A 112,850-nucleotide genomic window follows, 5' to 3' on the forward strand; every position below is an offset into this window, starting at 1 on the left:
GTCGACGAGCTCGAACAAGCTATTGATGGTGCGCCTGAATTCGACGACGCACTCGACGAAACAGATACTGCCTCCGAGCACGGCGATTAACGTGGTGAAGTTCCAGCTTCCCGTCAGGATTGCTCCGGCATACTGAACACTCGCCTACCTCTGGGAGCCCCATGCGCAGCCTCACCGACAACAAGACCGCCGTTGCCCTCTTTGCCGGTGTCACCCTCGTGGGTGCACTCTCCGCTTGCTCAAGCACGACGACAACTGCCGACATCGGCGCGGCAGACACTACTGTTCCCGAAGCCACAGAAGCCGGCACCACGTACGCCGATGGCACCTACACCGAGTCGGGCGAATACACCTCCCCCGACGGCCAAGAACAAGTTGACGTGACGCTCACGCTCGAAAGTAATGTCATCACCGACGTCACCGTCGTCGGCAACGGAGACAACCCCAGTTCGAAGCAGTTCCAAGGCGAATTCATTGACGGAATCGCCGCCGAAGTCGTCGGCAAGAACATCGACGAGATTTCCGTCGACAAAGTAGCCGGCTCGTCGCTCACAAGCGGCGGCTTCAACAACGCCGTCGATGTCATCAAGGCGGATGCCCTCGCCCAGTAAAACGTTCGATGCCATTGGTGCGCCCTGGCAGATTGACACCGCCGACCCCCTCGACCCTGAGGTGTTCGCCGCGATTCAGCGCCGCATCGAGCAATTCGACCGCACCTACTCGCGGTTTCGTAACGACTCCCTCGTCAGCCGCATCGCCCGTACCCCCGGCAGCTATCCTTTTCCGCCGGATGCTCCCCCACTGTTTGAGCTTTACCGCCGCCTCTACATTGCCACCGACGGCGCCATGAGCCCGCTCGTGGGCCGTGCTCTGGAAGAGCTCGGCTACGACCGCACCTACTCGTTGCAGCCCAGCGCCGCCCGCACGCGCGTGCCCGACTGGCTCGAAGCGATCAGCTGGAACGGCAGCGAACTCACCACCCTCACCCCCGCCGTGCTCGACGTCGGTGCTGCAGGCAAGGGCTACCTCGTCGATCTTGTGGCCGAGGTGCTCGCCGAGCACGGAGTCAGCTCCGCCACGGTGGATGCGAGCGGAGACATGCTGCACCGCGGCGACGGTGAACTGCGGGTCGCGCTGGAGCATCCGCTCGACACCAGCAAAGCCATCGGGGTGGTGACCGTGAGCAATGAGGCGATTTGTGCGTCAGCTCCCAACCGACGCGCCTGGGCTGGACTGCACCACATTCTGGATGCCCGCACGGGCCTCCCCACCGACCGCATCATTGCCACCTGGGCAATCGCCCCCACCGCGCTCGAAGCCGACGGCCTTGCCACCGCACTCTTTTTTGCCGACCCCGCGAAGCTTGCCGAAGAGTTCGACTTTCAGTGGGTACGGATGCTGTCCACCGGTCGAGTAGAGCACTCGCCGGGATTCACAGGAGAATTGTTCTTATGAAGCGCTGGCTTGATCGCACCCTCGGTGCCGTGCCGATGTACACCCTCGTGCTCGGCTCGCTCGCCGTTATCGCGGTGGCATCGATTGCGTTCGCGTTCGTTGGGCTCATCGCTGCTGATCCGTTCGCACTGCTTGCCAGCCTGCCCATCGCCGTCGTGTTCAGCTACGTGGCTAGCTGGCTCGGCGCGCGCATCGTGCGGCAGCGCGCGCACCTCGAATCGTCGCTCATCACCGGTTTGCTCGTGTTCTTTATCATGGCACCGAGCCTGCAACTCGATGGGCTGCTGTCGATCGCACTCGCCTCGACCGTTGCTGCGGCATCCAAGTTTCTGATCGCATTCCGCGGGCGCCATATTTTCAATCCCGCCGCTCTCGGGGCCTACGTTTTCTACTGGATTCCGATCGGATTCCCCACGTGGTGGATCGGCACCCCCTGGCTGCAACCCCTCATCATCATCGCCGCATTCCTCATTCTGTATCGCACCCAACGCCTCGATTTGGGGCTTACCTTTGTGGTGCTCGCGGCCAGCATCCGCATCGCTCTCACGCTCGCCAATGGTGGCGATATTGCCGAAGCGATCGCCGTCACGTTCACCTCCTCGCAGCTGATCTTCTTCGTCGGCTTCATGCTCAGCGAACCGCTTACGCTGCCGCCGCGACGCTGGCAACGCCTCAGCGTCGCCGCGCTCGTCGCCCTGCTCTTCGCCATCCCGTTCTCGATTGGGCCCCTCTACAGCGACCCATTGCTGGCGCTGCTCCTAGGCAACCTGGTCGCCTTCGCCTTCACGCAGCGCCGCACCATCCGGATGACGCTCACCGAAACCGAAGAGATAGCTCCCGGCACGTGGGAACTCACCTTTGCCCCGCACCGCACCCTCGCGTTCCGGGCGGGTCAATACATTGAGCTCTCGTTGCCGCACCCTTCGCCCGACCTGCGGGGAGCGCGTCGCTACTTCACGATCTCGTCTGCACCCTCGGCGGGGGCGACCCTGTCGATCACGTTCACGGCGCCCGAGAAGTCGAGCAGTTTCAAAGCCGCCCTCCTTGCGCTGCCGCGCGGAGCCGACGTCAACGCGACCGGCATCTGGGGCGACTTCGTACTCCCCCGAAAGACCACCGAACCGCTGTTGCTCGTGGCCGGCGGTATCGGTGTCACGCCTTTCGCCAGCCAAGTCGCGCACTCTCACCTGCATGATGACGAACGCGACATCGTGCTCATCTACGCGACCTCCAGCACCGAAACTTTGCCGTTCACCGGACTCTTTGTTGAGGCCGGCGTGCGCGTCATTGTGTTCGGGCCGCAGCCGGTCGAGTCACTTCCCGAAGGCTGGGTGCTCGGTAGCGAGGGGCGGATGAACGGCGACGCCCTCTCCGCGCTCGTGCCCGATCTGGCCGACCGCCGTGCGTACCTCTCGGGCCCGCCCGCCCTCGTGAACGACCTCAAGGCGACACTGCGCGCTAACGGAGCCCGCCGCATCCACACCGACTACTTCTCGGGGTACTAGCTCGGCAGTTGCACGCCAGCCGCGTTCGAGCTCGACGAGACACGCACGCGACGTTTGAGGCTCAGTGCCCGCAACGCATTGAGAATCGCGACGAGGTCAACGACTTCTTGCAGCCCGGCGCCGACGACTGCGGGCAGCGCTCCCGTCATCGCAAAAAGCATGAGCCCGATGCTGATGGCGATACCGATCCAAATGCTTTGCAAGGCGATCTGCACAGTGCGCTGACTGACTTGCACCGCCGACACGACGCGGTAGAGATCGTCGACGAGAATCACCACGTCAGCAGACTCGCTAGCCGCCGTCGAGCCCTTGGCACCCATCGCGATGCCGACATCGGCAGCTCCCAATACGGGCGCATCGTTCACGCCGTCGCCCACCATCACGACCGGGTGTGGACTAGTGGCGTGCACGAGTCGCACCTTGTCTTCGGGCAGGCACTCCGCGTGAACCTCACTGATGTGGAGTTCGTCAGCGACCTTGCGCGCCGTCTGCTCCACATCCCCCGTGAGCATCAAAGTTTTCTGGATGCCCAGTTCGCGCAGTCCTGTCAGGGTGCGTGCCGCTTCGGGCCGCACCGCATCGCGCAGCACAATCGCACCAGCGTACTGATCATCGATGCCCACGTAGACAGCAGCTTCGCCGCTTGCGAGATCGATTCGAGTGAGCGTGGGAGCCTGCTCGGCCACGAAGGCGGGCTTGCCCACGGTGACGAGCTTGCCCCCTACGCGAGCCTGCACACCGTGGGTGGCGACTTCGCGGGCATCCGATACTTCCGGGAGCGCGAGGGAGCGTTGCTTCGCTGCCTCCACGAGGGATGCCGCAAGCACGTGGGAAGAATATTGTTCTGCTGCTGCCACGAGGGCCAGCAATTCGTCGGCGGTCACCGCGCCCTCAGGCCGCACGTCGACGACAACGGGACGACCGCTCGTGAGCGTGCCTGTTTTGTCGAACACGACCGTTTTCGCACGGGCGAGCACTTCGAGGGTGCCGGCGTTTTTCACCACGACGCCATAGGTGGACGCGCTCGACATCCCGGCCATGAACGCCACCGGGGCTGCGATCAACAGCGGACACGGTGTTGCGACCACAAGCACTTCGGCGAACCGCACGGGGTCCCCCGAGATCCACCAGGCGATAGCAGCCAGGCCAATCGAGACGAGCGTGAACGGCACCGCGTAGCGATCAGCCAGACGCACGATGGGTGCTTTGCTCTCCGCCGCTTCGGTGACGAGCTCAACAATCCGTTGGTATTGGCTGTCGGATGCTCGCGCGCTCGCCTGCACCGTGACAGCTTCTGGCCCATTCACCGAACCGCTCAACAGCAGGTCTCCGGTGACTTTCTCGACCGGCATACTTTCGCCCGTGAGCGACGACTCATCGACGGCGGTCGTGGCAGACACCAGCACCGCATCCACCGGCACAATCTCCGAAGGGCGCACCACGAGGCGATCCCCCACCGCAACCTCTGTGGCCGGCACATCAACAATGTCACCGGCGGCCGTCAGCTGATGAGCTGTTTGAGGAACCCGATCCAGCAAGGCATTCAATTCACGCTTGGCGCGGCCAGCCGCAAAGTCTTCGAGCGCTTCGCCACCGGTGAGCATCAGCACGATGACGATGCTCGCCCAGTATTCGCCCACGACCACCGTCGCCACGATCGCCGTCACCGCAAGCACGTCGAGACCGAACTGGTGCTGCAACAGTTTGCGCACCATCGACACGGCCTCACGCACGGCAACGCCGAGCGAATAGATCGACAGCAACCACGGAACGACGGCGGATGCCGGAGTCCAATTCAGCGCGAGGCCCACCACGCCGACCACGACCGTGAGAGCGACGAGCGGATAGCGACGCACAGCCGAGCGCAACGTTACGGAAAGGAATGTAGCCATACCTTCGTTCTACTCTCGTTCGCGGCATCCGGCCAGCCAGCACAGGCTCCCCTTAGCCGCGCTTCGGAACGGGGTCGGTAGGCTCGACAGCATGACTCAACGGCGCTGGAAACAGATCATGGACATTCCTCTGACCGTTGCTGCCATCATTTTTCTCATCGCCTACGCGTGGGAAGTAATCGCCAATCTCTCGGGCACCGCCATGCTGGTGGCCGAGGTCATCATCGCTGTCACCTGGGTGGTGTTCGTGGCCGACTACCTCGTAAACCTCATTTTGGCTGAGCACCGCTGGTTTTGGTTTAGAAAGCACCTTTTCGATCTGTTGGTTGTCGTGCTGCCCATGTTGCGCCCGCTGCGCCTCCTGCGTTTGGTCACACTGCTGAACGTGCTGCAACGACGGGCGGGAACCGCCGTGCGCGGTGGCGTGCTCACCTACGCGGTCGGATCATCGCTCTTGCTCGTTTTTGTCGCCGGGCTCGCCATTTTGGATACCGAACGCAACGCCGACAGCACTCAGATCACCAACCTCGGCGATGGTATTTGGTGGGCCTTCGTCACCATCACGACCGTGGGCTACGGCGACATCTATCCCGCGACGACGCTCGGTCGTGTGATTGCCGCTGGCGTGATGATGGCCGGAATCGCCCTCCTTGGTGTTGTTACGGCAACCCTCGCCTCGTGGATCGTGGAACGAGTTGCGGCTCAAGACGAGCTCTCGCATGTCGCGACGCGTCGCGAAGTCACGGACCTCACGAAGCAGGTGGCCGAACTCAAACATGTGCTCCTCGAGCATGCGACGCAAATGGCAGCTACCTCGGGAAACCCGGCCCCCACCTTGCCCGGCTCCTCCGGGAAAAAACCGTCGCCCTAGCCTTACGAAACGAAGTTCGCTCACCTATGCTGTGGGCATGACCTCCACAACCGCGACAGCGCTCACGATCGAACAGGAGAGCGCCCCGCTGCCCGGTGCGTCGATGCGGGTGGCAATGCGTCGGTTCTTCGATCGATCGTTCCGGATGCGCGGTCGAGCCAGTCGCAGCGAATACTGGTGGTGGATGCTCGTGAACATCATCATCGTGACCGCACTTCAGGTGGTCGCGCCTCTTCTGGTCGCGGGTCGCCCGATGGGTGATCAACTCACATTCGGCCCGTTCGGCTCTTTTGTCTATCCCACGGTGAGCATTGCGAGTTGGAATTGAGAGATGACCGCGGACTCCACGGTGCTCGTCTCTCTCTCCTTCATCGTCGGAGGCTGGGTACTGCTCACCGCAATCCCCGGGATCACGATTGCCGTACGCCGCCTGCACGACTCAAACCTCTCGGGCGGATGGGCATTCCTAGCCGTGTTCCCACTCGGAGCCTTCATCGTGCTGGGACTCGCTCTGCGCAGTTCGCGCCCGGAGGGTCTGCGCTTCGACTAGCGCGGCAGCCGAACCTCTACCGTGCCATCCACTACCCGGCTCTCGAAGCGCGGCTGCGGACTCGTCGCTGGCCCGTGGATGACTTCCCCCGTGTCGAGCGAAAACGCACTCTGGTGCCAGGGGCACTCAATGCACGCCCCGCCCGGGGTGGAGTCATCGCCGACGACGTACCCGTCGTGGAGTTCGGCCCCGAGGTGGCTGCAGGTGTTCGACAGCACCGAGACCCGGTCTCCGCGACGGAAGACAACCACCTCGGTATCAGCGACAACACGCTTCTCGAGTGAGCCATCCGCAAGCTCAGCCAGCGGCGCTAGCTGCTGCCAGCCGCTGGGAAAGCTGGCTTCGACATCCGGTGCGTGACTGACGCCCGCTGCTTGACGGTAGGTCATGTGCCCACCGAGGTAGCCACCGCCCGAGGCGATCGCGAGCCCGGCGTAGCTCAGCACTTTGCCGCTCGTGTGCTTTCCGCGGGAGCGCTGCACGAAGGATGCCGCGAAGAACCCCGTGGCCACGATGTTGACCGCGGCGTGCACAATGCCGACGCGTTGCTGCTTTTCGTCGAGCTTCGACCAATCCGCGAAGCCGGCGACGGCTGTTCCGCTCGCCCCCAGCACACCGACTCCGACAAGTGCCCGTGACGCCTTCTCGGTACCGGGCAGGGCGTCCAGCACGCCCGCCGAGATCCACGCGCCCAGAGGAACGTGTACACCGAGCGGATGCACCGGGTGACCCAGCGGAACGCCGTGCAGGAGGTCTCGCAACCACCGCGGCCGAAGAACTGCATCCACGACGCCCTGCGTCTTCTTCACAGCGGGATCGAGCACGGCCGCCTCTTCTAAGCGGTCGACGTTTCGCAATACTGGCAGTCGTTTCATCAGTTCCTCATCCCTCTCAGCGTGTGTTGTTGGAGAACTAGATCGTGACTGATTCGGATGACCCGGTGTGAGGCTCATCCCCGGTTACCTTCGCGGCGACAACGCCAACGAGAGTCGCAACTTTGCCCGGGCTCTCCCAGTACTGTGCCGAGTCGGCCTTCACATGAATCAGCACGACCGAGGGATCTTCGGCGCCGTCTTCGAACCACACATCAGTGAACGTATTCCAGAGTTCTTTCTTCTTCGCCACATCCCGAACAATCTCGGCAGACCCCGACAGCGAGAGCCACTCAGACGAACCCGCATAGGCGAGGTTGACCTGAGGATGCACTAGCAATTGATGCACCGTGTCTGACTCGACGGACGCCAAGAACCAGCAATCGCCATCGAAGTCTGCCTCCTGCACGGTCATGGGGTGGCTGTGCAGCGCACCGTCTGCGGAGACGCTTGTGAGCATCGCGATCCGGGTCTTTTTCATGATCGAACGGATGGTGTCGAGCTGGTCTGTTGTTGCCTGAGTCTGAAATGACATGGTGTCTCCAATTCGTCGACGGTTCGCAGTTATGCTGCGCTTCGACGCTAGGGAGCAATCCTCAACGTTGGCCGAGTGCTAGCCGAACGTTAGATGAGAGCAAGGAGCCGATGCCGGCGCACCAAAAATCGCGCACGACAGACTGCGCCTAGTCCTTATTGTTGCCCTTGTCGTCTTTCTCTTTATCGTCGTCCTTGCCGTTGCCGTTGCTGTTGCTGTTGCTGTTGTCGCTGCCGTTCGACGTTTCGTCCGATTCTTCGTCCACCGGATCAGTAACGGGCGAGGGGTCAGGCAACGCCACCGTAAGGTCGGCGCGTACAAGGTCGAGAGACGCTTGGATTCGGGCACTTTGCTCAGCCCCGATGGCACCGGTCGCGGTGTTCTCGTTGAGCTGTTCTTGGAGAACATCGAGGGCTGCCAGGGCCGCCACGGGGTCACCCGCCGCGGCAGCATCAGTTACATCAGCAACCGATGACTGCAGCAGCGCCGCCGCGTCGGAATCGAAATCCGGTGAGGTTGGCGCACAGGCGCTCAACGATAGGGCGAGCGCGAGAGCAGCGCCGACGGCGACGATGCGGCGCGGGAGGGTTAGATTTCTGAGATTCATGGCTCCACGCTCTCTTGGAGCTGCTCGAGGTGCGTGCCAAGCTCGCCAGGAACCACCGGGTAGCTGGGCGACGTCGGTTCAGACGGAGTCGCCTGTTGATTCTGAGTAGTTGTCCACGCGACCACACCCAGGGTGAGCACGAGAGCCGTAGCCAGCACGATCCCGAGGCGCTTGACGCTGTGCCGATTTAGTCTTGGGTTTCGCTTCGGCACTGGCGCTGGCGCTGCGGACGATGCCGCTGCCGCTGCCGCTGATACCGTTGCAGATTCTGAGGCCTCCGGCGCAGGCCACGCTTCGGTTGCTTGTGTCTCCACGCGGGCGTACGCCTTCGTGGGTTCGAGACCCGTTGCCTCATTTGTCCCGTTCTCCGAGGGAACGAGCGAACGGGTGGGTTCACCTTCGGCGTCGTTCACATCCTCAGAGGAATAGGCGAGCGCCCGCAAAGCGACAGCGATATCCATCGGAAGCGGCCGCTGTTCAGCATCGAGCGCCGTCATAGTGACCAGCATCTCTCGCCACGCCCCGCTAAGACCGTCCGGCACCCGGGGTGGGGTGTTGAGGCGCGCACCGATCGTCTCGACGGCGCTCCCGGGAAACGCGCGCTGCCCCGTGAGCGCTTCAAGCAAAACGAGACCGAGCGAATAGACATCCGATGGCCCCAGCGCCTCACTGCCGCGCGCTTGCTCAGGGCTGAGGTAGCTCGCACTGCCGATGATGGCTCCCGTCGAGGTCATCTTCGCGCTGTCGACAATACGGGCAATTCCAAAGTCAGCAAGCTTCGAATGGAACTCGCGGTCAGGAAGCTCAGAGCGCGCCAGCAAGATATTGGCTGGTTTGACGTCCCGATGCACGACGCCCTGACCATGCACGTAATGAAGCGCTTCTGCGATATCGGCACCGAGGTGCGCCACCAATGCCGGCAGCAAAGGGGCCGTCATCGCCTCACGCAAATTGGGACCATCCACGAATTCCATCACGAGAAAGAGGCGATCGGCCGCGTCAGCCGTCTCTGCGACCGCATCGAAAAGAGTGACCAACGCGTGATGGTTGAGCGCAGCGAGAGCTTCCACTTCGTTACGCTGTCTGCGGATCTCCTCAGGGTTCGCCACGCCAGGCAGCATTAGTTTGAGCGCAACTTCTCTCGGAAGCGACTCGTCCATCGCCCGATATACGGAAGCCATTCCGCCGCGGCCGATCAAACTCGTTATGCGATAGCGGCCGCCGATTACCGTGCCAATGAGCTCATCGTCCGAGCGAAAAGACGATCGTGAGTTTGTGGCTGCTGTCACGCGAATCCCCTTAGTTCTGCTCGAGAGAGTTTAGATGAGTTAGCTGTGGGGAGAGATCGGCGGCCCCATCAACACCGGAGCGGCGGCACAAATGCGAGATAGACGGAAGCAGGAGACGTCAGCGATGAAAGGTTCCCACACCCCTGAGCACTGCCGCATACCCTTCGCGGTAGCTCGGATAGGTAAACGAGAAGCCCGTACTTGTCAGCAGCGCATTGCGACAACGCTTACCGCGGCCTCTGCCTTCGTTGGCACCGTCTTCACTCGGCGGCGGCACTGGTCTGTCGATACTGCGAGCAAGAAACTCGATAACCTCGCGCTGATCGGCCGGCTCATCGTCAACGCCGATATAGATACTGGCGGGCGAGGAAGCCATCGTCGCGAGATGCACGATAGCCGCTGCAGCGTCATCTCGATGGATCAGATTCGTGAAGCTAGGGGCGGATGCTAGCGTTTCGACCCCAGCGCGTACGCGGTCGATCTGTCGGGTGCGCCCTGGCCCGTAGATGCCCGCCAAGCGAAGGACCGTCGAGTTGGCGACGCTCTCGAGCAGCAACACTTCGGCTTCCCGCAAGACGGTCGCCGTCTCCGTCGCCGGCGTCGCCAGTGTAGATTCGTCGACCCATGAGCCATCGCTGACGCCATAGACCGCGGTCGACGAGACATAAATGACCCTCGGCGCAGCAGCGCAGTCTCGCTCAATAGCGGCGGCGATGTTCCGCACGCTTTCGACGTAGGTAGCGAGATAGCCGTCGCGCGTGCGCTCATCGGGGCTAACAGCGATCACTACGACGCTGGTATCGGCAGGAAGAGTGGGCACATGCGCAGACAAGTCGACGGATTGCCCAGCGATCTCGGGCGGCAACTTCTCGATCGAACGCCGTAGGCCCAGTACAGAATGCCCCAGCGCCGCAAAGCGGAGCCCAGCCTCGATACCCAGGTCACCGCATCCGGCTATGACGACGGTCACTGTTGTCTCCTCACGATTCACCGCGTGGCACGCTGTCGTGTTCTGCACGAGCGAGTGCCGAGCAGCACCCGCCGCTCAAGAATAACCAGAGCGAGCTGGATGTTTTCCTGCGCGGGCGCACATGCGAAAGGCCCGAAAGCCGAAGCTTTCGGGCCCTTCATGAAACGTCGTGGCGTGAGCCAGTCATTTACCGCGCGAGACGCAGATCACGCAAGTCGCGTTGCGAGGTTCTTGTCGAGCGTGTCGAGGAACTCTTCGGTGGTTTCCCACTTCTGGTCCGGTCCGACGAGCAGTGCGAGGTCCTTGGTCATGTGACCGGCCTCAACGCTCTTGATGACGACGTCTTCCAGGGTCGACGCGAAGTCGACGAGTTCCTGGTTGTTGTCGAGCACACCACGGTGAGCCAGCCCACGGGTCCACGCGTAGATCGACGCGATCGGGTTCGTGGAGGTGGGCTTGCCCTGCTGGTGCTGGCGGTAGTGACGGGTCACGGTGCCGTGAGCTGCCTCGGCTTCAACGACCTTTCCGTCTGGCGTGGCCAGAACGGAGGTCATGAGGCCGAGCGAGCCGAAGCCCTGAGCTACGGTGTCGGACTGAACGTCGCCGTCGTAGTTCTTGCAGGCCCAGACGTAGCCGCCCTCCCACTTCATGGCCGAAGCGACCATGTCGTCGATGAGGCGGTGCTCGTAGGTGAGGCCGGCTGCTTCGAACTTGTCCTTGAACTCGTTCTGGAAGATCTCTTCGAAGATGTCCTTGAAGCGACCGTCGTAAGCCTTGAGGATGGTGTTCTTCGTCGAGAGGTACACCGGGTAGTTGCGCGTGAGGCCGTAGTTGAGGCTGGCACGCGCGAAGTCAATGATCGAGTCATCGAGGTTGTACTGAACCTGAGCGATTCCATCGCCGGGGGAGTCGTAAACCTCAAACTTCATCGGCTCGGAACCATCTTCGGGAGCGAACTCGACGGTCAGCTTTCCCTTGCCCTTGAAGCGGAAGTCGGTGGCACGGTACTGGTCGCCGAAGGCGTGACGGCCGATGATGATCGGCTTGTTCCAGCCCGGCACGAGACGCGGGATGTTCGAGATGATGATGGGCTCGCGGAAGATAACGCCACCAAGGATGTTGCGGATGGTGCCGTTAGGGCTGCGCCACATCTTCTTGAGGCCGAATTCTTCAACACGGGCTTCGTCGGGGGTAATGGTTGCGCACTTGACGCCAACACCGTGCTTTTGGATGGCGTGAGCCGCATCAATGGTGATCTGGTCGTCGGTTGCGTCGCGGCTTTCAATGCCGAGGTCGTAGTACTCGAGGTTGACGTCAACGTAGGGGTGGATCAGGGTTTCCTTGATCCGGTGCCAAATAATGCGCGTCATTTCGTCGCCGTCGAGTTCGACGACGGTGCCTTCTACCTTGATCTTGGACAAGCTTTGCTCCTTAGTTAGTGGCCACCTCCAGCTTACTCTTTTTCCTATGTATCTCGACATCGAGATACCTTGGCGCATCTGTCTACCGCGGGTTAGCCTGTATTCATGGGTGAGCTAAGACTTGAAGAATTATCGGCAAGCACCATCGTGGCTGCCAACAACCTGTCGCTGCGTCGCGGGCAGGAGCAGTTCGTTACGCCGCCCTCCTACGCGATCGCGGACGCCTTCATCGACCCGCTGACGTCGTGGCCACGCGTTGTCGTTGACGGCGACAAAGTCGTCGGATTCGTCCGCGGCAATTTCGACCCCAATGCGTCGCAAGAAGAGTTCCGCAGCTGCATCTGGCGGGTCAGTGTCGCCGGAGACGAGCAGGGCCAGGGCATCGGCCGCTTTGCGGTCAAGGCTCTCAGCGAAGAAGCACGCAGCCGTGGCTTCGACCGCATCACTGCCATCTGGGAAGAGGGCGACGACGGCCCTGAGCAGTTCTTCCTCAAGGTCGGCTTCAAGGTCGTCGGCGAAACTCAGTACGGCGAAAAGCTCGGCGAATACACGCTCTAAGCGTGCCGGCCCCTAGCGACGATTTCGTGAGCCGCGTGCTCGAGGTCGTCGAGTCGATCCCGCCGGGACACGTAATGACCTACGGCGAGGTGGCTGCCACGATCGGCTCGAGAGCCGCGCGGGCAGTCGGCACCGTGATGGCCCGCTACGGCTCAGAGGTGGCGTGGTGGCGCGTCATCCGTTCTGGCGGGCATCCACCCCTCGCTCACGAAGATCGGGCGCTCGTGCACTACGAGGCCGAATCAACGCCGCTGAAATGGATGCCCGACGGCAGCTATCGCGTCAACCTACGGTTAGCGCGACACCGCGCGCACTAAAGCCCGGCGGCACCAACTCAGCACCGCTGGGGCGTTGCCCGGTTGTGATTTTGCCCTGCACGTTTGTGCACACGCTTCGAAGGTACTGTGAATGCGCACTACTGCTCAGACCCACCGAGCGCCGGGTTCTTGGTCCTCCACGCGGAAGCACCGTTACGAATGCTGGAATAGTGCACCAACGTGCAGCCTAAAACCCTGTCAATAGCCAGAAAATCAGACTACGTTTTCAATAGTTGAGAAACCGCCAAGAACCGAGGCGTGTAGACAACATCGATGAAGATTGAGACGGTCAGTGTGGACAATCTAGGAACAATATTTCTTTCGGAGCTGGTGGGCACCGCTCTCTTGGTCCTTTTGGGTACGGGTGTCGTAGCCAACGTAGCCCTCGCCAAAAACAAGGGCTTCAACGGCGGCTTCCTCATGGTCACCTTCGGCTGGGGCCTCGCCGTCTTTGCCGGTGTGATCGTCGCTTACAACTCTGGAGCGCACATCAACCCGGCCGTGACGCTCGGGCTCGTCGCCAGTGGAGCAACCGAATTCAGCTTGGGCGTGGCCGTCACTGTGGGTTCGGTGCTGACATACATCGCCGCACAAATGCTCGGTGCAATCATCGGCGCTCTCTTCACTTGGCTTGCCTACAAGCAGCACTTCGATGAGGAACCAGATGCCGGCGCGAAGCTCGCTGTCTTCTCCACCGGTCCTGCAATTCGCAGCTACGGCTGGAACCTCGTGACAGAAATCATCGGCACGTTCGTTCTAGTCTTCGTCGTTATCGGATTCGGTCGCCAAGACCCGGGCGGCGGGCTTGCTGCCCTCGGCGCTCTGCCGGTAGCTCTTCTCGTTATTGGTATCGGCGCTTCGCTCGGTGGCCCCACCGGATACGCCATCAACCCCGCCCGAGACCTCGGGCCAAGAATTGCTCACGCCCTTCTTCCCATCAAAGGCAAAGGGTCGAGTGACTGGAGCTACTCCTGGGTTCCCGTGGTCGGCCCCGTCATTGGTGGTGTTCTTGCCGGGCTCCTCTCGGGCCCGTTGCTCCCCGTCGTCGTTTAGCAGAACCAGACCGCAGTCTCCCTCGACTGCGCCTGCTCCCCCGTTAACAAATTGAAGAAGGAGACAGTCATATGACTAACTACATTTTGGCAATCGACCAAGGAACCACGAGTTCCCGTGCAATTATTTTCGATAAAGCAGGCTCGGTCATCTCGATGGGTCAGCTTGAACATGAGCAGATCTTCCCCAAGGCTGGCTGGGTCGAGCACGATCCCCAGGAGATCTGGCGCAATACTCGCGAGGTCATCGGAAAGGCACTGTCCACCGCAAACCTGACGCGCCACGACATCGCCGCGGTCGGAATCACCAACCAACGCGAAACTGCCGTTGTATGGGACCGCACGACCGGCAAGCCGATCTACAACGCCATCGTGTGGCAAGACACTCGCACTCAATCGATCGTTGACCGAATCGCCAAGGACGGCGGAGTTGAACGGTTTAAGAGCATCGTGGGCCTTCCGCTCGCTACGTATTTCTCGGGAACCAAGATCGCTTGGATCCTCGAGAATGTAGAGGGCGCTCGTGAAAAGGCCGATGCTGGAGAGCTGATGTTCGGCACGACCGACACGTGGGTTTTGTGGAACCTCACCGGAGGAATCAACGGTGGCGTGCACGTGACGGATGTCACCAACGCTAGCCGCACGCTCTTCATGGATCTGGAAACCCTCGAATGGCGTCAAGACATCCTCGATGTCTTCGGGGTGCCTGCCTCCATGCTTCCCGCCATCAAGAGTTCCTCTGAAGTGTATGGAACCGCTGAATCCAACAGCTTGCTTCGCGAAGTTCCTATCGCTGGAATCCTCGGAGACCAGCAAGCTGCCACCTTTGGTCAGGCCGCCTTCGATGCTGGAGAAGCCAAGAACACCTACGGCACCGGTAACTTCCTCATTTTCAACACCGACACCGAGATCATCCATTCCAAGAACGGATTGCTTACCACTCTTGGCTACAAGCTCGGAGATGCTCCTGCTCACTACGCCCTTGAAGGTTCGATCGCTGTAACCGGTTCGCTGATTCAGTGGCTGCGCGACAACTTGGGAATCATCAAGGATGCAGGCGAGGTCGAGGCTCTTGCTAAGACCGTCGACGACAACGGTGGAGCATACTTTGTTCCGGCGTTCTCCGGACTCTTCGCGCCATACTGGCGTGCGGATGCCCGCGGAGCCCTCGTGGGACTGACTCGCTTTGTCAACAAGGGGCACATCGCCCGCGCCGCGCTCGAGGCCACCGCATTCCAGACGCGTGAAGTCATCGATGCCGTGAACGCTGACTCTGGCGTACCTCTTACTGAGCTCAAGGTTGATGGCGGAATGATCGCCAACAACCTGCTCATGCAGTTCCAAGCGGACATTCTCGGAGTCCCCGTCGTGCGTCCCGTCGTCGCCGAGACGACCGCTCTGGGCGCCGCTTACGCTGCTGGCCTTGCCGTCGGTTTCTGGGATGGCCTCGACGACCTTCGTAAGAACTGGCAAGAAGACAGCCGCTGGGAGCCGACCATGGAAGAAGAAGAGCGCGAGCGCTTGCTCCGCACTTGGAAGAAGGCCGTAACGAAGACCTTCGATTGGGTTGACGAAGACGTCGAATAGTCTTCCCACACTCCACACAAGGCCGGTGTGACGCGCGAGAGCGCATCACACCGGCCTTTTTGGCATGTGGCTTAGGGGTGAGTTCGACACCTCTGGAGAGCACCGGGAGAGCGTCAGACTAAACGAGCGAGTCTCGCCAGGCCGCGTGCAGTTGCGCGAACTTGCCGGAGCCCGAAATGAGTTCCTGCGGGGTGCCATCTTCGATGACGCGACCGTGTTCCATCACGAGCACGCGGTCAGCAATCGCGACCGTTGAGAGCCGGTGCGCGATGATGACGGCAGTGCGGTCGGAGAGCAGCGTCTGAAGGCCGGCCTGCACGAGGCGTTCGCTCGGGATATCGAGCGACGCGGTTGCCTCATCCAGAATCAGCACGACAGGGTCGGCGATGAACGCGCGCGCGAACGAGAGGAGTTGTCGCTGCCCGGCACTCACTCGACCACCACGCTTGTTCACGTCGGTGTCATAGCCGTTGGGCAGCGCCTCGATGAACTCGTGTGCGCCTACCGCCTTCGCGGCCTTCACGATCTCCTCGCGGGTCGCGTCGGGCTTACCGAGCGCAATGTTGTCGGCAACGTTGCCCGAGAACAGGTAGGCCTCTTGCGTGACCATCACGATTGCACGGCGAAGATCTTTCGGATGCAGCTTGCGCAGGTCGACACCGTCAAGCGAGACGGTGCCCTGGCTGGGGTCATAGAAGCGCGAAATGAGTTTCGCGAGCGTCGACTTTCCGGCACCCGTCGTTCCCACCATCGCGACCGTCTGACCCGCTGGCAGCTCAAGGTCGAACTTCGGCAGGATCACCTTGTCGGCGTTGTAAGCAAATTCCACACCGTCGAACTTCACCGTTCCCTTGGCCTTGCGCAGGTCAATCGGAGTCGTGGGGTCAGCAACGGTCGGGCGCTCTTCGAGCACTCCCGAAATCTTTTCCAAAGCGGCAGCAGCGGACTGGTACGAGTTGTAGAACATCGCCATCTCTTGCGCAGGCGCAAAGAACTGACGGGCATACAGCAGCGCGCCAAGCAGGGCACCGATCGCAAGGTCGCCGGTGGAAACCCGCAACCCACCCACGAGCAGGATCATCGCGAGAGCAACGTTTCCGATGAGAACCAGACCCGGGTCAAAGATTCCGAACAATTGGATGACGCGGGCGTTGGCATCCCGATAGTTCTCAACGAGACCGCCGAACTGTTCGCGGTTGCGCTCTTCTTTGCGGAACGCCTTCACCGCGCGGATGCCGGTCATGGTCTCCACGAAGTGAACGATCAGCTTGGCAGAGGCCGTGCGGGTTTCGCGGAAGTGCAATTGCGAGCGCACCTGGAACCAGCGCGTGAGGAACCCCAGGGGCACAAGCGCGCAGAACAGAATGACGCCGCTCACCCAGTCGAGTGAGAACATCGCGATCGCGATGAACCCCATGTAGAGCGCACCCTGCACGAGCTGATTGATTCCCGAGTCGAGTAGTTCACGAATCGCATCGAGGTCGCTGGTCTGGCGCGCGATGATGCGCCCCGAAGTGTAGCTCTCGTGGAATTCAAGGCTCAGCCGTTGCGTGTGCAAGAAGACGCGCTTGCGCAGGTCGAACAGGATCGCTTGACTCACGCGAGCGCTCAGCACGGTGTACCAGGCGATCATTGACGCGCCAACGATGCCCGTGAAGAGGTACGCGCTAACGACGAGCACGAGCGGCAACGTTTCGCCGTCGATGAGGGCGGGCAACGCGTTGTCGATGCCGTAGGCGATCAGCGCGGGGCCGGCCACTTGCGCGGCCGTGCTCACGACGACGACAGCCATCGTGAGAATCACGCGAAGGCGCACGGGCGCGATCAACGATCCGAGCAGGCGCAGTGAACGCTGCCGAATTTGACGACTCTCGTCCTTGGTGTAGTCGTTGCGTTCTTCGCCGGAGGTTCCCATCACGCTCATGAACTGACCTCCTGCTCTTCCTCTTCAAGACTGGATATGACGTAACGGTAGTGACTACTGGTCGCCAGCAGGTCGGAGTGCTTTCCGACCGCGGTGATCTTGCCATCTTCGAGAAGAGCAACGCGGTCAGCGAGCATCACGGTCGATGGACGGTGAGCGACGATAAGCGCGGTCGTGGAGCTCAGCACTTTGCGCAGCGCTGCCTCGACGAGCGCTTCGGTGTCGACGTCGAGCGCCGACAGCGGATCATCGAGCACGAGCACCGCGGGCTGTGCAGCAACGGCGCGGGCGAGCGCGAGGCGCTGCCGTTGACCGCCCGACAGGCTCAGGCCCTCTTCACCGACCAGGGTGTCGAGGCCCTTGGGCAGGTCGTAGACGAAGTCGGCTTGTGCGATGCTCAAGGCTTCGCGCAGTTGTTCTTCGGTGGAATCCGGGCGCCCCATGAGCACGTTCTCGCGCACGCTCGATGAGAACAGCGTGGCATCCTCAAACGCCATCGCAAGGTGACGCCGCAGCTCAATCAGAGTGAGGTTGCGAATGTCGACACCATCGATGCTGATCGATCCTTCCGTCACGTCATAGAGACGTGTCGTGAGGGCCGTGATCGTCGACTTTCCCGAACCAGTCAGGCCGACGAGCGCCATGGTCTCCCCCGGCTCAATACTGAGATCCATGCCGTTGACGAGGTCGGGAACATTCGCGGGTGAATCCGGGTAGCGGTAGTGCACGTTCGTGAATTGAAGGCGACCCTGGCTATCCGTGATCGTTTCGGGGTGCTCGGGGTCAGTGATCGGGTTTGCCGAGTCCATCACTTCAAAGAAACGGTCGGCGGCGGTGCGCGCGTCGAACGTCATCGAGAGCAGGAAGCCGATCGATTCCACGGGGAACCGCAAGACAGTGGCCGTGGCAAAGAAGGCAACGAGGTCTCCAGCAGAGATGTTTCCTTGAACGACAAGCCACACACCGCCAAGAAGTCCGAGCGCGAACATGACGTCGGGCACCAGCAGCAGCCAGAGCCAGATGCCGGCGATAGCGCGGGCCTTCTCAATCTCGGTGCCACGCAAACTTTCGGCCTGAGCCGAGAAGCCGACGAGCGCATGCTTTCCTCGCCCGAATGCTTTCAGAACACGGATGCCGTGAACTGATTCTTCGACGGCGGTCGCGAGGTCACCGGTCTGGTCTTGGCTGCGGCGGGCCACGATCGAGTACTTCTTTTCGAAGACGTACCCGTAGATCCACAGCGGGATGGACGTGACGATAAAGATCACGCCGAGCACCCACGAGATGTTCACGAGGAACAGCAGCCCCACGATGATTGTGAGCACGTTGACCACGAGCAAGACGAGGCCGAACGACAACCACCGACGGATGAGGTTGAGGTCGCTGACGGCACGCGACAGCAGCTGGCCACTCGGCCAGCGGTCGTGGAAGCTCACGGGCAGGTGCTGCAAGGTCATGTAGAGGGTGTTGCGCATGCGCGCTTCAACATGGGTTCCCGGCGTGAGCACGAAGTAGCGACGAAGCGCGATCATGATCGCCTCGACAATGCCGAGCCCGAGGACGATGAAGAAGGCGGGCCAAATCTGGCTCGAGTCGCCCGACTGCAACGGCCCATCCACAAGCGAGCGCAACACTTGCGGGATGAGCAGCGCAACAATTCCGGCTGCGAGCGCTGCCGCCATACCGAGGTAGATGAACGGCATGGCCGATTGTGCGTACGGGTAAAGCCGGCGGATCGCCGTAAAAGTGCCAACCGCTTTCACGCGTTCTGGCTGGTCAGACTGTGGTGACACCATGGATCCTTGACGAGAGGGATCCCTGCGTTCAGGGATCGCGATTACTGCGGGTCGCGTCGTGTGCGACCGTGAACCGCTGCTCCTCGTCGTGATTGGCGCGGGGCAGACAGCCTTTTAGAATATGCCCGCCCCGGCGCTTTCACAATCACTATCCACAAATTTTTTGACAGAGTCTCAACTCAGCGGATGCGAACGGAGAGGCACGTGACGCAGCCCTCCATCTTCTCAAACTCAGACACGTCAACGGTAACCACGCGGTAGCCCAAGTTCTCGATGAGCGCCGCAGTCTGGGGAGCCGACGACGACATGAGAACCGCGTCATCCGACAGCACAACAACAGCAGCACCCTCGGCCTCGGGAACGGCCAAGAAGCGGTCGTACAGGTCGACGTTGTCGACGAGGTCGGGGTACCCAATGATCGTGCCGTCAGGCAGGGCTGTGACGCCGCTCTTGAGGTGCAGCACCTTCTCAACGGGCACCGCGATCACGGTGTAGCCGAGCGGGGTGACGATCGCCCGCAACTGGCGGATGCCCTCTGCGTTCGTGCGGCCCCCGCGACCGACGTAGACCGTCGAACCAACCTTGAGAACGTCGCCGCCATCGAGAGTGCCGGGTTCGGTGATTTCGTGGAGTTCGAGACCAAGGTCGTCGACGCTCGTGCGCACGGCAACGATTTCAGCCTGGCGGCTTTCAGCGCCGGGGCTCGTGAGCACAGCAACCTCGCCGAACATCACGACGGTGTCTTCGATGAAAACAGAATCGGCAAGATCGTCGTCGGCAGCAACTTCGATTACCTCGAAGCCGTTGTCTTTGAGGGCCGCAACGTAGGACTCCCACTGCGAATCGGCAAGGTCGGCATCCACAGGAACACGGTCCAAGTGCGTGAGTTCTCCCTCAGCCATGCGCGAGGAAGGGGCGCGCACGAGAGCGGTGAGCGTGGAAGTCGACTGCGGGGCACGAGCAACCACGGCTGCCCAGACGCGACGACCGACCGTGAGCGCCGTAATGATCGTGGCAACGACAAAGACAAGGTTCGTGCCGAGCAGGCTGGCCAAGATGAAGGCCATGGCTTCGGCGTTCCATTCCGATCCCGAAGCAATAATGCCGAGCGCGGTACCGAAGAACGCGGAAGCGATACCGATCACGAGGGCCGACACGGCGGTCGTGTACCAGTAGCGGTGAATCTCGAGTGCCGCAGCAAGCGAGTAGAGCAAGAAGAGCACCAACGCCATCGGCAAGAAGTATTCGGCGATTGTCGGCAAGTTTTCTGCCGCAGCACCGTTCGACGTAAAGAACGTCAACCCGATCGCGAGATAGACGGTGCCGGCAACGGCAATTCCGGAAATAAAAGCTGCGGCCATACGCCGTTGTGCACTGATCATGCGCACCAACCTACCGGGAAGATTCTATGCGTTTGCCTTACGCCGGCTCCCCGTAGAGAGCCGGCGTACACCAGACAATATTTGTTAGTGGAAGAAGTGGCGCTCACCCGTGAAATACATGGTCACGCCGGCGTCGACCGCTGCCGCAATCACTTCTTCGTCACGGATCGAACCGCCAGGCTGAACCACTGCACGCACACCCGCATCGAGCAGCAACTGCAGTCCATCCGCGAACGGGAAGAACGCGTCACTGGCCGCAACCGAACCCTTGGCACGGTCACCGGCCCGCGAGATCGCCAACTGGCACGAATCAACACGGTTGACCTGCCCCATACCGACACCGACGGATGCTCCGCCGTTGGCCAGCAAAATAGCGTTCGACTTGACGGCGCGCACAGCTCGCCACGCAAACTCAAGGTCGGCGAGAGTCTCGGCATCGGCGGCGTCGCCGGCAGCGAGCGTCCACGCGGAGGCCGGTGAGAAGTGCTTGTCGAGCTCTTGCACGAGCATGCCGCCCGAGATCTGGCGCAGCTCGCGGCTATCGCGCGCGTAGCCCTCAGGCAGCTGCAGCAAACGCAGGTTCTTCTTGGCCTTCAAGATTTCGAGTGCTTCAGGCTCAAAGCCGGGAGCTACAACAACCTCGGTGAAGATTGGTGCGATTGACTCAGCGGCAGCTTTCGTGATGATTCCGTTGGCCGCGATCACTCCGCCGTAGGCCGAGATCGGGTCGCAGGCGTGCGCCAAAACGTGGGCCTCCGAGATGCTGGCCGCAGTGGCAATTCCGCACGGGTTAGCGTGCTTGATGACCGCGACAGCGGGAGTGTCGTGGTCGAAGGCGGCGCGCAGAGCTGCGTCGGCATCCACGTAGTTGTTGTACGACATCTCTTTGCCACCGAGCTGCGTTGCCTGCGCGATTCCGGGCTGAGCGGCCACACCGTAGAGAGCTGCCTGCTGGTGGGCGTTCTCGCCATAACGAAGTACGGCGAGCTGGTCGGCGGCAACCTCGAGGTGCACTGGCAGTGTGGGGGCGGATGCCGCGGCATCCGTCTCACCGAGAAGCGCACCGGTCAGGAACCACTGCGACACAGCGGTGTCATAGGCGGCGGTCTGAGCGAAAGCCTTGGAGGCGAGCGCGTAACGCTGAGCGAAGGTCGTGCCCTCCCCTGCTGCCGCGGCGATGATCTCGTCGTAGCTGTCTGGGCTCGTGACGATGGCGACGTTGGCGTGGTTCTTGGCGGAGGCGCGCACCATCGCGGGCCCTCCGATGTCGATCTGCTCGACGATGTCTGCGGGAGCAGCGCCCGAGGCAACCGTTTCCACGAAGGGGTAGAGGTTCACGACAACGAGGTCGAAGGCTTTGATGCCGAGCTCGGCGAGCTGAGCTTCGTGCGACTCAAGGCGCAGGTCAGCGAGGATACCGGCGTGCACGGACGGGTGCAGCGTCTTAACGCGACCATCGAGCGACTCGGGGAAACCCGTGACCGTCGATACCTCGGTGACGTCATAACCGGCTTCGGCGATCGTCTTTGCCGTGGAACCGGTCGAGACGAGCTCTACGCCCGCATCGGCAAGCGCACCCGCGAGGTCAAGGAGACGCGACTTGTCGCTCACCGAGATGAGGGCGCGGCGGATGGGAACGACATCGCGTTCGCGGAAATCGGCTGGGTTGTGGCTAGGGCCGCTCATGAGATTCAGAGTTCCTTTAGGTTGATGCGATTGGTGGCAATGTCTTCGATCGTCTGCACGAGCAAGCGCCGTTCAATCGGCTTGATGCGGGCGTGCAGGTGTTCTTCGGTGTCTCCCGGCTCGATTGCAACGCGCTCTTGCACGATGATCGGACCGCTATCGACACCGTTGTCGACCTTGATAACACTGGCACCCGTCTGGGTCGCCCCAGCGGCAAGCGCATCGCGAACCGCGTGGGCTCCCGGGAACTCCGGCAGGTAGGCCGGATGAGTGTTGATGATGTTGGGCGAAAGCGCCTCGACGACGCGCGGCGGCAGCAGCTTCATGAAGCCACTCAGCACGACGAGGTCGGCGTTCCAGAATTGGATCTGCTCGAGCAGTTCATCGCCCCACTCGTCGCGGTTCTTGAAGTTCGACATCGCGACAGAGAAGGTGGGGATGCCGTAATGCTCGGCATGGTCGAGCCCGTCAGCAACGCGGTCGGCGCCAACGGCGACGACACGGGCGGGAAAGTCGGCACTCTCGGCCGCTTCGAGCAGGGCGGCGAGGTTAGACCCGCCCCCGGAAATCAAGACAACGAGTGTGAGCACGCACCCAGCCTAGCGCTCAGTGAAGCCGTCGTCAGCGCGCTCCGGGCGTGCGGACGCCAGAAGACCGAGCCCTGCTGCGATCGAAAACTCGATGAACGCCCACAGGGCAACAATCCACGGCTCAGGGCCAACATCACCCAGCCGTCCAGGACCCGCCGCCCCGGCAGATGCCCACGTCAGCAACCCGATGATGGTCGCTGCGGTAAACCCGATACCGAGCGCGACGATCGCGAGTTCGCGGCGACGCAGTTCTCCAGCGATACGCGGCCCCAGCACAGCGGCGACGAGGAAGCCGACGATGACGGGAGCGAGGAGTCCGGCAAATCCGAAAGCGAAGTCTCCGCTCGGCAGTGCGCCAAAAACAGGGATAGCAGGAATGGGCCCGAGGGTGGTGGCCAACGGCGAGACAGTAGAGCCTGTTCCGATCGCAAAGCCAGGACCTACGAGCCACGCGGCCACCCACAACACGATATTCGGCAGCAGCGCGAGTTGGCCGATCGTCACGGCGACGCCACCCAGCACCTCGGTGTGGAGTCCTTCATAGAGCGTGATGATCTCGGCGAATGACGTCACAATCGCGAGCGTCGTCACGAGAGACGCGACCATGAGCAAGCCGGCAGCCGCGATGGCGCCGCCTCGCAAAGCCGTGCCGACGATCGTGCGAACATGGGCTGGCCATCCGGCAATCCAGCGACGGATGCCTCCCGACACAGGGTTGGTCGCAGACACAATCTGGCTGCCAATCAGCAGGCCAATCGCGAACACGACGGTCGGCAACAGCGTGCCCTGCCACAGCGAAGGGCGGGCAACCGGATGCAGTGCCGAGAATGTCAGCACAAGTGAGGCAGCGGCGAAGGTGGCGAGCGAAGCAAGAGTGCCCAGCAGCAGGTGGGGGGTCTCGGCTACCCGACGACCAGCCCGAACACCAAGCAGAAGAGTCACAAGCGCGAAGCCGAGCAGCGCCATGGTGATCGTGACCGGCGTGCTCGCGTCGGGCAAACCAACAGCGGTTGCCACCGTTGGATCAAGAACAACGGTGATGTCGACGCCGTGCCCCACAAGCCAAATATCGACAGCAGCTCGCCAAAATACTGTCCAGTCGATTGCCAATCCGTAGTGGATGCCCCACAACAGTGTCAGCGGCACCAACGGAATCGCGATGCCAATAGCGACAACGAGGAGCGCCTCAAGGGCGGCGAAGAGAAGAGTGAGCTGGCGATTCATGTCTCGGTGAGCGTACCCGCCCGCGCGTCAGCCGCCGTGACGGCCTACCGAAAATAGATCGATCTGTCAGCGTTATGGATGCCGCCGCCAGGCGGACCTGTGACGCTCAGGCTGGCGAAACTCAGGCGGGTGACGCCACGGGGTCGCTAGCTCGCGAGTTCCCCGAAGCCGTCGCCCGTCATCGTGACAAGAGTGTCGACGGCCTGCTGCGCTGAGCTACCGGTGGCCGTGAACTTGAGGATGTGATCTTTGGCCGCGCCAAGCGACATGATTCCGATCAGGCTGTTGCCCGACACCGGTCCCTTGCCCGCGGTCACGTCGGTGATCGTGAGCTTGGCATCCACTCCCGCGAGCGCCTGCACAATGAGCGATGCGGGGCGCGCGTGCAAGCCATCAGGGTTCACAAGCGGAACTTCGACGGTGACTTCTGTGGGGTCGACTGACTCAGCATCAGCGGCAGCCGCGGCAGGAGCTGCCGCCGCGTCAGCCGCGCCAGGAGCGTCAGCCGCGTCAGGGGCACCGCCCTGGTCAGCGAGCTGACTCTGCTTTGCGCCCATTGCTGCCCGCGCTTCGCGATCAACCTCGTCGAGTGAGGCGCCAGCATTGGCAAGCACAATTGCCGCGATGAGTCCTTCGACGAAGGGCGCATCGGTGAGCCGCACCTCGTCAGTTGTTGTCATGAACTCGGTGGCCATGGTGCTGCTGAGCACCGCTGAGCCGAGATCCATGAAGACGAGAACGCCCTCACCGCTGGCTACCTCGTCGATTGCCGCAGCAACCTTCACGGCATCCGTACCGATGATGCCGTCGCCAGCGCCCGCAGCGATCGCGATCGGCGGCGGGGTCTCCCCCACCATTTCAAGCGCGAGATCCACTGCGGCCTGCGCGAGGGCAGGGCTGTGGCTTACGACCACAATGCCAATCACGATCAGCTCGTAACGGTGTCGACGAGAGCCTGGAACAGCAGCGTGCTCGAGGTGGCACCCGGGTCGATGTGTCCGGCGCTACGCTCACCGAGGTAACTTGCGCGACCCTTGCGGGCAACGAGAGGTTCGGTCGCAAGACGGCCCTTGTCAGCAGCAGTGAGAGCCACGGATGCCGCGGCAGCAACATCTGCACCGTCAGCGACGGCAGCATCCCACGCGTCAAGCGCCGGCGCGATCGCGTCGAACATGGTTTTGTCGCCCGCTTCAGCCTTGCCGCGTGCCACAACGCCCTCAAGGCCGGCTCGCAGTGCAGCGCCGAGGGCGGCAGCGTCGAGCTCAGTCACGGGGCCAGCATTCACGCCCATGCGCAGGAAGAGAGTGCCATAGAGGGGGCCACTCGCGCCGCCGACGGAAGTCACCAAAGTCATACCTACAGACTTCAGCAGTGCGTCGGCGGCGGTCGCGGGTTCTGCACCAATCTTCTCGACCACTGCGTTCATGCCGCGGACCATGTTGGAGCCGTGGTCAGCGTCGCCAATGGCCGAATCGAGTTCGGTCAGGTAGCTCTGTTTCTCGGTCACGAGATCGCGGAACCGCGAAAGCCAGGCGATCAGTTGGTCGAGCGAGATGGTGCTTGTAGACATAGTTCTTAGACTCCCCAGCGGAGCCCGGCGGTGTTCACCGGGGCATCCCATAGTTTCAACATTTCTTCGTCAGCCTTGAGGATCGTGACCGAGCATCCGGCCATATCAAGGCTCGTGATGTAGTCACCGACGAGGTTGCGCACAACCTCAACTCCGGCAGCCTTGAGCAGCTTCGCGACCTCGTTGTACATGATGTACAGCTCGATCTGCGGGGTGCCGCCCATACCGTTCATCATCACAATGGCTGGTGATCCTGTGAAGTCCATGTCGGCCAAGATCGGGTCGACGAGTTGCTTGGCGATGGATGCCGCATCCGCGAGCTTCTCGCGGTGACGACCGGGTTCTCCGTGGATGCCGACGCCGATTTCCATCATGTCGTCTGGCAGGTCGAAGGTCGGCTTGCCAGCGGCGGGAACGGTACAGCTGGTGAGTGCCATACCCATGGAGCGGCCGGAATCGTTAACGCGGTGCGCCAGTGCGGTGACCGCGGCGAGGTCTTGTCCCTCTTCAGCTGCTGCGCCGACGATCTTTTCGAGCAATACGGTGAGGCCAACGCCGCGGCGTCCAGCTGTGAAGAGCGAGTCTTGAACAGCCACGTCGTCGTTGACGACGACCGAGGCAACCTTCACTCCGGTTTCAGCTTCGGCCATTTCGGCGGCCATCTCGAAGTTCATGACGTCGCCGGTGTAGTTCTTGACGATGTGAAGAACTCCAGCACCGGAGTCAGCGACCTTGGTTGCTTCCTGCATCTGGTCGGGGGTCGGCGAGGTAAAGACTTCGCCGGCACACGCTGCGTCGAGCATCCCGAAGCCAACGAAGCCGCCGTGAAGCGGTTCGTGGCCCGAGCCGCCACCAGAGATCAGCGCGACCTTGCCGGCGCGAGTGGGTTCTCCGCGGTAGATCACGCGGTTGACGTGGTCGACCGTGAGCTCTGGATGCGCGGCGTCGATTCCGGCGAGCGCGTCGGCGAGTACCGATTCGGGGGTGTTAATCAGTTTCTTCATTACTTAGCCTTCTCTTCCGTGAGTGCTTCAGTGAGGGTCTTGTTGTCGGCGTTGGTCTTGGAGATGAATCCGAAGGCGAGTGCTGCGAGCACACCAGCGAGCAGTTCAGCTACAAGGTAGACCCACAGCTGCTCCCACGCTACTTCGCCGCCCATGATCTGCTGAACGAGCATCGGACCAGTGGTGCGGGCGGGGTTGATGGATGCGCCGGTGATCGGGCCAACGGGAATGATGGCGGCGAAGACGACGAAACCAATGGCGAGTCCGGCGAAGCCGGGAGCTGCCTTGCGGTGGATGACTCCGAAGACGGTGAAGACGAGGAGGAACGTTCCGACGAACTCGGCGAAGAATGCCTGGCCGACAGGAATTGTGTCGGGGTTGTAGGCGGCGACGCCAAGACCGGCGTCGACAGCAGCCTGACCAAGAACACCGACGATCGCGAATGCACCGGCGGTTGCACCCAAGAGCTGAGCGATGAGGTAGCCGGGCACTTCGCGCCACGCGAACTTGCCAGCAACGGCGAGGCCGATCGTGACGGCTGGGTTGATGTGGTTACCGGAGATGTAGCCGAAGACATAGACCGTGACGACAACGATCAGACCGAACGCGAACGAGATGATTCCGAGACTCGCCATGGTGAATGGCTCATCGCCATTCAAGATGAACGTCGCGGGCACTGAGCCAACGCCGACGAAAACGAGGAAGGCGGTTCCTAGAAACTCCGCAGCTAGCTTCTGCCACTGCTTGTTCTCATCCATTAGTTCTCCTTTGAACTGGGTTGTGCGCGTGCGACCGGGTGTCGCGAACGTTCGTCAATATCGGAACGTTATTCGATAATGTCGAATATGCTACGTTCAGTTACATCTTGTCAAGCCCAACCGGTTCGAAAGTAGACCTGTGGTGCAGACATAATGAATACCGGCTAAATGACGGGGAACAGCGTTGATCCAATCCATTGATCGAGCAGCACAAGTGCTCTCGTCGCTCCAAGGCGCACGCCATCTCGGCATCACCGAGCTCGCCGGCTTACTCTCGCTTCCCCCATCCACGGTGCACGGAATCGTCAAGTCCCTTCAAGTGCACGGACTCGTCGCCAAAGAGCCCAACGGCAACCGCTACATGCTCGGCCCGGCCCTGCTGAAACTCTCCAACGTCTACCTCGACACCCTCGATGTTCGCGCTCGTGCCATGCGTTGGACGCAAGAACTTTCCCGACGCACCGGGCTCGCCGTTCGCCTCGGTTCCGAACTTTTCGACGAAGTCATCGTCATCCATCACAACAACCGGCCAGATGGCACAGAACAGATGCCCGAGACAGGCCTCTCCATTCCCGTGCACGCCTCCGCTATGGGCAAAATCCTGTTGACCTACAACGCGGATGCCGCCGACCAGCTTTTCGAGAAACCCCTGCGCAGTCTTACCGGTGACACCATCACCGATCCCTCGAAACTCATTCTGCAGTTTGCGCAGATTGCCGAGCGCGGCATCGCCACGGAGCAAGATGAAGCGGTGCTCGGCGAATCCTCGATTGCGGCCCCTATCGCCGACCGCAATGGCAACGTCATCGCCGCCGTGGCCGTCGTGCTGCACTCGACCGAATGGCCGCCCGAAGACAATGTGCTGAATGTGTTGCGCGAAACTGCCCGCAATATCTCGCGCGAGCTCGGCTACACCGCGTGGCCGCCGCCCGTTGTGCGCCGCCCACACGACGACTAACATCCAGCGCGCCAACGCGCCTCACACTGCGAGCGCGCCAACACGCAACAACGGCTGGCCGCCCGTGGGGAGGCAACCAGCCGTTGTTGAGTGTTAGCTACTGAGCAGGTGTCGTCTAGAAGACGATCCACACCCAGTCGTTGCGACTGCTTGAGCCGGTCACGTTGTCACCGGCCGGAGTGAACTCTGCCTTCACCTGGTGCAGGCCACGGTCAAGCTTCGGCAGCTTCACCGTCACCTTTCCGTTGTCGGCTTCGTCCAGCGTGATGGTGTCGACCTTCTTGCCGTCGACCGTCACCTTGACGGTTCCCGTCGCTGCGGCATCCTCACCGGTAGCGACTCGGATGCTCGCACTCACCGTGTTCCACGAGAAAGCGACGTGCTTGCTCACCGACAGGCTCACACTCGAGCTGTAGTTGATCGTCACAGCCTCGGAGGTGGCGCTTGCACTCGGCAGGTCCTTCTTGCTGGTGGTGACGACGACCGTGATGGCCTTGCCCTCATCAGCCTTCGTGACCGTGTACTTGCGCTTGTCGGCGCCGGCGATGTTCTCGCCGTTCGCCTGCCACTGGTAGCTGAACTTCAGCCCGTCAACATCCCACTCGCCGGGGTTGGCGGTGAGCTTGCTGCCCACGAGCGGCTTGCCCGAAATGGTCGGCAGAACGGTGTTCACGGGCGTGCCCGGCACAACATCTTCCTGCGTCACAACTTCAATCGCGGTTGTCGCTCCCGTGTCGCCATAGCTGACGAGCCCGAGGTAGTTCGTGAACGGGGCGAGGCCCTCCCACGATGCGGTGTAGCTCACGGCTTCACCCTGCACGCCGGGGAGCACTTCGGGGTTCAAACCGAGGGGCTCTCCCGCACCAGGAACGACGGCGAAGGTGCGCACATCGAACGCGGTAGACGGGTTCGCGGCGTACACCGAAGCGATGACGAGGTAGTCACCCGGTGTGGGATCAGCCAGGTTCACGCGCTCGTCAGCGGCTCCCGTGGCTGACTGCCACCCAGCGATCGGAGTGCCACTGCCATCGAGCAGGTACACGATCAGATCGAGGTCAGCGGTGTCGTCGATCGAGTCGAGATCGAAGCGCGCATACGTTGTGCCCTCGGGCACGGTTGCTGCGTACTCAAACTCGTCTCCGCTCACACCAGAACCCGAGTGCTCGGTTTCTGTGCCAGTGGGGTCTTCGTAGAAGACTCCAGCGGTGAGGCCGGTCGAGGTCAGCGGGATGTCGCCGTTTCCACCGGGCGTGACAGTCACGTCGACGGCGCCGTAGGTTCCGGTTCCGCTGGCCGTATCCGGCGCCAGGATGGTGACGGGGCGCACGGCGATGGGGCTGTGCACGACGGTGTCGCCACTGGTCCACGTGAGAGCACCGGTGGTGAACTGGTCGAGCGGAGCATCCGTTCGGCTAATCGTCACTTCGTAGCTCTGTGTCTCGCCTGCAGCGCCAAAGGTCAGCGTTGAGGGCGACACCGTGGCGTCGATTCCAGGAACCGAGATGGATGCCTCGAACGTGCCCGCCTGAGTGGAGGTCACGGTGCGAGTGATCGTCTCGGCTGCCGTCAGCGAACCAATACCGATGGATGCCAGGTTGAGATTGCTGGGATCGATTGCTTCGACCGCGGGGTCGAGCACGTCGTAGCCAGCACCCTCAATGTAGGACAGCCAGTCGCCGATGCCGTTCAGGTAGAGCAGGCCAGGCTCGAAGAACTTGGTCGGATCGATGTGGCCTGCACCCTGCGTGAAGGGGTCGGTGACGGGGTTTCCGTCGCCATCCACGGTGTCGTAGGCGGTTGTCATGAATGCCGACTTGATTTCGGCGGGAGTCGCGTTGGGGCGTTCGCCGAGGTAGAGCGCGGCGAGACCGGCAACGTGCGGTGACGACATCGAGGTGCCCGAGAGAAGCGCGAACGTCGGCTCGGCTCCTTCAGCGTTGGCGCTAGCGGCGAGGATTCCCACACCGGGTGCCGAAATGTCGGGCTTGATGATGTCGCTGCCGTCAGCTTCAACGGGACCACGCGAGGAGAAGCCAGCGACCTGAGGTGTCGGCGGCTGGTACGCGGTTTCGTTGCCGGGCGTGAAGGTCGCGGTCGCACCTTCGGTCGCTGCATACGCAAGGACAGCATCGCGGTACTGAGCATCCAAGTGGATGGTCGGAATCACGTGGGTGTCGAGGTCGGTCGAGCTTGGCGTTACGTTCACGAGAACCGCACCGATACCGCCAGCGCGAGCTACCTCGGCCGACTTGTCGACGCGAGCGATGACGCCGCGATCACAGATCACGATCTTGCCGTCAACGAGAGCCGGGTCGAGAGTGTCAGCGAGGCACAGGTCGGGGTCAACGGCGCCCTCAAGTGCGACATCCGCCGCGTAGACGAGCTCACCCGTCAGCGGTTCTGCAGCAGGGTCGAGGTCAACAGTGATCGATGCGCCGGCGAACTCTTGGCCGTCACCGAGAGTGACGGTGGCTTCGTAGTTCGGAATGGTGCTGGCGGCAACCGTGGTGATCCACGGTGCAGCGTTGTCGAGAGTTGACGCATCCGGGCCGGAGTTTCCTGCCGAGGCTGCGACGAAAACGCCGGCAGCAGCTGCACCCAGGAAGGCCTGGTCGGTCGGCGAAACGGTGCTGGAAGCAGCGCCCCCACCGATCGAGTAGTTGATCACGTCGACACCGTCAGCGACGGCCTGATCGATCGCGGCGAGAAGGTCAGTGGATGCACAACCATCGTCCGTCGTATCGACGGGGTCTGGTCCACTCCAGCACACCTTGTAGGCAGCGATCTTGGCTGCGGGGGCCACACCGGAGAAGTAGCCGAGGGCATTTCCGCCGACGTTGGCGTCAATTTCGTAGTTTCCGGCTGCCGTGCTCGCGGTGTGCGATCCGTGGCCGTCACCGTCACGGGGCGAGACGTACTCGCCGACGCTCGCGTCACCAAGGTTGCCGGCGCCGAAGCCATCGACAAAGTAACGGGCGCTGATGACCTTGGTCGAGCAGTCGTCAGCGGTGAACTGGTCACCTTCGGTGCAGACACCCGTGAAGGTTTGACCGTCTGACTTCTCGAAGACGATGGAGTCACCGTCCACGTAGGGCGCGGCTCCCGGGGTGCTGCCAAGAGCGTCACCCGCAAAGGCCGGGTTTTCGGGGGCAAAGCCGGTGTCGAGCACGCCGACCACGATTCCTTCACCCGCGGTTTCAGCACCGCCAATGGATGCCCAGAGTCCGTCTTCGCCTTCGAGGCCAAGGAACTCTGTTGACCGCTGCGCTGCCGTGATGTGCTTCAGCTCGTCGGGAACGATCGAGGCAACAAGTTTGTTTGCCGAGAGTTCAACCGCTTGAGCCGCGGTCAGATCTGCCGCGAAACCGTTGGTCGCGAGAGTGTACGAATAGTCAATATCAGCACCGACGGATGCCGCGACATCGTCTTGCTTCTCTTCCAAATATTCGGTGTAGTCCTGCACCACTTGGCGGCGAGTGTCGAGTTGCTCGCCTTCGGGTGGGGTTGTTGCGTCAAAACCGCGCACACCACCGTCGTAGGTTGCTGCAGCCTGGTCCACCATCGTGACGATGTAACGCCCGGGGGTGAATTCAGTTTGGCCGCCGCCACCAATGGATGCTGGTGCAGCTGTGGCGCCGAGTACGGCGCCCGTAACCAGGGAAGTGGCGACAAGAGTTGTCGCCGCCACTACCGATATGACTCTTCGAATGCTCACGAATGTTCCTATTCTGTGCTGAATCGGACTTGCTGGATTGAATTGCTTTTCAACTAGCGGTCGGGCGCACGCCAAGGTAACTATATGCACGGTCTACCCCTTAACAGGGGGTGATCTTAGGGTCATTGTTACCCGAACGTGATATATCGTCCGTTCTTTGAGGAACGCCGAAGGTGGCCCCGATTTTCTGCCACAGCTCGACCGCGGCGAGCGCGCAGAACGCGCACTTCGTTCGAACGAAAAGCGCTCCGCTCACCCCATACTGGGAAGCATGAAGGGTTCACCGATCTACGTCGAGATCGACATCAGCGCCGATCTCGATACTGTGTGGCACCTCACGCAAGACACCATTTCTCACACACGGTGGGACCTGCGCTTCAGCCGCATCACTCCCGCAGAAGCACTCGATGGCGACGGTTACCGTTTTCAATACGAGCGTCGGATGCCCTTCCATACGATTGTGGGAACGGGCACCACTCGAGGCGAGTTGGCCCGGCCCGACGGCACCCGCACTTCAGCTCTAAGATTCACCACGAGCGATCCGCTCTCGCCTCTGGGCGACGGCCGCGGTTACTGGCGCTACGTGCCCATCCCTGGCGGTACCCGCTTCATCACCGGCTATGACTACGAACCAGCCTGGGGCAACCTTCTCGATCGCATCCTCATCCGCCCCGTGGTGGGATGGCTCACCGCCTGGAGCTTCGACAGCCTGCGCTTGTGGGCCGAAAGTGACATCGAACCGCACTCACCGCTGGCCTTCTGGAAATCCGGCCGACCGCGCGCTGGCCGCTGTCGGCGCACCCCGCGTCGCGGGCGGGCGATGGATGACGCTCCCGCCACCCTGTCCGCCCTGGAGGCACCGTGACCTCGATGTTCGCCACCGTGCTCGGCGACGATTTCGCTCGGCTGCATCCGATGCTCCAGAAGCGTTTCGGAGTCGGTCTCGATTCCGGCTACGCCGCAGTGGGCACTGGCGTAATGTCGAGCATCCGACGCGGCCCCTGGTGGACGGTGCCGTTCCTGTGGATCGGGTGGTTTCGCAACATCCTGACGCCAGATATCGGCGACAGTGTTCCCTTTCGCATCGAGAACTATCCCTACCGCGACCCCTTCGGTCGCGAGACGGTGACGTTTGTGCGTGAATACACTGTGCGCCGCAAGCCCACCCGCTTCGACGCGACAATGGTACTCAACACCGCTGGCGATCGCATCGTCGACTATTTGGGCACACATCAACACTTGGCCGTCGATCTCGATCTTGCGGTCACCACGGATGGTTCATTGCAGTTGAGGTCGGATGCCCAACGCTTCTATGAGGGCCCTCTCGCGTTCCGCTTTCCCATGCTCTTTAGCGGCCGCGCTCACCTCACCGAATCCTTCGACGATGAGACCAACGAGTTCGTGATTGCCCTCGAGGTTCGCAACCGCTTCTGGGGGTTCCTCTTCGGTTATTCGGGCCGCTTCACGTGCGAGTTTCCCGAAGCCGTCGATGCACCGCAGCGGCTCAAGCCCGTGAGGCACGAGCTTCGCGAGTAACACGGCTCTGTGTTCCTTCATACCTAGTCATGTCCATCTGAGCCGCCACTGTGACATTGCGACCACAGAAATCTCCCCGTTGAACGACAAGCGCCGCTCGTCACGAAGGCGAGCGGCGCTTGGAGTAGCGAAAAGCGTTTGCTACAGAGTTTCGAGAATTTCGCGCATGAGCTTGGCTGCTTCAGACGGCGTCTTGCCGACCTTCACACCGGCAGCTTCAAGTGCTTCCTTCTTGGCCTGAGCGGTTCCGGCTGAACCAGAAACGATCGCACCGGCGTGACCCATGGTCTTACCCTCGGGAGCCGTGAAGCCAGCGACGTAGCCCACAACAGGCTTCGTGACGTGAGCCTTGATGTAGTCAGCGGCACGCTCTTCAGCGTCTCCACCAATCTCACCGATCATCACGATTGCCTTGGTCTCGGGGTCAGCTTCGAACGCTTCAAGAGCGTCGATGTGCGTCGTGCCGATGATGGGGTCGCCACCGATACCGATTGCGGTCGAGAATCCGAGGTCACGGAGTTCGTACATCATCTGGTACGTAAGCGTTCCCGACTTGGAGACGAGACCGATCGGGCCCTTGCCGGTGATGTTCGCAGGCGTGATGCCGACGAGTGCTTCACCGGGCGTGATGATGCCGGGGCAGTTCGGACCAATGATGCGGGTCTTGTTGCCCTTCTCCTGGGCGTAAGCCCAGAACTCAGCCGAGTCACCGACGGGAACACCCTCGGTGATGATGACGAGCAGTGGCATCTCAGCGTCGATAGCTTCGATAACGGCATCCTTGGTAAAGGCCGGAGGAACAAAAGCGATCGAAACATCCGCCCCCGTCTTCTCCATTGCTTCAGCAACAGTGCCGAACACGGGAAGCTCAACGTCACCGTGAGTCACGGTGGTGCCAGCCTTGCGTGCGTTGACGCCGCCAACGACCTGGGTGCCCGCAGCGAGCATGAGAGCGGTGTGCTTGGTGCCCTCACCGCCGGTGATGCCCTGAACGATGACCTTGGAATCCTTGTTGAGGAAAATTGACATGCTCGGTTCCTTACTTCGCAGCGTTGGCGAGTTCGGCGGCCTTGTCGGCGCCCTCGTCCATAGAGGCGGCTAGCGTCACGAGGGGGTGGTTCGCTTCAGCAAGAATCGCGCGACCCTCCTCAACCTTGTTGCCGTCGAGACGGACAACGAGAGGCTTGTTGGCGGCATCGCCGAGCGCGGCGAGCGCACCCACGATTCCGTGAGCAACAGCGTCACACGCGGTGATTCCACCGAAGACGTTGACGAAAACGCTCTTGACCTGAGGGTCATTGAGAATAACGTCGAGTCCGGCGGCCATGACCTCAGCGGAGGCTCCGCCACCGATGTCGAGGAAGTTGGCGGGCTTCACGTTGCCGTGGTTTTCGCCAGCGTAGGCAACAACATCCAGCGTCGACATGACGAGGCCTGCACCGTTACCGATGACACCGACTTCACCATCGAGCTTGACGTAGTTGAGGTTGTTGGCCTTGGCCTTCGCCTCGAGGGGATCAGCGGCAGCAGCATCTTCGAGCTCTGCATGCTTGGGGTGACGGAACTCAGCGTTCTCGTCGAGCGATACCTTGCCGTCGAGGGCAACAATGTCGCCGTCTTCGGTGATCACGAGAGGGTTGACCTCAACGAGAGTGGCGTCTTCGCCCTTGTAGACGTCGTAGAGCTTCACGAAGACAGGAGCAACCTTGTCGACGAGCTCTGCCGGGAACTTGGCAGCGATCGCAATTTCGGTGGCCTTGGCGAGGTCAATACCCGTGAGCGGGTTGACCTCGATCTTGGCGAGAGCCTCGGGGCGCTCAACAGCAAGCACCTCGATTTCCACTCCACCTTCAACGCTGCACAGCGAGAGGTAGGAGCGGTTTGCTCGGTCGAGCAGCACGGAGAAGTAGAACTCCTGCGCGATGCGAGCACCGGCAGCAATCATTACTCGCTTGACCGTGTGGCCGTTGATGTCGAGACCAAGGATCTGCTCGGCTGCGGCGAAAGCGTCGTCGGCGTTATGAACAACCTTGACACCACCCGCCTTGCCGCGACCGCCGGTCTTGACTTGAGCCTTGACAACGACAGTTCCACCGATTTTCTCGGCTGCTGCTTTGGCTTCTTCTGGGGTGTCGGCAATTAGGCCGGCAAGTACTGGTACGCCATAGGACTCAAATACGTCCCTAGCTTGGTACTCATATAGATCCACGCTGCTCATTCCAATCCGCGCGTAATGGTGAGTGGGGAAGGCGGCGAATCGGTGCCAAATTGGTCGGCTCCATGAGTCGCACGCCAATAGAAAACCTTACCGTGCCTAACGTTGTGGGTTTTCCGATAGCGGGCTGAATGTGGCGAAAGATCAGCAAATCTTGTGGTTCAGCACTCGTAAACTGGCCGTGTGCCCACATCCGCCCCCCTCAGAATTGCGGATGTCTCTGCCGACGTCGCTCTGTTGGCCGGCGGTGGGGCGGCCATCCTGTTGCAAATCGCGCACCTTGCTGTGGGTCAGGCGGTCGCTGAGCACAGTGACTTTGCGCGGCGCCCCTTGGATCGCCTCAACGGCACCCTCACGTATCTCTACGTCACGGTTTATGGCACGTCGGCCGAGGCTGCCGAGGTCGCGCGGCGCGTGGGTGCGGCTCATCGACCGGTGCGGGCCGACAGCTATGACGCCCGTGACCCACAGCTGCAGTTATGGGTCGCCACCACGCTCTACGACACCGCGATGCGGGTGCGCGAGCTGGTTTTCGGGCCGCTACGCGACGTGGATGCCGAAACCTTACTCGCCGACTACGCCGTCATTGCGACCGCGCTGGGCGTTCCGCGCGCGCTGTGGCCGGCCGATCGCGCGGCGTTCGCCGCCTACTGGAACGAGAGCGTGGCTTCGTTGCGCGTCACGGACGCGAGCCACCGAGTTGCCCAGCAGCTGCTGCATCCAACCGGCGGACCGTGGTGGCTGCGCGCGTCGATGCCGCTCGTGCGCGTACTGACCGCAGGGTTGTTGAGCGCCGAACTGCGCGAGGCTTATGCGCTCCCCCACGACCAGAGACGCTTCGATCGGATCATACGGGTCACGCGCGCGGTGTACCCGCACCTGCCGCGGTGGGTGCGCTTCGCGGCGCAGCGCCGGTATCTGGCGTCGTTCCGGCGATCGCTCGCTGGCGGCAACTAGCTAGGCGCAGCCTCGCCTGCGCCTCCAAGCGGACGAACGAGCGAGTTAAGCGAGTTCGAACTCGATCGTTCCTGTCGCAATCTCGGCAGAGACGAGTCGCACGCGCACCGTGTCGCCAGCCGAAACCGTGCCGGAGATGCGAGCCGTGATCACCGGTTCAGCAATCTGGATGACGCCACCCTCGGCGCGCTCCGAAACCACTGTTGCTTCAAACTCGTCGCCCACTCGCGGCCGCAACAGCGCCGCTTCGATCACGTCGACCGAGGCGCGGTCAAACTGCGACGCGAGCTGACTCGTGCGGCCCATGATCTTGGGGAGTTGCGGAAGAGCTTCGCGCACCCATTTCGGCACTTCGCGCCCCGCGACAATCGCTTCACACGCGACAAGCACGAAGCGGTCGACGAGTCGACGCAGCGGCGCTGTTGCGTGAGCGTAAGGCGCTGCAACGGCAGCTTGGATGGTGTCTTCGGGCAGTTCGCCGTCGAAGGGCGTGTAGCCCGCTCCACGAAACAACGAGGTGGCGGCGTGGGTCGCCGCGAGGGCGCGAGGGTCGGAGTGGTCGAGGGTGCGCAGGTACTCGCCATAGTTCTGGTTCTCGGGCCACGGGCATCCAAGGCTCGCCACTTGGCGGCGGAACTGCTCGAGCGTTTCATCATCGGGCGCGGGCATTGTGCGCAGAATGCCGACTTTGCCTTCGAGCATGATGCGAGCGGCTTCCATGCCGGTCATGAGCGAGACGTGCGCGTTGTAGTCCTCGACGGGTAGCGACGCTCGACGCTCGATCACATACTGGCCATCAACGACAGCCACTTCTTCGTCGGGCCGGTTGAGGCTTGCTCCCCCGCGCTGACGTTCCAGCTCGGTGCGCAGGCGCCCAAACTCGGGCAGCAACGAGAGGGATTCGTCCGCGCGGTCGTTGTCGAGCAGCTCTTGCACTTCGACATAGTTGAACTGGCGACGGTTACGCACTTGGGCGCGCACGAGAGTTGTCGTGATGACCTCGCCCGCGGCATCCAAGTCAAAGGTCCAGACAAAAGCGGGTCGCGTCGCACCGGCGAGAAGCGAGGCGGCGTCTTCACTGATGATCGTCGGATGCAGCGGCACCCGGTCGTCGGGACCGTACAAGGTTTGGCCACGCTTGCGGGCCTCAGCATCCACGGCTGAGCCTGGAAGCACGAAGGCGGGCACTTCTGCGATGGCATACATCACGCGCAGTGTTTCGCCGGTGCGTTCGAGGTAGAGCGCCTGGTCGAGATCGGTCGCGCCCTCGGGGTCGATTGTCACGAAAGGAATGGCTGTGAGGTCGAGTTCCGGCGGCTCGAATGCGGCCACTGCGGCGTTGGCTGCTTCCTCGACTTCAGCGCTGAACTCGGTGGGAAGCTTAAGCTCGACCCGCACTGCCGCGAGCGCCTGAGCCAACTCGTCGTCGGTGTCGAGTGGCCGAACGCGCGGCACCACGAGCCGAGGTTCCCAGTGGCGCGGCGTGCCCGACTGCGGTGTTCCTTCAGAATCAAAGTTTCTCAATGGGAGCAATCTTGATCAGCAGGCGCTTGCGCCCCGCGGTGTCGAACTGAACGTCAGCGATGCTCTTAGGGCCAGCGCCCGTGACTTGATTCACGGTTCCGTCACCAAAATCAGTGTGGCGGATGCGGTCGCCCGCCGCCAGAGTGAGGTCACCGTTGTCGCGCACGGTCGCCGTGATGGGGCTAGCCCATTCGGTCTTGGCGCGCGGAGGCGCCGGAGGCAGTCCACCGGATGCCGCTGCCCGGAGCGAACCCGACCACGAGCCGCCGCCACCGCTTCCATCGCGGCGAGCGTTGAGCGCACGGGATTGGGTTCCGCCGCGCGAGTTCGCCATTCCGGGTGATTGCTTCCACTCGATAAGTTCGGTGGGAATCTCTTGCAGGTAACGGCTCGGCATCGCGACGTTGACTTCGCCGAACTGGGCGCGGGTCATGGCCAGCGAGAGAAAGAGTCGTTTGCGGGCACGCGTGATGCCGACATAGAACAGTCGACGTTCCTCGGCTGGGCCGCCCGGCTCGTTGGCCGACATGCGGTGCGGCAGCAGGTCTTCTTCGACTCCGGTGAGAAACACCGAATCGTATTCGAGGCCCTTCGCGGTGTGCAGCGTCATGAGCGAGACGGTTCCGCTCGAGTCATCCAGATCATCAGCCGCCGCCACGAGAGACACCTCGGTGAGGAAGTCGAGCAGGGTGCCATCCGGGTTGTTCTTGCCGAACTCCTTCGTCACCGCCACAAGCTCGTCCACGTTCTCGGCGCGAGCTTCATCTTGTGGATCTTGCGAGGCGCGCAGCGCCGTCAGATACCCCGAGCGCTCCAGCAGCTCCGTCAAGATATCAGCGGGCTTGGAAGTCTCCACCTTCGCCATCACTTCGTCGAGCACCTCAGCCAAACCAACGATCGCTTTCGTAACCTTAGGTCCGAGGCCGAGTTCGGAGGCGTTGCGCATCGCATCGCGCAGGGTCATCCCCCGGTCATTCGCCCACGCTTGCAGTGCAGCCTCCGTCGCCGGACCAATGCCCCGCTTCGGCGTGTTCATGATGCGACGCAGCGCCAGCGGATCCGCCGGGTTAGCAACCGCAATCAGGTAGCCGAACGAATCCTTGATTTCCGCGCGCTCATAGAACTTGGTGCCACCGAGCACGCGGTACGGCAGGGCCGCCCGAATGAAAATCTCTTCCAGCGCACGGGTCTGCGAGTTAGTGCGATAGAAAACCGCCACGTCTTTATAGGCAACGCCCTGATCGTGCAGCTTCTGAATTTCATCCGCCACAAACTGGGCTTCGTCGTGGCCCGAGTAGCCGGTGAAGCCCACGATCTTGTCGCCGGCACCCACAGTCGTGAAGAGCTTCTTGTCTTTGCGATCGAAATTGTGGGAGATGACCGCGTTGGCGGCATCCAAAATCGTCTGGGTCGAGCGGTAGTTTTGCTCAAGCAGAATCACGGTCGAGTTCGGAAAGTCACGCTCGAACTCCACAATGTTGCGGATGTCGGCCCCGCGGAACGCATAAATCGACTGGTCGCTGTCGCCGACCACGGTCAGCGACGCGGCATCCGCCTCGCTGCTGGAGCCGGCAATGAGCACGCCAGGCGAGGTCTCGAACCGCTCAGGAGCCGGCGGCCGCGTCAGCTCGCGGATGAGCGAATACTGCGCGTGGTTGGTGTCCTGATATTCGTCAACAAGGATGTGCTTGAAGCGACGCTGGTAGGTGGCCGCGATCTGCGGGAAGGCCCGGAACAGGTACACGGTCTGCCCGATGAGGTCGTCGAAATCGAAGGCGTTGGCGTCGCTGAGGCCGCGAGTGTAGCGCCGGAAGACCTCAAGGAACTTCTTCTCTGTCGGGTCGCTCATGTTGGCATCCCGCGCGAAACCGTCGACGTCGGTTAGCTCATTCTTGAGCTGCGAAATACGGTTCGCGGCCTTGCTGACTGTGAGGCCGAACATGTCGGCGTCGAGCTCTTTAAGAATCCGCTTGAGCAGAGCTTTGCTGTCGGCCGAGTCATAAATCGTGAAGTTCTTGGAGAACCCAAAGGCTTCAGCTTCGCGGCGCAAAATGCGCACGCAGGCGGAGTGGAACGTGGAGATCCACATTCCCTCAGCAGTGTTACCGACAATGGCACCCACGCGCTCCCGCATTTCAGCGGCAGCCTTGTTGGTGAAGGTGATGGCGAGAATCTGGCTCGGCCAGGCTTCTCCCGAGCGCAAGAGCCCGGCAATGCGCCGCGTCAGAACGCTTGTCTTGCCCGAGCCAGCACCCGCCACGATCAGCAGCGAAGGCCCCCGGTATTCGACAGCCTCCCGTTGACGCGGATTCAGCCCGTCGAGCAGAGGGTCGCTAATGGAATCCCCGTCGTCAGAACGGCCAGGGTCGTGAGGGTCAAGAGCAGTCGTCATGGCCCCTCGACTCTACCCGCGCGCGCTGACGGCGAGGTCGGGTTGGTCAGCGAAGACGCCATCGAGACCGGAATCGATGAGCATCCGAAACTCCGCACGCCAATCTCCGTGTTGCTCGGGCTGCTTGCTCGAACGCAAGTTCTTCGGCAAGAAGCGGTTCTCAGCGCGCAGTGTCCAGCAGAAAACGAGGAGCCCGGCGGCATGGGCGCGCTTAACAAGATCGTTGGTGCCCGTGAGGTTGCCCGCCAGATCTTTCACCATCAGCATCTTCTTATCAACGCTGATTCCGTCGACTTCGCGGGCCAACTGCGCAAGACCGTCATCAGTGAGATGGTCGGCGTAGCTCCGCGCTTTCGCACCGAAGCGCGCAATCAAATCAGACGGCGCCCCACTCGCCTCAAGCAAAAACACCAACTGACCTGGAACCCCACGCTCCCGGATGCGGTGCAGCACGCTCTGCTCGAATGATTCGATGATGAGATTGTCGGCCGTCGCCCACCCGCTCACGTCGCGAGCAAAGAGCTCATCAAGCGGCAGCCCGATCGACGCGAAATAGCTCGCATGCTTGATCTCAGCGACGATCTTCAGCGGGCGACGCTGAGACTCCGGATGCTGGTCCACAATCTCGAGCAGGTCGCTCAAACGAAGAATGGGCGAAACATCGTTGTGGGCAGTGCTGGCCTGCCTCACCTCGGGCAGCCGCTCACGAGCGTGCAATGTGCTCAATTCGGCCCACGTGAAGTCTTCGGTAAACCAGCCTGTCATCGCGGTGCCGTCTATCGTCCTAGACGTGCGCCGGTCAGCAAACTCGGGATGATCGGCCACGTCCGTCGTGCCGGAAATCTCGTTCTCGTGGCGCAACACCAGCACGCCATCGCGGGTTGCCACAATGTCGGGTTCGACAGCATCCGCCCCCAGCGTGAACGCGAGTTCGTAGGCGGCTCGAGTGTGCTCTGGACGGTATCCGCTTGCCCCGCGGTGCCCGATCACAAGCGGGCGAATGGTGGTGCTCATTGGGTCAAGAATATGCGGTACGCGGTCAACCGCTAACATTTAGTTATGCCCGAATGTTCGTCATGCGCTGCAGCAGTGCAACCGGAGTGGAAATTCTGCATTTATTGCGGAGAACCCACGTCTGCTGATGCTGCGCGCCCGGCCCCGCTGGCAGCAAAACGAACCAACCCGCTCGCGATTCTCGCGCTCATCTTGGCTGCGATTGGCGGGCCTCCCGCACTCATCTTTGGCCATCTTGCGCTTCGACAGATCAAAGAGACCGGCGAGCGTGGCAAGGCCATGGCAATCGTTGCCACAGCGCTGGGTTATGTGTGGTTAGTCGTGTGGGCAATTCTGTTGTACTCGCTGCTCACCAATGGTCGCTAAGCCGCCAACGCTGAGACACTTCCGGGAACCAGCCCGGCGCCTTCCTCTGCGATGGGGCAACTACGCTGACCGCTACTACACAGGCTTGGTGCTCATCATCGCGGGCGCAATGCACCTGCAGGGAGCCAACAACTACACGCTCATCATCTTGCTCATCGGCACCACATCGACGGTCGTCGGGTACTCGATCATTCCTGCGAAAGGGTGGCGACGGATGATCGTGGCCCTGCCAGCGGTCACCCAAATCTGGCTCATGCTCACCGGCCCGATGTCGATGTGGACCCTCGTGATCCCGCTGCTGTGCTGGCTGATCGTGCGACACCGACCGCTCATCTCGTATCTCGCGCTTGCCCTCCCGATTGCCAACGGCGTCATCCTGCCGCGGTTCTATCAGGAGTACTCGGCGATGCCTCAGGCCCTCGCCATTTCTTTCGTCGTGCTGGTGGCGGCAGCCTGGCTTGCTCGGCTGATCGCTGTCAGCGCAGCCGCCCGACGCTAAATCGCGGCATTTCTCAGCGAACTCCGGTAGTTTTGGGGGTGCGTCACAAACGTGTGACACCACACCAACCAGAGGAATCATGGCACTCAATAACCCCGCTTTCTCCCGCGATGCTGCATTCAGCTCGCGCGGCGGAATCGCCGTCGCGAACCAGGTCTCCAACCAGCAGCTCAACGACATGTACAACCAGGAGTCGGCTCCCGCCTCCGGTGACGTCATGACCGTTGAAGACACCATTGCCAAGACCGTAGGGGCCTTCGCGCTTCTGCTCGTCGGCGCCGCCATCGGCTGGATTGCCGACATGCCACTGTTGTGGATGGGCGCTGGTCTCGTGGGCTTCGTACTCGCCCTCGTCAACATCTTCAAGAAGCAGCCCTCCGGCGCCCTCGTCCTTGCCTACTCGGCGGTCGAAGGTGTGTTCGTTGGTGGCATCTCGCGTTTCTACGAGAACGCCTATAGCGGAGTCGTCACCCAGGCCGTCATTGCGACGATCGTCGTTGTCGGCGTCACGCTCGCACTCTTCGCGAGCGGCAAGATTCGTGCATCCAAGAAAGCCACCAAGGTCTTCCTCATCGCGATGGTCGGTTACATGGTCTTCGCGCTCGTGAACATGGTCATGATGCTCACCGGAGCGACCGACGACGCCTTCGGCCTCCGCAGCGCGGAAATCCCCATCCTCGGTATTCCGTTCGGTGCCGTTCTCGGTGTGCTCGTCGTCATCATGGCGGCGTACTCGCTCGTGCTCGACTTCGACTTCATCCAGAAGGGTGCCGCCAACGGCGCACCCCGCGCCTTCGGTTGGAAGGGCACCTTCGGCATCATGATCACCGTCGTGTGGCTGTACCTCGAGCTGCTGCGCTTCTTCGCGATCCTTCGCGACTAGCGCCACCGTCTCGCAACGACAAAGCCCCCGTCACTTCGGCATTAGCCGGGTGACGGGGGCTTTGTCGTTAAAGCGCTATTCCCACTCGATGGTTCCTGGCGGCTTCGATGTGACGTCGAGAACGACGCGGTTCACCCCATCCACCTCGTTGGTGATGCGGTTAGAAATCTTGGCGAGCACGTCGTACGGAAGTCGAGTCCAGTCGGCGGTCATCGCGTCTTCCGACGAGACGGGGCGCAACACGATCGGATGACCGTAAGTGCGACCATCGCCCTGCACACCGACCGAGCGCACGTCAGCAAGAAGCACGACGGGGCACTGCCAAATTGTGTCATCCAGACCAGCGGCGGTCAGCTCGGCGCGAGCGATCGCGTCAGCCTTACGCAGCAGCTCAAGACGGTCGTGCGTAACCTCACCAATGATGCGGATGCCGAGGCCTGGGCCAGGGAACGGCTGGCGGCCGACAATGACCTCTGGCAAGCCCAGCTCGCGACCAATCGCGCGCACCTCATCTTTGAACAGGGTGCGCAGCGGCTCGACAAGCTGGAACTGCAAGTCTTCGGGGAGCCCGCCGACGTTGTGGTGGCTCTTGATGTTGGCGGTGCCGGTTCCTCCGCCGCTCTCGACGACATCTGGGTACAGGGTGCCCTGCACGAGGAACTTGACGGTTTCTTCGCCGCCCTGCGCTTCAAGCACGAGAGCTTCGGCCGCATTTTCAAAGCTGCGGATGAACTCGCGGCCGATGATCTTGCGCTTCGTTTCGGGGTCAGTGACTCCGGCGAGAGCATCCATGAACTGATCGACGGCATCGACGGTGACGAGACGCACACCGGTCGAGGCAACGTAATCTTCTTCAACCTGGCGGCGCTCATCCTGACGCAGCAGACCGTGGTCAACAAAGATGCAAACGAGTTGATCGCCGACAGCTTCGTGCACAATCGCAGCGGCGACAGCCGAGTCGACTCCACCCGAGAGACCACAAATGACCTTGGCCGAACCAACCTGCTCGCGAATGCGCGCAACCTGCTCAGCAATAACGTTGCCGCTGTTCCAGTCGGCGGGGATGCCGGCAGCATCGTGCAAGAAGTTCTCGAGCAAGTCTTGACCGTGCGTCGAGTGCTTGACCTCGGGGTGCCACTGCACTCCATACAGACCGCGCTCAACGCTGGAGAACGCGGCGACCGGAGTCGCTTCGCTGCTCGCCAACACGGCAAAACCTTCTGGCGCTTCGGTCACAGCATCGCCGTGGCTCATCCACACCGTCTGTTCCGACGGCTGGTCACCCAAAAGATTTCCGCCACCGCCCTGAACGGTCATGTCGGTAGCGCCGTATTCGCGCAGCCCCGTCTTGGCAACGATGCCGCCGAGCTGACGTGCCATCACCTGAAAGCCGTAGCAAATACCAAAAACAGGAACACCGAGCTTGAGGATGCCGGGGTCGAGGTCGGGCGAGCCAGGCTCGTAGACGCTCGAGGGGCCACCACTCAGCACGATGCCAGCCGGGTTCTTCGCCGCGATCTCTGCTGCGGTGATCGTGTGGGGAACAATCTCGCTATAAACGTTCGCCTCACGCACGCGCCGTGCGATCAGTTGCGCGTATTGGGCGCCGAAGTCGACGACAAGAACGGGGCGTGCATTCGTGTCTGCGGATGTGGCCGTGGAGTCGGTCATGCAGTTGCCTTTGCGGAGTCAGCGCCGGCCGCTTTCGCAGCAGCAGCGGATTCGAGTTGTGCGATCTTCGCCTCAACGAGGCGCGGCACCTGACGTTCGAGGAAGAACGACAGAAAAGGGATGACGCCACCGAGGGCGATGTAAAGGAAGCGCAAGAAGGAGTAGCGCGTCAGGCGCCAGAGGATGAAGTCTGCAGCAACGTAGAAGACGTAGAGCCAACCGTGGACGATGAGGATGATCGTCGACACGTTGATGCCCTGCACGAGTTCTTTCGGTGTGAGCGTCAAGAAAGCGGAGGGACCGTTCAGCTCGATGTCGCCGCCCAGTCCGTAGCGGAACACCATCATGAGGCACAGCACAAGCAGGAAGGTGCCGGTGATGATCGACGACACCTTGTAGAACGAAAGAGTGCGACGAATGCTGGGAATATCTGAAAGCCGAGGACCAAGAGCCATAGCTCTAGTCTACGGCCGTGTCAGTGGTGAGAGCTTCGCGCTCCTCTTCCCAGACATCCCGCACGAGGCGGAACCAGAGGAAAACTGCGAACCCGGCAAACACAACCCATTCCACGGCGTAAAACACGTTGAGCAAGTTGAGGGAAATCTCCGTCGACGGGGGCGGAGCGTCAATCGCGATCAAGCCAGCCGGGGGTTCGAAACTGACGACGTAGCCGCCGTAGGTTCCCGCCGGAACTTCTGCCCAGAGGTTCACGAGTTCGGAAACCGCCAGAGCGCTGCGCTCGCCCTCTTCGAAGTCCGACTGCTGCGGTGACTCGGTCGGCAGCAGCCGTCCGGTCAGCGTCACCGGGCCCGTCATCGTGTCCAAATCTGCGATAGCGGATGCCGCAGCATCCGCCGACTCGGCCCAGCCCAACGCGATGGCGATACTCGCACCACTCGGTTCAACTCCATGAGCGACGACCCAGTAGCCCATGCCTTCGCTGTCGTTGCTGCGGTCGGAGAGGATGACGTAGTCGCCCGCAATCAGCTCTGCCGTGAGCGAGACCGTTTGCCCCGTCGTGAGGTATGACAGCGGCTCTTGAGCAGTAGCCACCGAATCGAGTTCGACTGCTGTTTCGCTTTGCTGCTCGGTGATTTCGCCACCCTCGAGGCTGCGGCTGAGTTGCCACTGGCCAAGCGCCGCGAAGCTGGCGGCGATAGCGAGAGCCAAGACGAGGGCACCGATCCAGCGCGGGCGTCGAGCGATTTCCCACATAGTCGCCGGCTCAGTGTCGGGGACCGACTTACTTAAAGGGGAATTGCTCGTACTCACTCGCTAACGATATCTGGTGCCGCGAGGCGAACCCTGTCAGCCGACTCGTCGTCAGGCTGCTTCTGGCTGGCGCGTTCTGCTTCGACTCGCTCTAGATAACGCTCGACTTCAGTGGCCGTTCGGGCGTCATCCCAGCCAAGCACACTGGCCATGAGCCCCGCCGCGACCGGAGCAGCGGACACTCCGCGGTCCCATGCCTCAATCGATATGCGAGTGCGTCGCGCCAAAACATCGTCGAGATGCAGCGCCCCTTCGGCGCTAGTGGCGTAGACAACCTCTGCCACGATGTAGTCGTCCGCGCCGGGAAGTGCTTCGGCCAGGCTCGGCGTCTCGCGCACGAGCTCGAGCACCTCGGTGGCGAGAACTCCGTAACGGTTGAGCAGGTGCTCGACCCGCGACTTGTGCACCCCGTAAACGCGCGCGAGGGCGGCACGCTTGTTCCACGCGGCTCGGTAGCCCTCTGCTCCGAGTAATGCGACGTCTTCGGTAATACTGGGCGAGATCTTGCCATCGAGCGCGGCGACGGCGGCATCCACGGCATCCTTCGCCATGATGCGATAGGTCGTCCACTTGCCGCCCGCGACGACCACAAGACCGGGAACGCTGTGCGTGACGATGTGCTCACGGCTGAGCTTCGACGTGAGATCTGACTCGCCCGCCAGCAGCGGCCGAAGGCCCGCGTAGACACCCTCGACGTCGTCGCGGGTCAGGGGAACAGCCAGCACTTTGTTGACGTGGGCCAGCAGATAGTCGATATCGGCTGCGGTGGCTGCGGGATGAGCTTTGTCGAGATCCCAATCGGTATCCGTAGTTCCAATGAGCCAATGACGACCCCACGGAATCACAAACAACACGCTCTTCTCGGTGCGCAGCAGCAATCCGAGCTTCGACTGGAAGCGATCACGCGGCACCACAAGGTGCACGCCCTTGGACGCTCGCACCTTGAACTGACCACGAGTGCCGACCATCGACTGAGTGTCGTCGGTCCAGACACCGGTCGCGTTGACAACCTGCTTGGCACGAATCTCGAATTTCTCGCCGGTTTCAAGATCGTGAGCGATCACGCCGACGACTCGCTCGCCAACCTTGACGAAGTCCTCGACTCGAACTCGGTTGGCCACGTGAGCACCGTAATAGCTCGCGGTGCGCGCAAGAGTAGAAACATAGCGAGCATCGTCAACTTGAGCGTCGTAGTAGGTGAGGCCACCGCGGAAGGCATCGCCTCGCAAACTCGGTGCCGCCCGCAGCATCTGACCACGCGTCAAGTGGCGGTGATGAGGCACTCCTGGCGGTCGACCGCCGGTATAACTAAGAAGGTCATAGAGCAACATTCCCGCACCGATATATAGGCGCTCAAAGACCGGCTTGGTTACGGGGTAGAGAAAGCGCACGGGCTTCACGAGATGAGGAGCAAGCCGCTGCAAGAGCAGGCCGCGTTCCTTGAGTGCCTCGCGCACGAGTCGGAAATCGAGCTGTTCCAGATAGCGGATGCCGCCATGCACGAGCTTCGAGGACCGGCTCGATGTGCCCGAAGCCCAGTCTCGCGCCTCAAGCATGCCGACGTTGAGGCCGCGCGTCACGGCATCCAAGGCGCTTCCGGTGCCGACGATGCCGCCACCGATCACCAAGATATCGAGCTCGGTGTCGCGTAAGGCGGCAATCGCAGCCGCACGATTTTCAGCACTCAGCGGTGCTATCGGTTCACTCGATCGGGGCTTGACCATTGTTTTCCTCCAGCGCCTTATGACGTCAGTGTCGGTTTAGTTACAGCGGGTTGTAGGGGGCTACGACCACATCGACCCGTTGGAATTCCTTGAGGTCGGAGTAGCCGGTGGTGGCCATCGAGCGACGCAGCGCACCGATGAGGTTCGACTGGCCGTTGGGGTGTGACGATGGTCCGTTGAGAATCTCGGCGAGTGGCGCGAGTTGGCCGACCTCAACGCGGTTTCCGCGAGGAAGCTCGGAGTGGTGCGCTTCTTGACCCCAGTGGTAACCACCACCGGGCGCTTCGGTGGCGCGAGCGAGAGCGGTGCCCAGCATGACGGCATCCGCACCAACAGAGATTGCTTTGACGATGTCGCCACTGGTGCCTAGGCCACCATCGGCGATCACGTGCACGTAGCGGCCGCCCGACTCGTCCATGTAGTCGCGGCGAGCGCCGGCAACATCGGCAACAGCCGTTGCCATGGGAGCGTGGATGCCGAGGGCAGTGCGCGTGGTGCTGGAGGCTCCGCCCCCGAATCCCACGAGTACGCCAGCGGCGCCGGTGCGCATGAGGTGCAGAGCCGCGGTGTAGGTTGCGGCGCCTCCCACGATCACGGGAACGTCGAGTTCATAGATGAACTCCTTGAGGTTGAGCGGCTCAGTCGTCTTGGAGACGTGCTCGGCACTCACGGTCGTGCCACGGATGACGAACAGGTCGACTCCGGCATCAACCACCGTTTGGTACAGCTCTTGAGTGCGCTGCGGGCTCAGGGCGCCGGCAACGGGCACTCCGGCTTCCCGGATTTCCGCGAGACGCTGCGTGACGAGTTCGGGCTTGATCGGCTCGGCGTACAGCTGTTGCATGCGCGCGGTCGCCTGGTCGGCGGGCAGCGAACGGATTTCTTCGAGAACGGGTTCGGGGTTTTCGTAGCGAGTCCAGAGACCTTCGAGGTCGAGAACACCGAGGCCGCCGAGCTTTCCCATCGCGATCGCGGTCGCCGGCGACACCACGGAGTCCATGGGGGCTGCGATCACGGGGATGTCGAACGTGTAGGCGTCAATCGTCCAGCTCACCGACACATCACGAGGGTCACGCGTACGGCGCGACGGCACGATAGCGATGTCATCAAAGGAGTAGACGCGGCGAGCGCGCTTGGCGCGGCCAATCTCGAAATCATTCACCTGTCAAGACTACCCGGCCAGCGATTGTGAGACACCGTTGCTGCGGGGAGCCGCCCATTTAGTGGAACAGCGGCTGGTAAGCGCACGGTTGACACCTATTGAACAAGCGTTTAGTTTATTAAACATGCGTTCAAGATTGGATGACTCCACCACTAAGGCTCGCATCCGCGACGCCGCGATTCAGCTCATCGGGCAGAACGGGTTTGCCGCGACAAGCGCCCGCGCCGTCGCCACTGAAGCCGGAGTGAGTGCTGGCCTTGTCATCCACCACTTTGGAAGCATGCGGGAGCTCAAGGCCGCGTGTGACGATTTCATCATCACCGAGGTCACCCACCGCAAGGTCGGGATGGGCGAGGGAGACGTGAGCGCGGCAGTGAGCGAGTGGTATGCCGACCTGCCCACCTTCGAGCCCTGGCTTATCTACCTGGGCCGCCTCTTCACCGACGACTCTGTTGCGGGGGCAGACCTGTTCGACCGCCTCGTCGCCATGTCCCACACCATGCTCGCCGAAGGAGTGGCGAGCGGAGCCATCATGCCCAGCGCCGACGAGCACGCCCGCGCCGTGCTCTTCGTTACCCACAGCCTGTCGACCCTCACTCTGCAAAGCCACATCGCCCGCAGTCTCGGCAGCAGCCAACTCAGTCTCGACAGCCTCAGCCGCATGGGCAACGCCGCCCTCGAGCTCTACACCCACGGCATCTACACCCCTTCGACGATTCCCTCCCAGGAAGGACCGGGCTCCGGCCCCACCCATGACTTACGCCATTGAAACTCAGGCGCTCACCAAGCGTTACGGCAAAAACACTGCCCTCGACGGCTTGGATCTCGCCGTGGAAACCGGCAGCGTGTTCGGCATGATCGGTCCAAACGGTGCCGGCAAGACGACCGCGATGCGGCTGCTGCTCGACATCATTCGCCCCACCTCGGGCAGTGCCACCGTGCTCGGCCAGTCCCCCATCACCGGCGGTGCTGCACTGCGCCGTGACATCGGATTCCTGCCGGGCGAACTCCTCCTCGAGGGCCGCGTCACTGGCCGTTCGCTGCTCAAGCACTACGCCGAAATCAGCGGGACTGTAGCGTCCGGCCGCATCGATTCGCTCGCTGAGCGATTAGGGCTCGACCTCACCCGCCACGTGCGCACCCTCTCCAAGGGCAACAAACAAAAGCTCGGCCTCGTGCAGGCGTTCATGCATGAGCCGAAACTGCTGGTGCTCGACGAACCGACGAGCGGTCTCGATCCTCTTGTGCAGCAAGAGTTCCTCTCGATGGTGCGCGAAGCCCAACACAATGGTCAGACAGTGTTCCTCAGCTCTCACGTCTTGAGCGAGATCCAGAACGCTGCCGATCAGGTTGCGGTGCTCCGCAACGGTGCCGTGGTGAAAGTGGGCGATGTTGCCAGCCTGCGCGCGAGCGCCATCCGCCGCGTTGTCATTGACTTCACGGATGCCGCAGCCGACGACATCCGCACCGCCCTGCTTGCCCTGCCGCAACTCGACAACCTCACCGTCGCTGATGGCGAGGTGATTCAGGTCAACGGCACGGTCGAGGGACACATCGACGCCCTCGTCAAGGCGATCGCCCCCTTCCACGTGGTCGACCTGCGGGTTGAAGAGCAAGACCTCGAATCGTCGGTTATCGACCTCTATTCGAATGAGGCAAACAAATGAGTCAGAACATGACCGGGAGCTTTCTGCCCCTCACTCGGCGCAACCTTGCCGACTCGTGGCGAGGACTACTCGGCTGGACGGCCGGCGTCACGGGAGCGATTTTTCTCTATGTGCCGCTGTATTCCTCGTTCTCGGGAGACAACGCTGGCTTCGAGGACATCATTGCTTCGCTGCCGGATGGACTCGCGAGCACTCTTGGCTTCCAAGATCTCGCCAGCGGCGCCGGCTACGTGCAGGCGACGTACCTTGGCCTCATCGGGTTCGTGCTCTTCACGATTGCCGCCACTCTGTGGAGCTCGGCGGCGATCGCGGGCGATGAGGAGTCGGGTTCGCTCGAGCTCACTCTCGCCCATGGGGTTTCCCGTGTGCAGATTATGGCCGAGCGAAGCCTTGGAGTAATCCTGCGCCTGCTGTGGTTGAGCATCGTTTCGGCGCTGCTGATTCTCGCGCTCAACGACTCTTCTGGGATCGACCTTGAGCCTGCCCATGTGATCGGCGGATGCGCGGCACTGTTCGGTGTGGGAGTTCTCGCGGCCAGCTTCGGTCTCGCTGTCGGCGCCATCACCGGCCGTCGCAGTTTTGCCTCTGCGGCAGCAGCCGGAATCTCCCTGCTCGGGTACATTCTCAACTCGCTTGGCAACCAAAGCGCCGATGTCGAATGGCTCCACAACCTCTCGCCGTACTACTGGGCGTTCGGCAACTCTCCGCTGAGCGAGGGCGCCGACTGGGGTGCCCTCGGGCTCATCTTCGGAATTTCTGCCGTCATGCTCGTTCTGGGTGGGTTCGTCTTCAACCGCCGCGACGTGTCCGCCTAGCGGAGCACTCTCGACGCCCTCCCCCACGCGAAAGGCCTGCTGGAAGCAATTGCTCCAGCAGGCCTTCTGCGTATTTAGCCGGCGAATCCGTGGCGCAACGCCCGGGTTCGCTTAGTTTCTAGCGGCGGTAGTTCGGTGCCTCAACGACCATCTGGATGTCGTGGGGGTGCGATTCCTTCAAGCCTGCGGCGGTGATCCGCACAAACTTGCCCTTTTGCTGGAGCTCCTCAATGGTGCGAGCTCCCGTGTAAAACATCGACTGGCGCAGGCCACCGAGCAACTGGTACATGACCGTGGAGACGGGACCGCGATAGGGAACCTGGCCCTCGATGCCCTCGGGGATGAGCTGGTCGTCCGACGGCACGTCAGCCTGGAAGTAGCGGTCTCGGGAGTACGAGGTCTTCTTGCCACGCGTCTGCATGGCGCCGAGCGATCCCATTCCGCGGTAGCTCTTGAACTGCTTGCCGTTGAGGAAGATGAGGTCGCCGGGGCTCTCGTCGGTTCCGGCGAGCAGCGAACCAAGCATCACAGTCTCAGCACCGGCAACGAGTGCCTTGGCGATGTCACCGGAGAACTGCAAGCCACCGTCGGCGATAACCGGGATTCCGGCCTCGCGAGCGGCGAGTGACGCTTCGTACACTGCGGTCACCTGCGGCACTCCGACACCAGCAACGACGCGGGTCGTGCAGATCGAGCCGGGACCAACGCCAACCTTGACCGCATCCACTCCGGCATCGATGAGGGCTTGAGCACCGGCACGTGTTGCAACGTTGCCGCCAATGATGTCGATTCCGTCAAACGAAGAGTCGGCCTTGAGGCGACGAACGATGTCGATGACGCCAGCGGATTCACCGTTGGCGGTGTCGACGACGATGAGGTCAACGCCGGCGTCACGCAAACGTTCGGCGCGCTCCCACGCGTCACCGAAGAATCCGATTGCCGCTCCTACGCGCAGTCGGCCTTCTTCGTCTTTCGTGGCGTTGGGATACTGGTCAGTCTTCTCGAAGTCTTTGACCGTAATGAGTCCGCTGAGCTTGCCTGCGTCGTCTACGAGGGGCAGCTTCTCGATCTTGTGCTTGTTCAAGAGAGCAATTGCGCCCTCGCGGTCGATGCCCACCGGAGCAGTAATGAGAGGAGACGTCGTCATAACGTCGCGCACCAGCACGGAGTCCATATCTTCGGGCTCAATGAATCGCATGTCGCGGTTCGTGATGATGCCCACGAGCGTTCCGTCTTCTTCAATAACGGGCAAACCCGACACACGGAACTGACCGCACAACGCGTCAACTTCCGCAACAGTGGCCTGTTGCGTAGTTGTTACCGGATTGGTAATCATTCCCGATTCGCTGCGCTTGACCTTGTCAACATAAGCCGCTTGATCGTCGATGGAAAGGTTGCGGTGAAGCACTCCCAGACCACCATTGCGGGCCATGGCAATCGCCATCCGGGCCTCGGTGACCGTGTCCATGGCCGACGAGATAAGCGGCGAAGACACGCGGATTCTGCGGGTAAGACGTGAACTGGTGTCAGCATCGCTTGGAATTACGTCGGTGTGACCGGGCAAAAGCATTACGTCGTCATAGGTGAGGCCGACGAAGCCGAAGGGGTCTGGCTGTTCCATGTTAAATCTTCCTTACGGCAGGAGCGCGAAACCGGTGAATTGTGTTAAATCTCCGGCCAATCAATATTAACGGGTTTCCTGCTAGAACATTCCCCCGCATAATGGCTTCACCGCTTTGTACCCGACAAGCATTTGTATGTCGGACCGCAATCGGCCGGTGTCGTCATTGCCGTCGGCACGTCAGAACCCGGTGGGATTCTTGATTCCGGCTGGGTCCCTTCCTGGAGGTCCTGTGAACACAGCGGATTATCGCCGCACGCGACGGAAAAATAGACGAGGAGTGCTTGTAGCACTCATCGTTGCACTTTCTGCCGCCTTCTCTCTGATGGCCATGCCTGCTATGGCCGACGAGGTTAACGTCGACGAATACGACAACAGCATCATCGGTAACGTCAAGCTTGAAAGCGTGGCACTAGAGGGTGTGCTTCTCACCGTCTCTGGCGGCGGCTACGAGGTTGAAGTAGCCACGGATGCTGACGGTCGTTGGAAAGTCGGAGTGCCTGACGGTGACGAATTCACTGTCACTCTCAACGAAGACACTCTGCCCGAGGGCATTGCTGTAATCGACGAGGTAGGCGACGACGACACTCCTAACGTTAAAGAGGCGATGATCGGCCCGAGTGGCTCGACCGTCATGAACTTCTTTATCGGCCGCGGTGAACGCAACGTCACGAGCTTCTTCGACCAGTTCGTTGAACGTATCGTCAACGGCGTGAACTTCGGCCTGATGCTCGGCCTCGCTGCCATCGGCATCTCCCTCGTCTACGGAACTACCGGGCTCTCGAACTTTGCGCACGCAGAAATGGTGACCTTTGGTGCGGTGATGGCGCTCATAGTGTCGGTCGACCTCGGTTGGCCTGTCTGGATTGCGATACCGCTCGCCGTACTCCTCAGTGCCGGCTTCGGGTGGTCACTCGATGCCGCGCTTTGGAAACCGCTGCGCAAGAAGGGCGTCGGTATCGTGCAGCTCATGATCGTCTCAATCGGTCTGTCGCTGGCACTGCGCTACACGTTCCAGTACTTCCGCGGAGGCGGAACCGAGCAGCTGCCCGGCTCAGACTCCCCCGATATCCCGCTCTTCGGATCGGTATCGCTCAGCCAGACCAACATGATCAGCATGGTCATCAGCATCGTCGTGATCGTGATCTTCGCGTGGTGGCTCGTCAAGACCAAGATCGGTAAGGCAACTCGCGCCGTCTCTGACAACCCGTCGTTGGCAGCGGCATCCGGAATCGACGTCGACCAGGTCGTCCGTGTGGTTTGGATCCTCGCTGCAGCCATGGCCGGTCTTGCCGGTGTTCTCTGGGCCTACTTCCGCCCGGGCATCCGTTGGGATATGGGTGCGCAGATTCTGCTGCTCGTCTTCGCCGCAGTCACCCTGGGTGGACTCGGAACAGCATTCGGTGCACTTGTCGGCTCGATCATCGTCGGCGTTCTTGTTGAGACGTCTAGCCTCTTCATCCCATCCGACCTGAAGTATGTGGGCGCGCTCGGCGTGCTCATCATCGTCTTGTTGTTCAGACCACAAGGCATCTTGGGTCGCAAAGAGAGAATAGGTTAGGGGCCGCTCATGGATATTCTGCAAATTCTCTCCAACACCGGGTCATCACTGATTGCACCGGCAACGATCGGGTACGCCCTTGCGGCGCTCGGACTTGCCATGCACTTCGGATTCACCGGCTTGCTCAACATGGGTATGGCCGCCTTCATGGCGATCGGCGCCTATGGCTACGCAATCTCGATCCTCACCTTCGGTTTTCCGTGGTGGGGCGGCATGCTCGTCGGTGTCGGTGGCTCGCTTGTCTTCGCCCTGATCCTCGGTATTCCTACCCTGCGACTGCGCGGTGACTATCTCGCCATCGTGACCATTGCGGCCGCCGAGGTTGTGCGTCTGTTGTTCCTGACCACGACGTTCGACAAGTACACCGGCTCTGCCGATGGACTGAGCGGATACCACGAGAGCTTCCGTGCGTTCAACCCGATTCCCGATGGCACCTACGGCTTCGGCCCGTGGGAGTACAACGCCAACGGTTGGTGGGTTCGTATCTTCGGAATCACGATTCTGGCGCTTGCTGCCTTCATCCTCTGGGCTGTCATGCGCAGCCCGTGGGGCCGAGTGATCAAGGGAATCCGTGAAGACGAGGATGCCGTGCGCGCCCTCGGTAAGAACGTGTTCTCCTACAAGTTGCAGTCGCTCATGCTCGGTGGTGTCTTCGGTGCCATGGGTGGAATCATTTATGCCCTCCCGGCCTCGGTGAACCCCGGTGTGTACGTCACGTCGCTCACGTTTTTCGTCTATACCGCGTTGCTGCTCGGTGGAGCTGCAACGATCTTCGGACCGATTATCGGTTCGGTGATCTTCTGGGGTGTGCAAACCCTCCTGAGCAACCTTCTTCCCGCCATGGTCAACATCGGTCTCTTGCCGTTCATGACCACGACGCAGTCGCAGACAGTGCGTTTCATCCTTGTGGGTGTGGCGCTGATGTTGCTCGTGATCTATCGACCGCAGGGCATCCTCGGCAACAAGAAGGAGCTGACCTTTGTCAAGTAATGACGCATCGGCTGCGCCGGTGCAGCGAGCAAAGACAACCGGGCTCCACAAAGGCGACATCGTTCCTGGTGTTGCCAAGGTCGACCCGATCATCATCGCCGACGGAATTCGTCGAACATTCGGTGGTCTCACCGCGGTGAACGTCGACCACGTTGAGATCCCCCGCAATGCGATTACCGCATTGATTGGTCCGAACGGTGCCGGTAAGACGACGCTGTTCAACCTTCTGACCGGCTTCGACAAGCCTGACGAAGGCAAGTGGACTTTCGATGGGCACTCGCTCGCCGGAATGGGCGCGCACAAAGTGGCCGGCCTCGGCCAGGTGCGCACGTTCCAGCTGACGAAGGCCCTCGGGCTCTTGACGGTTCTTGAGAACATGAAACTCGGTGCCAAGGATCAGATCGGGGAGAACATTTTCCGCGCGATGATCCCCAGCCTCTGGCGCAAGCAAGAAGCCGAGATCGAAGAGCGCGCAATCGTTCTGCTCAAGAAATTCAAACTCGACACCAAGTCGTCTGACTTCGCCGCCAGCCTTTCCGGTGGTCAGCGCAAGCTGCTCGAGATGGCTCGCGCCCTCATGAGCCAGCCGACGCTGGTGATGCTGGATGAGCCCATGGCCGGTGTTAACCCCGCGTTGACTCAGTCGCTGCTCGACCACATCCTCGACCTGAAGGAAGAGGGCATGACGGTGCTGTTTGTCGAGCACGACATGCACATGGTGCGTCACATCGCCGACTGGGTGATCGTGATGGCTGAAGGTCAGGTCGTTGCTGAAGGTCCCCCTGACGAGGTCATGAAGAACCAAGCCGTCATCGATGCGTACCTCGGTTCGCATCAAGATGTCGACCTGGGAATCGTCACGGGCCGCATCGAAGGCGAACTCAACACTGAAGCGATCGAACTCGCCGCGGAGGTCAAACACCTCGACGAGAACATCGCTAACCGCAAGGAGACCGGCAAGTGAACGCAATCCCTACCGAGAATGCGGTCGTCCACGTCAAGGACCTGACCGCAGGGTATCTACCCGGCGTCGACATCCTCAACGACTGCAATTTGGTCGCTAACCCGGGTGAACTGATCGGAATTATTGGTCCTAACGGTGCCGGCAAGTCGACCCTACTCAAGGCAATCTTCGGCCAGGTGCAAGTGCGCGGCGGATCGATCACCCTCAACGGTGACAACATCACCGGGCTCAAAGCAAACAAGCTTGTAGCGCGCGGTGTTGGTTTTGTTCCGCAAAACAACAACGTGTTCCCGAGCCTGACGATCGAAGAGAACCTTCAGATGGGGCTGTACCAAAACCCCAAGATCTACGATGAGCGTCTCGAATTTGTGACCGGCATTTTCGCCGAGTTGAAGTCGCGCCTCAAGCAGCGCGCGGGTTCGCTCTCGGGTGGTGAGCGCCAAATGGTCGCCATGTCTCGAGCACTCATGATGGACCCCCACGTTCTTCTTCTCGACGAGCCGTCCGCTGGACTCTCGCCGGTGAAGCAGGATGAGGCATTCATCCGCGTATCGGAGATCAACAAGGCCGGCGTAACCACGATCATGGTTGAGCAGAACGCACGTCGTTGCCTGCAAATTTGTGACCGCGGCTACGTTCTTGACCAAGGCCACGATGCCTACGAAGGCACCGGGCGCGAGCTACTGAACGACCCCAAGGTTATTGGCCTCTACCTCGGCACCCTCGGCACGTAGCCACCAGCACTCCGCTTCACCTGATGCCCCGCCCGGATTCGTCCGGACGGGGCATCAGTGTTTGTGCGCTCCGAGATGCCTCGCGGCGCACGTTGGAGAGTCCCCGTGTGGCTGATTTGCGTCAGGCGAGCCCCTAAGCCTCTTTCACGGGCCGGAGCGGGTTGATGTCCGCGAGCCCTCCTTCGCTCCCGTACGACGGCTTCTGACGCTGTTTCAGGATTGTTCACGCCAGGTTGGTTTCCCTGAAACCGTTTCAGAGCTATTCAGCACCGCCTGGCGCGCGAAAAAGGCCCCAACCCTTGGAGGGGTTGGGGCCTTTCTCTGAGCTAACTTACGTTCTCAGTGAGAGTGACTCTCGCAGAGATTTAGTAAGCGCTGTAGGTGTTGTCGTCACCGTACTGGTAGACACCGATCGTCGCTTCGGTGGGGTCACCGAGGTCATCGAAGGTGATCGGACCAGAGACGCCGTCATAGTCAGCAGTTCCGCCGCCATTGATGATCTCTGCACAGTCAGCGAAAGTCGTGCACTTTTCGCCGTCGCCCGAACCACCCGATACTTCCTGAAGCTTCGCAGCAATGTCAGCGGAATCCGTGGAACCGGCGGCAAGCGATGCGAGAGCAAGGAGGATTACAGAGTCGAAGGACTCTGCTGCGTAGCTGAACTCTTCGAGTTCAGGCTGACCCGACTCGACGTAGAACTCGTTGAGAGCGGTCGTGAAGTCCGCGATCGTGTCTACGCTGAGGCCGGGGAGGGTTCCCTTAGCACCGGTGAGGGTGCCTTCAGCGAACTCATCACCGAAGTTGGCGAGGTTGCCATCTACAAAGTAGAGGTTCTCTGCCGGGAAGCTGCTGACGATGCTCGGAAGCATGGTCGAAACTTCTTCGAAGGTGATCAGTGCAATGGCGTCAGGGTCCGCAGCAAGAACTTCGGAGATCTGAGCGTCGAACGTGGTGTCACCCGTGTTGTAGGTGGGCTGTGCCACAACTTCGCCACCGGCTGCTTCGAATGCTTCCTGCGTGTAGCCGGCGAGACCGGTTCCGTAGGAGTCATTGAGAACGATCATGCCGAGAGTTTCGTGACCATCGGCAGCGATCAGGTTACCGAGAACCTCACCCTGAAGTACGTCGGACGGAGCCGTACGGAAGTACAGGCCCTTGTCGTCGTACGTGGTGAAGTCAGCCGAGGTGTTTGCTGGCGAGAACTGGATTACGCCAGCGCCAACAACCTGGTCAATGAACTGAAGCGAAACACCCGAGGATGCTGCACCAAGAATTGCAGAAACATCTTCACCGAGCAGGCGAGGGATTTCAGTCTCGTATGCCTTGTTGTCGGTGTCACCGGAGTCGCCCTGAATAAGGTCGACCGTGATGCCAGCATCAGCTGCGTTGATCTCTGACGCTGCGTACTCGGTTCCTGCAATCTCGGGCGGGCCGAGGAATGCGAGGTTACCGGTTACGGGCAGTGCCGTTCCAAGCTTCAGCGACAGTTCGCCACCGTCGGATCCAGTGGAGGTGTCATCACTGTCAGTTGCACAGCCGGCCAATACCAGTGCGCTTGCACCGACGATTGCGAGACCGCTCAACAGGGTCCGCTTGGACCGTGATGGGGAGGCCGTAGCCTTCGCGAATACGCTCATGTTGCTCCTTGCGTTTCGAATGTGTTCAGGAATCAAATGTGGCACTACCGTGTCGCCACACTGTCAAGCTATGCCCACCCGGCACATCCGCACAATACGTCTGTACTACAGCCTTGTAACGCTCTTGGGAATCGTTACCATTCGTAGACTTTGAGAAACATAGGTGTTTCTCAGTTAATCCGGGTGTACACGTTGTCGCTACCGTACTGGTAAATCCCAATGACCGCGCCCTGTGGATCACCATTGTCATTGAGGGTTATCGGGCCTGAAACACCGTCGTAATCTACGGTGCCTCCGGCGAGCACAATCTTCGCTGCATCCGCAAATGTGGTGGCAACTTCACCATCGCCGCTGCCGCCGGACACCTCCTGGAGCTTGCTCGCAATGCCTTCGCCTGAAATCGTCTGCGACGCCAGCGCGGCCAAGCTCGCCAAAATCACAGCGTCATAGCTCTCAGCCGCGTAGCTGAAGTCTTTGAGGTCGGGATTGATTTCGAGCAGGCGATCAGTGAAATCCGAGATTGTCGAGATGTCGAGCCCTGGCTGTGTGACGATGGATCCCGTCAGGCTGCCGTCAGCAAATCCCGAGTCACGATCACCGAGAGATAGTCCAGAAAAGAAGAGCTGGTCGCCGGAGTAACCGGCAGCAATGAACGCCTTGGCAATCTTCTCGGCCCGCTTGGAGCCCACGATCGCTACGGCATCCGGCTCAGCAGCAATTGCCCGCTCAATTTGCTCATCGAGGTCGGTGGCATCCTCATCGATCAACTCCTGAGAAAGAAGCTCACCGCCACCGCGCAGGAACGCTTCGCTCAAAGCACGAGGCAACAGAGGCTCACACAGAGTGTCCTCATTGAGGATCGCAATCGATCCATCACCGACGCGTTCGGCCATCTCTTTCCCGAGTGCAGCGCCTTCAAGGGCGCACGATGGCGAAGTGCGCCAGTACAGTCCATCGTCCCCATAATTGGAGAAGTCAGGCGAGTCGTTTGCTGGCGAGATCTCGACAACCCCCGCTCCGGTGATCTGGTCAATAACCTTCTTCGAAATGCCGTTGGATAGCCCACCGATAATCACTGTCGCGCGGGCCTCAAGCAACTCCGTCACCGCGTCCTCGGCCGTCGTATCTGTCGAGTCACCCGAGTCACGCGACTCGATGTTCACCGTGAGGCTGGCGTCAGCGTCGTTGACATCTTGAGCGGCTAGCGCGATCGCTGCAGCTACTGCCGGGCCGAACTTGTCGAGCGATCCCGACTCGGGCACAAGTGCGCCAACCGTGAGAGTCAAATCTTTGGGTGAAATGGGTTCTTCCACGGGTTCTGCTGTCGAGCATCCGCTCAATACAAGAACCGCAGCAAGAACGCCTGCAACTGCCGTGAACCCGTGCCGGGTTCGCAGCGACACGCGTGATCCACGGGACATGGATGTCATCACAGTCGCTCCTATCTACCGCCCAGAACACAGAGCAGCATTGTTACGGTACTGGCCAATCCTGAAAACGGGAACTCAGGGCGAGCCGTTTATAGTCAAAAATGTGCCCCCAATCCGGGCGGCACATCACCTAGCCGACGGTTGAACCACTCTTATAGGCGAACCTATTCTCGCTGTCGTAAGTGTAGAAGCCCCAAAAAGCGGGCTCTATATTGCCCCCGGGGGTGAAATTGACGGTGCCAGAAACGCCGTCGTAATCAATGTCGTTTGTCGTCTTAAGCACTTCGAGGCACTCGTCAAAACTTAGACACTTCACACCACTCTTCGAGACGTCGTAGAGGGAATCCGCAATCGCTTGCCCCGCGTCATCGTTAGCGACAATGGCGGCGAGAGCCGCGAGCATGGTGGCATCGTAGGCTTCGGCCGCGTAGGCATACGTTGTCAGCTTCGAGTTGGTGTCCTTGAGCGCCGCAATGAGCGTCTTCGATGGCTGTGCACCTTCGATCACTCCGCGAACACCCGTCAAAGTCCCCTTGTCGAATGCTTGCGAATAGTCTCCAGTGTTGAGCGACGTGAGCCAGAGTTTCGAACCCTTGAAGCCCGCATCAACGATCTCCTCGATTGCCGCTTTGGTCGCTTTCTCAGCGTCATACGTCGAACCGATCACCACATAGTCAGGATCAGCGTTCTCAAGGTTGGCGACGATGGTGTCGAATTTCGTTGTCGAGCTCTCAAAAATGTCGTCTGACACGAGCTCTATGTCGTGCTCGGCGAGTGCCTCAACGAACGTGTCGTGCAATGCAACACCCTGCGCATCGTCAATATAAATGAACGCAATTTTCGGAGTCGTGTCACCACCGGTCAAGGCCTCAGCCAGCGCGAAACCCTGCTGATCATACGCAGGGATGGTGCGGAAAAAATAGCCGTCGTCAAAAACATCATCGAGGCTCGACAGCGTCGCTGCCGGTGAAATAAGGGGAATCTTCGCATCCATCGCCAACGGTATTGCGCGCTGCGCCAGGGCGGATGACGACGGACCGATCACGACATCGACTTCCTTCGACACCAGAGTCTTGAAATTCGACTCCAATTTCGTGCCCGAGGCATCGCCCGAGTCGACCGCTTCGATCTCAACCGGCTCACCGTTCACGCCGCCAGCGGCGTTGATCTCTTTCACCGCTGCTGCGACCCCAGCCTTCTGCGCTGCAGCCAAGAAAGAAAAAGTGCCGCTGGTGGGAAAAATTGTTCCCACGCGAAGAACGCCATCACCGGTCGGTGTTGACTCAGGCGAAGGCGTGGCGGTGGGAGTCGATGCAATGACCGGCGTTTGAGTCGGTTCCGGAGAACTGCATGCTGCGAGAGCCACAGCAACCATTGCCGCTGCGATCACACCGCGAGTCGTGCGAAACCTCGTCATGGACTTACCTCTCACGGTGGAGCGATCTCGGGCGATCGAGCACCTTCACAGGAATACTACGGTGCGCCCGGTGCCTCCGCAGGCGAACCAAGCCGCGTGCGAGAAGAGTGGCGGAACAGATCATACGTAAGGATGGCGAGCGCCACCCACACGATGGCGAAACCAAGCCAGCGCTCCGGAGGCATCGCCTCGTGGAACACGAAAACGCCCACCATGAGTTGAAGAATGGGCGCCAAATACTGCGCCAAACCCATATAGGTGAGGGGCAGCCGACGAGCTGCCGCCGCAAACAAGATCAACGGGATCGCCGTGATAGCACCCAAGAAGAGTGTCAAAGTGAGATGTCCCGGCCCCGCAGTACCCGCAGCGAGCTGCCCATTGGCCGCAAGCACAAGCAACACCACAATCGCTAGCGGCGTCAGAAACGCGGTCTCAACGGCAAGGCCGCCCACGGCATCCGCCTTGGGACCCACGCTTTTCTTTACGAGCCCATAGAGACCGAAACTGAACGCAAGGCCCAACGCGATCCACGGAAACCGGCCGTACCCGATCGCCAAGACGAGAACGGCGAGCGCACTAATCGCTAGGGCCACCCATTGCAGCGGGCGAAGTCGCTCACGCAACACAACGACTCCGAGCAGCACCGTGACAATCGGATTCGTGAAATAGCCGAGCGCTGCCTCAACAATGTGGCCGTTGAGGCTCGCATAAACGTAAATGAGCCAGTTGACGACGACGAAGGCACCGCCCAAGCCCAGCATCCAGAAGGTGCGACGATCGCGAACAATAGCCATGACCCGGGTGTATCCCCGCGTAACCACCAGAAGGGCGGCACAGAACACGAGAGACAACACGATGCGCCAGGCAACGATCTCGATCGCTCCCGACTCTTTGAGCGAGAAGAACACGATCGGCATCGCGCCCCACAAAACATAAGCAGAAACAGCGAAGCCGAGGCCGCTGGGCGAAACGCGATCAGTCGCCGAAGAAGTGGAGGTCACAACTAAATCCTAGGGTCGGATGCTGTCTGTGAAAGCCACCAGGAACGACGAAAGCCCAGAGCCGAGGCCCTGGGCTTTCGAAACGCCTCACCGCGAACGGGAGACGAGAAAGTTAGTTTCGCGTGAGCGAGAGACTACTTAGCGAACGATGACAGCGAGAACGTCGCGAGCCGAAAGTACGAGAAGGTCTTCTCCGCCGTACTTCACCTCGGTTCCGCCGTACTTGGAGTAGATGACCTTGTCACCAACTGCGATGTCAAGCGGCACGCGGTTTCCGTTGTCGTCAATGCGACCGGGACCTACGGCGACTACTTCACCCTCTTGGGGCTTCTCTTTCGCAGTGTCAGGAATGACGAGCCCAGACGCGGTGGTCTGTTCTGCATCGACCTGCTTGATAACAATGCGATCCTCGAGCGGCTTAATGGACACCGACACGTTTGACCTCTTTCTAAAGTGCTTGGGCTGGCACACTCCGTACGGGAGTGCCAGATCAACTATACGGCTTGGTTGGCACTCGATCAACGTGAGTGCCAATACGGATGCGGATACGGTTAGAGAATGAATCAGAGCGAATTGCGCGAGCTACTTTCAGCCGAGGGCCTTCGCCTGTTGGACTCGCTACCGACGTGGCACTCGAGCGACGAGATCGTGCGTACTGTCGCCGAGCTTCGCAAGGCTGGGCACAGCCCCGCATTGGTCGCCGCAGTGCTCAGCCAATCCAAGCTTCGAGCGAAAGCTGCCAGCAAGTTCGGTCCGTTTGCCGACCGAATGCTCTTCACCGAGGCCGGCCTCGAACAAGCAACTCGCCTTTCTGTTGCCGCCCAGCACGCCGGACGATTCTCCAAAGCCGGCGTGAAATGGGTGGCAGACCTCGGCTGCGGCATCGGAGCGGATGCTCTCGCCATCGCAGCTCTTGACATCAATGTCACCGCGGTCGAACGAGACGAAACCACCGCCGCGCTCGCAAGCTTCAACCTCGCACCCTGGAGCAATGCCCAAGTCGTGCACGGCGATGCTGAATCTGCTGACCTCACCGGCATTGACGGGGTTTATCTGGATCCCGCCCGCCGCGATGCCCGGGTTCGCCTCACCAATCCGGCCGACTGGACACCATCCCTCGACTTTGCGTTCGGTCTTGCCGAGCGTTACCCGACCGGCATCAAACTCGGCCCCGGAATCGACCGAGACCTCATTCCCGACACCGCAGAAGCACAGTGGATTTCAGTCGGGCGCGAAGTTGTCGAGCTCGGACTGTGGTTCGGGACCGTTGCCCGCCCGGGCATCCGGCGCGCAGCCCTCGTGATCGGGGACCACGGTACTGCTGAGCTCACCGCCGCGGCCGACAGCGTGGACGAACCAGCGGGAGAGCTCGGGCAGTTTCTTTACGAGCCCGACGGTGCCGTCATCCGTGCTCGCCTCATCGGTGATCTCGCGCGGCAACTGAACGGTCGCATGCTCGACACGTCTATCGCCTACTTCAGCGCGGATGCCGCCGTCGCGTCACCTTTCGCAGCCTGCTTTGAGATCGTCGAAGATTTCACTCTCGACAAGCGTTCACTGAAGAAGGAATTAGCGGCGCGCAAGATCGGCACTCTAGAAATCAAAAAGCGCGGGGTCGATATCGACCCCGCGGCTTTTAGAACGTCGCTCTCGCTCAAGGGCGAAAACAGCGCGACCCTGATTCTGACGCGCGTTGCTGGCAAGCGCCGCGCGCTGCTTGCGCAGCGCGTCACGCCTGCTGCACGCTAATGCCGAGCATCTCGCCTCAACGAGTGGGCGAGAGGCTCAGCGGATAGTGGCGACTAGTAGCGGTATTCGTTTCCGCCCATGATCATGAACGGCAGAAAGAATACCGCTGCGATAACGAGCCCAACGATGATGCTCAACCCGACTCCGACATAACCCGTGATGAGACCGGTTAGCCAGAACGGCCGGGCATACTTCTGCTTCTTTTGCGCTAGATGCCCGAGAACTACGGCTGCTACAGCAGGCAGAAATCCCATGCCGACAAAGGTCAACAGGACACCCACGATTCCGGTAACCATCGAGGCGATCGATAGCCCCTGTGGCAGGCCGGCAGCGACTGGCGTGTATGGCGCCTGACCTGGGGTGGAGCCGCCTGCATAGCCAGGAATCGGGGTGCCGCTCGGGGCAGAGTAGGGGTCATTGGCGGCGGCAGTCGGCGCTGTGGGCGCCGCTGCAGCGGGTGGTGTTACCCCGGGCGAAGCTGCGCTCACGGCGTCGCTCGCTGCGGGGGCCGTCTGGGTGGCCTTGGGTGCTGGCGGCACCGGCGGGACACTTGATGCCGTGCTGCTCGTGGTCGCTGCCACAGCCGCGGGCGCAGCCGTTTCATTCGCCTTGGCAGTCTTAGCCGCTGCAGCAGTGGCCGCGGTCGTCTTAGCTGCTGCGGCCTTCGTTGCTGCAGCTTTCGTAGTGGCAGCCTTGGCCGTCGTCGACTTAGCGGTGGCGGCCTTCGTCGCCGTAGCCTTCGTTGTTGTGGCCTTAGCGGTTGCGGGCTTGGCTGTAGTGCTTTTTGTTGCACTGACCTTGGGCCCGGCGGTTACCTTGGCCGCAGAAGTCGATTCGGATGCGGTGGTCGACTTGGCGGCAGGCGACTTCTTCGCTGCGGGCTTCTTGGCCGAGGGGGTGGCTTTCGCCAGGGGCTCGCCGGAGGTTGAGGACGCGCTGGGCGTGGAGATCGACGGAATTGAGTCGTCTGAATTGTTGGTAGCCATGCGCACACTTTAGCAAGTGTGAAGCAACAGAAAAGGGCCCGCACTCGCGTGCGGACCCTTTTCGAGCGTTGTTGCTTAGTAGGAGGTTCCCGCACTGAGGGCGATGATGAAGCCGACTACGAACAAGCTACCGATCACGAAGCCAATGTATCCGAGGATGAGGCCGATGATGGCGAGCACGTTGCCCTGCTCACCCGTCTTCTTGATCTGGCTCAGGCTGATGTGTCCAAGAATGATTCCCACGAGGCTGAGGCCGAAGACCGACGTCACGAGGGAGATGATCGAAAGGACGTTCCATTTGGCAACCGGCGCGCCTGCTGGCGATGCGGCGTAAGGCGTGGGTTCTGACATGTCGACGAGCTCCTTAGATGATGATGCCGAAACCGGCGCCCCTATATTCTCAGCCTGAAAGATGCCTGTCAACGCAGGTCAGTCAGATTTTACGACTGCGTCACGCCTGAATTTGAGTGACGGGGAGCGTGGAATCAGCGCTGAAGCCCAAAGTTGACGGCTCTTTGCTCGCCATAATCAATTGGGCGCCCAGTGCCGCAATCATCGCTCCGTTGTCGGTACACAGTGACAACGGCGGGATGCGCAATTCAATCCCCGCCTGCGCACAACGCTCCGCGGCGAGTTCGCGAACGCGAGCATTCGCTACGACACCGCCCCCGAGCAGGAGACGGGGCACCCCGCGATCGACGCAGGCTGCGACCGCCTTGGTGAGGAGAACATCCACGACTGCCTCACGGAAACTTGCTGCGACATCCGCAATGGAAAAATCGGTACCCGCGTCTTGCTCACGCTCAACCCAGCGGGCGACCGAGGTTTTGAGACCCGAGAACGAAAAGTCGTAGCGGTGACGGTCGGCGTCTTTGGCGTGCGTGAGTCCGCGCGGAAAACGAATCGCCTTGGGGTCGCCGCCCACCGCGACCCGGTCGATCTGGGGCCCACCGGGATACGGCAAGCCGAGCAAGCGCGCGACCTTGTCGAAAGCCTCGCCCGCAGCATCGTCGATCGTCTCGCCAAGCAGCTCAACATCAGAGACCAGGTCACGCACTTCGAGCAGCGACGTATGGCCGCCAGACACCAACAGCGCGATCGTCGGAAGCTCAATCTCAGTGCCATCATCGCGCAAGACATCGGCACCGACGTGACCAACCAAGTGATTGACCGCATACAAGGGCTTGCCCGTGGCCACAGCGAGCGCCTTGGCCGCTGCGACTCCGACCATCAGCGCGCCCGCAAGCCCCGGGCCGCTCGTGACGGCAATGGCATCCAGCTCAGACAATTCAACGCCGGCTTCAGCGAGCGCCTGTTCGAGCGCCGGTTGCATCGCCTCGAGGTGGGCACGCGCCGCAACCTCGGGAACCACTCCCCCGTAGCGAGCGTGCTCCTCCATCGACGACGAGATCACATTGGCCAACAATTGGTTGCCGCGAACGATACCGATTCCGGTCTCGTCACAGCTCGTCTCGATGCCGAGCACGAGGGGATTCGTGGTGTTGGCAGGAAGCTGACCTGAGAGGGCTGAGCTTGCCACTGCTGAAGCTGGATTCGGAGCTGGATTAGACATCAGGCACCCACCGCGGGAGAAAGCTTGGGTTCGGGAATAGTGAGTCGCATCACGATCGCATCAACCCCATCCGGTTGGTAGTAGTTCGGGCGCACCGCAATTCGCTCGAAGCCGAGCGAATCATACAGGTGCTGCGCAGAGGGATTATCGTCGCGCACCTCAAGAAACAGTTCGCTCGCACCACGATCGCGTGCTTCGACCATAAGAGCGTGCATCAGCGCACGACCGATTCCCTGGCGGCGAGCATCCGGAGAAACAGCAATCGTCTGGATGTCAGCCTGTGGCGACCGGAACGGCGAACGCAATCCTGCGTACGCCGTGACCACCGAGGGCTCCCCCACCGGATGCGCGATCACGTAGTACCCGTGGTTGTCGCGAATCTCGGCACGCATCATGTCACTCGACCAGGCATCGTTTGCGAACTCGCTGGCCTCAATGGCCATGATGGCGTCGAGGTCGCTTTCGGTCGCGCGGCGTAATTGCCAGCTCATGCGGTTACTCGTTTCGATCCTGCGGAGAGGGTGATGTCTGGCGAGCGCAAGTAGAGCGCCTCTTCGCCAGCAAAAGGACGATGGTGTTCGCGCAGCAGGAATGCGAGGCGTGCCAAGTTCGAGGCGTGCACGGGCTCCGCGTCCCTCACGTGAAAGTGCTCGAAATTCGGGACGCTAGCGGCGAGCTCGGCGGCGGGAGCGAGCGCCGGACCGGCAACGCGCACGGGCAGCCCCGCGGCATCCGATCCCTCGTAGGTTGACCAGTACAGTTCCTTGCGACGCGCATCGGTCGCCACGACGACCGGTTCAGTTTCTCCGAGCGCGAGTGCATCATGCGTCACGACAGGCAACAACGGAAGGCCAGCGCCAAAGGCAAAAGCCCGAGCCGCCACAATGCCAACCCGCAGTCCAGTAAAGGGGCCCGGGCCCATTCCGGCCACGACACCGGTCAGGTCGGTTACAGCGCACTCAGCGTCAGTCAGGCAACCGCGGATGAAGCCGCCAACGACTTCGGCGTGCTTGCGAGTATCCGAAGAATTGTGTTCCGCTCTCACCACGCCCTGAGCGTCGACGATCGCGACGCTCGTGCCCGCCGAGGTATCAATCGCTAACAGCATTGAGCCACTCCATGTCTGCCCATCTCGGGCCGTTTCCGGTCACGGTGACGGTGCGTGGTTCGATTGCTTCTTCGGCGAAATCGTCGGTGTGATCGATGGAGGCACTGTCGCCGTCTGAATCGGGATCCTCATCTGCCGCCCCGGCACCCACAGGGCGCACGATATCGACCGTAAGCCAACTCTCGCTCACTCCGTCGAGTAAACCGGCGCCCCATTCGACAACCACAATGGATGACTCAAAGTCGATGTCGAGGTCGTCGAGCTCTACGGCGCTACCGAGACGATACGCGTCGACGTGAACGAGCGGTGGTGCCTCCACCTGCGAGAGTTCTGCGCCAGAGTCGTCGAGCCTGGGATGCGTGCGTGCCAGAACGAACGTGGGGCTCGTGACCGTGCCACGAATGCGGAGAGTCTCCCCGATCGCGCGCGTCAGCGTGGTCTTTCCGGCACCGAGTTCGCCATTGAGCATCACCAGATCGCCCGCCACAAGTTGCGCGGCGATGACGGCGCCCAACTCGGCCATGCGGTCGGGAGAATCGACTGTTAGCGCGGTCACGACTCGTACCTGCGGGTTACACGGGAACCGATGCGGGTCACAATTTCGTAGTTGATGGTGTCAGCGGCGGCCGCCCAGTCATCCGCGGTCGGCACCGACTGTGCTGGGTCGCCGAAAAGGACTGCCCGATCGCCGACGGCAACGTTCGCATTTCCCATATCGACCACAATTTGATCCATCGCGACGCGACCCGCGACTCGACCAACGACACCATTGATAGAAACCGGTCCACGGTTTGACGCATGACGGGGAACCCCATCACCGTAGCCGAGCGGCACGAGCGCGAGCGTGGTGTCTTGCTCGCAGCGGTAGGCGTACCCGTAGGAGACCCCAGAACCGGCAGTAACGCGCTTCACCGACACGACAGGAGCGCTGAGGGTCATGGCGGGCACAAGACCGAGTGCCGCAGCATCCACATCGTCGGCGGGCGACAGCCCATAACTGCTGATGCCCACGCGAACGAGATCGAAACGGGCAGAAGGATGTTTGATCGCGCCCTCTGACGCCGCAAGGTGGCGCAGCTCGGGGCGGAGCCCTACCGACTCGGCCATGGCGACGGCGGCCGAGAATTGCTCGATCTGGTCAGCGTCGTGCTCGGCCCCCGCGTTGGCGAGGTGGCTCCACAGACCCCGCACGCGAATGCGACCCGCGAGCTCGTGAACAACCGCTGCCTCGAAGAACTGGTGCCACTCTTCCAAGAAAGCGCCGTTGCGGTGCAGCCCTGTATCGACTTTCAAGTGGACGAACGCAGTATCGGATGTCGCGGCAACCTCATGCAGCTGCTCCGTGCTGCTCACGCCGAGGTCGATATCCGCGCGCACCGCTTCGCCAAAAACTGCCCCCGGCTGGTGCAACCACGCCAGCAGCGGAGCATCGATGCCGGCGCCGCGCAGCGCAAACGCCTCGGTCAGGTCGGCGACGCCGAGCCAGTCGGCGCCTCCCGCGAGTGCTGCCCGCGCGCTTTCGATAGCACCGTGGCCATAGCCGTTGGCTTTGACAACAGCCATTACCTGCACCGGTGCGACGAGCGCCCGCAGGGTTTTGATGTTGTGAATGATGGCCGCCGTGTTGATGGTGGCGAGTCGAAGATCAGCCAAGGTGTGCCTCCGCGATGACATAGGCGATCGCGATTCCGGCGTCGTGACTCATCGACAGGTGCACCGAGGTTATTCCGCGACGTTCGGCAATGGCTTTGGTCGAATTGTGGAGCTCAAGCGAAGGATTGCCGAGCTGGTCAGAAACCACCCGCATGTCGTGCCAGGTCACTCCAGCTGAGTCGCCGAGCGCCTTGATGAGTGCTTCTTTCGCGGCAAAACGCCCTGCTAGCGAGCGCAGCGGACGAGGTTTGCCATCCTTGAGCTGTTCGCTCTCAGAGAACAGGCGCGATGTGAGGGTCGGTGTGCGCTGCAGAGCACGCTCGAAGCGGGCGATGTCGACGACATCCACACCGATCCCCACAATCACGGTGAAACCTATTCGACGGTGACAGACTTCGCGAGGTTGCGAGGCTGATCGACGTCGAGTCCCTTCGCAGCAGAAAGCTCCATGCCGAAGATGTGCAACGGAATGACAGCAAGCAGCGGCTCAAAGAACGAGCCAGCCAACGGAATCGGGATGACCTCATCGGCGAAGGGAAGCACAGCGGCGTCACCCTTCTCGGCGATAGCGATAACGCGAGCGCCCCGAGCACGGATCTCCTGAATGTTGGAGACAACCTTCTTGTGCAAAGAGTTGGGGTCGCGCGGGCTCGGAACGATCACGAAGACGACCTGACCGGGCTCAATGAGCGCGATCGGACCGTGCTTGAGCTCGCCAGCAGCGAAGCCCTCCGCGTGAATGTACGCGAGCTCCTTGAGCTTGAGCGCGCCCTCAAGGGCGATCGGGTAGCCAACGTGGCGACCGAGGAAGAGCACCGACTGGGTATCTGTCATCCAATGAGCCAGCTGCTTGATCGACTGCGAGGTCACCAAGACCTCAGAGATCTTGTCAGGAATAGCCTGCAACTCGGCCACATTCTCGCGAATCTCCTTATCGCTAAGTGTGCCGCGCACGCCCGCAATGTGCAGACCGATCAGGTACAACGCCGTGGCCTGAGCAACGAAAGCCTTCGTGGATGCCACAGCAACCTCAGGACCAGCGTGCGTATAGACAACAGCGTGCGATTCACGCGGAATCGTTGCGCCGTGCGTGTTGCACACCGAGACAACCTTCGCGCCGGACTCCATAGCGAACTTGACCGCCATGAGCGTGTCCATGGTCTCGCCAGACTGGCTGATCGAGATCACAAGCGTGCGATCTGTGAGAATCGGGTTGCGGTAGCGGAACTCGTGAGCGAGCTCAACATCGACAGGAACGCGCGCCCACGCCTCAATGGCATACTTGCCCAGCATGCCGGCATAGGACGCAGTTCCACACGCAACTACAACGATGCGGTCGATGTTCGCGATAACCTCATCGCCGAGCGGCTCGAATTCGGTGAGCTTGACCAGCCCATCCTGAACGCGACCAAGAATGGTGTTGGCAACGGCATCCGGCTCTTCGCTGATTTCTTTAGCCATGAAGCTCGACCAACCACCCTTTTCGGATGCTGAGGCGTCCCACGCGATATCGAACTCTTCGACCTCAACCGTGTTGCCTTCGAAGTCGATGACGTCGACAGAGTCGGGACGGATCGTGACGATCTGGTCTTGGCCAATCGCAACCGCGCGACGAGTGAACTCCACGAAAGCCGCAACGTCGGAGCCCAAGAAGTTTTCGCCGTCGCCCAAACCGATCACGAGCGGAGAGTTGCGGCGAGCGCCAACAACAACGCGTGGCTGGTCTTGGTGCACGGCGAGGAGAGTGAAAGCACCCTCGAGACGCGAAACGACGCTCTGCATCGCAGCAGTGAGGTCACCCGTCTTGTCGTACTCTCGCCCGATGAGAAGGGCCGCAACCTCAGTGTCGGTCTCGCTAATGAACGTTTCACCGTCGAGCAGCAACTCGTTCTTGAGCTCAGAGAAGTTCTCGATGATGCCGTTGTGAATGAGCGCGAGCTTGGAGTCGCGGCTCAAGTGCGGGTGAGCATTCACATCGGTGGGACCACCGTGGGTAGCCCAACGAGTGTGGCCAATACCAGTGGCACCGTTGCCCAGAGGCTCGGCTTCAAGATCATCCAACAGCATCTGCAGTTTGCCAGCACGCTTGCGCGTTCCGAGCACTCCAGCTTCATCGATGATCGCGACACCGGCGGAGTCGTACCCCCGGTACTCGAGACGCTTTAGACCGCCGAGGAGAACCTCAAGGCTTTTTTCGTTACCTACGTAACCGACGATTCCACACATGGATACGAGTTTAGTTCCCCCAGCTGGGTATCCGTGCGCCGATAGGATGTTCGGAATGCATGAACATGGCTCCGGACACGGTCACATCTCTCCCTTTCTCGAAATCGATCGGAGCGATTGGGCTGAACTTGCTCCCAAGATGGAAGTTCCCCTCACCCAGGCGGAGCTCATTGAGTTGCGCGGACTTGGCGACGAACTCGATCTGACCGAAGTCGCTGAGGTCTATCTCCCCCTCAGCCGCCTCCTCAACCTTTATGCCGAGAACGCTCGACAACTCCACTCCGCAACCACCCAGTTCTTGGGAGCATCCACCGGACGCACGCCGTTCGTTATTGGAGTCGCTGGATCCGTCGCCGTCGGAAAGTCCACCATCGCCCGGCTGCTCCGCGAGCTTCTTTCCCGCTGGGAAGGCACCCCACGCGTCGAACTTCTCACGACCGACGGCTTTCTGCACCCCAACGCTGAGCTCGAACGCCGCGGCATCCTTGAACGCAAGGGATTCCCCGAAAGCTACGACCGTCGGGCGCTGCTGCGCTTCGTCAGCAAAATCAAAGCCGGCGAGCCCGTTGTGCGCGCCCCGTTCTACTCCCATCTGGCCTACGACATCATCCCGGATGCGGCCGTAACCGTGCGCAAACCCGACGTGCTCATCGTCGAAGGTCTCAACGTGCTACAACCACCAAGCCCCGGCAATAGCCTCGCCGTCAGCGATCTCTTCGATTTCACGATCTATGTGGATGCTCGCACGAGCGACATTGCGCACTGGTACGAGGAACGCTTCCTGCGGCTACAGCGCGGTGCGTTCAGCAATCCACGATCCTATTTTCACCGCTTTGCCGATCTCAGCGAGACCGCAGCCCGGGCACGCGCCCAAGAAGTGTGGAAGCGCACCAACGAACCCAACCTCATCCAGAATGTTCGGCCCACCCGACCACGGGCGTCGCTCATTTTGCGCAAGGATGCAAACCACGCGGTGTCAAAGGTTCTGCTGCGCAAGACCTAGAACGCTGCTCCCTCGCCGGGCGCACAAGCGCACTATCGAGAGCGACCGATGCGGCGAGAAAACTCGTTAGTTGCTGAGTTCTGCACGCACAACAGCGGCCAGGCGCTCGGCCATCTGCTGAGCGATCTCATGGTGCTCGGCTTCGACCATGACACGAATCATGGGCTCGGTGCCGGATGCCCGCAAAAGTACACGGCCAGTGTCGCCCAGTTCAGCTTCCACAGCTGCAACCGCGTCGGCGATGGCCGCATTGGAACCGAGTGCGTGGTGGTCAACCCCGCGCACGTTCACAAGAACCTGCGGGTAAACCGTCATCACCGCAGCCAATTGGGCCAGTGTTTTGCCGGTGCGAGCCATTTCAGCCACGAGGTGAAGTCCAGTAAGGATGCCGTCGCCGGTGGTCGCAAACTTGGTCATGATGACATGGCCAGATTGTTCTCCGCCGAGGGACAAGCCGTGCTCGCCGAGTGCTTCGAGAACGTATCGGTCACCGACCTTGGTTTCGAGCATCTTGATGTTGTTCTCGGCCATGGCGCGGCGAAGCCCGAGGTTGCTCATCACCGTCGCGACGAGCGTGCGGTCCTGCAGCACGCCACGTTCGGCCATCGAGACAGCGAGGATTGCCATGATCTGGTCGCCATCGACGATGTTGCCCTCTTTGTCCACGGCGAGGCACCGGTCAGCGTCACCGTCGTGGGCGATGCCGACGTCGGCGCCGTGCGCGAGCACTGCGGAGGCCAGGTTGTCGAGATGCGTCGATCCAACACCCTCATTAATGTTGATGCCGTCGGGATCTGCACCGATCACGGTGACCTTGGCACCGGCATCCGTAAATACCTGTGGCGAAACACCAGCGGCCGCGCCGTGAGCACAGTCGAGAACGACGTGGATGCCCGCGAGCTGGTTAGGAAGTGTCGACAAGAGGTGCACTACGTAGCGGTCTTCGGCATCGGCAAAACGGCGGATGCGACCAACCTCAATACCGGTGGGAGCGAGACTCGGTGCGGTGAGGGCTGCTTCGATGCGGTCTTCGACCTCATCGGGAAGTTTGGTGCCGCCCTGACCAAAGAATTTGATTCCGTTGTCGGGAGCGGGATTGTGCGACGCGGAGATCATGACTCCGAGGTCGGCTTTGAAATCGGCAACGAGGAATGCTGCTGCCGGGGTGGGAATTACTCCAGCGTCGAATACATCGACACCCGAGCTCGCGAGCCCCGCGGATACCGCGGCGGAAATAAATTCGCCGGATACGCGGGGGTCGCGTGCAACAACTGCAACCGGTCGTCGGCCTGAAGCGCGCCGACCATCAGCAACTCGGCCCTGACCCAGGACGACTGCTGCCGACTGGGCCAAGCCGAGCGCAAGCTCGACAGTAAGATCACTGTTCGCTAAACCGCGAACACCATCTGTACCAAAAAGACGTGCCATGCGTTGCTGCTAGCAGGGAAAGCGGGTTAGCGCTTCGAGAACTGCGGAGCCTTACGGGCCTTCTTGAGTCCAGCCTTCTTACGCTCCTTGACGCGAGCGTCACGGGAAAGGAAGCCATGCTTCTTCAGGATCGCGCGGTTGTTCTCTTCGTCAATCTGGTTGAGCGAACGAGCGATACCGAGACGTAGGGCGCCGGCCTGACCCGAGGGGCCACCACCGGTGATGCGTGCGATGACGTCGTAGCCACCGAGCAGGTCAAGAACCTTGAACGGGTCGTTAATGAGCTGCTGGTGAAGCTTGTTGGGGAAGTACTCGGCGAGCTCACGGCCGTTGACCGTGATGGTGCCCGAACCGGGAACGAGACGCACGCGGGCGATTGCCTGCTTGCGACGTCCGACGGCTGCGCCGGGGACGGTGAGAACGGGGCGAGGTGCGCTGGGCGCCTCAACTGCAGCCGACTCGGTCGTGTACGACTCGGGTGCGCCCTCGGTGATTGAATCTTCGATCTTAGCCACTGTAATAAGTCCTTTTATCTTTGCTTAGTAAAGCGCGGGCGCTACTGAGCGACCTGGGTGAGGGTGTACGGAGTCGGCTGCTGAGCAGCGTGAGGGTGCTCAGTACCGGCGTAAACCTTCAGCTTGGACAGCTGAGCGCGACCGAGTGAGTTCTTGGGGAGCATTCCACGGACGGCCTTTTCAACGGCGCGCGTGGGGTGCTTTTCCAACATCTCGGAGTACGTGGTGGCCGTGAGCCCACCCGGGTAACCGGAGTGGCGGTAAGCCTTCTTCTTCGCGAGCTTGGAACCGGTGAGGGCAACCTTCTCAGCGTTGATGATGATGACGAAGTCACCCATGTCCATGTGAGGAGCAAAGGTGGCCTTGTGCTTTCCACGAAGCAAGATGGCTGCGTGGCTGGCGAGACGACCGAGAACGATGTCGGCGGCGTCGATGATGACCCATTCCCGCTTGACGTCTTCGGGCTTGGGCGAATATGTACGCGTCACAATAGTGCTGCTTTCATTGATCGAGTGAGGTGTTCGTGAATCCCGCTCCGATGGTCGTTTCAGTAGAAACAATGCCGGTTGGAGGGCTCATGATCGGATGTCGCACCCTATAGTGCAGACACCAAGGGTCAACACTAGCGGAACTGCGGCCCGGCGGCAAACGCCGAAGCGACTATTTGGTGGTGCCCGTGAGAGCAGCACGGCGCTCACGGAAGTCGGGGCGGTCGAAGTAGTGGGCAGTCACTTCCGCGCTCAAACTGGCGATTCCGCCGGCTTGCAACGCACCGAGACGAACCCGGGCACTCTTGACCGCCATCAGGGAAATCGCCTCAGCGCCCTCAGCCGTGTCAGCAATCGCGACAATGCCGTGGTTTCCGAGAAGGATCAGCGACGGCACTTCGCCATATTGTTCGACGTGCTCGCCGAGTCGTGTCAAGAACAGCTTGCCAAGTTCGATACCGGGCTGAGCATAAGGAATGTAGAGACTACGACCCAGAACCATCAGCTCGTCTGAGTAAACGGCATCGACGAACGAGGCTTCAGCGTGCACGCTCGCGAGCAACGAAACGACCGCGGTCGGGTGGGTGTGGACGACGTACCGCGCCGGCGCATAAGCGCGCACGGCCACGTGAATGAGAGTCTCGATAGATGCCCGCACCCGCTGGCCGTTCACCTCACCAGCATCCAGTTCGACTGTCAAACGGTCCTGGCTCGCATTCGGATCGCGCAGCACCTCGAGTAGCGGTTCAATTTCGACGCTTACAAAGTTCGCTGCGGTTGCGTTCTGCATTGATGAACCGGAGGTTTTAACGATGATCGTGCCGTCAGAGACCAACTCACTTGTGTTTCCTTCAGCGAGGATCACGAGATCACGTTCGGGCAGGCCGAGGCGAGTGGTGAGCCCAAGCAGGTCGGCACTAACGAGGTCGGGAGCAATTCGTGCGGTCATCTTTCAGTCCTTTGTTAGGCGAATTCAGGGGTGAGGCGAATTCAGGGAAGGGTGCGGTTTTAGCGAGGGGTGTAGCTCACCGGGTGATGCGTGTGTCGTACGAGATCGCGGAGCGAGTCGAGACTGCCCGAGATGTGTCCCATCGCGCGGGCTTGAACAAGCACACTTCCCAAGGCTGTCGCTTCAACCGGCCCCGCGAGAACGGGGATGCCCGCACGGTCAGCCGTGCGCTGACACAGCAACCGGTTGAGAGATCCACCACCGACGATGTGGATGGTCTCCACTGGCACAGCGCCGAGCGAGCCGGCGCTGAGGACGGCATCCGCAAACGCCTGTGCCAGTGATTCGATGATGCACCTGGCCATTTCGGCACGATTGCCCGGTGGGCGGATGCCGCGTTCCCCGCACCACTCAGTGATTCGTTGAGGCATGTTGCCCGGCGCCAAGAATCGGGGGTCATCGACATCCACCACGGGCATGGGTTGTAAGACAGCGGAGGCTGCCCCGATGAGTTCGGGCAGGCTGATGGCATCGCCGTCGCTTTCCCACTGGCGCACGGTTTCGCTCAGAATCCACAACCCCATCACGTTGCGCATCAGGAGGATGCGACCGTCAACGCCGACTTCATTCGTAAAGCCACCGGTTCGTGCGGCCTCGGTAACCACCGGGTTCTCAAGTTCAACACCAGCGAGCCCCCACGTGCCGCACGAAATGAACGCTGCGGTGTGCGGCTGCATCGGGATCGCCGTCACCGCCGACGCCGTGTCGTGCGAACCAACCGCAACCACCTCGATGGGTGACTCCGCGCGCACTTGGCTCGCGACATCCGAGTCCAGCTCACCGACACGAGTGCCCGGGATCACGAGGTCAGGAACCATTTCGCGCCGTACTCCGGCGGCAGTAAGCAGGTCGTCGCTCCACTGTCGGGTGTGCACATCAAGTAGCCCGGTCGTTGAGGCCATGGTGGTCTCGGCGATGCGTGCCCCGCTTAACCAGTAGGTAAGAAGGTCGGGCATGAGCAACACGGTGTCGGCAAGCTCGAGTCGCATATCCGCTGCATCGGCCGCAAGCTGGTAGATCGTATTGATCGGCATGAACTGGATGCCCGTCGCCGCGTATTGCTCAGCCTGCGAGCGCGTCGACTGCACGTGTTCAATCGCGGCACCGGTCCGTTCATCGCGGTAGTGCCGCGGATTGCCGAGCAACTGCCCATCGCGCAGCAGCCCGTAGTCCACTCCCCAGGTGTCAGTCGCGATCGACGACACGGTGGGCACTTCTCGGATAGCCGAAGCGAGTCCGTCGAGAGCGCCCTGCCAGAGGGAAAGAACATCCCAGTGCAGTCGGCCGCGCACGTTGACCGGACGGTTAGCGAAGCGTGCGTGGGTTGCCGTGCGCAGCTGGTTGGGGCCGACTTCGCCCAGAATTACTCGGCCGCTGGTCGCGCCACAATCGAGAGCAACAACATGGCCCACCATTTAATCTACGTGCCCCGTACTTAGTCTGACTCGCGTGCGAGCCATGCGATGAGTTGGTTCCACAGGGGGGCAAAGCCATCCCATTCCAAGAATTCGGTCGGCAACCAGTGCGGTCCCATGTCGCTGGCGAAGGCCGCGACTCGACCTAAGCCTTCTCCGTCCACGACAAGAAGTGGAAAGTCGCCAACGGTCGCGAGGGTCTGCGCGCTGCCCCGTGCGACCAAACGGTGATGGCCGAGCACTGCTGGCCAAGAGGTCGGTAGCCCTGCGGTCGCGGGGTGATTGTCCAGTGAGGTCGCTTCGACGCCCTGCGGCGTCTCCTCCCTATCGTCGCCGATTTCCATTTCGACGGGAAGCACACTCGCGAGAGCTGTATTGCGGTAGTTCGCTTTCGCTTCAATGCCTTGGAAGCTGAGGTAGCCGCCAACCATCAAGAGCGATCCTCCGTCGCGCACCCACTGCGCCAACACTTCGAGGCGATGTGGAATCCGCTCGCCCTTGGCAAAGACGCCGTTGGGCAGCAAGAGCGTGTTAGCCCCAATGTCGCTGAGCACGACAACGTCGTACTGGCTGAGCTCCTCAGCGGTAGTCGGGAATCGTTCGGCCGCAACGTGGTTGGGCTGGAACTCAACGCTGTTACCCGCTGACTTCAGCGCAGCGATGAAATCATCTGCCCCCTCGGCGTACGCGGAAGTGACAAAGGAGTCAAAACCCTTCGTGTGGATCGACGTCGTCGACCATGACTCTCCTGCGAGCAATACCTTCGCCATGTGTCTCCCTCTGGCTGTCGATCGGTTAGTAAGCGAGGCCGCGAGGCTCTGGCCCCATGGCAACGTTGCGCTCGTCGACGATCTCAAAACCGTTGTCTTTGTAGGCTTGGTAGTCGAAGTTTTCGCACTCTTCATAACCGACCATGTGGTACTCGCCGAAGCCTTCCCAGTTCTCGTAGCCGTCGCCAAAGCTGTTCTCAAGGAACGCATCCGCCATTGCCATTCCGAGGCGCGGGCCAATGTAGAAGGCGCCCATCGCCATAAGGTTGCAGTTGTTCGCCGTGGCCGCACGCAACGCCGATGGCGCACTTTCGCAGACGGCCGCGTGCACGTGAGGCACCTTGCTCGCCGCAACGTGGATGCCCATTCCGGTGCCACAGAATGCGAGAGCCTTCTCGAACTCGCCCTCGGCAAGCTTGGCTCCGAGCATGAAGCCAGCTCGCTGGTACATCGGAGCGTCGTCGAGAGTGGGGGTCAGGTCGGTGACAGTCCAGTCGCGCGCCTCAAGGTGGCGCTTGACGGCCTCTTTGAGGGGGAATCCTGCAAAGTCAGCACCCACAACAACGTGGCGGTCTTTAGTCAGCTTCATGATTTGTTTCCTTTCACACCGAAGAGGCGAGAGAGCCTGTTCTTTTTAGTCCATTGGTTGACCACGATGACGAGAAGCAGCACTCCACCCCAGATCAGCGGGCGGTAGAAGTTGCTGATGTTCGGGAAGGTGTTGAGCAGCGACGAGAGAACCTGCAGCACAACGACCGCGAGGATCACTCCCGACAGTCGGCCTGATCCACCATTCGGGTTCACACCACCCAGCACCACGATGAGCACTGCGAGCAGTGTGTACGTGGAGCCATAGTCAGCCTTCGCCGAGTTGTAGTTGGCCAGCATCACGAGACCGGCAGCCGCGGCGTAAATGCCCGAGGTCATGTAGGTACGGATGATGAGGTTGTCGGTTTTGAGCCCGCTGAACTGTGCCGCTGTTTCATTCGAGCCGAGCATGTAGAGCTTGGTACCGAATGCAGTCTTGTACATGATCAGAGCGATCACGACAGTGGCGAGGACGAAGATGATGAGCGGCATCGGAATGATTCCGAAGACACGCTGCGCCATGATCTCGCCGTACTGGGCGGGAAGGCCACTGGCGGGCTTTCCTCCCGTGATGATGACCGCGATACCCGTGAAGAGCTCGAACGTTCCGAGCGTCACCAGAATGGCCGGGATCTTCACTTTGGCTATCAGGAACCCGTTGAAAGCTCCGGCTATCGCTCCCACTATGAGCGAGAACGCGATCGCCGCGACAACGGCAAGGTAGCCCTGGGGGCTGTCGGAGCCGGTGGGCGCGATCGACATCATGAGCGTCGCACTGCCGATGGCCGTCATGTTGGCGACACCGACCACGGAGAGGTCGATCCCTCCAATGATCATGGTGAGCATCACACCGAGAGCCATGAGGCCAAACTCGGGGAACTGCACAGCCATTGACTGCCACGTGGCGATTCCAAAGAAGTTCTTCGTCTTGACGAGCATGAAGAACGTCAAGAGCAGAACGAGAATCACGGCGAGGCGCGTGACGTGGGGGTCGCGAGTGAGACGATCCCGAAGAGGCGTAAGAGTCGTAAGAGCTGACATGGCCGTCCCTATCCTTGAACCAGCGCGGGTGCGCGTTTGCGTGATCGGGTGAGTTGCACGGCCGAAATACCTGTTCCGACGAGGATCAGGGTGCCGAGCGCGAAGCCCTGCCAGAAGGTGGGGATGCCGACCAGGATCATGCTGTTTTGCACGATCACAATCAACAGCGTGCCCAGCATCGTTCCGGTCAGTGTTCCGGTTCCTCCTGTAATGGAGGCGCCGCCGAGCACGACCGCCGCGATGACCATGAGCTCCATACCGAGCAGGTTCGTCGGATGCATTTGGTCCATCATGCTTGTGCGCACCAGTCCAGCGAGGCTGGCGATAATTCCCACAATGACGAAGAGCCAGAACTTGATCTTGCGTACTTTGAAGCCTGCGCGAGCAGCAGCACTTTCGTCGCCGCCAATCGCGTAGAGGCCGCGGCCGAAGGTGGTGTACCTCATCACGACGAAGGCAACGGCAACAACAGCAACCAAGATGAGGAAGGCCATCGGCATGTTGGAAGTAAGACCGGATTCGGGGTTCTTAGCCACGAACAGCGTCGACCGCCCAAACTCGCTCATCCCGGCAGGCAGGTTCGGGATCTGCACCGACTTGAAAACCCCCTGCATGACTCCCGAGAAGACGCTCGCGGTACCGAGGGTAATGATGAGCACGGGAACCACGAACCTCGAGGTGAAGAGTCCGTTGAAGGCACCGAGGATGGCGCCGACCACAATGACCATCAGGAACGGTAGCCACACTCCCCCGGTGTAGCCGGCATCCACCAACACTCGTGTGGTCGCGTAGACCGAGAGCGAGGCGAGCGCCGGGAACGAGACGTCGATTCCGCCGGCGACCAGCACCATGAAGGCACCGACCGCGAAGATGCCGGGAACGACCATCGCGTTGGCAAGGTCGACCAGGTTGTTGGCGGAGAAAAACTGTCCGCTTCGCAACTGGATGACAATGCTCACCACGATGATGACGAGCAGCAGGTAGAACTCGTTTGATTTAGTGAGCTTTCGCACTAACTTGGCCATCTCAGCCCTTCCCGTCAATAGTGCTCGGGTCTTTCGACATGAGCTCAGCGAGCTCGGATTCGGTCGTCGTGCGCGGGTCGATTTCCGCCACGATTCGTCCTGCGTTCATCGCCATGACCCGGTTGCAGTTCTGGATGACCTCAGGAATGTCATCGGAGATGATGATGACGCCGAGACCTTCGCTGGCAAGCGAGCGGAGAATGCGATGGATGTCGTGCTTCGATCCGATATCGACACCGACCGTCGGGCCGTTGAGAATCAAAATCTTCGGGTGAGTGGCGAGCCACTTCGCGAGCACGATGCGCTGCTGGTTTCCTCCGGAGAGCGTGTTTACCGGGTTAGCAGGGTTGGGCGTTGCGATCTTGAGCTCGTCGACCCAGCGCTGACCTTCGGCATCCGCCTTGCGCTGATCCAGTGCCCCGAACTTCGAGACGAACGAATCGATCTCGGAGATCACGATGTTCGAGCTAATGGAACGCTCGAGGAAGAGACCTTCAGTGAGGCGGTCTTCGGGAACATAGCCAATACCGTGAGCGATCGCGGCGCGCACGCTGCTCACCTCGACGACTTCGCCGTTGATCAGAATCTCGCCCGAGTTAGCGGGCTTCGAGCCGAAGAGGGAGAGCGCGAGTTCCGTGCGGCCGGAGCCCAGCAGACCCGTGATGCCCAGGATCTCGCCCTTGCGCAGCGTAAGGTCGACATCCGCAAACGCTCCATCGACGCCCAGTCCCCGCGTTTCCAAGATGGGCTCTTCGGAGACGTGCTCAGGAACGAAGTGGTCGTCGTCGAACTCGCGGCCGGTCATGTGGTGCGAGAACGTCGCGTGATCCAGTTCCTCTGGCAAGCACGTGATAACCGACTTACCGTTGCGGATGATCGTGAAGCGTTCACTGATCTCGAACACTTCGTCCAGCTTGTGGCTCACGAACAGCGTCGCAATTCCACGGGCCTTGAGATCGAGGATGATGGCAAAGAGCGCGTCAACCTCTCGCTTCGTCAAAGCCGTGGTTGGTTCATCCATGATGATGAGTTTTGCGTCGCTCATGAGAGCGCGGGAGATAGCAACGAGTTGCTTCTGCGCGACAGAAAGCTGGCCGACCTTTTCGTCAAGGTCGATCGTGAAGTTGATTTTGGCGATCGCCTCTTCAGCGACAGCCCGCATCCGCTTCCAACTCACGAAAGTGCGGTGGGCGGCGAGTTCGGCATTGAGCGCCAGGTTTTCCATCACCGTGAGGTTCGGAAAAACGGAGAAGTCTTGATAAATGACCTGAACACCGTTCGAGATCGCCTCGATGGGCGACAGCTTCGAGAACGTTTTGCCGTTCAGTTCGATGGTTCCGGTATCGGGGGCGTGCACACCAGACATGACCTTGATCAGCGTGGACTTGCCACTGCCGTTCTCTCCGGCGAGACAGTGAATCTCTCCGGGAGCGATCTCTAAGGTGATGCCATCAAGCGCTTGAACGCCAGCGAACGCCTTACCGATATCGCGTACCGCGATGACGTTATCTACCATCGTCCGGTCCTTTCCGCGCGTGAATAAATCGTGGGGGTGCGACCAGGGCAGAACGGATGTTCGCTCTGCCCTGATCGCGAAAACGGGACTGCTTAGAAGCCGAAGCTGTCTACGTTGTCCTTGTCGATAACTACCCAGCCGTTACCTTCGAGAACCTTGTCGCTACCTTCAGCGAAGGTCATGTTCTCGTAACCGGTGACACCGAGGTTGACACCGTCGGCGATGTCTTCGCCATCGAGGATCTGCTCAGCGAGCGACGCGAGAGCGTAACCAGCGTCGGCCGGGTCCCAGAGAGTCAGCGTCTTGACGAGCCCCTTTTCGAGGATCGACTTGTTGGCGGCCGGCATACCGGTTCCGCTCACGAAGACCTTGCCGGTGAGGCCAAGTTCTTCGATCGCACGAGCGACACCAGGAGCGTCAAACGACGAGGTTCCGACGATGCCGGTTACTTCGGGGTACTTCTTGAGGAGTTCCTTGGCTGCCTGGTAGGCAACCTCTCCGTCATCCTGCGACTCAACGCGCGGCTCAGCAGCAAGCAGCGTCATGTTGGGGTACGCCTCAGCCTGACGAGCAACAGCACCGTCAGCCCATTCGTTGTGCGATGCGTTCGTTACGTGGCCAACCATCGTGGCGTAGGTGCCCTCTTCGCCCATTGCCTCAGCGAGGTTGTCCATGATGAATGCGCCGTACTGAGTGTTGTTGAACGCTTCGATGTCGTACATCGTGTTTTCCTGACTGGCACCTTCGTGGGTGACAACAACGATGCCGGCGTCCATGGCCTGCTTCAGAACCGTCTCAAGTGCGCCCGGGTCAACCGGAACGACGCCGATTGCATCTACGCCCTGAGCAATGAGGTCCTGGATGACCTGCACCTGCAAAGTGGCATCCGTCTCAGCGGGGCCCTTCTGGTAAACGTCGTTGCCGGAGTCAACGGCGAACTTGTTGACGCCCTCTTCCATGCGAACGAACCAGGGGTTAGTCGAGTCCTTGGGAACAATGACGATTGTGTACGCGTCTTCCCCGGATGCGGTGGAAGTGTCGGCGTCAGCGGAACATCCAGCGAGGCCGAGGCCTACAACTGCGGCGAGACCTATCGCGAGGCCTGCAAAGCGACGTTGCTTCATGTTGTTTCTCCTTTGAGTGTGAGTGCTAGTGGTGCGCGGACGCAGCGCCTAGAGCCTCAGCACTTTCGCGTCATTGCGCCCGGTCGAGAATTTTGAACCGGTTCATTTTTTAAAGCGGTTCAAACGTACACTGGACAAATACAGATTTGCAACCGTCACAGCAGAGATGATCACAACGATGCGATTACGAGAACCACAACTGCGCCACTACCCAGTACACGCGAGGGATGCCCCTAGAGTGAGAAACCTGCACCACCCGCTTGATGCACCAGAAGTGAGCTATTCATGAGTACCCCCGATACAGCGACATCGAAGTCGCCCGCCGGGATCCGCGACGTCGCCGCCCTCGCCCAGGTCTCTACCGGCACCGTGTCCAACACGATCAATCGCCCCGACACGGTGCACCCGCGCACCCGCGCCGCCGTTGAGAAAGCGATTGCCGAACTCGGCTTCGTGCCCAACCAGCAAGCCCGCGTACTCACGGGAGCCTCGAGCAACGTTATCGGGCTTGTCGTTCTGGATATCGAAAGCCCGTTCTATATGGAAGCCGCGCACGTCATCGAGCGCACGGTTCGCGAATCGGGCCACGTGGTGATGCTCTGCAACTCCGAAGGCGATACGACCCGCGAGTCTGGACTTCTCGCAATGTTGGCCGCCCAGCGAGTCCGCGGCGTACTACTGGCACCCGCGAGCCTCGACGAAGGCTCCGACCCCTACAAAGACCTCCCGGGCGATCTGCCCGTCGTGTTGCTCGACTACAACGGCGGCCCGCAACACTGCTCCATCTCGGTCGACAACGTCGCAGGCGGGCGCCTCGCAATCGAACACCTGCTGCAGCTAGGCCACACCCGCATCGCTGTCGTCGGAGGCCCAACCGGGCTACGTCAGTTCGCCGATCGCGCCCGAGGCGCACGCGAAGCGATCATTGCAGCCGGCATGGATCCAGAAGTATCGTTGATCGAAGTCAGCACGTCAGGGATCGGCATCCAAGACGGCCGCCGAGCAGCAGAACTACTTCTCGAGGGCGACTCCCCCGACGCCGTATTTTGCGGAAACGACATGCTCGCCTTCGGCGTCTACCGCGGACTTATCGACGCGGGGCTCAGCGTGCCAGACGATGTTGCGCTCGTCGGGTACGACGACATTGACTTCGCCCGCGACTGGGTCGTTCCGCTCACGTCAGTGCGCCAGCCCATCGACAAGCTCGGTACGCGCGCTGCACGATTGCTCATAGAGCACTCAGCGCGAGAAGATTCCCACACCCACCGTCAAGAGGTACTCCCGCCCGAGCTCGTCGTGCGACGTTCCACCGACCTTCGGGCACCCGCGCAGCACTGACGAGGCACGAGGCAACGGCAGCGCAGCGCAGCCGGCAACAGCGGTGACTAGTCGATGAGCTCACGACGAGAGCGCGTGAGCTCAGCGCGTGCCAGCAGTTCGCCATCCGGCGGGTAGCCGACCTCAACGAGCGTCAACCCCTTCGCGGGCATGACTTTGTATTCGCTGCCCTTCGAACGCTCATCGCGGATGTCCGCGGGGCGCGAAGAATCAATCTTTCCTTGGCCTACATGCACCCCGGCACCCACGAGCGACCGCACCATGCTGTGGCAAAACGCATCGGCGCGCACTTCCGCGAGGATGATGCCCTCAGCGGTACGGGTGAAACTGAATCGTTCAAGGCTACGTACCGTTGTCGCACCCTCGCGCGGTTTGCAATAGGCAGCCCAATCGTGGAGCCCCAGGAGCTCTCTCGCCGCCACATTCATCGCATCCACGTCGAGAGTGGCCGGGTACCAGAGTGTGTGATTGCGCTGACGCGGGTCACGGGGTGACTCGTTGTCGGCGATGCGATACTCGTAGCGTCGCCAGAGGGGCGAGAACCGAGCGTCGAACCCATCGGGCGCGATAACCGATTGCGTGACAAAAATGTCGGATTCGAGGCCAGTGATGCCGTTGATCCGTCGCGCCAGAGATGCTGGGCCGTCATACCGTCGGCCGCCCATGTTGCCACGACGAGGGCGATCAAGGCTGCGCAGCTGGGTCTCGGTGAGATCAAGGTGGGCCACCTGGCCGGTCGCGTGAACACCGGCATCCGTGCGTCCGGCTACGACCAGCTGCGGGATAACGCCAAAGCGCCGAAAGATCACGCGCAGAGCATCTTCAATGGTGCCCTGAACCGTGCGTAGCGCTGGCTGCTTACCCCACCCAAAAAAGTTTGTACCGTCGTAGGCAATATTTAGACGTAGGCGAGTCATCGAAGGGTCAAGGAAGCCGTCAGCTTCAGCAGCGACAATCGGCTCCGTTGCCGAGGGTTCGGGTGTCGGCTGGTCCATTATTCAATCCTATTTCACGAAGAAAACCCCGGCCCGCACGAAGCGGAGCCGGGGTTTTCTTGAACGAAGAAAGTTACTTCTCTTCTGCAGTCTCTGCAGCAGCATCCTCGACGGCGACGTCTTCGGTTGCTACTTCTTCAACGGGAGCTTCCTGGGCGGCGGGCTCTTCTGCAGCAGCCTTGGGCTCAGCCTTAGCGGCAGCCTTCGGAGCCTTCTTCTTGGGTGTTACGGGCTCAAGAACGAGTTCCATCTGAACCATCGAAGCGTTGTCTCCCTTTCGGAAACCAAGCTTCGTGATGCGGGTGTAACCACCATCGCGGTTCTCAACCTGCGGTGCGATGACCGTGAAGAGTTCGTGGATGACGGTCTTGTCGCCAATGATTCCGAGCGCGCGGCGACGGTTGTGCAAGTCACCCTTCTTCGCGAACGTGATCAGGCGCTCAGCAACGGGACGCAGACGCTTCGCGCGCATTTCCGTTGTCTTGATGCTCTTGTGAGTAAACAGGGCTGCGGCCAAGTTGGCGAGCATGTGGCGCTCGTGCGCCGGTCCACCGCCGAGACGCGGGCCCTTAGTAGGTGTAGGCATTTTCTAATTCTCCAGTGTCAAAGTTTCGAGCCAGTGGCTCAAGCGTTGGTCTCGTCGTCGGCGTATCCGCCGTAGAAGTGTGCTCCGTCGAATCCGGGAACGCTGTCTTTCAACGACAGTCCCATCTCGACGAGCTTGTCGCGCACTTCATCAACCGACTTCTGACCGAAGTTACGGATGTTCATGAGCTGGGTCTCCGAAAGAGCAACCAGTTCACTTACAGTGTTGATGCCTTCGCGCTTGAGGCAGTTGTAGCTACGCACCGAAAGATCAAGATCTTCGATCGGCATGCTGAGTTCGGTCGAAAGCACGGCGTCAACCGGTGCAGGACCAATCTCAATACCCTCTGCTGCCGTGTTGAGCTCGCGAGCGAGTCCAAACAGTTCGGTCAGCGTGCGACCGGCCGAAGCCACTGCATCGCGCGGGGTGATAGCCGACTTGGTTTCAACATCTACAACCAGACGGTCAAAGTCAGTGCGCTCACCGGCACGAGTTGCCTCGACGCGGTAGGTGACCTTGAGTACGGGCGAGTAGATCGAGTCGACCGGAATTTGGCCGGCTTCGCTGAACTCGCTGCGGTTCTGAGTTGCGGTGACATAGCCACGGCCACGCTCGATCGTCAGCTCAAGTTCGAACTTGGCCTTGTCGTTGAGCGTTGCGATGACGAGTTCCGGGTTGTGAATCTCTACACCGGCAGGTGCTGAGATGTCCGCTGCGGTAACTTCACCAGCACCCTGCTTGCGCAGGTAAGCGGTGATCGGCTCGTCGTGCTCGCTGGAGACTACGAGGTTCTTGATGTTGAGGATGACCTCAGTGACGTCTTCTTTGACACCGGCGACGGTGCTGAATTCGTGAAGAACTCCATCGATACGGATGCTGGTAACAGCTGCTCCGGGGATCGACGAAAGAAGGGTGCGACGGAGTGAGTTTCCGAGGGTGTAACCGAAACCAGGTTCGAGCGGCTCGATAACGAACCGTGAACGGAATTCGGAAATGTTCTCCTCAGCAAGGGTGGGACGCTGTGCAATCAGCACTGGTAATTCCTTTCGGCGAAGTGTCCGCTATATGACACTTGTGGGCGACGGGTGGCTGGCCCGACGTTGTATTGAGTTGTGCGCTGGAACTGTGAGCGAGGGCCACAAGGGCCCTCGCCACGACGCCAGCACTAGCGAGTTGCCTCGTTAGTACGGCGTAAAACTAAACGCGACGACGCTTGGGCGGACGGCAACCATTGTGCGTCTGCGGTGTTACGTCGTTGATCGAACCCACTTCGAGGCCAGCGGCCTGCAGCGAGCGAATCGCAGTTTCGCGACCCGAACCCGGTCCCTTGACGAAAACGTCAACCTTCTTGACACCGTGCTCCTGAGCCTGGCGCGCAGCCGACTCAGCAGACATCTGTGCGGCATAAGGAGTCGACTTACGCGAACCCTTGAAGCCAACGACACCTGACGACGACCAGGCAAGAACTGCGCCGGTGGGGTCAGTGATGGTCACGATGGTGTTGTTGAACGTTGACTTGATGTGAGCCTGGCCCACAGCAATGTTCTTCTTTTCTTTACGACGCGGCTTACGAGCGGCCGATTTTGGTGCTGCCATTGTTTTCTCCTAAAACGTTGATGGCGACGACACTGGGGTTGAACCCAGGGTCTATCGGGCCTTCTTCTTGCCGGCTACGGTGCGCTTCGGGCCCTTACGGGTACGAGCGTTGGTCTTCGTACGCTGTCCATGAACGGGCAGTCCCTTGCGGTGACGGATACCCTGGTAGCTTCCGATTTCAACCTTGCGGCGGATGTCTGCTGCAACCTCACGGCGGAGGTCACCTTCTACCTGGAAGTTTCCTTCGATGTAGTCGCGCAGCGCGATGAGCTGGTCATCGGTGAGATCCTGTACGCGGATCTCTCCGCTGATCTGAGTGTCGGCGAGGGTTTTGAGTGCCCTCGTGCGGCCAACACCGTAAATGTAAGTCAGTGCAACCTCTACACGCTTGTCGCGTGGGATGTCGACGCCTGCTAGACGTGCCATAGTGGCTTCTCCTGTTGATGAGTGGAGGTCTGTAACAGCACCTGTGCATCGGCCTCCAACCGATGGTGTCCCTGTTTCTTGTTCTCACAAGATTCAGATCTGGCGTTGCTAGTTCGTGTATTTAGTTATGTGCGCTGCGGTGTGTGGCGATTGCTTGCCCCACCCCGTGCAACTGTGCGATCTGCTCGCGGAACCTTAGCCCTGGCGTTGCTTGTGACGCGGGTTCGACTTGCAGATAACCATGACGCGACCGTTGCGGCGAATAACGCGGCAGTTGTCGCAGATGGGCTTAACGCTGGGGTTAACCTTCATTATTTTTCCTTGTGAATCGCTGTCGTCGTTCCACTAGCCCGCAAGGGCACCGTGGACGTTACTTTCCAGCGCGGTCTACTTGTAGCGGTAGGTGATGCGGCCGCGAGTCAGGTCATACGGGCTCAGCTCTACAACTACACGGTCCTCCGGAAGGATTCGAATGTAGTTCTGTCGCATTTTGCCGGAGATGTGCGCGAGCACAACGTGGCCGTTCGTCAACTCAACACGAAACATCGCGTTGGGCAGAGCCTCGACTACTGCTCCTTCGATCTCAATGACACCGTCTTTTTTGGCCATAGCCTCTTCGTCGCTATAAGTGGGGTTCGCTGGTCTGCGTAGATTGTGGTGAGTGACTTTCGAGAAAGCCAAGGCGCGAAAAAATCGGCCTGAAACACCAAAGAGAAAGCCTACGCTAATCCCGGGCGTTTCGCCAAGTTGGGACTAGGATTGCGCGCTAACCGTTTCGACGGCAGCAGCGTAAAGAGCGTCGCCTTCACGAAGTCCCATCACTTCAGTGACGAATTCAGGAGCGGTGAGCGATGACCGCAGCTCCAGCATCCGCACACTTTCGGGGTCTTCGGCCACGTTGAACTGCATCGCGGCACCGACCGCACGCAGGATCGCGTGAGGAGTCGTTCCGGATGCTGCCAGTTCGCTGGCAGGGCTGATAAAGCGTTCGTTGCGCGACAGCTTGCGCAGCGGGCTACGGCCAACGCGCTCAGGGGTGTCTGGCAAGTGAGGGTTACTGAATCGACGAGTACACGTCGCGACATAGTCGGCGTGGTCAGCAGCATCAAAACCGTGCTTGGCAACAAGCATGGCGCTGGTCTCCGCCAGAACGGCATCGACCTCCGCCGCAACCTCGGGGATCGCCATCGCGGCAGAAAGTGTCTCCGCCCCGCGAAGATAGCCGTGGTACGCCACGGTGGCGTGGCCGGTGTTGACAGTGAAGAGCTTGCGCTCAATGTAGGGCTCGAGGTTGTCGACGAAATGCACGTCAGCGATGTCGGGAACGTTGTCACCGAACGGGGCGCTCTCGATAGCCCACTCGAAAAAGTCTTCTACTGTGACGTCGAGTCCGGCAGCAGGATCCTGAGCTGGCACGATGCGGTCGACTGCAGTGTTCGCAAAAATAGCTTTCGCCGCGAGCGTTTCAGCATCGACAGCCACGGCAACTTCGGCACGCAAATTGTTGGTGGCATAGAGCGCGTTCTCACACGCGAGCACCTGCAACGGCGGCAAGTCATCGGCGCGAGCCTTGATCGCCTGAGCAATCAACGGTGCGACGAACTTGAGAATATTGGGGCCGACAGCGGTAGTCACCATGTCGGCGGTGGCGATCTCTTCGATCACGCCAGCTTCGTTGCTCGCACTGTTGAGTGCGCGGAAGTTGTCAACAGTCTCGGTTCGAGGCTCCGCCCCCACCTCGTGCACCTGGTAGCTGTCCGCGGCGGCCAGGCTGTCAATGAGTTCTGCTGCGACATCCGCGAACACAATCTCGTAGCCAGCCTTGTGCAGGATCAGACCGACGAAGCCGCGACCGATGTTGCCGGCTCCAAAATGTACGGCCTTCATGCGTTGTTCAATTCAGAGAGAAGAGCAAGCAGTTCGTCTTCGCTTGATGCGTCGATGAGCTTCTGCACTTCGTCATTGTCGCTAAAAATTGTGGCTACAGCAGCGAGGGTGTCCATGTGTCCACCATCTTTGCCTGCGATGCCGACAACGAAGCGAACCTCGTTGCCATCCCAGTCAATGGGCTCCGCGTACCGCACGAACGAGAGCGCAGACGACAAGATCGTGTCCTTGCCCTCGTTCGTGCCGTGCGGAATAGCGAGGAAGTTACCCATGAAAGTTGATGTCAACTCTTCACGGGCCTTCATGAAACCAAGGTACTCGGGCGTTACCGCGCCAGCAGCAATCAGAATCTCCGCCGCCTCAGCGATGGCTTCTTCTTTGGTGCGAGCGGTGCCAGCCGCTTTGATCTGGTCTAGCTCGAGTACCTTGCTCATGATTTCTCCTCTTTATTCGCTAACCATGTTTACGACTTCATCGTATTTAGGACTATTCATGAAGTTATCAACTGAAACATGAACTGCGCCGGGAACTTTCTCCGTGGCACGGTCAGTCAGTTGATTCTGCGTGATGATGACGTCTTCCGAACCATCCAGGTTCGCAATCGCCTTGTTCGTCACGTTGATGCCCTCGATGCCGGCCTTTGCAAACTTGTTGCGAAGAACGGTTGCTCCCATGGCACTCGATCCCATGCCTGCGTCACACGCAAACACAACGTTCTGGATCTTCGTGGCAGTTGCTGCACCGGCGGTCGCGCCAGCGGTAGCGGCACCGGCAGCGCCGGCTCCGAGGAGGTCGCCTACTGAGCTGTCCTTGCCCTTGTTGGCAGCGTTCTTAGCAATCGCTGCTGCAAGAGCGTCGTCACCATTAGCCATTGCCTCAAGGTCACGCTTGCGACCGGCACGGATGATGACCGCGGCGACGAGGAACGACACCGCTGCCGAGAACACAACTGAGAGCAAAACGCCGATGATGCTTCCGGGAGGAGTCTGAGCGATGACCGCAATGATCGAACCCGGTGATGCCGGAGCGCGCAGACCCGACTGGAAGATGACGTTCGTGAGAACACCAGTTGCTCCACCAGCGATTGCTGCAACGACGAGAAGCGGCTTAGCCAGCACGTACGGGAAGTAGATCTCGTGGATACCGCCGACGAAGTGGATCAGAATGGCACCGGGAGCGCTTGCGCGCAGCAGGCCAACACCGAATACCAAGAAGGCGAGCAGGATTCCGAGGCCGGGGCCAGGGTTTGCTTCGATAAGGAAGAGGATCGACTGACCCTTTTCAATCGACTCCGCCGTTCCCAGCGGCGTGAAGACACCGTGGTTGATGGCGTTGTTCAGGAAGAGGATCTTGCCGGGCTCAACGAACACGCTTGCCAAAGGCAGCAGGCTGTTGTCAACGAGGAACGCGATAACTGACTCGAGTGCGTCACTGATCGCCGTAACGATCGGCGCAATCAGGAAGAACGATGCGATTGCCAGCAGCATTCCGAGGATTCCAGCCGAGAAGTTGTCGACCAACATCTCGAAGCCAGGTCGAATTTTACCGGCCCAGAGGGCATCGGTCTTTTTCATGACCCATGCCGAACTCGGGCCAACGATCATCGCGCCGAGGAACATGGGAATACCTGCACCGATGATGACACCAACAGTCGCGATCGTTGCAACAACACCACCACGAGTTCCGTAGACCATGCGGCCTGCAGTGTTAGCAATCAGCAATGGAAGCAGGTAGGTAATCATCGGGCCGACGAGACCAGTGTTGGTAACTTCAGGGTCAAGGCTCCAACCACCAAGCTGCTGCACCCACACCGCGTCGATGCCAAGCAACGGCAACCAACCGGTCTGGATGAACAGAGCCGTAATAAAGCCCCATGCGATGAATGCCGCAATGTTCGGCATCACCATTCCGCTAACGAAGGTTCCAAATTTCTGGACCCCTACGCGCGCACCGCCACTCTTGGCGGTCGTAGACGACGTTGTCATTTTTTTACTCCGATATCTGTGATGTGAGGATACTGCGAGGGAAGCGACCGAACACGACTAGCTCTCGTCGTGATCGGTACTGAGAATTTCAGTCAAGGTGGCGATGACAGCATCGGCGCCATCACCCTCGGCGGCAATGGTGACCTCGTCACCATGAGTGACACCGAGCGAAATGACACTGAGGATGCTCGAGGCATTGACTGACTTGTCGCCCTTAGCGATAGTGACGTCAAGGCCTGAGGCAGCTGCCGCCTGTGTGAAGAGCGACGCGGGACGAGCGTGAAGCCCGTGTGCCGAGGCCACCCGAATAGTTTGTTCAGCCATTTTTGCTGCTTTCTGTCGTTACCTGGGGGGAAGGATCGAGAAGATCGAGGGCAATATCTGCGCCGGCGGCGTCAAAGTTCAGGGCAGGAAGTTGGATTGCTTTCGCACCGATCGCATCGGCGGCTATCGCGGCTTGGTCAAAGAAGTCAGCGACGTGGGAACTCACCAGTACGACATCCACTGACGTCAGCGGCATACTGAGCGCAGCAACACTCGCAGGGGTGAAGCTATGCGAAAGACCGCGGGCAATCGCCTGGCGACGAAGTGCGTGTGCCAAGAAGGTGCTCGAGGCACCTGCTCCGCAGAGAACCAGCACTGTAGACACTCGATCGCCTCCTTGCGAAAATCCTTCGAAAATGCTTCGTTATCTATAATCGCTGGGAAGGTGCCTAGAGTTCCAATAGAGAAGATTCCGCTCCCGCGGAAAGATTCATAGGCGAGAATGGAACCCTCATGCTTGCTAATCACGCACGACTTATCGACTACCTCGCTCATGCCGAGGCATGGGTGACGGCTGCCGAGCTCGCGGACAAGCTCGGAGTGACCACTCGAAGCGTGCGGAGTTATGTCACCGCAGTGAAGTCATCCGCACTCCCCCTCGAAGTCATTGAGTCTTCGACCTCGGGGTATCGACTAAACCGCGAGAACTACACCGAATTTCTCAAGGGCGCCTCTAATCGCGAGGCAGAGCGGCCTCGCGATCGGCAATATCACCTCGTGCGTCGTCTGGGTGATGCCCCCGAAGGTACCGATATCCACGCGCTCGCCGATAGCTTTTTCGTCAGCGAGTCGACCATCGAAGCCGACCTCCGCAAGGTGAAAGCAGCGGTCGAAGAGTCTGGGTTGAGCCTCGCCCGCCGGGGGCCGCTCGTCATTCTCACGGGGACTGAGCCGAACCTTCGTCGGCTGCTGAGCAAGATGTTCCGCCACGAAGAGTCTCAGGGGTTTCTTGAGCTCGAGAGCATCCAACGCGAATTTGAGTCGTCAGATCTGCGAGCTTTCAAGACATCACTGCTCGAGCTTCTTGATTCCCATGGCTACTTCGTTAATGAGTATGGGATCAATCATGTACTGCTGCATGTAGCGATTGCAGCGGACCGGACCCTTCCCCGGGATCCGACTGCCACAGAAGCAGAAGAAGAAGCCACAGCAGCACCAAGCACCGCACCGGCTCCCGAAACGGACTCTACGGTTTTCTCGGAGGACCTCGCAGCACTCATTACGTCACATTTTGGCGCGGATCTGCGGCTTGAGGACCTCAATGAAATTGAGCTGCTGCTCACGACACGAGTGATCACGCGCGCTAGCGGTCCTGACTCCCCTGCGGATGTCGATCTTGAGGAACTCACCACACGCGTTCGCCGCACCGTGCAGCACGTCGGCGAGGAGTACCTCATCGACCTCGACGATGACGACTTCATCATGAGGTTGTCATTGCACGTACGAAATCTGATCCTTCGAGCCCAGGACCTCTCGTACTCCCGCAACCCCATGACTCGGTCTATCAAGACCACTTATCCCATGATTTACGAGCTTGCCGTGTTCATAGCAGCCGAAGTTCAACGTGATGAGAACATCACGATCCACGACGACGAAATCTCCTATATTGCGCTCCACGTTGGATCGCATCTTGAGCGCCAAACGAAACGGGAAGTTCGGCTGACCGCAGCGCTGGTATGCCCCAACTACCACGATCTTCATGTCATCTTGAGGGAACGCATCGAAGCGGTGCTGGGCGACGAGCTGCACTTACGAATCGTGATTACCCGCACCGATGTCGATCTCGCCGAACTCTCGACCGATCTCGTGCTCACGACAATCGATCTGCGCTCATTCGCCGACAACGTCGTGCTGATTCAACCGTTTTTAACCGAAACCGATGTGGATGCGATCCGCCGCACTATCAGTCGCGTGCGACGGATACGCCGTCGTCGAGAGCTAACAGACGAGCTGTTGCGGTTCTTTGATCCCGCCCTGTTCTTGCGCAACTTCACGGCCCCCAGTGAAGAAGCGATGATCGCGGCCCTCGGACATCGGATGATCGACGCTGGAGTCATTGACCACGGCTATATCACCGGTGCCATTGAACGCGAACGCATGTCATCGACGGCGTTTACCGACACTCTGGCTGTTCCGCACGCGATGACGATGAACGCTCACCGCACCGCGATCAGTATCGTGATCAACGAGACGCCAATGCCGTGGGGCGAAAACAAGGTCAACGTCATCGCGCTAATCGCCTTTAGCGCTGCGGGACGCACGACATTCCAGACCGTATTCGACCAGTTCGTGACAGTGTTTTCCGATCGCGAATACGTGCAGCAACTCGTCAAGAAAGCGGTCGATTTTCCCACGTTTATTGACGAACTCGTTCGCGGAATCGAAAACTAGAAATCCGGTTTGATCCAGAAATACCGCGCAATGGTGAACCTATGCAGAGATAGTTCCACAAATGAAGATGACTGGTGCGTACCAGTCAGACATCACGGGCCTGCAGCGTTTTAGCGCGAGCCTGCGTCAGTAGCTGAAATACCCCGGTCGAAAAGAGCTTCGGTGATGCGTGCCGTGACAGCATCAATTTCACCCAACGCATCGATCGTGACGAGCACGTCGCGGTCAGCGTAGACCTTTACGAGAGGAGCAGTCTGTTCGCTGTATACGTCGAGTCGGTGACGCACTACCTCTTCGGTGTCGTCGCTGCGCCCCTGCTCGAGAGCGCGCTTGCTCAGGCGACCCACAACAACGTCAGGATCTGCTTCCAACTCAACGACAACGTCTAACGCAGCACCGTGGCTCGCCAAAAAGTCGTCAAGTTCACGCACCTGATCGGTCGTACGAGGGTAACCATCAAGCAGGAACCCCTGCTTGGCGTCGTCTTCCTCAAGGCGATCTCGGATGAGCGCATTCGTGAGCGAGTCAGGAACATTGTCTCCGGCATCCATAAACGCTTTGGCTTTGTTACCAAGCTCGGTGCCATTCTTCACATTGCTGCGAAAAATATCACCTGTCGAAATTGCAGGAACGCCATAGATCTGGGAAAGACGGGCGGCCTGAGTGCCTTTTCCAGCACCAGGAGGACCGATCAAAAGAAGTCGTGTCAACGCAACAAACCTTCGTAATGGCGCTGCTGCAACTGCGAATCAATCTGCTTGACGGTCTCAAGACCGACGCCGACGATAATCAGGATGCTAGCTCCGCCGAATGGGAAATTCTGGTTGGCGCCGATTGCCACGAATGCAATCAGCGGGATCATCGCCACGAGGCCAAGATACAACGAGCCAGGTAGCGTGACGCGAGTCAAAACGTAGTCGAGGTATTCGGCGGTGGGCCGACCGGCCCGGATACCAGGAATGAATCCGCCGTACTTCTTCATGTTGTCAGCAACTTCTTCAGGGTTGAAGGTAATTGCGACGTAGAAGTAGGTGAAGCCCACGATCAGCAGGAAGTAACCAATCATGTAGATCGGGCTATCTCCGGAGACCAAGTTGTTCTGAACCCAGACAACCCATGCTGCCGAGGTTTCACCAGCTTGTGGCTGGTTGAACTGTGCGATCAGTGCAGGTAGGTACAGCAGCGATGAAGCGAAGATCACGGGGATCACGCCAGCCATGTTGACCTTGATCGGAATATAGGTGTTGTTTCCGCCGTACGTACGACGCCCAACCATGCGCTTCGCGTACTGTACGGGGATTCGTCGCTGCGACTGCTCGACGAATACGACCGCGCCCATGATCAAAACACCCATGAGTAGCACAAGAACGAATGTTTCGATTCCGCTCGCTACGTAGATGCCCCACAGAGCGCTGGGGAAGGTTGCGGCGATAGAAGTAAAGATCAACAGCGACATACCGTTGCCGATGCCACGCTCGGTGACGAGCTCACCCATCCACATGATGAGGCCGGTGCCGGCGGTCATCGTGATGACCATCAGCAAAATTGCGTACCACGCATCATTCGTGATGAGTTGGCTACATTCGGCCACGCCAGCAGACTGGAACAGTGCTCCACTTCGAGCAACAGTGATCAGCGTCGTGGACTGCAGGATTGCGAGAGCGATGGTGAGGTAACGCGTGTACTGAGTCAGCGTTGCCTGGCCAGATTGGCCCTCTTTGTGAAGAGTTTCGAAGTGTGGGATGACCACACGAAGTAGTTGCACGATGATCGACGCCGTGATGTACGGCATGATTCCGAGTGCAAATACGGAAAGTTGAAGGAGTGCCCCACCACTGAAGAGGTTGATGAGGTCGTACAGTCCGCCACTCGAGGAGTTAAAGGCGAGACAGGCCTGAACGTTGCCGAAATCGACGAACGGCGCGGGGATGAAAGAGCCAAGTCTAAACAGCGCAATGATGCCTAGCGTGAACCCGATCTTCCTGCGAAGGTCAGGCGTACGTATGATCCGCGCGACAGCTCTAAACACAAGGCCTCCGATTTATCTATGTACTACGGGCGAGTGGGGAACCCCTATGCGGGGTTCCCCACTCAACCTGTCTGCGTTTGTCACCGGTGTGACTAACGCGACACTAACGTTTGTCGTAGTGACAGTTACTGGACCGAACCGCCGGCCGCAACGATCTTCTGCTCGGCAGAGCCGGAGACCTTGTCAACTACAACGTTCAGCTTAACCGTAATATCACCCTGACCAAGAACCTTGACCTTTTCGTTCTTGCGAACCGCGCCCTTCGACACGAGGTCAGCAACGGTAACGTCGCCTCCCTTGGGGTAGAGTTCCGCGAGCTTTTCGAGGTTTACAACCTGGTACTCAACACGGAACGGGTTCTTGAATCCGCGCAGCTTAGGTGCACGCATCACGAAGTTGATGTTTCCACCTTCGAAACCAACGCGCATGTTGTAACGCGCCTTAGTTCCCTTGGTTCCACGGCCCGCGGTCTTACCCTTGGAGCCTTCACCACGGCCAACACGCATGCGGTCTTTCTTAGCACCGGTAGCGGGACGGAGGTGGTGCATCTTCAGAACCTGCGGGCGGCTTGCAACATCATCGCTCGAGGACTTCTTAGCGGTCGATGCCTTAGCAGCGGTCGACTTCGCAGGAGCCTTCGTGGCGGATGCCTTCGCAGCAGGAGCCTTGTCAGCTGCGGCCTTTGCAGGAGCAGCCTTCTTAGCGGCAGGAGCTTTCGCTGCTGCAGCTTTCGTGGGTGTTTCTTTCTCGTCAGCCATTAGTCAATCTCCTCGACCTTGACAAGGTGAGCGACCGTGTTGACGTAACCACGGTTCTGCGAGTTGTCCTCGCGCACAACCACGGAACCGATGCGCTTGAGCCCTAGGCTGCGCAAAGTGTCGCGTTGGTTTTGCTTCTCACTAATTTTGGACTTGATCTGGGTTACCTTCAGGCGACCAGCCATCAGACACCTGCCTTAGCTTCAGCCTCGGCGCGCAGCAAGCGTGCCGGGATTACGTGTTCTGCATCGAGCCCACGACGAGCGGCAACCGAGCGCGGCTCTTCGAGCTGCTTGAGTGCCTCAACCGTTGCGTGAACGATGTTGATCGTGTTCGACGAACCGAGCGACTTGCTCAGTACATCGTGGATACCGGCGCACTCGAGAACGGCGCGAACGGGTCCACCAGCGATAACACCGGTACCAGCGGATGCGGGACGCAGCAGAACTACACCTGCAGCAGCCTCGCCCTGAACCGAGTGAGGGATGGTAGCGCCGACGCGAGGAACGCGGAAGAAGTTCTTCTTCGCCTCTTCGACACCCTTGGAGATCGCGAGAGGAACTTCGCGAGCCTTGCCGTAACCGACTCCGACCATTCCGTTGCCGTCACCGACGACGACGAGAGCGGTGAAGCTAAAGCGACGACCACCCTTGACGACCTTCGATACACGGTTGATGGTGACGACGCGCTCCAGGAACTGGTTCTTGTCGTTGTCGCGGCTGTTGTTGCCACCACGTCCACCACGGTCGGGTCCACGCTCGCGGCCGCCACGACGAGCCTCGCGGGGCTCGCTCGTTACGTCGGTCGCGGGGGCGTCTACGACGACCTCGGGTACGGAGATGGCGCTAGTCGCCTCAGCGGCCACGGCCTGCTCCTTGTTTGTTGTCTTGTTGTCCACGTTGTCGCTCACAGGTTCAATCCACCCTCTCGCGCTCCGTCGGCGATTGCTGCAACGCGACCTGCGTAGCGGCTTCCACCACGATCAAATACGACGGCTTCAACACCGGCGTCCTTGGCGCGCTCGGCAACCAATTCACCGATCTTGCGTGCCTTGGCGGTCTTGTCGCCATCGAACGTACGCATGCTCGACTCCATGGTCGACGCCGAAGCGACGGTAACGCCCTTGGAGTCATCGACAACCTGGACGAATACGTGACGTGCTGAACGCGTGACCACGAGACGGGGGCGTACTTCAGTGCCCACGACCTTCTTGCGGAGACGTGCGTGACGACGGCCCTTAGCGGCCGACTTGCTCTTACCTCTGGTTCCGAGAGCCATGTCTACTTACCACTCTTTCCGGCCTTGCGACGAACAACTTCGCCGGCGTAGCGCACACCCTTGCCCTTGTAGGGCTCTGGCTTGCGCAATTTACGAATGTTGGCTGCTACTTCGCCAACCGCCTGCTTGTCGATGCCGCTGACAACTAGTTTGTTATTGCCCTCGACCGCGAAGCTGATGCCTGCGGGCGGGTCAACGGTGATCGAGTGCGAGTACCCGAGAGCAAACTCGATTGAGTTGCCCTTTGCGGTGACACGGTAACCAGTACCAACGACCTCAAGGCCCTTGGTGTAACCGTCGGTAACACCGATGATCTGGTTAGCGATGAGCGTACGAGTCAAGCCGTGCAGTGAACGCGATTCGCGCTCGTCGTCGGGACGGGTTACGAGAACCTGACCCTCTTCGAGTGCTACAGCGATAGGTGCCTTGACGGTGAGCGCGAGCTCACCCTTCGGGCCCTTTACAGTGACGTCTTGGCCGTTGATGGTGAGTGTGACACCAGCGGGGACATCAATAGGAAGTCTTCCGATACGTGACATTTTGGGTTACCACACGTAGGCGAGGACTTCCCCACCTACGCCCTTCTGAGTCGCCTCTTTGTCGGTCAAAAGACCTGAGGAGGTGGACAAAATAGCCACACCGAGTCCGCCAAGAACCTTGGGGATTTCGGTCGAGCGAGCGTAGACACGAAGACCAGGCTTCGAGACGCGCTTGATTCCCTTGATGGAACGCTCGCGAGTGGGGCTGTACTTGAGTTCGATCGTGAGGGTCTGGCCCACGCGAGCGTCCTCGGTGCTCCAGCTGAGGATGTATCCCTCGGCCTTGAGCATTTCAGCCAGGCGCGACTTCAGCTTGCTGTTAGGCATTGAAACGCTGTCGTGGTGCGCCGAATTGGCGTTGCGCAGTCTGGTCAGCATGTCAGCGACCGGATCTGTCATTGTCATTATGTGTTTCCTGTCTCAACTGGTTTCGGCATCCGTTACACGAATGCCGACCTGGCCGATCGGTGTTACTTGGTTAGTTAGATGCGTTCTCAGCGGAACGGAACGGGAAGCCCAAAGCCTTAAGCAGTGCGCGACCTTCTTCGTTGTTCTTGCCGGTGGTGACGATAGTGATATCGAAACCACGAACGCGGTCAATCTTGTCCTGGTCGATCTCGTGGAACATTGACTGTTCCGTGAGACCGAACGTGTAGTTACCGTTGCCATCGAACTGCTTGTCCGACAGACCGCGGAAGTCACGGATACGCGGAAGCGCCAGCGTGATCAGGCGGTCGAGGAACTCCCAAGCGCGGTCACCACGGAGGGTAACGTGTGCGCCAATGGGCTGTCCTTCACGAAGCTTGAACTGAGCAATCGACTTGCGAGCGCTAGTTACGTAAGGCTTCTGACCGGTGATCGCGGTGAGGTCTTTGACAGCCCCATCGATGATCTTTCCGTCGCGAGCAGCTTCACCGACACCAGTGTTAACGACGACCTTGACGATCCCCGGAATCTGGTGGACGTTGGAAAGTCCAAGGTCCTTCTTGAGCTGAGCCGCGAGTTCATCGCGGTACTTCTGCTTGAGGCGCGGCTGGATTTTGCCAGCAGCAGGTGCAGTCGTCGTCATTAGTCTGCGTCCTTCTCGGTTGCCTTCTCGGCATCCTTCTTCGAAGCCTTGGGCTCAGCCTTAGCTGCCTTGGACTTCTTGGTCTCTACGCGGCGCGACTTCTTGAAGAAGCGCTCGCGCGTGGTCTTGCCACGGTCATCGGTGCCGACAGTGAAGCCAACACGAGCCGGGAGCTTGGTCTCGGGGTCAACGAGGGCGACGTTCGACACGTGAATCGGTGCCTCCATCGTCTCGATGCCACCGGTCTTGGTTCCACGCTGAGTCTGGCCAACCTTGACGTGCTTGGTGACGAAGTTGACACCCTCCACGACAATGCGGTCTTTTCCAGCGATAACACTGATAACGCGACCCTGCTTGCCGCGGCTTCCGCCACGCTCTTCGGTCGGGCCGCTGATGACCTGTACGAGGTCACCCTTGCGAATCTTTGCCATATCTACAGCACCTCCGGTGCGAGCGAGATGATCTTCATGAACTTCTTGTCACGAAGTTCGCGGCCAACCGGCCCGAAAATGCGGGTACCACGGGGGTCTCCGCCATCGGACTTGAGGATTACAGCCGCGTTCTCATCGAACTTGATGTATGAGCCGTCTGGACGACGAGTCTGCTTGATGACGCGAACGATGACGGCCTTGACGACCTCACCCTTCTTGACGTTGCCGCCAGGAATAGCGTCTTTGACGGTTGCCACGATGACATCGCCGAGACCTGCGTAACGACGGCCTGAGCCACCGAGAACGCGAATCGTGAGGAGCTCCTTGGCGCCGGTGTTATCGGCAACCTTTACTCGGGATTCCTGCTGAAGCATTACTTAGCCTTTTCGAGGATCTCGACCAGACGCCAGCGCTTCGTGGCGCTGAGCGGACGGGTCTCGCTGATAAGTACGGAGTCACCGACGCCGGCCGTGTTGGCCTCGTCGTGAACCTTCACCTTGGAGTTACGGCGAACAACCTTGCCGTACAACGGGTGCTTTACGCGGTCTTCGACGATGACAACGATGGTCTTATCCATCTTGTCGCTCGTAACCAGTCCGCGACGGGTCTTACGGTACCCACGAGCGACCTCGGCGGTCGTCTCCGCGGTCTTCTTGTCTTCAACCTTGGCCATGACTACGCCTCCTTCGTCTCGTCAGTGGCGTCTGCTGCGGTCTCAGCCGCGGCGTCTGCCTTCTTGGTGCTGCGCTTCTTGGTCTCCTTGGCGGGAGCCTCGACAGCAGCGGGGGTTGCACGGATGCCCAGCTCGCGCTCACGGATAACCGTGTAGATGCGGGAGATGTCGCGCTTTACAGCGCGGATACGTCCGTGGCTTTCCAGTTGACCAGTTGCGGCCTGGAAACGAAGGTTGAAAAGTTCTTCCTTCGACTTCTTCAGCTCGTCAACGAGTCGTTCGTCTTCAAAAGTGTCTAGCTCGACAGGGGCTAGCTCCTTGGATCCGATCGCCATTATGCGTCGCCCTCCTCGCGCTTGATGATGCGTGCCTTGAGGGGCAGCTTGTGAATTGCACGAGTGAGTGCTTCGCGCGCAGTCGTCTCGTCCACGCCGCTGAGCTCGAAGAGCACGCGACCTGGCTTGACGTTGGCGACCCACCACTCGGGCGAGCCCTTACCGGAACCCATGCGGGTTTCAGCGGGCTTTTTGGTGAGCGGGCGGTCGGGGTAGATGTTGATCCACACCTTTCCACCACGCTTGATGTGACGCGTCATTGCGATACGAGCTGCCTCAATCTGGCGGTTCGTAACGTATGCGGGCGTCAGAGCCTGAATACCGTACTCGCCAAACGACACCGTGGTTCCACCAGTAGCGTGGCCGCTACGGGAGGGGTGGTGCTGCTTGCGGTACTTGACCTTACGCGGAATCAACATTGTTATGCCTCAACTCCTGCTGCAACCGGTGCGTCAGCCTTGGGGGCTTCTGCCTTGGGTGCTTCAGCTTTCGGTGCGGACGAAGGGCCACCGGTGCGACGACCGCCACGGTCGCCACCATCGCGACGCTCTGGACGCGACGACTTCTGGTTAGCCTGCTCGCGAGCGAGCTCCTTGTTGGTGATGTCGCCCTTGTAGACCCACACCTTGACACCGATACGACCGAACGTGGTCTTAGCCTCGTAGAAGCCGTAGTCGATGTTTGCGCGCAGCGTGTGCAGCGGAACGCGACCTTCGCGGTAGTACTCTGAGCGGCTCATTTCTGCGCCACCCAAACGACCCGATACCTGGATGCGAACACCCTTGACCGAACCAACGCGCTGGGCGCCCTGAAGACCCTTGCGCATTGCACGACGGAAAGCGACACGAGCAGCGAGCTGCTCCGCAATTCCCTGTGCAACGAGCTGAGCCTCAGCCTCGGGGTTCTTGACCTCGAGGATGTTGAGCTGGATCTGCTTACCGGAGAGCTTTTCGAGCTCGCCACGGATACGCTCTGCTTCGGCGCCGCGGCGACCGATCACGATGCCCGGACGGGCAGTGTGAATGTCTACGCGAACGCGGTCACGGGTGCGCTCGATTTCAATGCGAGCAACACCTGCGCGGTCGAGGTTCGACTTGAGCAGGTTGCGGATCTTTACATCTTCCGCAACGTAGTCGCTGTAACGCTGACCCGGCTTGGTGCTGTCGGAGAACCAACGCGACACGTGGTCGGTGGTGATTCCCAGACGGAAACCGTAGGGGTTTACCTTCTGTCCCATTACTTCTTCCCTGCCTTGTCGGCCTCGGCTTCAACGACGTGGTCTGGCGTGGCCAGCACGACCGTGATGTGGCTTGTGCGCTTCAGGATCTGGAACGCGCGGCCCTGGGCACGCGGCTGGAAACGCTTGAGCGTTGCACCGTCGTCGACGTAAGCCTTCGAGATGATCAGATCCTGTTCGTCCAGGAACGTGTTCGAAGCATCTGCCTTGACTCGCGCATTCGCGATTGCAGATGCAACCAACTTGTAGACCGGCTCGCTCGCGCCCTGAGGTGCGAACTTCAAAATTGCCAGTGCTTCCTGTGCTTGCTTGCCGCGAATCATGTTGACAACGCGACGAGCCTTCATGGGGGTCACGCGGATGTGACGCACGCGTGCGATCGACTCCACCATTTCTCTACCTCCTTCACCACCGCGTTAGCGGCGGCGACCCTTCTTGTCGTCCTTCACGTGTCCACGGAAGGTACGGGTGGGCGAAAACTCGCCGAGCTTGTGCCCAACCATGGTTTCGGTGATGAACACCGGAATGTGCTTGCGACCATCGTGCACCGCGATCGTGTGACCCAGCATTGCTGGAACGATCATGGAGCGGCGCGACCAGGTCTTGATTACGTTCTTGCTCTTGGCTTCGTTCGCCTTGACAACCTTTTGTAGGAGGTGGTCGTCGACGAAGGGGCCCTTCTTCAGACTGCGTGGCATCTTCTGACTCTCCTACTACTTGCGCTTCTTGCCGACATTGCGGCGGCGAACGATGAGCTGGTCACTGGGCAGTTTGCGCTTACGTGTGCGCCCTTCTGCCTGGCCCCAAGGGGAAACGGGGTGACGTCCACCGGACGTCTTACCCTCACCACCACCGTGGGGGTGGTCAACAGGGTTCATGGCAACACCACGGACGGTCGGGCGAACGCCCTTCCAACGCATGCGGCCGGCCTTTCCCCAGTTGATGTTCGACTGCTCGGCATTGCCGACCTCGCCGATCGTTGCGCGGCAACGAACGTCAACGTTGCGGATTTCTCCGGAAGGCAAACGCAGCTGCGCGTAGGGGCCTTCTTTTGCAACGAGTCGAACCGATGCTCCAGCGGAGCGGGCCATCTTGGCGCCGCCACCGGGGCGAAGTTCAATCATGTGGATAACCGTACCGACGGGGATGTTCTTCATCGGGAGGTTGTTACCAGGCTTGATGTCTGCGCCGGGACCCGACTCAACAATGTCCCCCTGATTGAGCTTGTTCGGAGCAACGATGTAGCGCTTGGTGCCATCAACAAAGTGAAGCAGTGCAATACGTGCGGTGCGGTTGGGGTCGTACTCGATCTCGGCAACGCGGGCGTTTACGCCGTCTTTGTCGTTGCGCTTGAAGTCGATTACGCGGTACTGGCGCTTGTGGCCACCACCGATGTGACGAGTCGTGATGCGACCTGCGTTGTTGCGTCCACCAGTCTTCGGCAGAGGGCGCAGAAGCGACTTCTCCGGCGTTGAACGGGTGATCTCAGCAAAGTCTGCAACCGAGGATCCACGACGACCAGGCGTCGTGGGCTTGTACTTGCGAATAGCCATTAGTTTCTCCTTGGTCCTTAGCCGACAGCGGTGAAGATGTCGATAGAACCGGACTTGAGCGTGACGATGGCGCGCTTGGTGTCCTTGCGCTTGCCCATACCGAAACGGGTACGACGGGTCTTGCCCGTGCGGTTCAACGTGTTGACCGAGTCGACCTTGACGCTGAAGATCTTCTCAATAGCGAGCTTGATCTCGGTCTTGTTCGCACGGGGGTCTACCTCGAAGGTGTACTTGCCCATGTCGATCAGGTTGTAGCTCTTCTCAGAGACCACGGGAGCGATGATGATGTCGCGCGGGTCCTTGTACGTGACGGTCATGCGCTGACCTCTTCCTTGTTCGAGGACTTGGTGTTGAACGCAACGAACGCGTCGAAGGCGCCCTTGCTGAACACGATGTCGTCGCTGACGACGACGTCGTAGGCGTTGAGCTGGTCGTAAGCCAAGACGTGAACCGTGTCGAGGTTGCGAATGCTCTTGAGGCTGGTTGCATCTTCGCGCTGGAGAACAACGAGAACGTTCTTGCTCGGCGCGATGTTGTTCAGCAGAGCCAAGACAGACTTCGTCGAAGGCTTGCCGTCTACAGCGAGAGCGTCGATGACGTGAATGCGCTCACCGCGAGCCCGGTCAGACAACGTGCCGCGAAGTGCTGCAGCAATCATCTTCTTGGGGGTGCGCTGTGAGTAGTCACGCGGGTGCGGCCCGTGAACGATGCCACCACCCTTCATCTGAGGAGCACGGATCGAGCCCTGACGAGCGCGACCGGTTCCCTTCTGCTTGAACGGCTTGCGACCAGCACCCGAAACTTCACCGCGGCGCAGGGTGTTGTGCGTACCCTGACGTGCTGCTGCACGCTGTGCAACAACAACCTGGTGGATGAGCGGAACGTTGGTCTGCACGTCGAAGATCTCGGCGGGAAGTTCAACAGAGTCGACCTTCTTGCCCTTGGCGTCGATGACGTCGATGGAGGTAGCCATGTGTACTACGCCCCCTTCACTGCGTTGCGGACGAAGACGATACGGCCACGAGCACCGGGAACAGCGCCCTTGATGAGCACGAGTCCCTTCTCAAGGTCGATCGAGTGGACGGCGAGGTTCATGACCGTTACACGGTCACCACCCATACGACCGGCCATGCGCATGCCCTTGAAGACACGGCTGGGGGTCGACGAGGCACCAATGGAACCAGGCTTGCGGTGGTTACGGTGCGAACCGTGGCTTGCAGATACACCCTTGAAGTTGTGACGCTTCATAACACCGGCGAAACCCTTACCCTTGCTCGTGCCGACGACGTCGACCTTCGAGCCTGGGGTGAAGATGTCGACCGCGAGCTCCTGGCCAACGGTGTATTCCGCGGCGTCAGGGGTGCGAATTTCAGTGATGTGACGGCGAGGCGTTACGCCTGCCTTGTCAAAGTGACCGGTAAGCGGCTTGTTGACCTTACGAGGGTCAATCTGGCCGTACGCGATCTGGACTGCGCTGTATCCATCAACCTCGGGGCTACGCAGTTGCGTAACCACGTTCGGGGTGATTTCGACAACGGTCACGGGAACGAGCTTGTTGTTCTCGTCCCAAACCTGCGTCATGCCGAGCTTTGTGCCCAGCAGACCCTTTGTCGTCTTAGTTGTAGACATTATTTTCCTTATCGGCTCTGTCGCTCAATAACTGCGCGAGCTAAAGCTTGATCTCGATGTTGACGTCGGCCGGCAGGTCGAGACGCATAAGCGAATCCACAGCCTTGGGCGTCGGGTCGATGATGTCGATGAGCCGCTTGTGGGTGCGCTTCTCGAAGTGCTCGCGGCTGTCCTTGTACTTGTGGGGAGAACGGATAACTGCAATCACGTTCTTCTCGGTGGGCAGCGGCACCGGGCCTACTACCGTGGCACCCGCGCGGGTAACCGTGTCAACAATTTTGCGTGCCGACGAGTCGATGACCTCGTGGTCGTACGACTTAAGTCGAATGCGGATCTTTTGTCCCGCCATGACTGGCTCTCTTCCCTTAGTACTTTGGCTGCACTGCGTGCACCTGGGCTGTTCGACACCGGATGTTGCCACCCGAAGACGCTCAGCACTTTTGCTTTCGCACCACTATTTATCTGTCAAGTTGTTGCTGTCACTGCTTGTGATACCAACTCGCGAAGCCGCGAGGAGCACATGCCAGCGAACTGGCACAAGCGTCTCCCGCAGCACGAATTCTTTCGAATTGAATTGGGGAGTTGGTTAAGCTTGGTTCTGCTCCCCGCGGCCTAGCTACAACACGGTGTATAACTCACGCTCTGCGAGGGTCATACGATGTGGAACTATGCACTGCCTGGAAGTGATCCGCACGCACGTGGCGGCGAAATGTTGAACTAGAAGAGTTTGTCACATCCACGCATTTACTGCAACCCGGGCGTGTCGGATTTTTACGGCACCGTTCGCCGAGGTCGTTCTGGCGACGTGATGCCTCGATTTGAGCATCCGCTGCCGCCTGATAGCGGGACTTTTGGGGCGGCTCAGGCCAACGGCCGCACCAGCTCGTGAACGCCATCCACAAAGACGCTGGAGACCAGGGGAACCCCCGGCCGGTACGCCAAGTGACGGTAGTGCGGGGCATCCAGTAGCTGGGCATTCGCTCGCGCGCCGACCCTCAAGTGACCGACGTCATCGCGGCGCAAGGAACGTGCTCCCCCGAGCGTCGCTGCCGTTACGGCCTCAAGCGATGTCATGCCCATGTCGCGCACCGCGAGGGCAATGCAGAACGGGAGGGATGACGTGAAACTCGAACCGGGATTGCAGTCGCTGGCGAGCGCAACCGTCACGCCAGCGTCAAGGAGTCGCCGGGCATCCACGAACGGATGTCTGGTGGAGAACTCGACACCGGGAAGCAGTCCGGCAACCGTGCTGCTGCCCGCGAGCGCCTGCACATCGTCATCGCTGAGATAAGTGCAGTGATCGACACTCGCTGCACCAAGCTCGACCGCGAGTTGCACAGCACCCGACTCGGCCAATTGCGCACCGTGCAGACGAGCGCCCAATCCACGAGCCTGCCCGGCCGTGATGATGGCGCGCGTCTCGTCCTCGGTGAAGGCACCGTTGTCGCAGAACACATCGATCCAGCGCGAATGGGGAGCGCACGCCTCCAGCATGTCGCCCATGACGAGCGTGACGTAGGCGGCGCGATCGTCCGCGAACTCCTCGGGGACAACATGCGCGCCCAAGAACGTAGTTTCGTCAGTGAGCGTGGCCGCGAGCCGCAACATCCGCGCCTCATCTGCAACGCTCAGTCCGTAGCCGCTCTTAATCTCGATCGTTGTCGTGCCCTGGCGACGCATCTCCGCGAGCAGAGCGGTCGCGTTTGCGAGCAACTCAGCGTCAGTCGCTGCGCGCGAAAGTTCGACCGTGCGACGGATGCCGCCCGCCTCGTAACGGCGGCCAGCCATGCGGGCCTCAAACTCATCCGAGCGGTCCCCCGCGAAAAGGATGTGGCTATGGCTGTCAACAAAACCAGGAAGCACACAGCGGCCAGCGGCATCCACTCGCGTGTCAGCGGCAGGAGCATCGGCCGACGCGCCCCACCAGGCCACGCAACCCTCGTCGAGCACAAGCGCCGCGTCGGTCATCTCGGGGCGCTCGTCATCATGCGTGAGCAATAGGCCAATGTTCTCGATCACCGTGCTTGTCATCGCAGCGCCACTCCCGCGATTGCTTCGAGGACGCACAGCGCCACCAGACGCACCGTTCGTTCGTCAGGAGCGTCAGCGGCGGCATCCACCTCGACCAGATCAATCGAGGAGACCGCCGGATGCGCGGCGGCGAGCCGTGCGGCCGCGCGCAACTCAATCGCCGAGATGCCGCCCGGCACCGACGCGGGGCAACCGGGAGCAACCGAGCGATCACACACATCGACATCAAGATCGACGTGGATAGGCCCGCCCGCCGCGCCAGCAATCTCCAGCGCCTGCGCGATCACCTCGTCCATCGAGCGCGAACGCAACTCGTCACGCGTGATTACCGTGATGCCCGCGTCCCTAGCGCGCTCGGCATAGGCGTGCGAATTTGCCAGCGGCTCAATGCCGATCTGCACCACACGACTGCCGTCAAGGCCGGCCTCCAGAAGGCGACGCACGGGTGAACCATTACTGGTGCCGTCTCGTAGGTCGTAGTGAGCATCGAGCGTGATCAGGCCAGCAGACGTGATGTCTGCGCCCCACCGCCCGAGAGCCGTCGGGACCGTAGCCGCATTGTCCCCGCCCAACGCGATAACGAGCTCAGCCCGCAACTGCGCCACCGCATCAATCGCACCCTGCTCGTTCAGATCAGGCTCGCGCACGGTGCCGGCATCCACGATCCGAAGATCAGACAGCGCGGCATAACGACGAAGTGCCTCACGAACCGCAGCGGGAGTCGTGTGAGCCTGCGTCGGCGAGAGAGACGTGCGCGACGTCGGGATACCGATGAGTGCGACATCCGCCCACTCGTCGTCAACCGGCGAAGGCCAATCCCCCGCACGCGGCCACAACGGGTCAGCGTTGAGCATGGTGACCCTTCGTGAGCGGAGCCTCGTTCATGGGGATGCGAACGCCGAGGTTGTCGGCGACCGCGATGGCTTCATCGTAGCCAGCATCAACGTGACGGATGACGCCCATGCCTGGGTCATTCGTGAGCACTCGCTCAAGCTTCTGGGCAGCAAGCTCGGTGCCGTCAGCGACCGTCACCTGACCGGCGTGGATCGACCGGCCGATGCCCACACCGCCACCGTGATGAATGGAGACCCACGTTGCGCCCGATGAGGTATTGACCAGGGCGTTAAGCAACGGCCAGTCAGCGATCGCGTCGGAGCCATCCTTCATCGCCTCGGTCTCGCGGTAGGGCGACGCTACCGAACCGCTGTCGAGGTGATCGCGCCCAATTGCGAGCGGGGCTGCAAGCTCACCCGACGAGACCATCTCGTTGAAGAGCAAACCGGCTTTGTCACGTTCGCCATAACCCAACCAGCAGATGCGAGCCGGGAGCCCTTGGAAGTGCACGCGCTCCCCCGCGAGCTTGATCCAGCGAGCGAGCGATTCGTTCTCGGGGAACAACTCGAGAATGGCCTTGTCTGTCTTGTGGATGTCGCTGGCTTCGCCGCTGAGAGCGGCCCACCGGAACGGGCCCTTGCCCTCCGCGAACAGCGGGCGGATGTAGGCCGGCACGAACCCGGGGAAAGCGAACGCATCCGCGTAGCCCGCCGCGAGCGCCTCCGTGCGCAGATTGTTGCCGTAGTCGAAGACCTCGGCCCCCTGACGCTGAAAGCCGACCATCGCTTCAACATGAATCGCCATCGATTCGCGGGCACGCTGGGCGAAGTCGGGGTGGCTGCGGGCACTCTGCCAGTCATGGAAGTCCACGCCGAGAGGAAGGTAAGCGAGAGGATCGTGGGCGCTCGTCTGGTCAGTGACGATATCGATCGGCGCCCCCATCGCCAACAGCTCGGGAACGGCAGCAGCCGCATTCGCCAGCACCCCAATCGAGAGCGGCTTCTTCGCATCGCGCGCGGCAACCGCGAGTTCGACCGCGTGCGCGAGAGACTTCGCCTCAACATCGAGGTAGCCGTGATCGATGCGACGCGTGATGCGACTCTGATCAACATCAATACAGATCGCAACACCGTCGTTCATGGTTACGGCGAGCGGTTGAGCCCCACCCATGCCTCCGAGGCCAGCCGTAAGGGTAATGGTGCCGGCAAGAGTGCCGCCGAAGCGTTTCGCCGCGACTGCAGAGAAGGTCTCGTAGGTGCCTTGCAGAATGCCCTGCGTACCAATGTAAATCCACGATCCCGCCGTCATTTGGCCGTACATGGTGAGGCCAAGCTGCTCGAGCCGACGAAACTCATCCCAGTTGGCCCAGTCGCCCACCAGATTGGAGTTCGCCAACAACACCCGGGGAGCCCACTCGTGGGTCTGCATGACACCGACGGGCTTGCCCGACTGAACCAGCAGCGTCTCGTCACCTTTGAGGGTCGTGAGCGAACGAACAATCGCGTGATAACTGGGCCAGTTACGCGCAGCCTTACCCGTGCCGCCATAGACGACGAGATCTTCCGGATGCTCGGCAACCTCAGGGTCGAGGTTGTTCTGGAGCATGCGCAAAGCACCCTCCTGCTGCCAGCCGAGAGTATTGAGCGTGGAACCACGGTGTGCCTGAATCATGACGTCCCCTAGCTGAGTTCGGTAATAGTGCGTGCGGCGGACAAGAGTGCGCCCGACTGCACAAGCGCAACGCTCGCCGCAATGTCGGGGGCCAAATAGCGGTCGGGCCCTGCGGCGGGAACGTGCTCGCGCAGGTTCGCGATCACCGCAGCCGACACCGGCGACGGTCGCTCGCCACGCATCTCGATCCCGCGTGCCGACGTCAGCAACTCGATGGCGATCACACGCGACAACCCATCGATACTGCGGCGAAGCTTCAAGCCAGCGCTCCACCCCATCGAGACGTGGTCTTCCTGCATCGCGCTCGTCGGAATTGAATCAACGGATGCCGGAGCCGCCAACCTCTTCATCTCGCTGACGATTCCCGCCTGGGTGTACTGCGCGATCATGTGCCCAGAGTCCACCCCGGGATCATCGGCCAGGAACGCGTTGAGCCCGCCGCTGCGATTGCTGTCAAGGAAGCGGTCAGTGCGACGCTCGCTCATGCTCGCAACATCGGCTGCAACGATCGCCAGAAAGTCGAGGGCATAGCCAACCGGCGCCCCATGGAAGTTGCCGTTGGATTCCAGCCGGCCATCCACCGTCACCACGGGGTTATCGATCGCGCTCATGAGCTCACGGTCAGCCACTTGACGCGTGTGGTTGACCGTATCGCGGGCCGCGCCATGGACCTGGGGCGCGCACCGCAACGAGTACGCGTCCTGCACCCGCGTGAAGCCGCTCGCGGCGTGGGCCGCAATCGTGTCGGAGTCGCGCAGCACTGCACGCATGTTGGCCGCCGACTGCGCCTGGCCCGGATGAGGCCGAAGGGCGTGCAGGTCCTCCGCGAAGACTCGGTCGGTTCCCGCCAAACCCTCCACGCTCATGGCAGCGGACAGGTCGGCGGTGGTGAGCAACG

The 112,850-nt window shown here is 60.5% G+C and carries 118 protein-coding genes and 2 pseudogenes (2 of these 120 cut by a window edge); 28 read left to right on the forward strand and 92 right to left on the reverse strand.

Annotated features, from left to right (window positions below):
• From mnhG to I6E56_RS05530, 4 genes are all read left to right on the forward strand, one after another.
• A protein-coding gene (gene mnhG, locus I6E56_RS05515; RefSeq protein ID WP_197136588.1) for a monovalent cation/H(+) antiporter subunit G crosses the window boundary here: on the forward strand, positions 1–90 show its end. Its footprint begins 312 nt before the window's first position; the window shows 90 of its 402 coding nt (coding positions 313–402); the start codon falls outside the window, past its left edge; its stop codon occupies positions 88–90.
• Between the two features lie 71 nt (positions 91–161).
• Positions 162–611 (forward strand): FMN-binding protein, encoded by a 450-nt coding sequence (locus I6E56_RS05520; RefSeq protein WP_197136589.1) that lies wholly within the window; start codon positions 162–164, stop codon positions 609–611.
• A complete protein-coding gene (locus I6E56_RS05525; RefSeq protein ID WP_197136590.1) occupies positions 595–1,455 on the forward strand; it encodes an FAD:protein FMN transferase in 861 nt (286 codons plus the stop codon). Before I6E56_RS05520 ends, I6E56_RS05525 begins: the two co-directional genes overlap by 17 nt.
• Positions 1,452–2,960 (forward strand): FAD-dependent oxidoreductase, encoded by a 1,509-nt coding sequence (locus tag I6E56_RS05530; protein WP_197136591.1) that lies wholly within the window; start codon positions 1,452–1,454, stop codon positions 2,958–2,960. Before I6E56_RS05525 ends, I6E56_RS05530 begins: the two co-directional genes overlap by 4 nt.
• Here I6E56_RS05530 and I6E56_RS05535 read toward each other — a convergent pair.
• The gene (locus I6E56_RS05535; protein WP_197136592.1) at positions 2,957–4,852 is read right to left on the reverse strand and encodes a heavy metal translocating P-type ATPase; all 1,896 of its coding nucleotides are present in this window, start codon (positions 4,850–4,852) and stop codon (positions 2,957–2,959) included. The genes I6E56_RS05530 and I6E56_RS05535 overlap by 4 nt on opposite strands.
• Before the next feature lie 91 nt (positions 4,853–4,943).
• Here I6E56_RS05535 and I6E56_RS05540 point away from each other — a divergent pair, with 91 nt between their 5' ends.
• A complete protein-coding gene (locus I6E56_RS05540) occupies positions 4,944–5,723 on the forward strand; it encodes a potassium channel family protein (RefSeq protein WP_197136594.1) in 780 nt (259 codons plus the stop codon).
• Between the two features lie 145 nt (positions 5,724–5,868).
• Positions 5,869–6,273, forward strand: a pseudogene (locus I6E56_RS14980) (DUF805 domain-containing protein).
• Here the strand turns inward: I6E56_RS14980 and I6E56_RS05555 are convergent.
• The 6 genes from I6E56_RS05555 to I6E56_RS05580 all read right to left on the reverse strand — a co-directional run bounded on the left by I6E56_RS05555 (position 6,270) and on the right by I6E56_RS05580 (position 11,967).
• Positions 6,270–7,148: a Rieske 2Fe-2S domain-containing protein gene (locus I6E56_RS05555; protein ID WP_197136599.1), complete on the reverse strand. Its 879-nt coding sequence runs from the start codon at positions 7,146–7,148 to the stop codon at positions 6,270–6,272. The pseudogene I6E56_RS14980 and the gene I6E56_RS05555 overlap by 4 nt on opposite strands.
• A gap of 37 nt (positions 7,149–7,185) precedes the next feature.
• On the reverse strand, positions 7,186–7,680 hold the full coding sequence (locus I6E56_RS05560) for a pyridoxamine 5'-phosphate oxidase family protein (protein ID WP_197136601.1): 495 nt from the start codon (positions 7,678–7,680) through the stop codon (positions 7,186–7,188).
• Between the two features lie 148 nt (positions 7,681–7,828).
• Positions 7,829–8,287: a hypothetical protein gene (locus tag I6E56_RS05565; protein WP_197136603.1), complete on the reverse strand. Its 459-nt coding sequence runs from the start codon at positions 8,285–8,287 to the stop codon at positions 7,829–7,831.
• Complete coding sequence (locus I6E56_RS05570) at positions 8,284–9,576, reverse strand: serine/threonine-protein kinase (RefSeq protein ID WP_197136605.1); 1,293 nt, start codon at positions 9,574–9,576, stop codon at positions 8,284–8,286. The genes I6E56_RS05565 and I6E56_RS05570 overlap by 4 nt, the downstream gene beginning before the upstream one ends.
• A 118-nt stretch (positions 9,577–9,694) precedes the next feature.
• Positions 9,695–10,546: an NAD-dependent epimerase/dehydratase family protein gene (locus tag I6E56_RS05575; RefSeq protein ID WP_197136607.1), complete on the reverse strand. Its 852-nt coding sequence runs from the start codon at positions 10,544–10,546 to the stop codon at positions 9,695–9,697.
• A gap of 206 nt (positions 10,547–10,752) precedes the next feature.
• Positions 10,753–11,967 carry an NADP-dependent isocitrate dehydrogenase gene (locus tag I6E56_RS05580; protein ID WP_197123245.1) on the reverse strand — a complete coding sequence of 405 codons (1,215 nt, stop codon included), beginning with the start codon at positions 11,965–11,967 and terminating at the stop codon, positions 10,753–10,755.
• A gap of 105 nt (positions 11,968–12,072) precedes the next feature.
• On the opposite strand from I6E56_RS05580, the gene I6E56_RS05585 reads away from it, so the two are divergent.
• The 4 genes from I6E56_RS05585 to glpK all read left to right on the forward strand — a co-directional run bounded on the left by I6E56_RS05585 (position 12,073) and on the right by glpK (position 15,481).
• Positions 12,073–12,525, forward strand: a complete 453-nt coding sequence (locus I6E56_RS05585; protein WP_197136609.1) for an N-acetyltransferase — start codon at positions 12,073–12,075, stop codon at positions 12,523–12,525.
• A 2-nt stretch (positions 12,526–12,527) separates the two neighbouring features.
• Complete coding sequence (locus tag I6E56_RS05590; RefSeq protein WP_197136611.1) at positions 12,528–12,842, forward strand: MGMT family protein; 315 nt, start codon at positions 12,528–12,530, stop codon at positions 12,840–12,842.
• 273 nt (positions 12,843–13,115) lie between these two features.
• Positions 13,116–13,895, forward strand: a complete 780-nt coding sequence (locus I6E56_RS05595) for an MIP/aquaporin family protein (RefSeq protein WP_197136613.1) — start codon at positions 13,116–13,118, stop codon at positions 13,893–13,895.
• 71 nt (positions 13,896–13,966) lie between these two features.
• Positions 13,967–15,481, forward strand: a complete 1,515-nt coding sequence (gene glpK / locus I6E56_RS05600) for a glycerol kinase GlpK (protein WP_197136614.1) — start codon at positions 13,967–13,969, stop codon at positions 15,479–15,481.
• Between the two features lie 118 nt (positions 15,482–15,599).
• On the opposite strand, the gene I6E56_RS05605 is transcribed toward glpK, so the two are convergent.
• The 10 genes from I6E56_RS05605 to I6E56_RS05650 form a co-directional block, all read right to left on the reverse strand.
• Positions 15,600–17,405, reverse strand: a complete 1,806-nt coding sequence (locus tag I6E56_RS05605) for an ABC transporter ATP-binding protein (protein ID WP_197136616.1) — start codon at positions 17,403–17,405, stop codon at positions 15,600–15,602.
• On the reverse strand, positions 17,402–19,201 hold the full coding sequence (locus I6E56_RS05610) for an ABC transporter ATP-binding protein (RefSeq protein WP_197136618.1): 1,800 nt from the start codon (positions 19,199–19,201) through the stop codon (positions 17,402–17,404). Before I6E56_RS05610 ends, I6E56_RS05605 begins: the two co-directional genes overlap by 4 nt.
• 179 nt (positions 19,202–19,380) lie before the next feature.
• Positions 19,381–20,583: a dimethylargininase gene (ddaH, locus tag I6E56_RS15245; protein WP_304611010.1), complete on the reverse strand. Its 1,203-nt coding sequence runs from the start codon at positions 20,581–20,583 to the stop codon at positions 19,381–19,383.
• Positions 20,584–20,667: 84 nt separating this feature from the next.
• On the reverse strand, positions 20,668–22,269 hold the full coding sequence (purH, locus tag I6E56_RS05620; RefSeq protein ID WP_197136620.1) for a bifunctional phosphoribosylaminoimidazolecarboxamide formyltransferase/IMP cyclohydrolase: 1,602 nt from the start codon (positions 22,267–22,269) through the stop codon (positions 20,668–20,670).
• A 5-nt stretch (positions 22,270–22,274) separates the two neighbouring features.
• Positions 22,275–22,859 carry a phosphoribosylglycinamide formyltransferase gene (purN, locus tag I6E56_RS05625; RefSeq protein WP_197123235.1) on the reverse strand — a complete coding sequence of 195 codons (585 nt, stop codon included), beginning with the start codon at positions 22,857–22,859 and terminating at the stop codon, positions 22,275–22,277.
• Between the two features lie 9 nt (positions 22,860–22,868).
• Positions 22,869–24,083 carry a DUF6350 family protein gene (locus I6E56_RS05630; RefSeq protein WP_197136621.1) on the reverse strand — a complete coding sequence of 405 codons (1,215 nt, stop codon included), beginning with the start codon at positions 24,081–24,083 and terminating at the stop codon, positions 22,869–22,871.
• Positions 24,084–24,229: 146 nt separating this feature from the next.
• Complete coding sequence (gene dhaM / locus I6E56_RS05635) at positions 24,230–25,009, reverse strand: dihydroxyacetone kinase phosphoryl donor subunit DhaM (RefSeq protein WP_197136622.1); 780 nt, start codon at positions 25,007–25,009, stop codon at positions 24,230–24,232.
• 2 nt (positions 25,010–25,011) lie between these two features.
• Positions 25,012–25,653 (reverse strand): dihydroxyacetone kinase subunit DhaL, encoded by a 642-nt coding sequence (gene dhaL / locus I6E56_RS05640; RefSeq protein WP_197136623.1) that lies wholly within the window; start codon positions 25,651–25,653, stop codon positions 25,012–25,014.
• Between the two features lie 5 nt (positions 25,654–25,658).
• A complete protein-coding gene (gene dhaK, locus I6E56_RS05645; RefSeq protein WP_197136624.1) occupies positions 25,659–26,657 on the reverse strand; it encodes a dihydroxyacetone kinase subunit DhaK in 999 nt (332 codons plus the stop codon).
• Entirely contained in the window at positions 26,657–27,415 is a 759-nt protein-coding gene (locus I6E56_RS05650) for an MIP/aquaporin family protein (protein ID WP_197136625.1), read from the reverse strand. The genes dhaK and I6E56_RS05650 overlap by 1 nt, the downstream gene beginning before the upstream one ends.
• A gap of 184 nt (positions 27,416–27,599) precedes the next feature.
• Between I6E56_RS05650 and I6E56_RS05655 the strand changes: the two genes are divergently transcribed.
• Positions 27,600–28,373: an IclR family transcriptional regulator gene (locus tag I6E56_RS05655; protein WP_197136626.1), complete on the forward strand. Its 774-nt coding sequence runs from the start codon at positions 27,600–27,602 to the stop codon at positions 28,371–28,373.
• A gap of 115 nt (positions 28,374–28,488) precedes the next feature.
• On the opposite strand, the gene I6E56_RS05660 is transcribed toward I6E56_RS05655, so the two are convergent.
• Positions 28,489–32,088, reverse strand: a complete 3,600-nt coding sequence (locus tag I6E56_RS05660) for a S8 family serine peptidase (RefSeq protein WP_197136627.1) — start codon at positions 32,086–32,088, stop codon at positions 28,489–28,491.
• A 271-nt stretch (positions 32,089–32,359) separates the two neighbouring features.
• Here I6E56_RS05660 and I6E56_RS05665 point away from each other — a divergent pair, with 271 nt between their 5' ends.
• Complete coding sequence (locus tag I6E56_RS05665) at positions 32,360–32,953, forward strand: SRPBCC family protein (protein WP_197136628.1); 594 nt, start codon at positions 32,360–32,362, stop codon at positions 32,951–32,953.
• 5 nt (positions 32,954–32,958) lie between these two features.
• Positions 32,959–33,624 (forward strand): DUF4166 domain-containing protein, encoded by a 666-nt coding sequence (locus tag I6E56_RS05670; RefSeq protein ID WP_231606473.1) that lies wholly within the window; start codon positions 32,959–32,961, stop codon positions 33,622–33,624.
• Positions 33,625–33,765: 141 nt separating this feature from the next.
• On the opposite strand, the gene sucD is transcribed toward I6E56_RS05670, so the two are convergent.
• Together sucD and sucC are read right to left on the reverse strand one after the other, a co-directional pair.
• Positions 33,766–34,653, reverse strand: coding sequence for a succinate--CoA ligase subunit alpha (gene sucD / locus I6E56_RS05675; RefSeq protein WP_197106391.1), 888 nt, complete (start codon positions 34,651–34,653; stop codon positions 33,766–33,768).
• A gap of 10 nt (positions 34,654–34,663) precedes the next feature.
• Positions 34,664–35,833, reverse strand: coding sequence for an ADP-forming succinate--CoA ligase subunit beta (gene sucC / locus I6E56_RS05680; protein ID WP_197109509.1), 1,170 nt, complete (start codon positions 35,831–35,833; stop codon positions 34,664–34,666).
• A 189-nt stretch (positions 35,834–36,022) separates the two neighbouring features.
• On the opposite strand from sucC, the gene I6E56_RS05685 reads away from it, so the two are divergent.
• Positions 36,023–36,796, forward strand: coding sequence for an oxygenase MpaB family protein (locus tag I6E56_RS05685; RefSeq protein WP_197136631.1), 774 nt, complete (start codon positions 36,023–36,025; stop codon positions 36,794–36,796).
• 45 nt (positions 36,797–36,841) lie between these two features.
• Here I6E56_RS05685 and I6E56_RS05690 read toward each other — a convergent pair whose 3' ends face one another.
• From I6E56_RS05690 to I6E56_RS05700, 3 genes are read right to left on the reverse strand one after another with little or no spacing between them, the layout of a single operon-like run.
• On the reverse strand, positions 36,842–38,254 hold the full coding sequence (locus I6E56_RS05690) for an RNB domain-containing ribonuclease (RefSeq protein WP_197138125.1): 1,413 nt from the start codon (positions 38,252–38,254) through the stop codon (positions 36,842–36,844).
• A gap of 52 nt (positions 38,255–38,306) precedes the next feature.
• Positions 38,307–40,712 carry an ATP-dependent helicase gene (locus I6E56_RS05695; protein WP_197136633.1) on the reverse strand — a complete coding sequence of 802 codons (2,406 nt, stop codon included), beginning with the start codon at positions 40,710–40,712 and terminating at the stop codon, positions 38,307–38,309.
• Between the two features lie 12 nt (positions 40,713–40,724).
• Positions 40,725–41,726, reverse strand: a complete 1,002-nt coding sequence (locus I6E56_RS05700; RefSeq protein WP_197136635.1) for a glycerophosphodiester phosphodiesterase family protein — start codon at positions 41,724–41,726, stop codon at positions 40,725–40,727.
• A 45-nt stretch (positions 41,727–41,771) separates the two neighbouring features.
• Here I6E56_RS05700 and I6E56_RS05705 point away from each other — a divergent pair, with 45 nt between their 5' ends.
• From I6E56_RS05705 to I6E56_RS05715, 3 genes are all read left to right on the forward strand, one after another.
• Positions 41,772–42,092 carry a DUF4190 domain-containing protein gene (locus I6E56_RS05705; protein WP_197136637.1) on the forward strand — a complete coding sequence of 107 codons (321 nt, stop codon included), beginning with the start codon at positions 41,772–41,774 and terminating at the stop codon, positions 42,090–42,092.
• An 88-nt stretch (positions 42,093–42,180) separates the two neighbouring features.
• Positions 42,181–42,591, forward strand: coding sequence for a hypothetical protein (locus I6E56_RS05710; RefSeq protein ID WP_231606253.1), 411 nt, complete (start codon positions 42,181–42,183; stop codon positions 42,589–42,591).
• Between the two features lie 79 nt (positions 42,592–42,670).
• Positions 42,671–43,474 (forward strand): Bax inhibitor-1/YccA family protein, encoded by an 804-nt coding sequence (locus tag I6E56_RS05715; RefSeq protein ID WP_197136641.1) that lies wholly within the window; start codon positions 42,671–42,673, stop codon positions 43,472–43,474.
• A gap of 75 nt (positions 43,475–43,549) precedes the next feature.
• Here I6E56_RS05715 and guaA read toward each other — a convergent pair whose 3' ends face one another.
• Genes guaA through I6E56_RS05740 form a run of 5 tightly spaced genes read right to left on the reverse strand, consistent with a single transcriptional unit; the run spans position 43,550 to position 49,303 of the window.
• Positions 43,550–45,145, reverse strand: coding sequence for a glutamine-hydrolyzing GMP synthase (guaA, locus tag I6E56_RS05720; protein ID WP_197136642.1), 1,596 nt, complete (start codon positions 45,143–45,145; stop codon positions 43,550–43,552).
• Entirely contained in the window at positions 45,142–45,600 is a 459-nt protein-coding gene (locus I6E56_RS05725) for a DUF3817 domain-containing protein (protein WP_197136644.1), read from the reverse strand. The genes guaA and I6E56_RS05725 overlap by 4 nt, the downstream gene beginning before the upstream one ends.
• Positions 45,601–45,604: 4 nt before the next feature.
• A complete protein-coding gene (locus I6E56_RS05730) occupies positions 45,605–46,417 on the reverse strand; it encodes an SURF1 family cytochrome oxidase biogenesis protein (protein ID WP_307842785.1) in 813 nt (270 codons plus the stop codon).
• Positions 46,414–48,141, reverse strand: coding sequence for a glycerol-3-phosphate dehydrogenase/oxidase (locus tag I6E56_RS05735; protein WP_197136646.1), 1,728 nt, complete (start codon positions 48,139–48,141; stop codon positions 46,414–46,416). Before I6E56_RS05735 ends, I6E56_RS05730 begins: the two co-directional genes overlap by 4 nt.
• A 40-nt stretch (positions 48,142–48,181) precedes the next feature.
• Positions 48,182–49,303: a GuaB3 family IMP dehydrogenase-related protein gene (locus I6E56_RS05740; protein ID WP_197123197.1), complete on the reverse strand. Its 1,122-nt coding sequence runs from the start codon at positions 49,301–49,303 to the stop codon at positions 48,182–48,184.
• A gap of 136 nt (positions 49,304–49,439) precedes the next feature.
• On the opposite strand from I6E56_RS05740, the gene I6E56_RS05745 reads away from it, so the two are divergent.
• The 3 genes from I6E56_RS05745 to I6E56_RS05755 are packed head-to-tail and all read left to right on the forward strand — an operon-like array spanning position 49,440 to position 51,785.
• The gene (locus tag I6E56_RS05745) at positions 49,440–50,072 is read left to right on the forward strand and encodes a TetR family transcriptional regulator (RefSeq protein WP_231606254.1); all 633 of its coding nucleotides are present in this window, start codon (positions 49,440–49,442) and stop codon (positions 50,070–50,072) included.
• On the forward strand, positions 50,056–50,970 hold the full coding sequence (locus tag I6E56_RS05750; RefSeq protein ID WP_197136648.1) for an ABC transporter ATP-binding protein: 915 nt from the start codon (positions 50,056–50,058) through the stop codon (positions 50,968–50,970). The genes I6E56_RS05745 and I6E56_RS05750 overlap by 17 nt, the downstream gene beginning before the upstream one ends.
• Entirely contained in the window at positions 50,967–51,785 is an 819-nt protein-coding gene (locus tag I6E56_RS05755) for an ABC transporter permease subunit (RefSeq protein ID WP_197136649.1), read from the forward strand. Before I6E56_RS05750 ends, I6E56_RS05755 begins: the two co-directional genes overlap by 4 nt.
• Before the next feature lie 118 nt (positions 51,786–51,903).
• Here the strand turns inward: I6E56_RS05755 and guaB are convergent, their stop codons facing one another.
• A complete protein-coding gene (guaB, locus tag I6E56_RS05760) occupies positions 51,904–53,406 on the reverse strand; it encodes an IMP dehydrogenase (RefSeq protein ID WP_197136650.1) in 1,503 nt (500 codons plus the stop codon).
• A 280-nt stretch (positions 53,407–53,686) separates the two neighbouring features.
• Between guaB and I6E56_RS05765 the strand changes: the two genes are divergently transcribed.
• Genes I6E56_RS05765 through I6E56_RS05780 form a run of 4 tightly spaced genes read left to right on the forward strand, consistent with a single transcriptional unit; the run spans position 53,687 to position 57,655 of the window.
• Positions 53,687–54,967 carry a branched-chain amino acid ABC transporter permease gene (locus I6E56_RS05765; RefSeq protein WP_197136651.1) on the forward strand — a complete coding sequence of 427 codons (1,281 nt, stop codon included), beginning with the start codon at positions 53,687–53,689 and terminating at the stop codon, positions 54,965–54,967.
• A gap of 9 nt (positions 54,968–54,976) precedes the next feature.
• Entirely contained in the window at positions 54,977–55,957 is a 981-nt protein-coding gene (locus I6E56_RS05770; RefSeq protein WP_197136652.1) for a branched-chain amino acid ABC transporter permease, read from the forward strand.
• A gap of 19 nt (positions 55,958–55,976) precedes the next feature.
• Positions 55,977–56,921: an ABC transporter ATP-binding protein gene (locus tag I6E56_RS05775; RefSeq protein ID WP_374059100.1), complete on the forward strand. Its 945-nt coding sequence runs from the start codon at positions 55,977–55,979 to the stop codon at positions 56,919–56,921.
• Complete coding sequence (locus I6E56_RS05780; RefSeq protein WP_197106410.1) at positions 56,918–57,655, forward strand: ABC transporter ATP-binding protein; 738 nt, start codon at positions 56,918–56,920, stop codon at positions 57,653–57,655. The genes I6E56_RS05775 and I6E56_RS05780 overlap by 4 nt, the downstream gene beginning before the upstream one ends.
• Before the next feature lie 365 nt (positions 57,656–58,020).
• On the opposite strand, the gene I6E56_RS05785 is transcribed toward I6E56_RS05780, so the two are convergent.
• The 5 genes from I6E56_RS05785 to groES form a co-directional block, all read right to left on the reverse strand.
• A complete protein-coding gene (locus I6E56_RS05785; RefSeq protein WP_197136656.1) occupies positions 58,021–59,292 on the reverse strand; it encodes an ABC transporter substrate-binding protein in 1,272 nt (423 codons plus the stop codon).
• 170 nt (positions 59,293–59,462) lie between these two features.
• Positions 59,463–60,722: an ABC transporter substrate-binding protein gene (locus I6E56_RS05790; RefSeq protein WP_197136658.1), complete on the reverse strand. Its 1,260-nt coding sequence runs from the start codon at positions 60,720–60,722 to the stop codon at positions 59,463–59,465.
• Between the two features lie 130 nt (positions 60,723–60,852).
• Positions 60,853–62,139 (reverse strand): ABC transporter substrate-binding protein, encoded by a 1,287-nt coding sequence (locus I6E56_RS05795; RefSeq protein ID WP_197136660.1) that lies wholly within the window; start codon positions 62,137–62,139, stop codon positions 60,853–60,855.
• A gap of 56 nt (positions 62,140–62,195) precedes the next feature.
• Entirely contained in the window at positions 62,196–63,140 is a 945-nt protein-coding gene (gene rarD, locus I6E56_RS05800) for an EamA family transporter RarD (protein WP_197136662.1), read from the reverse strand.
• 138 nt (positions 63,141–63,278) lie between these two features.
• The gene (gene groES, locus I6E56_RS05805; protein WP_197123170.1) at positions 63,279–63,575 is read right to left on the reverse strand and encodes a co-chaperone GroES; all 297 of its coding nucleotides are present in this window, start codon (positions 63,573–63,575) and stop codon (positions 63,279–63,281) included.
• A 123-nt stretch (positions 63,576–63,698) separates the two neighbouring features.
• Here groES and I6E56_RS05810 point away from each other — a divergent pair, with 123 nt between their 5' ends.
• Entirely contained in the window at positions 63,699–64,889 is a 1,191-nt protein-coding gene (locus tag I6E56_RS05810; RefSeq protein ID WP_197136664.1) for a class I SAM-dependent methyltransferase, read from the forward strand.
• A gap of 53 nt (positions 64,890–64,942) precedes the next feature.
• On the opposite strand, the gene I6E56_RS05815 is transcribed toward I6E56_RS05810, so the two are convergent.
• The 9 genes from I6E56_RS05815 to glmS form a co-directional block, all read right to left on the reverse strand.
• Positions 64,943–65,875, reverse strand: coding sequence for a hypothetical protein (locus tag I6E56_RS05815; RefSeq protein WP_197136666.1), 933 nt, complete (start codon positions 65,873–65,875; stop codon positions 64,943–64,945).
• A gap of 75 nt (positions 65,876–65,950) precedes the next feature.
• Positions 65,951–66,226 (reverse strand): DUF4190 domain-containing protein, encoded by a 276-nt coding sequence (locus I6E56_RS05820; RefSeq protein ID WP_197136668.1) that lies wholly within the window; start codon positions 66,224–66,226, stop codon positions 65,951–65,953.
• 100 nt (positions 66,227–66,326) lie between these two features.
• Positions 66,327–67,415, reverse strand: coding sequence for a tRNA (adenosine(37)-N6)-threonylcarbamoyltransferase complex transferase subunit TsaD (gene tsaD, locus I6E56_RS05825; RefSeq protein WP_307842787.1), 1,089 nt, complete (start codon positions 67,413–67,415; stop codon positions 66,327–66,329).
• 32 nt (positions 67,416–67,447) lie between these two features.
• Positions 67,448–67,939 (reverse strand): ribosomal protein S18-alanine N-acetyltransferase, encoded by a 492-nt coding sequence (rimI, locus tag I6E56_RS05830; RefSeq protein ID WP_197136670.1) that lies wholly within the window; start codon positions 67,937–67,939, stop codon positions 67,448–67,450.
• Positions 67,936–68,556: a tRNA (adenosine(37)-N6)-threonylcarbamoyltransferase complex dimerization subunit type 1 TsaB gene (gene tsaB / locus I6E56_RS05835; protein ID WP_197136673.1), complete on the reverse strand. Its 621-nt coding sequence runs from the start codon at positions 68,554–68,556 to the stop codon at positions 67,936–67,938. Before tsaB ends, rimI begins: the two co-directional genes overlap by 4 nt.
• The gene (gene tsaE, locus I6E56_RS05840; protein WP_307842788.1) at positions 68,540–69,112 is read right to left on the reverse strand and encodes a tRNA (adenosine(37)-N6)-threonylcarbamoyltransferase complex ATPase subunit type 1 TsaE; all 573 of its coding nucleotides are present in this window, start codon (positions 69,110–69,112) and stop codon (positions 68,540–68,542) included. The genes tsaB and tsaE overlap by 17 nt, the downstream gene beginning before the upstream one ends.
• A complete protein-coding gene (gene alr, locus I6E56_RS05845) occupies positions 69,109–70,230 on the reverse strand; it encodes an alanine racemase (RefSeq protein ID WP_197136675.1) in 1,122 nt (373 codons plus the stop codon). Before alr ends, tsaE begins: the two co-directional genes overlap by 4 nt.
• Positions 70,202–70,576, reverse strand: coding sequence for a holo-ACP synthase (locus I6E56_RS05850; protein ID WP_197136677.1), 375 nt, complete (start codon positions 70,574–70,576; stop codon positions 70,202–70,204). The genes alr and I6E56_RS05850 overlap by 29 nt, the downstream gene beginning before the upstream one ends.
• An 8-nt stretch (positions 70,577–70,584) precedes the next feature.
• The gene (gene glmS, locus I6E56_RS05855; protein ID WP_197136679.1) at positions 70,585–72,435 is read right to left on the reverse strand and encodes a glutamine--fructose-6-phosphate transaminase (isomerizing); all 1,851 of its coding nucleotides are present in this window, start codon (positions 72,433–72,435) and stop codon (positions 70,585–70,587) included.
• A 55-nt stretch (positions 72,436–72,490) separates the two neighbouring features.
• Between glmS and coaA the strand changes: the two genes are divergently transcribed.
• Positions 72,491–73,438, forward strand: coding sequence for a type I pantothenate kinase (gene coaA, locus I6E56_RS05860; protein ID WP_231606256.1), 948 nt, complete (start codon positions 72,491–72,493; stop codon positions 73,436–73,438).
• A 66-nt stretch (positions 73,439–73,504) separates the two neighbouring features.
• On the opposite strand, the gene glmM is transcribed toward coaA, so the two are convergent.
• From glmM to I6E56_RS05915, 11 genes are all read right to left on the reverse strand, one after another.
• A complete protein-coding gene (gene glmM, locus I6E56_RS05865; protein WP_197136681.1) occupies positions 73,505–74,866 on the reverse strand; it encodes a phosphoglucosamine mutase in 1,362 nt (453 codons plus the stop codon).
• 26 nt (positions 74,867–74,892) lie between these two features.
• Positions 74,893–75,381: a 30S ribosomal protein S9 gene (gene rpsI, locus I6E56_RS05870; protein ID WP_197136683.1), complete on the reverse strand. Its 489-nt coding sequence runs from the start codon at positions 75,379–75,381 to the stop codon at positions 74,893–74,895.
• 41 nt (positions 75,382–75,422) lie between these two features.
• Positions 75,423–75,869 carry a 50S ribosomal protein L13 gene (rplM, locus tag I6E56_RS05875; protein WP_010203785.1) on the reverse strand — a complete coding sequence of 149 codons (447 nt, stop codon included), beginning with the start codon at positions 75,867–75,869 and terminating at the stop codon, positions 75,423–75,425.
• Between the two features lie 172 nt (positions 75,870–76,041).
• The gene (locus I6E56_RS05880; protein WP_197136685.1) at positions 76,042–76,818 is read right to left on the reverse strand and encodes a class II aldolase/adducin family protein; all 777 of its coding nucleotides are present in this window, start codon (positions 76,816–76,818) and stop codon (positions 76,042–76,044) included.
• A gap of 59 nt (positions 76,819–76,877) precedes the next feature.
• Entirely contained in the window at positions 76,878–78,293 is a 1,416-nt protein-coding gene (locus I6E56_RS05885) for a rhamnulokinase family protein (protein WP_197136686.1), read from the reverse strand.
• 20 nt (positions 78,294–78,313) lie between these two features.
• Complete coding sequence (locus I6E56_RS05890; protein ID WP_197136687.1) at positions 78,314–79,063, reverse strand: glutamine amidotransferase; 750 nt, start codon at positions 79,061–79,063, stop codon at positions 78,314–78,316.
• A 25-nt stretch (positions 79,064–79,088) separates the two neighbouring features.
• Positions 79,089–79,652, reverse strand: coding sequence for an RpiB/LacA/LacB family sugar-phosphate isomerase (locus I6E56_RS05895; protein WP_197136688.1), 564 nt, complete (start codon positions 79,650–79,652; stop codon positions 79,089–79,091).
• On the reverse strand, positions 79,649–80,692 hold the full coding sequence (locus I6E56_RS05900) for an ABC transporter permease (protein ID WP_197136689.1): 1,044 nt from the start codon (positions 80,690–80,692) through the stop codon (positions 79,649–79,651). Before I6E56_RS05900 ends, I6E56_RS05895 begins: the two co-directional genes overlap by 4 nt.
• An 8-nt stretch (positions 80,693–80,700) precedes the next feature.
• Complete coding sequence (locus I6E56_RS05905; RefSeq protein ID WP_197136690.1) at positions 80,701–81,717, reverse strand: ABC transporter permease; 1,017 nt, start codon at positions 81,715–81,717, stop codon at positions 80,701–80,703.
• A 1-nt stretch (position 81,718) separates the two neighbouring features.
• The gene (locus I6E56_RS05910; RefSeq protein WP_197136691.1) at positions 81,719–83,233 is read right to left on the reverse strand and encodes a sugar ABC transporter ATP-binding protein; all 1,515 of its coding nucleotides are present in this window, start codon (positions 83,231–83,233) and stop codon (positions 81,719–81,721) included.
• 92 nt (positions 83,234–83,325) lie between these two features.
• Positions 83,326–84,357 carry an autoinducer 2 ABC transporter substrate-binding protein gene (locus tag I6E56_RS05915; protein ID WP_197136693.1) on the reverse strand — a complete coding sequence of 344 codons (1,032 nt, stop codon included), beginning with the start codon at positions 84,355–84,357 and terminating at the stop codon, positions 83,326–83,328.
• Positions 84,358–84,642: 285 nt separating this feature from the next.
• On the opposite strand from I6E56_RS05915, the gene I6E56_RS05920 reads away from it, so the two are divergent.
• Positions 84,643–85,695, forward strand: a complete 1,053-nt coding sequence (locus tag I6E56_RS05920) for a LacI family DNA-binding transcriptional regulator (RefSeq protein ID WP_197136695.1) — start codon at positions 84,643–84,645, stop codon at positions 85,693–85,695.
• A 47-nt stretch (positions 85,696–85,742) separates the two neighbouring features.
• Here I6E56_RS05920 and I6E56_RS05925 read toward each other — a convergent pair whose 3' ends face one another.
• The 12 genes from I6E56_RS05925 to I6E56_RS05980 all read right to left on the reverse strand — a co-directional run bounded on the left by I6E56_RS05925 (position 85,743) and on the right by I6E56_RS05980 (position 93,819).
• Positions 85,743–86,690, reverse strand: a complete 948-nt coding sequence (locus tag I6E56_RS05925) for a tRNA pseudouridine(38-40) synthase TruA (RefSeq protein WP_197136697.1) — start codon at positions 86,688–86,690, stop codon at positions 85,743–85,745.
• Positions 86,691–86,763: 73 nt separating this feature from the next.
• Positions 86,764–87,276: a 50S ribosomal protein L17 gene (rplQ, locus tag I6E56_RS05930; RefSeq protein WP_197123131.1), complete on the reverse strand. Its 513-nt coding sequence runs from the start codon at positions 87,274–87,276 to the stop codon at positions 86,764–86,766.
• Between the two features lie 38 nt (positions 87,277–87,314).
• Positions 87,315–88,310 carry a DNA-directed RNA polymerase subunit alpha gene (locus tag I6E56_RS05935; RefSeq protein ID WP_129072180.1) on the reverse strand — a complete coding sequence of 332 codons (996 nt, stop codon included), beginning with the start codon at positions 88,308–88,310 and terminating at the stop codon, positions 87,315–87,317.
• Between the two features lie 163 nt (positions 88,311–88,473).
• Positions 88,474–88,872 carry a 30S ribosomal protein S11 gene (gene rpsK / locus I6E56_RS05940; RefSeq protein WP_197106438.1) on the reverse strand — a complete coding sequence of 133 codons (399 nt, stop codon included), beginning with the start codon at positions 88,870–88,872 and terminating at the stop codon, positions 88,474–88,476.
• 51 nt (positions 88,873–88,923) lie between these two features.
• Positions 88,924–89,298, reverse strand: coding sequence for a 30S ribosomal protein S13 (gene rpsM / locus I6E56_RS05945; protein WP_197106439.1), 375 nt, complete (start codon positions 89,296–89,298; stop codon positions 88,924–88,926).
• A 195-nt stretch (positions 89,299–89,493) separates the two neighbouring features.
• The gene (rpmJ, locus tag I6E56_RS05950) at positions 89,494–89,610 is read right to left on the reverse strand and encodes a 50S ribosomal protein L36 (RefSeq protein WP_197106440.1); all 117 of its coding nucleotides are present in this window, start codon (positions 89,608–89,610) and stop codon (positions 89,494–89,496) included.
• 75 nt (positions 89,611–89,685) lie between these two features.
• Positions 89,686–89,907: a translation initiation factor IF-1 gene (infA, locus tag I6E56_RS05955; protein ID WP_010203795.1), complete on the reverse strand. Its 222-nt coding sequence runs from the start codon at positions 89,905–89,907 to the stop codon at positions 89,686–89,688.
• Positions 89,908–90,051: 144 nt separating this feature from the next.
• On the reverse strand, positions 90,052–91,185 hold the full coding sequence (locus I6E56_RS05960) for a mannitol-1-phosphate 5-dehydrogenase (RefSeq protein WP_197136699.1): 1,134 nt from the start codon (positions 91,183–91,185) through the stop codon (positions 90,052–90,054).
• Positions 91,182–91,619, reverse strand: coding sequence for a PTS sugar transporter subunit IIA (locus I6E56_RS05965; protein ID WP_197136701.1), 438 nt, complete (start codon positions 91,617–91,619; stop codon positions 91,182–91,184). Before I6E56_RS05965 ends, I6E56_RS05960 begins: the two co-directional genes overlap by 4 nt.
• 12 nt (positions 91,620–91,631) lie before the next feature.
• Positions 91,632–93,170 (reverse strand): PTS mannitol transporter subunit IICB, encoded by a 1,539-nt coding sequence (locus I6E56_RS05970; protein ID WP_197136703.1) that lies wholly within the window; start codon positions 93,168–93,170, stop codon positions 91,632–91,634.
• A 57-nt stretch (positions 93,171–93,227) separates the two neighbouring features.
• Positions 93,228–93,494, reverse strand: a complete 267-nt coding sequence (locus tag I6E56_RS05975) for an HPr family phosphocarrier protein (RefSeq protein WP_197136705.1) — start codon at positions 93,492–93,494, stop codon at positions 93,228–93,230.
• Positions 93,487–93,819 carry a PTS sugar transporter subunit IIB gene (locus I6E56_RS05980; protein ID WP_197136707.1) on the reverse strand — a complete coding sequence of 111 codons (333 nt, stop codon included), beginning with the start codon at positions 93,817–93,819 and terminating at the stop codon, positions 93,487–93,489. The genes I6E56_RS05975 and I6E56_RS05980 overlap by 8 nt, the downstream gene beginning before the upstream one ends.
• Before the next feature lie 128 nt (positions 93,820–93,947).
• Between I6E56_RS05980 and I6E56_RS05985 the strand changes: the two genes are divergently transcribed.
• Positions 93,948–95,885 carry a transcription antiterminator gene (locus I6E56_RS05985; protein ID WP_197136709.1) on the forward strand — a complete coding sequence of 646 codons (1,938 nt, stop codon included), beginning with the start codon at positions 93,948–93,950 and terminating at the stop codon, positions 95,883–95,885.
• Between the two features lie 110 nt (positions 95,886–95,995).
• Here I6E56_RS05985 and I6E56_RS05990 read toward each other — a convergent pair whose 3' ends face one another.
• The 26 genes and pseudogenes from I6E56_RS05990 to hutH form a co-directional block, all read right to left on the reverse strand.
• Positions 95,996–96,595, reverse strand: coding sequence for an adenylate kinase (locus I6E56_RS05990; protein ID WP_197136710.1), 600 nt, complete (start codon positions 96,593–96,595; stop codon positions 95,996–95,998).
• Complete coding sequence (secY, locus tag I6E56_RS05995) at positions 96,592–97,914, reverse strand: preprotein translocase subunit SecY (RefSeq protein ID WP_197136711.1); 1,323 nt, start codon at positions 97,912–97,914, stop codon at positions 96,592–96,594. Before secY ends, I6E56_RS05990 begins: the two co-directional genes overlap by 4 nt.
• A 125-nt stretch (positions 97,915–98,039) precedes the next feature.
• On the reverse strand, positions 98,040–98,672 hold the full coding sequence (gene rplO / locus I6E56_RS06000; RefSeq protein ID WP_197136712.1) for a 50S ribosomal protein L15: 633 nt from the start codon (positions 98,670–98,672) through the stop codon (positions 98,040–98,042).
• Complete coding sequence (rpmD, locus tag I6E56_RS06005) at positions 98,672–98,857, reverse strand: 50S ribosomal protein L30 (protein ID WP_009773114.1); 186 nt, start codon at positions 98,855–98,857, stop codon at positions 98,672–98,674. Before rpmD ends, rplO begins: the two co-directional genes overlap by 1 nt.
• Positions 98,857–99,582, reverse strand: coding sequence for a 30S ribosomal protein S5 (gene rpsE, locus I6E56_RS06010; RefSeq protein WP_197106451.1), 726 nt, complete (start codon positions 99,580–99,582; stop codon positions 98,857–98,859). The genes rpmD and rpsE overlap by 1 nt, the downstream gene beginning before the upstream one ends.
• Positions 99,579–99,950 carry a 50S ribosomal protein L18 gene (gene rplR, locus I6E56_RS06015; protein WP_197123110.1) on the reverse strand — a complete coding sequence of 124 codons (372 nt, stop codon included), beginning with the start codon at positions 99,948–99,950 and terminating at the stop codon, positions 99,579–99,581. Before rplR ends, rpsE begins: the two co-directional genes overlap by 4 nt.
• A gap of 2 nt (positions 99,951–99,952) precedes the next feature.
• A complete protein-coding gene (rplF, locus tag I6E56_RS06020; protein WP_197136713.1) occupies positions 99,953–100,489 on the reverse strand; it encodes a 50S ribosomal protein L6 in 537 nt (178 codons plus the stop codon).
• Positions 100,490–100,495: 6 nt separating this feature from the next.
• On the reverse strand, positions 100,496–100,894 hold the full coding sequence (gene rpsH / locus I6E56_RS06025; protein WP_197106453.1) for a 30S ribosomal protein S8: 399 nt from the start codon (positions 100,892–100,894) through the stop codon (positions 100,496–100,498).
• 73 nt (positions 100,895–100,967) lie between these two features.
• Positions 100,968–101,558 (reverse strand): 50S ribosomal protein L5, encoded by a 591-nt coding sequence (gene rplE, locus I6E56_RS06030; RefSeq protein WP_197136714.1) that lies wholly within the window; start codon positions 101,556–101,558, stop codon positions 100,968–100,970.
• A 95-nt stretch (positions 101,559–101,653) separates the two neighbouring features.
• Positions 101,654–101,989 (reverse strand): annotated as a pseudogene (gene rplX / locus I6E56_RS06035) (50S ribosomal protein L24); the annotation flags it as partial.
• 2 nt (positions 101,990–101,991) lie between these two features.
• Positions 101,992–102,363: a 50S ribosomal protein L14 gene (gene rplN, locus I6E56_RS06040; protein ID WP_100388198.1), complete on the reverse strand. Its 372-nt coding sequence runs from the start codon at positions 102,361–102,363 to the stop codon at positions 101,992–101,994.
• Positions 102,363–102,662, reverse strand: a complete 300-nt coding sequence (gene rpsQ, locus I6E56_RS06045; protein ID WP_197106456.1) for a 30S ribosomal protein S17 — start codon at positions 102,660–102,662, stop codon at positions 102,363–102,365. Before rpsQ ends, rplN begins: the two co-directional genes overlap by 1 nt.
• Positions 102,663–102,664: 2 nt before the next feature.
• Positions 102,665–102,997 (reverse strand): 50S ribosomal protein L29, encoded by a 333-nt coding sequence (rpmC, locus tag I6E56_RS15250; protein ID WP_197136715.1) that lies wholly within the window; start codon positions 102,995–102,997, stop codon positions 102,665–102,667.
• Positions 102,997–103,416 (reverse strand): 50S ribosomal protein L16, encoded by a 420-nt coding sequence (rplP, locus tag I6E56_RS06055; protein WP_009773124.1) that lies wholly within the window; start codon positions 103,414–103,416, stop codon positions 102,997–102,999. Before rplP ends, rpmC begins: the two co-directional genes overlap by 1 nt.
• 2 nt (positions 103,417–103,418) lie before the next feature.
• Positions 103,419–104,234, reverse strand: coding sequence for a 30S ribosomal protein S3 (gene rpsC / locus I6E56_RS06060; RefSeq protein ID WP_197106458.1), 816 nt, complete (start codon positions 104,232–104,234; stop codon positions 103,419–103,421).
• Positions 104,234–104,626, reverse strand: coding sequence for a 50S ribosomal protein L22 (gene rplV, locus I6E56_RS06065; RefSeq protein ID WP_197106459.1), 393 nt, complete (start codon positions 104,624–104,626; stop codon positions 104,234–104,236). Before rplV ends, rpsC begins: the two co-directional genes overlap by 1 nt.
• A 24-nt stretch (positions 104,627–104,650) precedes the next feature.
• Positions 104,651–104,932, reverse strand: coding sequence for a 30S ribosomal protein S19 (gene rpsS, locus I6E56_RS06070; protein ID WP_009773127.1), 282 nt, complete (start codon positions 104,930–104,932; stop codon positions 104,651–104,653).
• Positions 104,933–104,947: 15 nt separating this feature from the next.
• Positions 104,948–105,787 (reverse strand): 50S ribosomal protein L2, encoded by an 840-nt coding sequence (rplB, locus tag I6E56_RS06075; protein ID WP_197106460.1) that lies wholly within the window; start codon positions 105,785–105,787, stop codon positions 104,948–104,950.
• Between the two features lie 17 nt (positions 105,788–105,804).
• Positions 105,805–106,104, reverse strand: coding sequence for a 50S ribosomal protein L23 (gene rplW, locus I6E56_RS06080; protein ID WP_010203832.1), 300 nt, complete (start codon positions 106,102–106,104; stop codon positions 105,805–105,807).
• Complete coding sequence (rplD, locus tag I6E56_RS06085; protein WP_197109484.1) at positions 106,101–106,760, reverse strand: 50S ribosomal protein L4; 660 nt, start codon at positions 106,758–106,760, stop codon at positions 106,101–106,103. Before rplD ends, rplW begins: the two co-directional genes overlap by 4 nt.
• Positions 106,761–106,765: 5 nt before the next feature.
• The gene (gene rplC, locus I6E56_RS06090; protein WP_197136717.1) at positions 106,766–107,416 is read right to left on the reverse strand and encodes a 50S ribosomal protein L3; all 651 of its coding nucleotides are present in this window, start codon (positions 107,414–107,416) and stop codon (positions 106,766–106,768) included.
• 40 nt (positions 107,417–107,456) lie between these two features.
• Entirely contained in the window at positions 107,457–107,765 is a 309-nt protein-coding gene (gene rpsJ / locus I6E56_RS06095; protein WP_009773132.1) for a 30S ribosomal protein S10, read from the reverse strand.
• A 512-nt stretch (positions 107,766–108,277) separates the two neighbouring features.
• The gene (hutI, locus tag I6E56_RS06100) at positions 108,278–109,447 is read right to left on the reverse strand and encodes an imidazolonepropionase (protein WP_197136719.1); all 1,170 of its coding nucleotides are present in this window, start codon (positions 109,445–109,447) and stop codon (positions 108,278–108,280) included.
• Positions 109,444–110,301 (reverse strand): arginase family protein, encoded by an 858-nt coding sequence (locus I6E56_RS06105; protein ID WP_197136721.1) that lies wholly within the window; start codon positions 110,299–110,301, stop codon positions 109,444–109,446. Before I6E56_RS06105 ends, hutI begins: the two co-directional genes overlap by 4 nt.
• A complete protein-coding gene (hutU, locus tag I6E56_RS06110; protein ID WP_197136723.1) occupies positions 110,288–111,952 on the reverse strand; it encodes a urocanate hydratase in 1,665 nt (554 codons plus the stop codon). The genes I6E56_RS06105 and hutU overlap by 14 nt, the downstream gene beginning before the upstream one ends.
• Before the next feature lie 8 nt (positions 111,953–111,960).
• Positions 111,961–112,850: the 3' portion of a histidine ammonia-lyase gene (hutH, locus tag I6E56_RS06115; RefSeq protein WP_197136724.1), read on the reverse strand. It continues 655 nt past the right edge of the window; only the last 890 of its 1,545 coding nucleotides appear in the window; its start codon lies off the right edge, out of view — the gene reads right to left on this strand; its stop codon occupies positions 111,961–111,963.

The sequence above is a fragment of the Salinibacterium sp. NK8237 genome, from assembly GCF_015864955.1.
In the GTDB taxonomy this organism is placed as follows: domain Bacteria; phylum Actinomycetota; class Actinomycetes; order Actinomycetales; family Microbacteriaceae; genus Rhodoglobus.

Excerpts from the sequence above, each read along its gene's own strand:
- rpmJ (WP_197106440.1), bottom strand. The coding sequence starts at position 89,610 with ATGAAGGTTAACCCCAGCGTTAAGCCCATCTGCGACAACTGCCGCGTT.
- I6E56_RS05820 (WP_197136668.1), bottom strand. The coding sequence starts at position 66,226 with ATGTCAGAACCCACGCCTTACGCCGCATCGCCAGCAGGCGCGCCGGTT.
- I6E56_RS05705 (WP_197136637.1), top strand. The coding sequence starts at position 41,772 with ATGCCCGAATGTTCGTCATGCGCTGCAGCAGTGCAACCGGAGTGGAAA.
- rplW (WP_010203832.1), bottom strand. The coding sequence starts at position 106,104 with ATGACCGTCACGTACAAGGACCCGCGCGACATCATCATCGCTCCCGTG.
- I6E56_RS05560 (WP_197136601.1), bottom strand. The coding sequence starts at position 7,680 with ATGTCATTTCAGACTCAGGCAACAACAGACCAGCTCGACACCATCCGT.
- I6E56_RS05595 (WP_197136613.1), top strand. The coding sequence starts at position 13,116 with ATGAAGATTGAGACGGTCAGTGTGGACAATCTAGGAACAATATTTCTT.
- I6E56_RS05525 (WP_197136590.1), top strand. The coding sequence starts at position 595 with ATGCCCTCGCCCAGTAAAACGTTCGATGCCATTGGTGCGCCCTGGCAG.
- rpsJ (WP_009773132.1), bottom strand. The coding sequence starts at position 107,765 with ATGGCGGGACAAAAGATCCGCATTCGACTTAAGTCGTACGACCACGAG.
- I6E56_RS05540 (WP_197136594.1), top strand. The coding sequence starts at position 4,944 with ATGACTCAACGGCGCTGGAAACAGATCATGGACATTCCTCTGACCGTT.
- I6E56_RS05700 (WP_197136635.1), bottom strand. The coding sequence starts at position 41,726 with ATGAGCACCACCATTCGCCCGCTTGTGATCGGGCACCGCGGGGCAAGC.
- I6E56_RS05665 (WP_197136628.1), top strand. The coding sequence starts at position 32,360 with ATGAAGGGTTCACCGATCTACGTCGAGATCGACATCAGCGCCGATCTC.
- I6E56_RS05650 (WP_197136625.1), bottom strand. The coding sequence starts at position 27,415 with ATGGATGAGAACAAGCAGTGGCAGAAGCTAGCTGCGGAGTTTCTAGGA.
- rplR (WP_197123110.1), bottom strand. The coding sequence starts at position 99,950 with ATGGCTCTCGGAACCAGAGGTAAGAGCAAGTCGGCCGCTAAGGGCCGT.
- rpsS (WP_009773127.1), bottom strand. The coding sequence starts at position 104,932 with ATGCCACGCAGTCTGAAGAAGGGCCCCTTCGTCGACGACCACCTCCTA.
- hutI (WP_197136719.1), bottom strand. The coding sequence starts at position 109,447 with ATGACAAGCACGGTGATCGAGAACATTGGCCTATTGCTCACGCATGAT.
- glpK (WP_197136614.1), top strand. The coding sequence starts at position 13,967 with ATGACTAACTACATTTTGGCAATCGACCAAGGAACCACGAGTTCCCGT.
- ddaH (WP_304611010.1), bottom strand. The coding sequence starts at position 20,583 with ATGATCAGTGCACAACGGCGTATGGCCGCAGCTTTTATTTCCGGAATT.
- I6E56_RS05970 (WP_197136703.1), bottom strand. The coding sequence starts at position 93,170 with ATGACAACGTCGTCTACGACCGCCAAGAGTGGCGGTGCGCGCGTAGGG.
- rplO (WP_197136712.1), bottom strand. The coding sequence starts at position 98,672 with ATGGCTGACGAGAAAGAAACACCCACGAAAGCTGCAGCAGCGAAAGCT.
- I6E56_RS05960 (WP_197136699.1), bottom strand. The coding sequence starts at position 91,185 with ATGAAGGCCGTACATTTTGGAGCCGGCAACATCGGTCGCGGCTTCGTC.
- I6E56_RS05520 (WP_197136589.1), top strand. The coding sequence starts at position 162 with ATGCGCAGCCTCACCGACAACAAGACCGCCGTTGCCCTCTTTGCCGGT.
- I6E56_RS05735 (WP_197136646.1), bottom strand. The coding sequence starts at position 48,141 with ATGGTCAAGCCCCGATCGAGTGAACCGATAGCACCGCTGAGTGCTGAA.
- rpmD (WP_009773114.1), bottom strand. The coding sequence starts at position 98,857 with ATGGCTGGTCGCCTGAAGGTAACCCAGATCAAGTCCAAAATTAGTGAG.
- I6E56_RS05815 (WP_197136666.1), bottom strand. The coding sequence starts at position 65,875 with ATGGCTACCAACAATTCAGACGACTCAATTCCGTCGATCTCCACGCCC.
- rplD (WP_197109484.1), bottom strand. The coding sequence starts at position 106,760 with ATGGCTACCTCCATCGACGTCATCGACGCCAAGGGCAAGAAGGTCGAC.
- dhaK (WP_197136624.1), bottom strand. The coding sequence starts at position 26,657 with ATGAAGAAACTGATTAACACCCCCGAATCGGTACTCGCCGACGCGCTC.
- I6E56_RS05715 (WP_197136641.1), top strand. The coding sequence starts at position 42,671 with ATGGCACTCAATAACCCCGCTTTCTCCCGCGATGCTGCATTCAGCTCG.
- I6E56_RS05910 (WP_197136691.1), bottom strand. The coding sequence starts at position 83,233 with ATGGTAGATAACGTCATCGCGGTACGCGATATCGGTAAGGCGTTCGCT.
- coaA (WP_231606256.1), top strand. The coding sequence starts at position 72,491 with ATGCATGAACATGGCTCCGGACACGGTCACATCTCTCCCTTTCTCGAA.
- rpsQ (WP_197106456.1), bottom strand. The coding sequence starts at position 102,662 with ATGGCCAAGGTTGAAGACAAGAAGACCGCGGAGACGACCGCCGAGGTC.
- rpsH (WP_197106453.1), bottom strand. The coding sequence starts at position 100,894 with ATGACAATGACAGATCCGGTCGCTGACATGCTGACCAGACTGCGCAAC.
- I6E56_RS05565 (WP_197136603.1), bottom strand. The coding sequence starts at position 8,287 with ATGAATCTCAGAAATCTAACCCTCCCGCGCCGCATCGTCGCCGTCGGC.
- I6E56_RS05790 (WP_197136658.1), bottom strand. The coding sequence starts at position 60,722 with ATGACATCCATGTCCCGTGGATCACGCGTGTCGCTGCGAACCCGGCAC.
- glmS (WP_197136679.1), bottom strand. The coding sequence starts at position 72,435 with ATGTGTGGAATCGTCGGTTACGTAGGTAACGAAAAAAGCCTTGAGGTT.
- alr (WP_197136675.1), bottom strand. The coding sequence starts at position 70,230 with ATGTCATCGCGGAGGCACACCTTGGCTGATCTTCGACTCGCCACCATC.
- I6E56_RS05905 (WP_197136690.1), bottom strand. The coding sequence starts at position 81,717 with ATGGCCAAGTTAGTGCGAAAGCTCACTAAATCAAACGAGTTCTACCTG.
- I6E56_RS05605 (WP_197136616.1), bottom strand. The coding sequence starts at position 17,405 with ATGAGCGTGATGGGAACCTCCGGCGAAGAACGCAACGACTACACCAAG.
- I6E56_RS05535 (WP_197136592.1), bottom strand. The coding sequence starts at position 4,852 with ATGGCTACATTCCTTTCCGTAACGTTGCGCTCGGCTGTGCGTCGCTAT.
- rimI (WP_197136670.1), bottom strand. The coding sequence starts at position 67,939 with ATGAGCTGGCAATTACGCCGCGCGACCGAAAGCGACCTCGACGCCATC.
- rpsK (WP_197106438.1), bottom strand. The coding sequence starts at position 88,872 with ATGGCAGCACCAAAATCGGCCGCTCGTAAGCCGCGTCGTAAAGAAAAG.
- I6E56_RS05795 (WP_197136660.1), bottom strand. The coding sequence starts at position 62,139 with ATGACGAGGTTTCGCACGACTCGCGGTGTGATCGCAGCGGCAATGGTT.
- I6E56_RS05755 (WP_197136649.1), top strand. The coding sequence starts at position 50,967 with ATGAGTCAGAACATGACCGGGAGCTTTCTGCCCCTCACTCGGCGCAAC.
- I6E56_RS05900 (WP_197136689.1), bottom strand. The coding sequence starts at position 80,692 with ATGTCAGCTCTTACGACTCTTACGCCTCTTCGGGATCGTCTCACTCGC.
- guaA (WP_197136642.1), bottom strand. The coding sequence starts at position 45,145 with ATGACCGACTCCACGGCCACATCCGCAGACACGAATGCACGCCCCGTT.
- guaB (WP_197136650.1), bottom strand. The coding sequence starts at position 53,406 with ATGGAACAGCCAGACCCCTTCGGCTTCGTCGGCCTCACCTATGACGAC.
- rpmC (WP_197136715.1), bottom strand. The coding sequence starts at position 102,997 with ATGGCGATCGGATCCAAGGAGCTAGCCCCTGTCGAGCTAGACACTTTT.
- I6E56_RS05555 (WP_197136599.1), bottom strand. The coding sequence starts at position 7,148 with ATGAAACGACTGCCAGTATTGCGAAACGTCGACCGCTTAGAAGAGGCG.
- sucD (WP_197106391.1), bottom strand. The coding sequence starts at position 34,653 with ATGTCAATTTTCCTCAACAAGGATTCCAAGGTCATCGTTCAGGGCATC.
- I6E56_RS05920 (WP_197136695.1), top strand. The coding sequence starts at position 84,643 with ATGAGTACCCCCGATACAGCGACATCGAAGTCGCCCGCCGGGATCCGC.
- I6E56_RS05695 (WP_197136633.1), bottom strand. The coding sequence starts at position 40,712 with ATGACGACTGCTCTTGACCCTCACGACCCTGGCCGTTCTGACGACGGG.
- I6E56_RS05880 (WP_197136685.1), bottom strand. The coding sequence starts at position 76,818 with ATGACCGCACGAATTGCTCCCGACCTCGTTAGTGCCGACCTGCTTGGG.
- rplB (WP_197106460.1), bottom strand. The coding sequence starts at position 105,787 with ATGGCTATTCGCAAGTACAAGCCCACGACGCCTGGTCGTCGTGGATCC.
- tsaB (WP_197136673.1), bottom strand. The coding sequence starts at position 68,556 with ATGCTGTTAGCGATTGATACCTCGGCGGGCACGAGCGTCGCGATCGTC.
- I6E56_RS05925 (WP_197136697.1), bottom strand. The coding sequence starts at position 86,690 with ATGGACCAGCCGACACCCGAACCCTCGGCAACGGAGCCGATTGTCGCT.
- I6E56_RS05895 (WP_197136688.1), bottom strand. The coding sequence starts at position 79,652 with ATGAAGCTGACTAAAGACCGCCACGTTGTTGTGGGTGCTGACTTTGCA.
- rplF (WP_197136713.1), bottom strand. The coding sequence starts at position 100,489 with ATGTCACGTATCGGAAGACTTCCTATTGATGTCCCCGCTGGTGTCACA.
- hutU (WP_197136723.1), bottom strand. The coding sequence starts at position 111,952 with ATGATTCAGGCACACCGTGGTTCCACGCTCAATACTCTCGGCTGGCAG.
- rplC (WP_197136717.1), bottom strand. The coding sequence starts at position 107,416 with ATGTCTACAACTAAGACGACAAAGGGTCTGCTGGGCACAAAGCTCGGC.
- I6E56_RS05890 (WP_197136687.1), bottom strand. The coding sequence starts at position 79,063 with ATGGCGAAGGTATTGCTCGCAGGAGAGTCATGGTCGACGACGTCGATC.
- purH (WP_197136620.1), bottom strand. The coding sequence starts at position 22,269 with ATGAGCGGCCCTAGCCACAACCCAGCCGATTTCCGCGAACGCGATGTC.
- I6E56_RS05785 (WP_197136656.1), bottom strand. The coding sequence starts at position 59,292 with ATGAGCGTATTCGCGAAGGCTACGGCCTCCCCATCACGGTCCAAGCGG.
- I6E56_RS05585 (WP_197136609.1), top strand. The coding sequence starts at position 12,073 with ATGGGTGAGCTAAGACTTGAAGAATTATCGGCAAGCACCATCGTGGCT.
- I6E56_RS05915 (WP_197136693.1), bottom strand. The coding sequence starts at position 84,357 with ATGAAGCAACGTCGCTTTGCAGGCCTCGCGATAGGTCTCGCCGCAGTT.
- rplV (WP_197106459.1), bottom strand. The coding sequence starts at position 104,626 with ATGGTGGAGTCGATCGCACGCGTGCGTCACATCCGCGTGACCCCCATG.
- rplN (WP_100388198.1), bottom strand. The coding sequence starts at position 102,363 with ATGCTTCAGCAGGAATCCCGAGTAAAGGTTGCCGATAACACCGGCGCC.
- I6E56_RS05770 (WP_197136652.1), top strand. The coding sequence starts at position 54,977 with ATGGATATTCTGCAAATTCTCTCCAACACCGGGTCATCACTGATTGCA.
- I6E56_RS05985 (WP_197136709.1), top strand. The coding sequence starts at position 93,948 with ATGCTTGCTAATCACGCACGACTTATCGACTACCTCGCTCATGCCGAG.
- glmM (WP_197136681.1), bottom strand. The coding sequence starts at position 74,866 with ATGGCACGTCTTTTTGGTACAGATGGTGTTCGCGGTTTAGCGAACAGT.
- I6E56_RS06105 (WP_197136721.1), bottom strand. The coding sequence starts at position 110,301 with ATGCTCAACGCTGACCCGTTGTGGCCGCGTGCGGGGGATTGGCCTTCG.
- rpsC (WP_197106458.1), bottom strand. The coding sequence starts at position 104,234 with ATGGGACAGAAGGTAAACCCCTACGGTTTCCGTCTGGGAATCACCACC.
- infA (WP_010203795.1), bottom strand. The coding sequence starts at position 89,907 with ATGGCCAAAAAAGACGGTGTCATTGAGATCGAAGGAGCAGTAGTCGAG.
- I6E56_RS05610 (WP_197136618.1), bottom strand. The coding sequence starts at position 19,201 with ATGGTGTCACCACAGTCTGACCAGCCAGAACGCGTGAAAGCGGTTGGC.
- I6E56_RS05725 (WP_197136644.1), bottom strand. The coding sequence starts at position 45,600 with ATGGCTCTTGGTCCTCGGCTTTCAGATATTCCCAGCATTCGTCGCACT.
- I6E56_RS05810 (WP_197136664.1), top strand. The coding sequence starts at position 63,699 with ATGAATCAGAGCGAATTGCGCGAGCTACTTTCAGCCGAGGGCCTTCGC.
- rplE (WP_197136714.1), bottom strand. The coding sequence starts at position 101,558 with ATGACGACGACTGCACCTGCTGCTGGCAAAATCCAGCCGCGCCTCAAG.
- I6E56_RS05670 (WP_231606473.1), top strand. The coding sequence starts at position 32,959 with ATGTTCGCCACCGTGCTCGGCGACGATTTCGCTCGGCTGCATCCGATG.
- rplP (WP_009773124.1), bottom strand. The coding sequence starts at position 103,416 with ATGTTGATTCCGCGTAAGGTCAAGTACCGCAAGCAGCACCACCCCTCC.
- rplQ (WP_197123131.1), bottom strand. The coding sequence starts at position 87,276 with ATGCCTACACCTACTAAGGGCCCGCGTCTCGGCGGTGGACCGGCGCAC.
- rpsM (WP_197106439.1), bottom strand. The coding sequence starts at position 89,298 with ATGGCACGTCTAGCAGGCGTCGACATCCCACGCGACAAGCGTGTAGAG.
- dhaL (WP_197136623.1), bottom strand. The coding sequence starts at position 25,653 with ATGTCTACAAGCACCATCTCGCTCGACCAACTGATCGCCTGGCTTTCG.
- I6E56_RS05630 (WP_197136621.1), bottom strand. The coding sequence starts at position 24,083 with ATGAATCGCCAGCTCACTCTTCTCTTCGCCGCCCTTGAGGCGCTCCTC.
- I6E56_RS05885 (WP_197136686.1), bottom strand. The coding sequence starts at position 78,293 with ATGGTGGGCCATGTTGTTGCTCTCGATTGTGGCGCGACCAGCGGCCGA.
- I6E56_RS05530 (WP_197136591.1), top strand. The coding sequence starts at position 1,452 with ATGAAGCGCTGGCTTGATCGCACCCTCGGTGCCGTGCCGATGTACACC.
- I6E56_RS05975 (WP_197136705.1), bottom strand. The coding sequence starts at position 93,494 with ATGGCTGAACAAACTATTCGGGTGGCCTCGGCACACGGGCTTCACGCT.
- I6E56_RS05750 (WP_197136648.1), top strand. The coding sequence starts at position 50,056 with ATGACTTACGCCATTGAAACTCAGGCGCTCACCAAGCGTTACGGCAAA.
- I6E56_RS05965 (WP_197136701.1), bottom strand. The coding sequence starts at position 91,619 with ATGAGCAAGGTACTCGAGCTAGACCAGATCAAAGCGGCTGGCACCGCT.